Source organism: Rhodoferax antarcticus ANT.BR, assembly GCF_001938565.1.
GTDB classification, from domain to species: domain Bacteria; phylum Pseudomonadota; class Gammaproteobacteria; order Burkholderiales; family Burkholderiaceae_C; genus Rhodoferax; species Rhodoferax antarcticus.
The window spans coordinates 1-114,144 of the sequence record NZ_MSYM01000016.1 but is presented as its reverse complement, the minus strand read 5'-3'; the positions used below and the strand labels follow the sequence as shown (position 1 = coordinate 114,144).

Sequence of the window (114,144 nt, the reverse complement as noted above, 5' to 3'; positions counted from 1 at the left end):
TCCTGATGCTGCAAGACGAGAAAACGTGGATGGCGCTGGAAGTGGCGAAAGACCTCGAACCGCTTTCATTTTTGCCACCGGCTGAAATCATGGCCGCAGTGGACGCGAAAGACCCGGCTTTCAAGCGCTACGACAAACACTTGTATCTGGATGCCAATGGGCATTTTGTGGCTGTGCTAAATACCTGGGAACAGCCGGTTATTGAGGAAGAAATGGCGCGGTCGGATTTTGTTGGCTGGCTGCGCAATGTGCCACGCAAGCCGTGGGCGCTTGCGTTGCCGTATGAACTGGGTGGCGAAGCGCGGCCGATGTACCCTGACTTTTTGGTGGTGCGCAAGGATGGTGATAACCACATCGTGGACATTCTTGAGCCGCACTCACCGGCGCTGTCGGACAACTACGCCAAGGCTAAGGGTCTGGCGCAGTTTGCCGCCAAACACGCGATGGCCTTCGGGCGCATTGAGATGATCCGGATAGTGGGCAAAGACATCAGGCGGCTGGATTTGATTGATGCAGCGACGCGCAAGAAGGTGCTGAAAGTGGATAGCGATGCCGGGCTTGATTTGGTGTTTGACATCGTCAACGCCTGATGCGGATGCCTGGCACGGCTTGAGGCTTCAGGTTCACCAGGCGTTTTCATTGCTCAGAATTGCTATGTTATTTATAGCTTCTTGCGCATGTTCTATAAGGGCTAGAGGCTTAAAAGGCTTGTAAACAGGTAGGTTTTCACATGCACCCTGAGCCTTTGGCAACGGGCCATTGCATTCAATTACTTTGACGGTGTTTGCGCCTCAATAGCGCCACCTTCTACGAGCTTGCGTTCATAGGTGTCACGGTCCAACGGGCATTCAATCAATAGGTCAAAGTTCAGACGGCTCAACTTGCATTGCCCAGCCATCATGCCGAGCAGGCTGTCATCAAGTTCTTTGCATCCATGGCTGGTCTTGGTGAACACGCTGGTTTTCTTGCCAGCCTTGGTGAAGTAATAGAAATAGCTGTGGTCGCCTTCTTTGCGTTGAAAGCCCTTTTTCGTCAGGCTCCTTTCCACGTCACCGGGCTTACGCACCATGGGCAACCTCGCTGAACGCGGCCAGTAAGGCTTGTTTCATTTTGATGGCCATGCCGTCAAGCGAATCATTGTCAGCAAGGGCATATTCTTGCCAGAGCATCCCGATTTGTTCGCTCAATTCGCTGACCAACGCATCGCGTGTGCGGGCAAATGCGTCGATACCCAATTCAGTGTGTGCGACGCAAATGAGTTGCTTCGTTTCGTCGGTGACGGGCTCCAAGGTGATGCTCTCTTTGGCCTTGAGTACCAATTTGCCCACCTTGACCGTGTCGATCAATAACGGGGACAAGTCGAGTTCTCTGATGTCGTTGACGTTGGTGATCTTTCTTGGCGCGCCTGCATCATCCAGAACGATCAAACCGGTGACCTGGATCAAGTCGCGCCGGTTTTCAATCAGCAGATCTTCAATGGTTTCGTCGTAGACACATTCCATCTCGCGCTTGGTAGGCGGGTAAATGATGGTGACGACACGGTTGGTAAAGTTGATATTGGTGAGGTAGCCGGTCACAACCTGGGATTCAGCCTGTTCATCAGCAGGAACAATAGCTGCCCTGATGGTTGCCTCACTTTCGGTGTTGAGTTCACCGAATTCAGTATTTCCAGCATCCCACAATTTCAACGACCATTTGGCATCAGCGCGAGGTGTCATTCCGCGAATTGCCTCCAACAGCCGATGGCGCAAGCTCACATCAGGCATGGCCTTATTGATGGCCTCGGAATCCCGTTTGGTGATGCCGCCGATGATCTTTTTGAACACGTCCATGGCAGCTGTGATGTGTTCTGCCAGTAGGTCTTTGCCACCCAATTCAATGGGAACCGCATAGCAGCCAGGCACGGGCAGACGACACACCAATTGAAAGCGGCTACGAGTTGCAGCGGAAATGCGTGCGCGCTGTTGAACTGTGCGCCCCTCGACGTGAACCCCAATCAATTCGAAACTGCGCTGTGCGCTGGTAAGAATCTGCGCGAGCACTACGGCTGGAACAGCGTCACCGTTTTCGGTTCCGGTTTCAATATGCAGGCTGAACGCAGTTTTCCCGGCAGGGTTGGTCATGAATGGGTTGATCGCTAAGACTGGAATGTTAAAAGTGAAGCACGAAGCCAGAAATTATAGGGATGCTGGAGCGCCGTCGGTCTTTATTGGACAGTGTGGACGCGTTCAAGTCAAATAAATGTGAACGGCTACTGGTGGAACCAGCAATTCAAAGCGCGAAGACACGCCGCCTGACGCCGGCGGGTTGTTGGTGGTGCTGTTGGGCTTGGTTTTGGTGATTGTTACGCTATCTACTTGATAGCTGCTTGCGCATGCTCTATAAGGGCTAGAGGCATAAAATGCATGTAACCCGGCGTAAACGCCGGGTTACCTTTCATTTTTAGCTAAATAAGCAGTGGCTTGTTTTCCAAACTCTTGATACTTGGATTCGACAACAAAGATGTGAGCTGACTTCTGGCCAGCGTGTTCAACATCACAAGCCTATCGCTCTGGTTCATTTTTTACTGGATTAACAATGCGTTCTGGCTTTCCAGGCTAGACATCACAACCAGTTGTTCCCTAGATGCGTTGTCACGAATATTGCCCTCAGCATCAGGGTTGGCTCTGCGCCACTCCTTAGCGGTCAACCCAAACAGCGCTTTGTTCAAAATGTCCGCCTCGCTGGCATACACAAATCCCACTTGTGCCCCGGTAAGTTATGCCGGGATCAAATGTTCCTTGACTGCGTCTGTATGAACCCTGTACTGAACTTTTGCCAGCGAGCGGCGGATGCTCTATTCAATTCCGCCGGAAAGCGCCTCTTGCTCTTTGAAGCGCTGGACTTCCTTGATCAGGTACAGCTTGAACTCAGGGCTCAGCCAGGATCCGAATTCAAAGGCAATGTCTTTATGAGCGAAGGTGCCCCCATCGCGCCCAGCACGCGCAAGCAGGCCGATTCCCTTGGTCCGCTCTGTCCACTGCTTGGCTGACATCACAAACCGGTTCAAACCGGCTTCATTTTTAATTAGGTGGAATTCCACCAGATTAAAACCAGGATTGTTCAATTGCTCCCAAACACCCAAAAAATCGACGGTGTTCTTGTTTTGCAATCAATTTTTGATAAGTTGGTCAGCGCCATTGAAACTTTTGGTCATGTCGGTAAGGTTGATGTAGTCCTCATCGTCCTTTGATGTGAGATTTACCTCAACGCCCTTAACCGTCAAACTTTTATTTGTGACCATGATTTCTCCGAACGGGGGATCGATTTTCGCACGTTAGATTCCGCCACAGCACTCCAACGACAACCCAGGGCGTTCAAATTACAGCGAGTCGATGACCGATTTGAGTGCAGGCAATTTAGATAGATAACCACCAGCTTTTGTAGTAGTGGGGGCAATGGTGGGGGCAATTTGACAAAGCCGCGCCAGAAAGAAGAAAGGACCTAGCCCCTTTCGAAGCTAAGTCCTTGATTCATATGGTCGGTGTGAAAGGATTCGAACCTTCGACCCCTTGCACCCCATTCAATCGTATTAATGCTTTTTGCGATCTTAAGATTGCTTCCAATTTCAACAAATCGTTATAAATCAACCACTTATAAAAACACCACTTCCAACAGCGTCCAGCGCGATACAATGAAAGCCACCGAGAAACGGCAACCGAACGGCAACCAGAAATCGGGTTTTCATATCGTACAAGGGGTAGCTGATGAGTGTCATTACCGACAAGCAAATGCAGGCCGCAGCAACTGCTGCCGACATCTGGATTACCGAGGATGGCCCACGTGGCGCGGGCCGCTTCCTGGGGCGCATCACCCCACGCGGTGAACGCGCCTTCTACTTCCGACACACCACTAGCGATGGCAGCCGCGACACCCTCCCCGTCGGCATCTACGACCCAAAAGGCCGCGCCGGATTCAAACTATCCGATGCGCGGGCTAAGGCAGACCATTGGTCCAAGTTGTACCAGTCGGGCATCAAAGACCTGCGCAGCCACTTCGCACAAACCGAGGCCGACCGTGTCCAAAACGACGAGGCCGCCCGCAAGCAGGCTGAGCTGACCGCCAAGCAATCCGAGCTGGAGCAGCAGCGCCGCTTGACCATCAAGCAGCTGTTCGACCGCTGGGCTGCCACCGAGCTGACCCCCAATGTGCTGGCCAACGGCAAACGCAGCGGACGCAAAGACGGTGGCCAGTACAGCCGCGACCAGTTTGAACGGCGCATATTCCCGGTTTTGGGTGAAGTAGCCGCCGTCGATGTGCGCAAAGCCGACTTACTCGCCATTCTGGATGCCGTGAAAGCCGAAGGCAAACTGCGCACCTGCAATGTGCTGCTTACCGACTTGAAGCAAATGTTCCACTTCGCGCTGGCGCGTGAGATCGTGGACCGCAACCCGCTGGACACCATCACCAAGCGCCAAGCCGGTGGCGCGGAAACGGAACGCGAACGTGTGTTAACCGCCGACGAGGTGGTGGCGCTGGCTCGGCAGCTACCCAAGGCCAATATGGGCCTGCGCAGCGTTTGCGCCGTCTGGCTGACCCTGGCCACCGGCTGCCGCGTCGGCGAACTGATGAACGCGCAATGGCAGCACATTGACCTTGAGAAACGTACCTGGCACCTGCCCGACACCAAGAACCAGCGACCGCACACCGTCCACCTAAGTGACTTTGCGGTCAAGCAGATCCAAAACCTGGCGACCATGCGTGTGCTGTTTCCTGATGGCCTGCCCTGCCATTGGGTTTTCCCGAACACCAAAGGCAGCAACGCACTGGACATCAAGACATTCGGCAAGCAACTCTCTGACCGCCAGCGCCCGCCCGAGAAACGCCTGAGCAACCGCACCGCCGCCACCGAATCGCTGAGCCTGCCTGGCGGCAAATGGACTGCGCACGACCTTCGCCGCACCGCCGCGACCACCATGGCCAGCCTAGGTATCAGCAGCGACGTGATCGACGAATGCCTGAATCACATGATCCAGAGCCGCGTGACCCGCATTTACATCCGCGACCGGCGCGAGGGGGAGCAGTTGAAGGCGTTTGATGCGCTGGGCCAACGGTTGATGGAGTTGGTAGCGCTGGCCACCCAGAAAGTGGCGTAAGTATGGCCACCCGCAAGCAAGCCACAACCCGATTGGCCAAACGACTCGCGTCGGTAGATGCGTTGAAAACAGTGCTCACCAGCATCCCCAAAGTTGACCCTGACGTAGTGCAGACTGCGACTGCCGAATTAATGAATGCCGCAGACGACTACATGGCCTCCCAGCCGCTAGTCGACCCTAAGGGGCGACGCAGCAAACCCAACTTGGCTGAAGCCCGCGCCAGCGTGGCGGCTCTACAGAAGCATTTGGCCAAGGCACTAGAGCAACTGTCTGTCTTGCCCTTAGATGCACGGACGGCTATCGGCCAGGCGACCAACGCGCCACTTGGCAAGATGCGGTCGGATATCGAGCAAGTACGACAAGTGGTCGAAAAGGCATTGGTCGAACTATCCGCCCGCCCACGCAAGATCGCCGATGCCGCCCGCAATGTTCTGGCCTATCAGGTGGCCGCGGTGTTTCGTGACACTCTCAAGGTGAAGCCCACATCCACCAGCGATAAGCAACTGACGGCGAATATGTCCACCGCACGTGGTGGAGCTGCCTATGCCCGCGTACTGCGTGCCACGCTCAAGGCCGCAGGAGTAGTCAACTACGACCCTGGGCCTCTGATCGCGGCTGGTCTGACTTTGCTCAAAGACCCCAACCTGCCGTCTGCAAAGTGAACTTCTAGGCTATCCGGCGCAATTTTTGGCTGGATTCAAGGTAAGTTCAAAGGGGCCATTTTCTGCACATTAACGCTATGCCTTAGACACCCGTCCAAGGCGCTTCAACAGGAGCGAAACATGGCCACAGCAGTCCACAGCCCACAAGTCATTCTGAGGCGCACCCAGGTGCAAGCCCGCACCGGCATTTCGCGCTCGGGCATCTACCAGAAGATGGCCGATGGTGAATTCCCAAAATCCATTTCCCTCGGCCCCCGCGCAGTCGGTTGGCTCGAATCCAGCATCGACGGCTGGATTCAAAGCCGAATTGCGCTGTCCTCGAAAGTTGAGGCATAACACCATGGCCGCCAACACCAAACCCAAGTCGCGCAAGACCCAAACCGCCAAAGCGCTCCTGAGTCTGACCATGAACTTTGGCTACCGCAATACGGATCGGAACCCCACCCAGAAAGTACTGACCTGGGCGGACTTGGTCCAGCGGTTCAGCGTGCCCGACCTCAAGCGCGGCACGTTGACGCTTGCGGAATATCTTAAGTTGGACAAGAAACTCTCGGCCCAAAAACGCATCCGCGACGGTGAAAAGAATGGTGCCTATTTCATCATGGCTGCATTTTCAAAGTCAGGCACCCGCGATGCCATTGATGTTTCTTTCATGAGTGCGTTCACAGGCGATATTGACACTGGAAAGACTGGCAAGGCGCTCCTGCAAGCCAAGCTCAAAGGCTTTCAATTCCTGGCCTACAGCTCCTACAGTCATAGCTCAGCTGTTCCCATGTGGCGCTTCGTGATCCCGTACAGCAGGCCCGTGACGGCAGCTGAGCATGAAAAGGTCTATGCCTACTTTCAGCAGGCCTTTGGCGATCAACTCGACAAGCGCTGCAGAACCACCGCACAGCTCTGGTACACCCCGGCGTGTCCGCCGGATGCGGGGGCGCTATTTGAGTTCTTCACTGGCGACGGTGAACTGCTCAATCCTGACTCCATTCCCGATGTTGCCCCCAAAATGCCCACCCAAAGCACCGCACTTGTCGTCGTCCCCCAAGCACCCATCAAAAGCCTATCAGTCCATCAACTGGGGCGCGTAGAGAGTGCCTTGGCGGCCATCCCCTCCGATGACCGAGACATATGGGTCCGGATCGGTCTGGCGCTGCGTCAGTCGCTTGGGACTGAGACAGGTTACAAACTCTGGCTAACTTGGTCGAAGAAGTCAACCAAGTTCGACGAGCATGATGCCGAGGCAACCTGGCATAGCTTCAAAGACCAGGCGGTTGGCGCTTCTGTGACATTGGGCACCGTTTTCTACGTGGCGAAAGAAAATGGATGGATTGACCCGCAGCGCGAGATGCCAGACAAAGTTCAAGCGCTCGACGACACGCATTTCGTGGCCTTTGAGGGCGGCAAGTGCTGGGTGTTCAAAGAAGACTTCGACCCGGAACTGAATCGCAGCATGCTCAATCGCATGGGGGTTGAGCCGTTCTGCAACTTCTACTGCAATCAAAAACTGGCTGTCCCACAGGGTGAGAGCTTCAAGATGATCCCCATCGGCTCCCTCTGGTTTGATCACCCTGCGCGGCGCTCTTTTCACAAGGTCGTTTTCATGCCGGGGATGCCTACGCCCGATGGTTGTTACAACCTATGGAGAGGCTTTTCTGTGGCGCCGATACCGGGTAGCTGGTCGCTGCTGCACCACCACATCCTTGACGTGATTTGCGCGGGTGATATTTCTTGCGGAGAATACTTGCTGAACTGGTTAGCCTTCGCCGTCCAATACCCCGATAAATTGGGTGAAGTGGCCGTTGTTATGAAAGGTGAAAGGGGTACCGGCAAAGGAAAATTGGCCTATTTCTTTGGTCTGCTTTTCGGCGAGCACAGTCTGCAAATCAACCAATCCAAGCACCTGGTCGGCAATTTCAACGCCCACTTGCGCAGTTGCGTTTTTCTCTTTGTGGATGAAGCGCTTTGGGCGGGCGACAAACAGGGTGAAAACGTCCTCAAAGGCTTGGTTACTGAGCCAACAATCCAGATCGAGGGCAAGGGCGCCAACCTCATTACCGCCGCGAATCGGTTGCACATCATGATGGCATCCAACAATGAATGGGTGGTCCCTGCGGGCAACAGGGAGCGCCGCTACTTTGTGCTGCAGGTCAGTGACAAGCACATTCAGGACAAACCGTACTTCGCAGCCATCGACCATCAGATGCTGCACCAAGGCGGCCTTGCCGCCATGATGCACGACCTGTTGAATCGGGACCTCTCTGCTTTCGACGTACGCAGTTTCCCGTGGACGGATGCCCTTGACGAACAGCTGTTGCGCTCCCTGGACCCAGCAATGCAGTGGTGGATGGATTACCTGGGCAAGACACATACGTGCTGGGAGTTCCCCATCAGGGGCGTCATAAGTGAAGCGTTTGCGCTGGCCAACGGTACGTATAACAGCAAAAGCTCAGAGACAAAACTGGGTATGTTTTTGTCGAAAGTCGTTCCTGGTGGAGTAAAAAAGGTGGTTCATGCATCGGTAGCAGGTGCCAAACCGAACGACTGCTACCAGCTTCCCAATCAGACCGCTTGCCGTCAGTCGCTGATCAAACAGCTGGGGCTTAAAAATGACCCGTGGATTTGATGGAGAGTAGTGTTTGGCCCCACCTATGCTTACCTTCGCTTTGACCTAAAAAATGGCCATAGTGAGAGTGGGCGCGGGTCCTGACACCTACAACACCTCCACTACCTTGTTTTAGAAAAAAGGAAATCCGTCTCCCAAAAGCCATGTTCAAGGAGGCAAGGTGAGTAAGGTGTATCGCCTAACCACCTCCCATCACGCCTCGTTACCCACTGCAATCAGGGCGATCAGTTCTGAATCCGACAGCCGCTGCAGCCGGTCCATCTCCACCTCGCCCCTCAAATCGACAACCACCTTCGGTGGCTCCTGGTTGAAATAGCCAAAAATTAGCGCTATCTGGCGCATCGAAGCAATCATCGCAGCCGGGTTCTCCATCAGCTTGGCCATATTAAACGCACCAACCAGCTCGTTAACCACTCGCTCCCGTGTGTAACCAACCTCCACTGCAGCAACCGTCTGCAATTCCCGCACTCTGCGTGCAATCTTTTCTTGCTTCAAAAGCCTGCACGCTGTTACATGCGACGACGCAGCGGAAAATCCGGCGAGCCGCGCCGCTCGCGCCCCCGAGCCGCGCCCGGCCCCAACCATATGCTCACAAAAGAGCTTTTGACGGGCTGTAAGCTGGTTTTTGTGCATATTCATTAGCAAATATTAGCCGATTAAGATGCTCGATGCTGGTGTTTTTAGTGATGCCTTCCACCCCCGGTATATAGTCCAAGCAAAACACAGAACAATCGTCTCTAGGGGAGCGGCACCGCATGAAGTTTGTCAGCAACGCAGGCCAGGAACGGGTCATTGATCTCTTGCGTCCGGCGCTGCAGCCCGGCCACCAAATAGACGTCCTCGCAGCAAGCTATTCACTGTTTGCCTATGCCGCTTTGATGGCCGAGACCGACCAGGTCACCAAAGCCCGCCTGATAGCGCCGCCACTCTTGTCCGGCAATCAAATTGACCCTGATGCCATACCGCCCCTGCTGGGCAATGCTGCCGACCGCGCCGCCCGCAACCGCCTCCAAACCCGCTGGTTGGCTCACCGTTTTGGTGAATGGATTACCTCTCGCGCCGAGGTCCGCCAAAGCCGTGGCCCCATTCCCCAAGCCGCCATGGTCGTGCGCGACGCCACTGGCACGCCACAGCAGGCTTTGCTGGGTTCATTCAGTTTCACTACAGATGGACTGGGCCTGACTCCCGGCAACCCCCTGAGCCTGATTCAGGCATCCGAAACCCCTGCCGATGCACACATGCTCAGCCAATGGTTTGAGCAGCAATGGGCGGGTTTGCAAGCGCAGCCAGACGCCAAGCCAGCCCTGCTAGCTGAATTAGCGGCCTTAGCCGCCCACCAATCCCCCAAACACGTCTACGCCGCCATCCTGCACCACGTCTTTCGCCAAAACGGCGACGGCATGGACGAAGACCGCATCGTCAACGCCGCCACCGGCATCCGCAACACCGTGGTGTGGAAGAAGCTCTACAAGTTTCAGCGCGACGGTGTCGTCGGTGCCATCGACAAATTGGAGCGTTTTGGCGGCTGCATCATTGCCGACAGTGTGGGCCTGGGCAAAACCTTTGAAGCCCTGGCCATCATCAAGTACCACGAGCTGCGCAACGACCGTGTGTTGGTACTGGTGCCCAAACGCCTGCGCGACAACTGGACGCTGTACAAGTCCAACGACCGACGCAACATCCTGGCACCGGATCGCCTCAATTACGACGTACTCAACCACACCGACCTCTCACGTGACGGCGGCCAGTCCGGCGACATTGATCTGACCCACGTTAACTGGGGCAATTACGACCTGGTGGTCATCGACGAGTCGCACAACTTCCGCAACAAGAAGTCACCGCGCAAGGGCATCGAGACCCGTTACGACCATCTGATGCGCCGCATCATCCGCGAGGGCGTCAAAACCCGCGTGCTGATGCTGTCGGCCACCCCGGTCAACAACCGCCTGGCCGACCTGCGCAACCAGATCGCCTTTGTCACCGAAGGGGACGACACAGCCCTGTCTGCCCATGGCATTGCCAGTATTGAAGTCACCACGCGCCGTGCGCAAACCGCGTTCAACCGCTGGCTAGACCTGCCAGAAGCAGACAAGAAGCCCGGCCAGCTCATTGACATGCTGGGCTTTGACTACTTCGCCCTGCTGGACCACTTGACCATCGCCCGCTCGCGCCGCCATATCGAAAAATACTACGGTACAACAGAGACCGGTCGCTTCCCCGACCGTCTGCCACCTATCAACATCAAGCCCGACGTGGACTTGGCGGGTGAATTCAGTTCCATCCGCGAGATCAACACCGAAATCCGCCGCCTCAACCTGGCCAGCTACGCGCCACTTCGCTATGTGCTGCCCCACAAGCAAGCCGCCTACGATGCCAAATACAGCACCGAGATTCGAGGCGGCCAAAGCTCATTCAGGCAATCTGACCGGGAAGAAAGCCTGATACATCTGATGCGGGTCAACGTATTGAAGCGCATGGAAAGCTCCGTGGCCTCTTTTGCCCTCACCGTCGGGCGGCAACTGCGCGACGTCGAAGCCACCCTGGCACGTATCGACGCCCACGCCACCGAGATTGAAGAATTCGACATTGCCGACATCGAGATCGACGACCCGGCGTTTGAATCCCTGTTGGTGGGCAAGAAAGTTAAGGTATTGCTCAGCGATGTGGACCTGATCCGCTGGAAACAAGACCTGACCGAAGACCGCAACCGCCTGGCTACCCTGCATTCGGTCGCCCAACAAGTCAGCGCCGCCCGTGATGCCAAGCTCAGCGCCTTGCGCGAGTTGATCGCCAACAAGTGCCGCAACCCCACCAACGCCGGCAACCGCAAAGTCATCGTCTTCACCGCGTTTTCCGACACCGCCGCCTACCTGTATGAGAACCTGGCCGATTGGGCCAAAGCCGACTTGGGTCTGGAATCGGCCCTGGTCACCGGCTCTGCGGGCATCAAAACCACCCTACCCGGCCTGCGCAAGAACCTGGGCACTGTCCTGTCTGCCTTTGCGCCCCGCGCCAAAGAGCGCCCCGCTGAGATGGCCGTCGAGGGCAACCTCGACCTGTTGATCGCCACCGACTGCATTTCTGAGGGGCAGAACCTGCAAGACTGCGACTGGCTGATCAACTTTGACATCCACTGGAACCCGGTGCGCATCATTCAGCGTTTTGGCCGTATTGATCGCATTGGCTCACCCAACAACCAAATCCAACTCGTCAACTTTTGGCCCAACATGGAGCTAGAGGAATACATCAACCTGGAGCAGCGCGTCAGTGGCCGCATGGTCTTGCTTGACGTTTCCGCCACCGGTGAAGAAAACCTGATCGAGCAACAGTCCGGCAACCCCATGAACGACCTGGAGTACCGGCGCAAGCAGCTCCTCAAGATGCAAGAGTCCGTCATTGACATGGAAGACCTGTCCTCCGGCGTTGCCATCACCGACCTGACCCTCACCGATTTCCGTATTGACCTGGCCGAATACCAAAAGCAACACCCCGATGCCCTGAATAGCCCGCAGGGGTTTCCGCTGGGATTGAGCGCAGTCACCACCACGCTGGATGCCGATATTCCGCCCGGCATCGTGTTCTGCCTGCGTGCTGTGGGGCCGGGCGCTCAAAAGGGCATAGACCCTGGCTACCCCCTTGCGCCGCACTACATGGTCCATGTGGGCGACGATGCCGCCGTGTTGCTGCCCTACACCCAGGCCAAGCGCGTGCTCGACCGCCTGAAACGCCTGTGTGCAGGCCGCGACCTGCCCGATGCTTCCGCCGGTGCCCGCCATGACAAGGCCACCAAAGGCGGCGAAGACATGCGCCAGGCCCAGCGGCTGCTGGCCCAAGCCATCGCCTCCATCGCCGGTAAAAGCACCGAACGCGCCGTGGCCAGTTTGTTTACCCCCGGCGGCACCCACGCCCGCCCAGGCGAGTTTGCAGGCTCTGCCGACTTTGAAGTCGTTGCCTGGCTGGCCATCCTGCCTGTTTGACCCCGCAGTTGTAGTCATGACCCCTGAAGCGTTGATAGCCGCTCTGGCCCTGCCCCAGCAGGCCATGGTGAACCAGCGTGTGGCCAAGAAGCTATTGCTCGACAGCGGCTCACCCACCGCCGCCGACAAACGCCTGATTCAAGACAGCATTGAAGACCTTTTTTGGATAGCCGCCCTCAAGCCCGAAGCCATTGGTGTGCCCGCCTACCGTGATGACACCCGCGAATACCTGGAGTTGGCCGTGCTGAGCGCCACGCTGCGCAGCGCCGCCACGCCCCGTTTAGCGGAACTGGTGCACCGTGCCATCCCCTACCCTGTGCTGCTGGTCATGGCCGCCCCCAGCGCAGGCAGCACAACGCAAGCCCCATGCATCACCGTGTCCCTGGCCCATATCCGCTGGGCGCAACGCGAAGTAGACCGCACCGTGCTGGATGGCAGCGTTGTACAGGCCGCCGTGGGCGAAGATGCCATTGGCACAGCGTTCACCCAAGCACTGGCACTGCAGCGCCAACCGCGCACCCACATGCTGGACCTGTATCAAGGCTGGATCGACACCACCACCGCACTGCAAGCCGCCGCGCTGACGGGTCAGTTCACCACCAGCCCAAACCGCGAGGCCGCCGCAATCCGCCGAACCGCGCTGCATCAATGCCACGACTTGAAAGCCCACATCGCCCAACTTCGTACCCAGGCCAGCAAAGAAAAGCAACTGCCCCGCCAAGTCGCTCAGAATCTGCAAATCCGCACGGCCAAGGCCACCCTCGACCAATTGCTCGCGTCTCTGTCCCGACCGCTTGCATGACAATTCATGCCAAACCCATCAGGCACGTCCTTGAGAACACCCATGCCCATTGAAAAAATCGAATCCAACGCCCCCCTGGCCCAGTCTGCCGACATCCGCGCTGACAACATTGCCAAGCTCAAGGCCCTGTTCCCCGAGTTGCTGACCGAGGGCAGCGGCGGTGCCGCCATTAACGTGGATGTGCTCAAAGCCCTGGTAGGCGATGCCACTGCCACCGATGCAGACGAAAAATATGGCCTGAACTGGCACGGTAAGCGCCGCGCCCGCCAGCTGGCGCTAACCCCCAGCACCGGCACCCTGCGCCCCTGCCCGGATGAAAGCGTGGACTGGGATACGACACAGAACCTGATGATCGAGGGCGACAACCTCGAAGTGCTCAAGCTGCTGCAAAAAAGCTATTCAGGCAAGGTCAAGTTGATTTACATCGACCCGCCGTACAACACCGGCAAGGACTTTGTTTACCCGGACAACTTTCAGGACAACATCAAGAATTATCTGGAGTTGACCGGCCAGGTGGAAGGCGGCGCGAAGATCAGCAGCAACACCGAGTCCAGCGGGCGGTTTCATACCGACTGGTTGAACATGATGTATCCGAGGTTGAAGCTGGCGAGGAATCTGCTACGGGAAGACGGGGTTATTTTTTTGAGCATAGATGACCAAGAAATTGCTCACTTACGCTCCATGTGCGATGAGATTTTTGGCCCAGAGAATTTGATCGCCGAGATGGTCTGGGAAGGCGCCAACAAGAACGACGCCAGACAAGTTGGCGTGTGTCATGAATATGTTCTTGCTTATGCCAAAAATCGCGAGCAGGTGCCCTCAGACTGGGGCCTAAAGAAAGAAGGTGTGGAACCAATTTTGCACGAGGTGAAACGCCTAAGAAAAGTTCATATAACAAATTTTCAGGGTGCTTCCGATGATTTGGCCGGGTGGTTTAGAGCAATGAAAGCCACGCCGTCTTTTGCTCACCGCCGATATAAGTTTATCGATGCCAGAGGTGCATACAAAGAAGAGAACCCTACTGCTCCAGGTGGACGGCGCTTTGATTTAATTAATCGAAGGACTGGAAGCGTAATACGCCTTCGACCAAATCGCGGTTGGGGGTTTGACCAAGCCGAATTTGACAGGCTGGTAGCAGAGGAAAGGGTCACTTTTGTAACGGAGACTAGCGTCATGATAAGACTTTACCTCCATGAAACTGACAGCATGACACCTCAAAGTGTGTTCTATCAGCCTGCAAGGTCGGCATCCGAGCGCTTAGGCCGCCTCATGGAGGGTGATGTATTTGATTTTCCGAAAGATGAAGACGTCATTTGCAAGCTGGTTGAAATGGCTACTAGGAGTGATGATGACAAATGTATCGTCATGGATTTCTTTGCAGGCTCTGGGACTACTGCCCATGCAGCTATGAATCAAAACTCAGCTGATTCCGGACGTCGTCAGTATGTAGTTGTACAGCTACCAGAGCCGTTGAACCCCACCGATAAAGAGCAGAAAGTTGCTGCCAATTACTGCGATCAACTCGGAAAACCCCGCAACATCGCCGAACTGACCAAAGAACGCCTGCGCCGCGCCGCTATCAAAATAAGAGCTGCTTCCGCACGTAATACGAGGGCTACAGGCCAATTAGCCTTAGAAGAAGCACCCGCAGCACCGGCCAAGCCGCTCGACCTGGGTTTTCGCGTCTTCAAGCTCGACAGCTCCAACATCCGCGCTTGGCAGCCCACCGGCGATCTGGCGCAAGACCTGGTGGACAACATGCAGCACCTGATGGAGGGCCGCACGGATCAGGACGTGCTGTACGAGCTGTTGCTCAAACTGGGCCTGGACTTGTGTGTGCCGATTGAGGCCCGCCAGATCGCCGGCAAGTCTGTGCACAGCATTGGCGGCGGCGTGCTGCTGGCCTGCCTGGATGCGCACATTGGCGTAGCGGATGCCGAAGCCTTGGCGCTGGGCATGGCCGCCTGGCATAAGGAGCAGGCCCCGGAGGGCGACAGCACGGCGGTGTTCCGCGACAGTGCGTTTGAGAACGACGTCGCCAAAAGCAACCTGGCAGCCATTTTGGAGCAGCATGGCATCAAGCAGGTGCGGAGTTTGTAATGAGCACTTCCAGCAAAAAAGACCTCACCACATCCGCCGTTGACCGGCAGAACGTGCTGAACAATCCCTATGCTCTGGTAGAGATTGAGCGGGTAACCGGCATACAGGGCATTCCGTTTGAGGGCAAGACAGTGGTACTCAAGGAACAAATTGCCGCGTTCTTTGAAGTCACGATTCGCACAGTGGAAAACTACCTTGAGCAGCACACCGCTGAAATCACTCGCAACGGCTATGAGGTGCTGAAAGGCGAGCGGCTGAAGACGTTGAAAGCCGCCATACAAGATTTGGATGTTCCCGAAACAGATTTCGGGAACATCAGCAAGACTCCTCAACTGGGTGTTTTCGACTTCCGCGCCTTTTTAAACCTTGCCATGCTCGTCTCCGAGAGCGAACGCGCCAAGATGTTGCGCCAAGTGATTCTGGACGTCGTCATCGACACTATCAACAAGCGCACCGGTGGCGCTACCAAATACATCAACCAGCGCGACGAAGACTTTTTGCAGGCAGCGTTCTCCGAAGAAAGCTACCGCAAGCAGTTTACCGACGCACTGCGCGACGGTGTGGACATGGGGCCATTCAAATACGCGGTGTACACCGACAAGATTTACGTCAGTATCTTCAAGGAGAAATCCAAGGAATACCGCAAGCTCTTGCGCTTGGAGAAGAAGGACAAGGTTCGTGCCACGTTCTATGCAGAAGTACTGGACTTGGTGGCGGCCTACGAGTGCGGGTTTGCAGATGTACTCAACCAGGCCGTCACCAGCAAAGGACGCAAACTCAGGCCATCAGAGGTTGACAAAGTCTTCGCGGCATTTGAACAGCAGGCACACTGGCGGCCCTTGGTAGAAAAAGCCCGCATGAAGATGGCCAGCCGCGATCTGGCGTTTAGGGATGCTTTGCATCTTCAACTAAAGGAGTACGTGGCACCTGTGCAGCGCGAAGATTACGAGCGATTCATTGGCGAAAGAAGCAAGGAACTGTCCGAGCGTCTGGAGGAAGCCAAAGACGTGATGAAGCGCCTGAAAGATCGCGGCTAATGGCGCTCACTTATTTGACGCTGGACCAAGCAATTGAGGTCCATAGAAAGACTGTAGAGGTCAGCGGTGGCGGTGCACTGGGTCACCTGGACCTGGGTATTCTGGAGGGGGTACTGGCACATATCCAGAATGACGACTACTACCCTACGCTTGAAGACAAGCTAACGCACCTGTTCTTCAGTGCTTGCAAGTTCCATTGTTTTCAGGATGGCAACAAGCGCATTGCCATCACTCTGTGTGCAGCCATGCTTCTATTCAATGGCTACATGTACTGCACAGGCAGCTTCCTGCACGACATGGAAAACATCAGTTACCACGTCGCCGCAGGCAACATTGACAAGGAGTTGCTGGCCGACCTGATCGCTGCCAACTTGGCAGATGAGGCAGACGATGAAAGTCTCAAGCTAAGGCTGTTCATTGCAATTTCGGCGGGTGACAACGGAGAGAATCATGAAACTGCACTTTGAACCCAACCTGGACTATCAGCTGCAGGCAATCGACGCAGTGTGTGACCTGTTTCGCGGACAAGAGACTTGCCGCACCGAATTTACCGTCACCATGCGCGGCGAAGCAGCACAACTAACGCTGGGCGTGGCGGAGTCTGACCTGGGCGTGGGCAACCGCCTGAGCCTGCTGGACGAGCAAATCCTCAAGAACCTGGCCGACGTGCAGTTGCGCCATGGCCTGGCACCGGCCAGCGCCTTGGGGTCTGAAAACTTCACGGTGGAAATGGAAACTGGCACGGGCAAGACCTATGTTTACCTGCGTTCGATTTTTGAGCTTAACAAGCGCTATGGTTTCAGCAAATTTGTGATCGTGGTGCCGTCGGTGGCCATCAAGGAAGGTGTCTACAAGACGCTACAGATGACCGAAGAGCACTTCAAGAGCATGTACGCCGGTGTGCCGTTTGACTTCTTTCTGTACGACTCGGGAAAGCTGGGCCAGGTGCGCAACTTTGCCACGAGTGCCAGCATCCAAATCATGGTGGTCACCGTGGGTGCCATCAACAAGAAAGACGTGAACAACCTCTACAAGGACAGCGAAAAGACTGGCGGCGAGAAGCCTATTGATCTGATCAAGGCCACCCGCCCCATCGTTATCGTGGACGAACCCCAGAGCGTGGACGGCGGCCTGCAAGGCAGTGGCAAACAGGCACTGGACGCCATGAATCCGCTTTGCACCCTGCGTTACTCGGCCACCCACACCGACAAGCACCATATGGTGTTCCGCTTGAATGCGCTGGACGCTTATGAGCGCAAGCTAGTCAAACAGATCGAAGTCGCATCCGCCACGGTGGAGTCCGCGCACAACAAGGCATTCGTACGCTTTATTGCGCCGGTAACCCGTGGCAAGAGTGTGGTGGGCGCGAAGGTGGAACTAGACGTGCAAGGGGCTACCGGTGTGCAGCGCAAAATCGTGGAAGTGTGCGATGGTGACAACCTGGAGCAGACCACCAAACGGGCCATTTACGCTGACTTCCGCATTGGCGACATCAGTGCCGCCAAGGATTCCACCTATGTGGAACTGCGCTTTCCAGGCGGCGAGGTATTCTTGCAGCCCGGCCAAGCCCATGGCGACGTTGACGCGCTGGCCGTGCAGCGGGAGATGATCCGTCGAACCATCAAAGAACACCTGGACAAAGAAATCCGTTTGCGCCCAATGGGCGTGAAGGTGCTCAGCCTGTTCTTTATTGACGAAGTCAGTCGCTACCGCCAATACGATGCCGATGGCAACCCGCAAAAAGGTGACTACGCCCGCATTTTTGAAGAAGAGTACAAGCGGGCCGCCAAGCTACCGGCCTATACCAGTTTGTTTGCCGAGGTTGACCTGAGCCATGCCGCCGAAGATGTGCACAACGGCTATTTCTCCATCGACAAAAAAGGCGGCTGGACCGACACCGCCGAGAACAACGCAGGCAACCGCGACAACGCCGAGCGGGCCTACAACCTGATCATGAAAGAGAAGGAAAAGCTGCTGGGTTTTGAGACCCCGTTGAAGTTCATCTTCTCGCACTCCGCGCTGAAAGAGGGCTGGGACAACCCCAACGTGTTCCAGATTTGCACCCTGCGCAATATCCAGTCTGAGCGCGAACGCCGTCAGACCATTGGCCGGGGACTGCGCCTGTGCGTCAACCAACAAGGCGAGCGCTTGCGCGGCTTTGAGGTCAACACCCTGACGGTGATTGCCACGGAGGACTACAAGGAATTTGCGGCCAAACTACAGAAGGAGATCGAAGAAGAAACCGGCATTCGATTTGGCGTGGTAGAGCCACACCAGTTTGCCGCCATTGCGGTTATTGGCGCGGATGGCCGCGCCGTGCCCCTGGGTGTGGACCAGTCCACGGCACTGTGGGAGCACCTGAAGGCTACGGGTTACGTTGACGCCCACTGCAAAGTTCAAGACGCCCTGAAAACAGCCCTTAAAGACAACAAGCTCTTGCTGCCCGCAGCATTCGAGGCGCAGCGGGCGCAGATCGCAGAGTTACTGCGCAAGGCATCAGGTCGACTGGAAATTAAGAATGCCGACGACCGTAAGTTGGTTGCCGTCCGCAAGTCGGTGCTGGTTAGCCCAGAGTTCAAAGCGCTGTGGGACCGCGTCAAACAGCGCACCACCTACAGGGTGGCGTTTGACAATGACAAGCTAGTGGCCGATTGCATCACCGCTGTGCAAAAGATGCCCCAAGTTGCACGTGCCCGTCTGCAGTGGCGCAAGGCCGACATTGCCATTGGCAAAGGGGGCGTCACGGCGAAAGAAACGTCCGTAGCAACGCCGGTGGTGTTGGATGAATCCAATGTAGAGCTACCCGACTTGTTGACCGACCTGCAAGACCGCACCCAACTAACCCGCCGCACCCTCACCAACATTTTGACCAGCACGGGTCGCCTGGACGATTTCAAACGCAACCCACAGGAATTCATTGAGGTGGTTAGCCAGGCAATCAACCACTGCAAGCGCCTGGCACTGGTTAAAGGCATCAAGTACCAGAAGCTGGGGGCTGAGGAGTACTGGGCACAGGAGTTGTTCGAAGACCCGAAGAACGTGCTCATGGGCTACCTCACGGAGGCCAGCGCCCGGATGAACGCGCAGAAGTCAGTGTTCGAGCACGTCGTAGTGGATTCCGCCGTTGAATGGGAATTTGCAGACCAGTTGGAGAAGAACGAAGCGGTGAAGCTCTATGCCAAGCTTCCGGGCTGGTTCAAGGTTCCAACACCCCTGGGTACTTACAACCCCGACTGGGCGGTATTGATTCAACACGAAGACGGCGAGCGCCTGTACTTCGTGGTTGAAACCAAAGGCTCGGTGATTGCCGACGCACTTCGCCCCACAGAAGCGGGCAAGATCGCCTGCGGTGAAGCACACTTTGCTGCGCTGACGGCGCAGGAGCCTGCCGCCAAGTATGTAGTGGCGCGGACGGTGGGGGATGTGATGGGCTATGCAAGCGTGAGTGGATAGCCGCCTCAATGATTTTTTTTGATTTTTTTTAAAAATTTTTAGAAAACAGGCAGTCCATACGGGGGGCCAGACTCTGTATGGGGTACGTGTCAAACAGACCACGTGTCTCTGATCGTGTTGCTTGTGCCAGGATAGGGGTCCCTAGCAACACGTGTCTGTACCGTTGCGTGCCAATAGTCGAATAATCGTGTGACGCTGCGGCTGCGAACGACCAGCATGCAGGTGCGCATGCCGCATGCCTGCGCAAGAGGCGAAGCGGTGGAGTGCACCTCACCCATCCACTGGCCTGTCCTGGGAAGTGGACGTGCCACATGGTTACGATAGTTGAGCGGCACAAGCCGCTTGTTCATTGATGGCGTTGCCGATTAGAATTAATCAGGTGAGTGCGAAATCGAATTTAGCCTGCCCCGGCAGCAATGATGCGGCCAGCGGGATGTTAGCCAAGAAATCAAAGCCAGTAATTAGCGCGGTACTGTAGATGTAGCCTTAAATCACTTCGAGAAGTAATCCGCGATGCGTTTGGGAGGCATAGGTGGCAACTACGGATGCAGGTAACTCCAATCTAACCTTGATTTCGTCACGCAGATATGTCCGAATACGCGGCAAACAAATGAAAGGGAGTAAATGAAAATCGGCACTTTGGGAGTTGCACTTGCAACCATACTATTCGGAGTGACAGCAAAAGCAAGCATTGATGATGACATGCAGGTTGTGGCTGTGGTTGTTTACTGCAAAGAGTTGTTTTCAAAAACCGGGGCTATTGTTTATGACAGAGATAGGGAGGATTTAAGGATCATTGGAGACGAGGTGTGGAAGGAGGCTGGGAAGAAGTACTCACAAAAAGATGTAAGCCGTATGCACTTCGAGGCTGCGATGGAAAAACCGATAGATAGCAGTGTTGAAGCCTGCCGAAAGAATTTTGCGATGTTAAAGAAAATTAAGCGGGAAGAAGGCCGCTACTTGACCATGGATTAAGTGGCTGCATTGGCACCCCAATTTGGGCTGGCTGCAGCCTAACCCCATTGCGCAGTGGCGGCGTATGTGCGGCCACAGCCAAGTCCTGTAAACGGGGGCTGTGGCACGATGCCGACCCGGTTGCGCCATGGGAATTCAGACACGCCAAGCGTTCACTTTGATCTATTCGCTATTCTTTTGATAGCTGCTTGCGCACATTCCACGGGGTCTACAGGCCTATTTGGTATATATCAATAGTGCTGCGCAGGTGTTCAATCAGTTGCCGCGATGGCGGCAAACAGCCACGATCCTTCAGCGTGCCAGCGTAGCGATGACCTCCGCCATCGCGGTCATGCCGGGCGCGTTGCCTGCTGAATGGCGCTTTGCGCTGGTGGCAACGCACCCAACATCACCACTCTCTATCGCGTGAGTCTGTAGTTCAGGCAGTGGCAACGGCTGGGTACAGCCCTTGCCAGGCTCCACCAGGCTATCGCTTGGCGTTGGCCTGCAGCGCGGTCATGCACCGCCGCCAGTCGCTGCGCTTGGTGGCAGCGGCACATCACCGCTTACTTCACTCTATGCTCTGTAGTTTCAGCCAGTGGCCAATGCGGAGTACCGCAATGGCCAGCAGCCACGAAGCTGTCGCGTAGCTTCGGCCTGCAGCGCGGTCATGCCGTACGTTCCGGCCCTGCCTTCGGGCCTTCCGCGCTACGCGCTCCCTGCTACGGGCCTGCACGCCCGGCATCACCGCTTACGGTTTGCCAGCGTTGTAGTGTCGGCCAGTGCACGCGGCGCTGCTGCGCCCCGTGCAAGTGCTGGGGAGGTACATTGCCAGTGCTTTGCAAGTATCAGCCAGTGCGCTGGGGCGCAGATATGGATTGTCTCGGCTCGCTTGCGCATCGCCTGGAAGGGCCATCGCTTCGCTCGGCATAGCAGCACGCGCCCGTTCCAGAAAATGACATAACGCCCCATTGCCTACAGTGGCCGCCAGTCACTGCGCAGGCTCCGCTTGGTGCCGGTCACCGCTTCGCGCCCTGCGGGTGAAGGCAACAGGCGTTATGCCAAATTCTTCCACTGGAGACGGTCGCACAGCCGTCGGCGCTCCCCGGTCACTGGCGTGCCCTACGCGCCGCCGTCTATGCGCCCTTGTGGTGTACATGCGCCGTGGCATTGGTCAGGCGCTGCGCGTAGTGCTCTGGTCAGTGGCCTGCGGCCAGTCATCTTGTGTGTGCCCCGCCCGCCCTGTGGCCTCGCCGCTGCGCGGCATTGGCCCTGCGCTGGGACTGCCCGTCCGCCCCCGAGGGGCTCCCTCAGCCCAGCGCAATGCCCCGTCGGGGAAACGCAACAAAGCGTACGCTCCGCGCACGCCACGGTCCATTTTCGACTGAAAGAGTGACTATTTTAGAAACGGCAACCGAACGGCAACCAGAGTGGCATTCGGAGCCACCAAGAAGAAAGGACCTAGCCCCTTTCGAAGCTAAGTCCTTGATTCATATGGTCGGTGTGAAAGGATTCGAACCTTCGACCCCTTGCACCCCATGCAAGTGCGCTACCAGGCTGCGCCACACACCGAAGCTTCGAATTATAACGTCTGGCAAGCTCGCTTCTCAGAAGTCCTCAGCCAGCAGCTCACGAATGACGCCCAACTCCTGACGAATTTTCTGCCAGGGGTCTATACCCGTCGGCGCATCCAGAAACGACGTTGAATCCATGAAATCACCAAATCGCGAGTTGCTGACCTCGATCACCTCGACGCCCTCGAGCAACACCTCACCGTTGTGCGACTTGTCGCGCTCAGCCTGCAGCAACTCCTGCATTTTGTTACGCGCGCCACTAATCGTGAAACCCTGGTCATAAAGTAGATCGCGAATCCGGCGAATCATCAGCACCTCATGGTGCTGGTAGTAGCGGCGGTTCCCGCGGCGCTTCATCGGGCGCAACTGCGTGAATTCCTGCTCCCAATAGCGAAGCACATGCGGTTTGACACCACATAAATCACCTACTTCACCAATGGTGAAGTAGCGTTTGGCGGGGATGATTGGGAGGGAATTCTCCATTGAAATCAATGAAATAGCTGCAAAAGCTTGCAGGTTACTCTAACTCAATGGTGACTGTAAAGCAGGCGCTGTATCAATTTGTGAGACTGTTGGCTCAGGGCAAAAAACGTGATGTTGTGAGCCCTTGCTCCTGGATCTGTTCCTTGAGCTTGTGGCTGGCGTGAAAAGTGACCACGCGTCGCGCCGCAATCGGAATCGCCTCCCCGGTGCGCGGGTTACGCCCAGGCCGTGCTGCCTTGGTGCGTATCTGAAAATTGCCAAAACCGGTGATTTTGACATCGTTGCCGTCGACCAGACTCTGCGCCACCAGATCAAAAAAGGCATCGATCATGTCCTTGGACTCGCGCTTGTTCAGACCGATTTGCTCAAAGAGCAGATCGGCCAACTGGGCTTTGGTCAAAGCGGGAGCTTCAAGAGATTCAACAATGATGTCCATAGGGGCTCTTTTTGGTAAGGCGCTATTTTGCACCTAGTCAGACGCGCTGACGGGCACCCAATTGCTCGGCCAGGGTGGCAACTACGGCAGCCACGGCAGCTTCGATCTGCGCTTCCGTCAGGGCGGCCTCCTCCCGCGCGTTGAGCGTCAGGCGCACCGCCATGCTCTTTTCCGCAGCCTGACCCGCAGCCAGTGCAGAAGACTTGGGACGATAAATGTCAAACAGCAAGGCGTCACGCAATACGCCATCCACCGATGCCTGCCAGATGGCGGCCATCAGCGCGTCGTGTGTGACACGCTCGTCCACCAGCACGGCAATGTCGCGCTCGACAGCCTGAAATTTGGGTACTGCCTTGAAGCGCGGTACCTCGCGGGCCAGCACGGCGTCCAGATCTACCTCAAACAGGATCGGGACCTGGTTCAGGTCATAGGATTGGCGCCATTTGGGATGCAATTCACCCACAAAACCGATCTCAACACCGTGAACGACCACCTTGGCACAGCGCCCGGGGTGCATAGCCGGGTGCTGGGCTGCCACAAAAGTCGCTTGCACAGGGGCTAGCAAAGCCTGCAGGTCACCCCTGACGTCGTAAAAGTCGACAGCGCGTTCTTTCTCGCCCCATCCGGGTGCGTCACAAGCGCCCATGGCCAATCCGGCAACACGCATGGGCTGGCTGAATCCCTGCACCGTGGTGTCGGAATTGGTCACTGAGGCATCACGCAAAAACACGCGACCGATCTCGAACACGCGCACACGCTGTGCCTTGCGGTCTTGGTTGAACTTCAAAACTTGTAGCAGGGAACCCAATAGGGACGAGCGCATAACGCTCATTTGGCTTGCAATGGGGTTCAGCAACTTGATCGGATTTGGGTTGCCCGCCAGCTCATGCTCCCAGCGCTCATCCACAAAGCTGAAGTTGATGGTTTCTTGGTAACCGAGTGCCGCCACCGCACGGCGCACGGCAAATTCACCACGGCGCGCCTCCGGGCGGACCTTGGCGGTAATCGGCGCTTGCGGCGGGGTGGCTGGCAGGTTGTCGTAACCGACCACGCGCGCCACTTCTTCGACCAGGTCTTCTTCGATCTGGATGTCAAAGCGGTACGACGGCGCCGTGACCGTCAGCACGCCGTCGCCCTCCACCACCGGCAAACCCAGACCCATGAGCGCCTTGGCACACTGTGCCTGCGTCAAAGGCATACCCAGCACCTTGCTGGCACGCGCGATGCGCAATGTGACGCTCTGCTTCGCGGGCATGGCCACCTGCTGGTCATCCATAGGGCCGCACTGGGTTTGCGGTGTGCCGCAAATATCAACGATCAACTGGGTGATGCGCTCAATGTGCTCCACCGTCAGTTCGGGGTCCACACCACGCTCAAACCGGTGCCCGGCATCGGTCGAGAAGTTGAACCGGCGTGAGCGCCCAGCAATGGCCTTGGGCCACCAAAAAGCGGCTTCGACATAAACGTTTTGCGTGGCGTCAGAGACCGCAGTGGCGTCACCTCCCATGATGCCGGCGAGTGACTCAACCTGAACCGCATCGGCAATCACACCCACCTGGCTATCCACCGTGACGGTGTTGCCGTTGAGCAACTTGAGCTGTTCACCCGGCTGGCCCCAGCGCACGTCCAGGCCGCCATGGATTTTGTCCAGGTCAAAAATATGCGACGGACGACCCAGCTCAAACATCACATAGTTGGAAATATCCACCAGCGCGGTCACACTTCGCTGACCACAGCGCGCCAACCGGTCCACCATCCAGGCGGGTGTCTTGGCCTGGGTGTTGAGGCCCCGGATGACGCGGCCTGAAAAGCGGCCGCACAAGTCCGGCGCGCTGACTTTGACCGGCAACACATCGCTGGCGGTGACGGGCGCAACCGGAAAGACGGGGGTTTTCAGGGGCACGCCGGTCAGTGCCGACAACTCACGCGCCACGCCATACACGCTCAGGCAATGTGCCAAGTTCGGGGTGAGCTTGAGGGTGAATAAGGTGTCATCCAGATTCAGGTGCTGGCGCATGTTTTGCCCCACCGGCGCATCATTGACCAGTTCCAACAGGCCACCGTGGTCTTCGGACAACTTCATCTCGCGTGCCGAGCACAACATGCCAAAACTCTCCACACCGCGCAGCTTGCCAATTTTGATCAAAAACGGCTTGCCATCCTCGCCTGGCGGCAGTTCGGCCCCGACCATAGCGCACGGCACCTTGATGCCCACGCGGGCATTGGGCGCACCGCAGACGATGGTCAATAGTTCCGGCTGACCGACATCGACCTGACACACGCGCAGGCGGTCAGCATTCGGGTGCTGTTCGGCACTCTTGATTTCACCAACCACAATGCCGTGAAACGTTGGTGCCACGGGTTGGAGTTCTTCCACCTCCAGGCCAGCCATGGTCAGGGTGTCAGCAAGTTGGGTGGTGCTCAGGGGCGGGTTACAGAACTCGCGCAGCCAGGATTCAGGAAATTGCATAAATAGTCTTCAGCGGAACTGCGACAAAAAACGGATGTCGCCATCAAAAAACAGGCGCAAATCGTTCACGCCATAACGCAGCATGGTCAAGCGGTCTGGCCCCATGCCAAAGGCAAAGCCGATATAACGCTCGGGGTCCAGACCCATATTGCGGATCACATTGGGGTGCACCTGGCCGCTACCCGCCACTTCCAGCCAGCGCCCGGCCAGCGGCCCGCTGGGAAACTGGATGTCGATCTCGGCACTGGGCTCGGTGAACGGGAAAAAGCTCGGGCGAAAACGCAGCACCAGATCGTTGTTCTCGAAAAAAGTGCGGCAAAAGTCGGTGAAAACGTATTTCAGATCCTTGAAACTAATGGCCTCACCTACCCACAAACCTTCACACTGGTGAAACATCGGCGAGTGTGTGGCATCACTGTCCACCCGGTAGGTACGGCCCGGCGCGATAACGCGAATCTCCGGCATGGCACCTGAAAACAGGCCACCTTGCGAGGCAGAACCTTCAACGGCTTGGCGGTGCTTTTTGACATGCTGTACGGCATAGCGAATCTGCATCGGGCTGGTGTGTGTGCGCAGCAAATTTGGCGCGGTCTCACTGCCACCTTCCACATAAAACGTGTCGTGCATGGAGCGCGCGGGGTGGTCTTCGGGCGTGTTGAGCGCGGTGAAGTTGAACCAGTCGGATTCGATCTCAGGGCCCTGCGCCACATCAAACCCCATCGAACCAAAAATAGCCTCAATGCGCTCCAGCGTGAGAGATACCGGATGCAAACCACCGGTACCCCGCTGGCGACCGGGCAGCGTCACATCCAGCGCTTCGGCTTGTAGCTGGGCTTGCAAATCAGCATCGGCCATGGCTTGGCGGCGCGCGTTCAATGCCGCTTCAATGGCCTGCTTGGCCAAGTTGATGGCGGCGCCACGTGTCTTTTTCTCGTCCACAGGCAGTGCGACCATGCCCTTCATCAGCTCAGTGATGCGCCCGGATTTACCCAGGTACAGCGCCTTGGCGTTCTCAAGGTCGGCAGGCGTGTGCGCCACGGCAAACGCCGCAGCAGCGCTGTCAACAACAGTAGTCAAGTCATTCATAAAAAATCTGGGTTGAGGCAGGAAGTTGCAGGCCGACACACGATCAAGGAAAAAGGGCTAGTGCCTTTTCAAGCTCTAGCCCTTATCACTATTAGACTATTAGCTATCTTTTAAATAGCAATCAGTCAACTCTCATGCTGCCAGTTTGGCCTTCACTTGGGCCACGATACCGGCAAATGCTGCCATGTCGTGCACAGCGATATCGCTCAGCACCTTGCGGTCGATCTCGATAGAAGCCTTCTTCAGACCGTTGGCGAACTGGCTGTAAGTCATGCCACACTGACGAGCAGCGGCATTGATACGGGCAATCCACAACTGACGGAAGACACGTTTTTTGGTACGACGATCACGGTAGGCATATTGCCCTGCTTTCATGACCGCTTCTTTGGCGACCCGGAAAACATTACCGCGGCGACCACGGAAGCCTTTTGCAAGGGCCAGAACTTTTTTGTGGCGGGCGTGAGCCGTTACACCACGTTTGACGCGAGGCATTGAATTACTCCTTGTTCGTCGTTAATTAAAGACCACGGCCGGGCAACATCTGTGCCATGCGACCCATATCGGCCTCATGAACAGCGGTTGAACCACGCAGATGGCGTTTATTTTTGGTGGTCTTCTTGGTCAGAATGTGACGTTTGAAGGCTTGACCGCGCTTGACGGTACCACCTGGACGGACGCGGAAGCGTTTCTTCGCCGCGCTTTTGGTCTTCATTTTGGGCATTTTCATGCTCCTTTTGACATTGTGCTCGTGAGGCGTCTGCACACTCTGTGCAGCCTTGTTGGCCCCGAGCCACTTTTATAGAGACGGCTTTTAACCCTCTCGTATTTTGGCAATGCGCTTTCGCTCACTACCTTCAAAACAAAATCCGGCAGTCACTTTCATGACCACCGCACCCGTTTTAAATTCTGTTTGGTGTCCTACAACGGACCCCGGTTGCTATCAAGCCGCTGTGGCAGTGCTTTCAGTTGCAACCGGTTTGGCAACCTGCTTCTTGCGACCCGGCGCAATCATCATGATCATCTGGCGACCTTCAAGCTTGGGAAACTGTTCTACCAGAATCAGATCGCCCAACTCGTCACGAATGCGGTTCAACAACGCCATACCCAACTCTTGGTGGGTGATTTCGCGACCCCGGAAACGCAAAGTGATCTTGCACTTGTCACCTTCGGCCAAAAAACGCTTGATATTGCGCATCTTGATGTTGTAGTCACCGTCATCGGTACCTGGGCGGAACTTGATCTCTTTGATCTCGATCACCGTCTGCTTAGCCTTGGCCTCAGCAGCTTTTTTCTGCTCCTGGTACTTGAACTTACCGTAATCCATCAGACGGCAAACCGGCGGTATGGCCGTAGCCGCAATCTCCACCAAATCAACGTCTAGTTCGCCGGCCATGCGCAACGCCTCCATGAGGCTGACGACACCAAGCGGCTCGTTGTCCACACCAGAAAGGCGAACCTCTGGCACCATGATTTCCCGATTCAATCGGTGTTTGCGTTCTTCGCGGTGACGGCGATCACGAAATTCGGTAGCGATAGTTTAATCCTTCACAATAACTGCTACTGCAACAGTAGCGATAACCGCACGGCACACGCCTGCAACTAGGCTTTTAACCTGCAACTTAAGTGTTCGATTTGCGAGCAACATCGGCTGACAATTTCTGCGAGAAATCCTCCAGAGACATCACTCCAAGGTCTTGACCACCTCGGGCGCGCACTGCAACGGCACCAGACGCCATCTCTTTGTCGCCAATAACGACCAGATACGGCACTTTTTGCATTGAATGCTCGCGTATTTTATACGTGATTTTTTCGTTACGAAGGTCTGACTGCACCCTAAACCCTTGATTTAGCAGCGTTTTGACAACGCTTTGGGCGTATTCAGCCTGCGCATCGGTGATGTTAAGCACCATGACTTGCACCGGCGCCAGCCAAGCAGGCAAGGCGCCAGCGGTTTCTTCGATCAAAATCCCGATGAATCGTTCCAGGCTGCCGACGATGGCGCGGTGCAGCATCACCGGACGGTGACGCGCACCGTCCTCGCCCACGTATTCAGCATCCAAACGCTCGGTCATGAAGAAATCGACCTGAATCGTGCCACATTGCCACTGGCGGCCAATGGCGTCTTTCAAGGTGTATTCGATTTTGGGGCCGTAAAACGCGCCCTCACCCGGGGAAACTTCAAACTCGCAACCTGAGCGGCGAAGGCTCTCGAAGAGCGCGTGCTCTGCCTTGTCCCAGGACGCGTCAGAACCGATCCGCGCCTCAGGCCGAGTGGCAACCTTATAGATGATTTTGGTAAAGCCAAAATCCTCATAAACCTTTTGCAGCAGCGTGGTGTAGGCCACACACTCGTCCAGAATCATATCTTCGGTGCAGAAAATGTGGCCGTCGTCCTGCGTGAAGGCGCGTACCCGCATGATGCCGTGCAGCCCGCCAGTGGGCTCGTTACGGTGGCACTGACCGAATTCGCCGTAGCGCAACGGCAAGTCACGGTAGCTTTTGATGCCCTGCTTGAAAATCAGGATGTGGCCGGGGCAGTTCATCGGCTTGAGCGCGTACTCGCGCTTTTCCGACTCGGTGGTGAACATGTTGTCGCGGTATTTGTCCCAATGGCCGGTTTTCTCCCACAAGCCTTTGTCCAGAATCTGCGGGCCTTTGACCTCTTCGTAACCGTTGTCGCGATAGACCTGGCGCATGTACTGTTCCACGGCTTGCCATATCTGCCAACCCTTGGGGTGCCAGAAAACGGTACCCGGCGAATGCTCATCAATGTGAAAAAGGTTCAGCTCGCGGCCGAGTTTGCGGTGGTCGCGCTTCTCGGCTTCTTCGAGCATCTTCAGGTGCTGCGCCAGTTCTTCCTTGGTCGCCCAGGCGGTGCCGTAGATGCGCTGCAGCATCTCGTTTTTATGGTCACCACGCCAGTAAGCGCCAGCCACTTTCATCAGTTTGAAGTGTTTGAGCTTGCCGGTGCTGGGCACGTGTGGGCCACGGCACAGGTCTTCAAAAGCACCTTCACGGTACAGGCTAACGTCTTCGTTGGCCGGAATGCTGGCGATGATTTCAGCCTTGTAGTGCTCGCCCAGACCTTTGAAATAGGCCACCGCTTCGTCGCGCGGCAGCACCCGGCGGGTCACGGGTTCGTCCTTGTTGGCCAGCTCGGTCATGCGCTTCTCGATGATGGCCAAATCGTCCAGGGTGAACGGTCGCTCAAAGGCAAAATCGTAGAAAAAACCGTTTTCGATCACCGGGCCGATGGTTACCTGGGCTTGTGGGAACAGGTCTTTGACGGCGTAGGCCAGCAAGTGCGCGGTGGAGTGGCGAATCACCTCCAGGCCGTCGGCGTCTTTGGCGGTGACGATCGACAGAGCGGCATCGCTATCAATGACAAAGCTGGTGTCGACCACTTTGCCACCAACCTTGCCGACCAGCGCCGCTTTGGCAAGTCCGGCGCCGATAGAAGCAGCTACTTCGGCCACGGTGACGGGGCCCGGGTAGTCACGTTGCGAGCCGTCGGGAAGCGTAATTTGAACCATGATGATCTGAGAGGAGTAAGGGAATGAGCAAAAAAAGCGGGATGGTCCGAATTTCACTATAAATAATATAGCACACTGCGCATAAGACACGCGGGCTGCGGCCTTATTACATAAATAGCTGCCGAGACGTTCGCGGTGTCATAACCAGATGCCTTTCTCGCTCTTATTCAAAAGTTGTAGGCCCGATTTTAAGCGCAGTGTCTTAACAGCCCTGGCACGTCCACTCGGGTCACTGCACAGAAAAAAGGCTGGCAACCTTTACGGACTGCCAGCCTCGCCCCTCCTCGGGCTCTACTTGGGTGAACTGTGCTTAGTGGAACTGCTCTTCCTCTGTAGAACCGGTCAAGGCCTTCACGCTGGAAGTGCCGCCTTGGATCACGGTGGTCACGTCGTCGAAGTAGCCTACGCCCACTTCTTGCTGGTGCGACACGAAGGTGTAACCCTTTTCGCGGGCAGCAAATTCTGGCTCTTGCACCATTTCCGTGTAGTGCTTCATGCCTTCGCCTTGGGCGTAAGCGTGGGCAAACTGGAAAGTGTTGAACCAGTTGATGTGGATACCGGCCAAGGTGATGAACTGGTACTTGTAACCCAGTGCGGACAGGTCTTCCTGGAAGGAGGCGATCTGTGAGTCGCTGAGGTTTTTCTTCCAGTTAAACGATGGCGAGCAGTTGTACGACAGCAGCTTGCCGGGGCAAGCAGCCAACACGGCCTGTGCGAATTCGCGAGCAAAACCGATGTCGGGCACGCCAGTTTCGCACCACACCAAGTCAGCGTAGGGAGCGTAAGCGACGCCACGGCTGATGGACTGCTCCAGACCGTTCTTGACGCGGTAGAAGCCTTCTTGGGTACGCTCGCCGGTGATGAATGGCTTGTCGTTTTCGTCGTAGTCGCTGGTGATCAGGTTAGCGGCTTCAGCATCGGTACGGGCCAAAATGAGGGTGGACACGCCCATGGTGTCTGCCGCGAAACGGGCAGAGATCAGCTTCTCAATGGCTTCACGGGTAGGCACCAGCACTTTGCCGCCCATGTGGCCACACTTCTTCACGGCAGCCAACTGGTCTTCAAAGTGCACGCCGGCAGCGCCAGAGGCGATCATGTTCTTCATCAGCTCGAACGCATTCAACACGCCACCGAAACCGGCTTCTGCATCAGCCACGATAGGCAAGAAGAAGTCGATGAACTCTTTGGAACCAGGCTCAATACCACGGCCCCACTGGATTTCGTCGGCACGCTTGAAGGTGTTGTTGATACGGCGCACCATGGTCGGTACGGAGTCGTAGGCATACAGCGACTGGTCGGGGTACATGGTCTCAGACGTATTGCCGTCAGCGGCGACTTGCCAGCCCGACAGGTACACGGCTTCCAGGCCAGCCTTGGCTTGCTGCATGGCTTGACCTGCCGAGATCGCGCCGAAAGCGTTGACGTAGCCCTTTTTGGCACCACCGTTGACTTTGTCCCACAGTTTCTCGGCGCCGCGCTTGGCCAGGGTGTGCTCGATGTTGACGCTGCCGCGCAAACGAACGACATCAGCAGCGCTGTAGCCGCGCTTGACACCCTTCCAGCGTGGGTTGGTGGCCCAGTCTTTTTCGAGGGCAGCGATTTGCTCTTGGCGGCTCAAAGGCGCGGTGGATTGGGTCATAAAACACTCCTGAGTTGGTTAAAACGGCGACCACCTGGCTGATTTGGCAAAGCGGTGTGTCAGGATGAATTCTAGTCTTCTATAAGAGTTTATTTAGATCTTATGTCTTATAGAAGACATATTTTTATTGTAATAAAATCAAGGACTTATTTTTGTATTTTGTGATGCGAAATACTGTTTTTCACTTTAAGAAAAATTTGGAGGGTTATGCACCAGTCAAATCCCATCATACAAAATCGATAATCCCGCCATGTGAAAATCAGAAAGTATCCGTAGCACATTGCAGTCGCTAGGCACTGACACTTTGGGCAGAGGCCTGCCACTGGTGCGAATTAAGTGCGACGAACTGCTGGCAAAAGACCTCGCCAAGGGTGTGCTGCGGCAGCGTGCCACGCGCCAGCGCTTGCACTGCAGCGCCGAAATCGGCTGGCAGGCAGCAGCGGCAGGTAGCGCTCGCTTGATGCCGTCAAGCCAGGCAGCCTGTGTGGTTCAGGATGGAATGCAAGCTCTACTCCTGCAGATCAGCAACGATGATCTCCTGGAGGTTAGTGGTCTTTTAACCTTCTAGCCCTTATGGATAAAGCGCTTAAAGCTATGCTTACAATAGCAGTACCTTGGCAAGCGACCAACTACACCGGGCTGTCGATGCGGATCCAGGTGGTCTTGGTCTCGGTGTATTTATCAAACGCGTGCAGCGATTTGTCGCGCCCTACCCCGCTTTGCTTGAAGCCGCCAAAAGGCACGGTGATGTCGTCCTCGTCGTACTGGTTGATGTGCACGGTACCGGCCTTGAGCGCACGCGCCACGCCGTGCGCCTTGTTGATGTCACGCGTCCACACCGCCGCCTGCAGCCCGTACACGCTGGCATTGGCCTGGCGCACCACCTCAGCGGCGTCAGTAAACGACAGCACCGAGAGCACCGGGCCAAAGATCTCTTCCCGGCAAATCGTCATCTCCGGCTTGACCCCGGCAAAGATGGTTGGCTGAACGTAGTAACCACCGCTTTCGGTCAGGGCCTGCGCGCCACCGTGCAACAAACTGGCCCCTTCCGACTTGCCACTTTCCACATACCGCAGCACGCTGTCCATCTGGGTTTTATCGACGATGGCGCCCATGATGGTGGCTGGGTCCAGCGGGTTGGCGGGCATGAATTTGGGCGCCAGCGCCACGGCTTTTTCCAGAAACTGCTCTTGAATGCTGGCCTCCACAAACAGGCGCGACGGCGCGTTGCAGCTCTCACCCTGGTTAAAAAAGATGCTGCCCACGGCCGCTTCTACCGCAATGTCGAGGTCCGGGCAGTCGGCAAAGACAATGTTGGGCGACTTGCCACCGAGCTCGGTCCAGGCGCGTTTCAGGTTGCTTTGCCCAGCCATCACATGGATTTGTTTGCCCACGCGGGTGGAGCCGGTAAACGCGATGCAGTCCACGTCCATGTGCAGCGCCAGAGGTGACCCGGCCTCTGGCCCAAAACCCGGCACCACGTTGAACACGCCGGGCGGGATACCAGCTTCGAGCGCCAATTCGGCCAGGCGCAGCGCGGTCAAAGGTGACTTTTCACTGGGTTTGAGCACCACCGAGTTGCCCGCCGCCAGCGCCGGGGCAATCTTCCAGGCGGCCATGATCATCGGGTAGTTCCACGGCACGATGACGCCCACCACCCCCATCGGTTCACGGGTGATGAGTGCCAGCGCGGTACTGGCCGTTGGGGCGATCTGGTCGTAAATTTTGTCCACCGCCTCGCCATACCAGCGGATGCAGTTGGCTGCGCTCTTGACATCGACCGCACGCGAATACTTGATGGGTTTGCCCATGTCGAGCGTTTCCATTAGCGCCAGTTCGTCTGCGTGGGCCAGCAGCTGGTCGGCAAACTGGATCATGACCCGCTTGCGCGCCGCCGGTGCCATGCCGCACCAGCGCTTGTCTTCAAAGGCGCTGCGTGCCGCAGCCACCGCCGCATCGACATCCGCTTGGGCGCAACGGGACACCGTTGTCAGCAGGCGACCATCGACGGGTGACAGGCAGTCAAACGTTTGTTCATTGACTGCGTTCACGCGTTGGCCATTGATCAGGGCGCGGCCATCATAAAAAACTGTTGACATGGAAAACCTTTCAAAAGTAGAGCATCCAGCGCAGACAAGACAACGGCTAGAGGCCAGAAAAGCTTAAAACTACTGGGCCTGCAGTGCCACCACCTCAGCCCGCGTGGCGGCAGCAATGTCGCGCTCACGCTTGCGCGTCTGGCGCGCCACCCACACGCTGTAGGCGATCACCACCACGGTCACCGACACAATCAGCAAAGTGGCCGCGGCGTAAATCGTGGGGTTGATACCCCGGCGCGCGTAGCCAAAAATCACTTGCGGCAGGGTGTTGACGCCTGGGCCTGACAAGAATTCAGAAATGACCACATCGTCAAACGACAGGGTAAACGCCAGCAGAAAAGCCGCCAGAATCGCCTGGAAAATATTCGGCATGGTCACCAAAAAAAACACCTGAAACGGCCTGGCGCCCAGGTCCATGGCGGCTTCTTCAAGGGAGCGGTCCATCTCCAGCAAACGCGACTGGATCACCACCATGCCATAGGCCATGCCAAGCAGCGTGTGCCCCAGCACAATCGTCAGCATGCCGCGCTGGGGCCAGCCAAAGGCGTTCTGGATACCTACCATCAGCAGCAGTAATGACAGGCCAATCACCACCTCGGGCATCACCAGCGGCGCATTCACCATGCCGGAAAACAGGGTTCGCCCCGGAAAGCGCCGGTAGCGCACCAACACAAACGCTGCAAAGGTGGCCAGTACCGCCGAGGCCAGGCCAGAAGCGGTGGCCACTTGCAAAGACAGCCAGAAGCCCTCGACGATCTTGGTGTCACGCGTCAAAGCCTCATACCAACGCCAAGAAAAACCGGTAAACACCGCGTCCTGGCGGGTGCTGTTGAACGAAAACACGATCATGAACAGCAGCGGCAGGTACAAAAACAAGAAGGTAACTGCCAGCCAGGCACGACCAAAATAGCGGATCAGAAAGTTGCTCATGGCGGCCCCTTAATGGCGTGGCTCGGCAGCATCGCCGGTGTAGTGGTAGTAAATCGCCAGCGGGATCACGATCAGCCCAATCATCACCACTGCCAGCGCCGAGGCGCGTGGCCAGTTGTTGCTGGTGAACATTTCATCCCACACTACGCGGCCAATCATGATGTTTTCCGGCCCGCCCAGCAACGAGGGAATCACAAACTCGCCCACACAGGGGATAAACACCAGCATGAAGCCGGCAATGATGCCCGCCTTGGACAAGGGCACGGTGACCAGCCAGAAGGCCTTGAGCGGTGTGCTGCCCAGGTCATAAGCGGCTTCGAGCAGGCGGAAATCCATCTTCACCAGGTTGGCGTACAAGGGCAGCACCATGAAGGGCAGGTACACATAAGTCATGCCCACCAGCAGTGACACGTCGGTGTAGAGCATCTGGATGGGTTCGCTGATCAGCCCCACGGCCATCAGCATCTGGTTGATCACGCCCTGGTCAGCCAAAATGCCTTTCCAGGCATAGACGCGCAGCAAAAACGAGGTCCAGAACGGCAGCATCACCATCATCAGCAAGGCGGGCCGCACGCTGGGCTTGCTTCGGGCAATGAAGTAGGAGAACGGGTAACCGATCAACAGGCACAACACCGCAGTGGCCAGCGCGTACCAAATCGAGCGCAGGTAGGCCTCGATGTAGATCGTCTGAAACAAACGGCTGCCTTCTTCCTGGGCAACAAAGATCGTCCAATAGTTTTCGTACTTGAGCTTGAGCAGGCCAGTTTCATGGTCCCAGATCGGCTTGAAAGGCGAAATGTCGTTGCCCATGTCGACAAAGCTGATGTACAGCAGAATCAAAAAGGGTAGCAAAAAGAAGACAAACAGCCAGACGTAAGGCACCCCGATGACGAAGCGCCTGCCGGGCATGGGAAGGTTGAAGGCCATGGTGCGAGCTCCTGCGGTGATCAGTTGCGCAACACCAGGGCGTCGGTGTCGTCCCACCAGAAATACACGTTGTCTTCCCAGGTGATGTCCAGCAAGTCCAGGTGGGAGCCGTTGGGCTCGGTGATCTTCATGCGGGTGCCTTGCGGCGTGACCACAATGTAGGTGTTGTAGGAGCCAAAATAGGCAATTTCCTTGACCTTGCCGGTGAACAGGTTGCGACTCAAGCCCGCCGGTGCCTGCTTGCCGATGCTGACTTTTTCCGGGCGCACAGCCACCGCCACCGGCATGCCCACGGTGCCACTGATGCTGTGGCCGACGTGAATTTCACCGATGGCGGTCTGCACCGCGCAGTGGTCTGTCTCGTCCACACTGAGTTTGCCGTCCAGCATGTTCACGCTACCGATGAAATCAGCCACAAAACGGGTACTGGGGTACTCATAAATTTCCTGCGGTGAGCCCACCTGCAACACCCGGCCCTTGCTCATGACCGCTATGCGCCCGGCCATGGTCATGGCCTCTTCCTGGTCGTGGGTCACCATGACGCAAGTCACACCCACTTTCTCAATGATGTTGACCAGCTCAAACTGGGTTTGCTCGCGCAGCTTTTTGTCCAGCGCGCCCAGCGGCTCATCCAGCAACAAAACCTTGGGTTTTTTAGCCAGACTGCGCGCCAGTGCCACCCGCTGCTGCTGCCCGCCAGACAGCTGGTGCGGCTTGCGCTTGGCATAGGTGCCCAGCTGGACCAGGTCCAGCATCTCGCCCACACGTTGTTTGATATCGTCCTTGGGAAGGCCCTCACGCTTGAGGCCAAAAGCAATGTTTTCCCAGATGTCCAGGTGTGGAAACAGCGCATACGACTGAAACATCATGTTGAAAGGCCGGTCGTAAGGTGCCAGAGCAGCCACATCTTGCCCGGCCAACAGAATCCGTCCGGAGGTAGGCTTCTCAAACCCGGCCAACATGCGCAGCAAGGTGGACTTGCCACAACCGGAGCTGCCCAGCAAGGCAAAAATTTCACCCTTTTTGATGGACAGGTTGACCTCATCCACCGCCACAGCCTCGTCAAACCGTTTGACCAGTTTCTCTGTGACCAGGTAATTGTCTTTGGATTCGGCATTCGCCATGTTTAAACCTTTACTTTCAGAGTTCAAGGTGCCTCTGCCATAGAAAAAGGGCTGCTCATACCTCGCGTACAAACAGCCCTGTCAGCTTTGCAGGAGAGACGTGCTTACTTGCCTTTTTTGAAGCCGTTGTAGGCGTTCGCCATGGCTTCGCGGGCTTCGTTGGTGAAGCTGCTGGGCGCAATCATCTTGGCCATGTAATCAGGCTCGACAAAAATCGTCTTGTTGCCGGCAATCTCCGGGTTGATCTTGTCCATGGCTGCCTTGTTGGCGGTTGGGTAGGTCATCTCATTAGCCATGCGGGCAGCATTTTCAGGGCGCAGGTAAAAGTCGATGAAGGCCATGGCATTTTTCGGATGTGCGGCATCCTTGGTCACCGCCATGGCGTCGAAGAAGATCAACGCGCCGGTGTTGGGCAACAGTGACACGATCTCATCTTTGGACTGGTTCTCTTTCGCGCGGGTTGCCGCAATGTTGATGTCACCCGACCAACCAATGACCACGCAGGCCTTGCCACCAGCAATGTCGTCAATCATGGTGGAGCTGAAGAGGCGAACATCCTTGCGCACCTTGGCCAGCATGTCGGCGGCCAGCTTGTAGTCAGCCGGGTCGTTGGAATACGCATCTTTGCCAATGTAGTGCAGCGCTACCGGAATGATCTCGGTGGGCGAGTCCAGATAGGCAATGCCGCAAGATTTGAGCTTGCTGGTGTACTCGGGCTTGAACACCAGGTCCCAGGCGTTGTCGGGCATGGGCGTCTTGCCCAATGCCTTGGCTACCTTGGCCTTGTTGATACCTACCGTGGTAAAGCCCCAGCCCCATGGCACCAGATACTTGTTGTCAGGGTCGGTATTTTTGGCCAGAGTGGCCATGATGGCCGGGTCCAGGTTGGCCAGATTCGCGATCTTGTCCTTGGCCAGCGGCTGGAACATACCGCCTTCGATCTGCGGCTTGGCAAACACCGAGCCTGGCACCACGATGTCATAGCCGCTGTTGCCGGCCACCAGTTTGGCGTGCAGGGCTTCATTGGTCTCGAAGGTATCGTAGTTGACCTTGATGCCGGTCTCCTTCTCGAACTCGGCCACCATGCCCTCGGGAATGTAATCCGGCCAGTTGTAGACGTTAAGTAATTTTTCTTCTGGCGGCTCTACCGGTGCGGGTGCCGGTTCGCTGGCTACAGCTACTGGTGCAGCCACTGGCGCTGGCGGCTCCTCTTTTTTGCCACAAGCCGCCAACACCATCGCAGACAAAGCGAAAGAAATAAGGTACTTTTTCATCATTCAAAGAACTCCGGTGGAAGGAAAAGAAAGTCAGGAATCGTCAAGTTTATAGCTAGCAAAAATCAGACCAAACGAATTTTTACCGGATAAACCCTTAAATCAACCCTTTTTGGTGCAATTCCTGCTGCGTCAGGTCCAGGCAAAGCCGGATCAGGCGCATCAACTCGTCAATCTCAGCGTGCGTCAGTGTCAGAGGCGGTGCGATGATCATGCGGTCGCCCACGGCGCGCATGATCAACCCGTTGCTGAAACAATGGCCGCGGCAGATCATGCCCACCGCGTCATCTTCAACAAAACGCTCTTTGGTGTGTTTGTTTTTCACCAGCACCAGCCCAGCGACAAAACCGCAGCTCTCGGCCACGCCCACCAAAGGGTGGTCATTGAGTTCGGCGTAACGCTTGCCAAAGTAGTCACCCATCTCGCCGCGCACACGTTGCGGCAGTTGCTCGGTCTCCATGATCTCAATATTGGCCAGTGCCACCGCGCAGGCCACCGGGTGACCGCTGTAGGTGTAGCCGTGGTTGAACTCGCCGCCCTTCTCGATCAGTACCTTGGCCACGCGGTTGCCCACCATCACGCCGCCCAAGGGGATGTAGCCGCTGGTCACCGCCTTGGCAAAAGTTACCAGATCAGGCTTGTAGCCAAACTTCTCATAGGCAAACCAGTGGCCCAGGCGGCCAAAGGCGCAGATCACCTCATCGCTGATCAGCAAAATGCCGTATTTGTCCACAATGCGTTGAATCTCGGGCCAGTAGCTCGCTGGGGGAATGATCACGCCGCCAGCGCCCTGAATCGGCTCGGCGATAAACGCCGCCACTTTGTCGGCACCCAGTTCCAGAATTTTTTCTTCTAGCCAGCCCGCTGTGCGCAGGCCGAATTCATCTGCCGACTCACCTGCTAAGCCGTCGTCAAAATAGTACGGCTGACCAATGTGAGTGATGTTCGGAATCGGCAAATCACCCTGCGCATGCATGGCGCTCATGCCGCCCAGCGAAGCGCCGGCCATGGTGCTGCCGTGGTAGGCGTTCAGGCGGCCGATGATCACCTTGCGGTCGGGCTGGCCGAGCAAATCCCAGTAGCGGCGCACCATGCGCACGTTGGAGTCATTGCTCTCACTGCCGCTGCTGGAGAAGAACACATGCTGGAAACTGCGGTCACCCACCTTAGGCGCCAAGGCTGCCAACTTCGTGGCCAATTTCACGGCGGGCACGTTGGTGGTCTGGAAAAAGCTGTTGTAAAACGGCAGTGTCATCATCTGCTGGTAGGCGGCCTCGGCCAGTTCCTTGCGGCCATAGCCGACGTTGACGCACCACAGGCCGCTCATCGCGTCAAAGAGTTTCACGCCCTCGGAGTCCCACACATACACGCCTTCGCTGCGGGTGATGACGCGTGCACCACGCGTGGCCAGGTCGCCGTGGTCGGTGAACGGGTGGATGAAGTGCGCGCTGTCCAGCGCCTGAATCTCTTGGGTGCTGAGCTGGCTGGGTGGGGTCATCGTGTTCATGGATTACATCCTTTTATATAAGAAATAGGCCTCTAGCCCTTATAGAATAAGCGCAAGCAGCTATACATGCAGTAGCAGGTGTTCACGTTCCCAGGGCGAGATCACTTTCATGAATTCTTCAAACTCAAGGTCCTTGACCTCGGCATACACGGTGATGAACTCTTTGCCCAGCACCTCGTGCAGGTCAGACTCGCGGCGCAACCAGTCAAGCGCTTCGCCCAGGCTGCGCGGCAACGAGTGCGGTGCGAGATACGCATCACCCTTCATCTCAGGCTTGGGTTTGATCTTGTTTTTCAGGCCCAGGTAGCCACAGGCCAGCGTCATGGCCAGCGCCACATACGGGTTGGCATCGGCACCAATCACCCGGTTTTCAACCCGGCGCGCGGCGGGTGCCGAAATGGGCGAGCGGATGCCAACGGTACGGTTGTCGTAACCCCACTCGATGTTGATGGGTGCTGCGGTGTTGCGGCTCAGGCGGCGATAGCTGTTCACATACGGCGCCACCAGCACCATGGCCGCCGGGATGTAGCGCTGCAGCCCGCCGATGTAATGCATGAACGCCTCTGACGGTGTGCCGTCCTCGTTGCTGAAAATGTTTTTGCCGGTGATTTTGTTCAAAATGCTCTGATGCACATGCATGGCGCTACCGGGTTCACCGGCAATCGGCTTGGCCATGAAGGTGGCATACATGTCGTGGCGCAGCGCCGATTCGCGCACCGTGCGTTTGAACAAAAACACCTCATCGGCCAGCCCCAGCGGCTCGGCGTGAAAGAAGTTGATCTCCATCTGCCCGGCGCCAATTTCGTGGATCAGCGTGTCCACGTTGAGCTCCATCTTGTCGGAGTAGTCGTAGATCTCCTCGAACAGCGGGTCAAATTCGTTGACCGCGTCAATGCTGTAAGCCTGGCGCGAGGTCTCGGCGCGGCCACTGCGGCCAATCGGCGGGCGCAGCAGTGTGTTGGGGTCGGTGTTGCGGGCGGTCAGGTAAAACTCCAGCTCGGGTGCCACGATCGGCTGCAGGCCTTCAGCGGCATACAGCTCGCACACCCGGCGCAGTACGCTGCGTGGCGCAAACGGTACCAGGTTGCCCTGGTTGTCAAAACAGTCGTGAATCACCTGCGCGGTGGGGTCGCTGGCCCAAGGCACGATGCGCACGGTGCTGGGGTCCGGGCGCAGCTGCATGTCTTTGTCGGTGGGGTCAATCACGTCGTAATACGGCCCGCTTTCGGGAAACTCGCCGGTCACGCCCATCGCCACCACCGATTGCGGTAGCCGCATGCCCCGGTCTTCGTTGAATTTGGCGCGCGGCAGAATTTTGCCGCGCGCCACACCGGTCAAATCGGGCACCAGGCATTCGACCTCGGTCACCCGGCGCTCGTTGAGCCATTGCTCCAAATCGTTGAAAGTCATTGATTTTTTGTTTGTCATGAGAGTCTCCGCAAACAGCGTCACCTCGGGTCAACACTGCTTCATGGCACCTTGTAAGAGGTGGATTATTTCGAAATCGGAGGCAATTGTTTCAATCCAAAGGCGCCACTTGTTACAGGAGCCGCCTGCGAAATGTCACGGTTGCGACCGCGGTCCACTGTAACGCAGTCTTTTGAACCGCCGCACCAGCATCATGTCGCGCAACCAGTGGATGGCTACGTTGAACCCATTCAACGTTCAGGGCGACTGGGTCAGCTGGGTGGGGGCCGGGGTGAAGTCGATACAAGTGTGGCCCGTCAAACACATCAGTCACTATTTTTTTTGATAGCTGTTAGCGCTTTATTGGTAAGGGCTAGAGGCCAAAAAGGCTTAAAAACTCAAAGCGCGTCCTTGAGCCGGTAGGCCAGCATGCCCAGCACCAGGCTCGGCGTGCGCAGCAGCGCCCCACCCGGAAACGGCAGGTGTTTGAGGCGCGCAAACACATCAAACTTTTCTGCCTGCCCACCCAGCGCTTGCGCCACTAGCCGCCCGGCCAAGCCGGTGAGCGCCACACCGTGGCCGCTGAAACCCTGCAGGTAATACAGGTTGTCGCCCAGGCGACCAAAGTCTGGCGCGCGGTTCATGCTGATGTCCACAAAGCCGCCCCAGACATAGTCGATGGGAAGCGCTTTTAGCTGCGGAAAAATCTGCCCCAGGCGCTGGGCCATGGTGGTTTTCAGGTTGGGCGGCGTGCGGGTCGAGTAGCTCACACGCCCGCCAAACAGCATGCGGTGATCGGCACTGAAGCGAAAGTAGTCCAGAACGAAATTGTTGTCACACACCGCAGCGTTGCTGGGAATGAGCTGGTGGCACAAGGATGGCTCCAGCGGCGCGGTGGCAATGATGTAGGTGCCCACCGGCATCACGCGGTGGCTCAGCTCTGGCGCCACCTTGGGACCAAAATCTGGCAGAGCGTAGTTACCGGCCAGCACGCCAAAACGCGCCGTCACCCGGCCCTGCGCAGTGTGCGCCACCAGGCTGGGGCCGCGATCAAGCCGCACCACGGCGCTGCGCTCAAAGATTCTCACGCCCAGGCTTTGCGCGGCGCGGCCCAGGCCCAGACCGTATTTGAGCGGGTGCAGGTGTCCGGAAAATTTCTCAAAAGCGCAGGCGGTGTAGCGTGGGCTGTCAATAAAGCGGCGCACCTCGGCACCGCTGGCCACCTCGGTGGCAAAGCCGTAGGCCTGGTGCATGGCCGCCGCTTCTTCCTGCAGCGCCCGGGACTTTTTTGGCGAGTCGGCCACATGCAGGTAGCCTTTGACCCAGTCACAGTCGATAGCAAAGTCGCGCACCCGCTCGTCGATCAGGTCCAACGCCTGCAGCGAAAGGTCCCAAGCCTGGCGCGCCGCGTTAGCGCCCAACTGGTGCTCAAACACCTCTTGCCCGCTGGCGTAGCCCACAATGGCTTGGCCGCCGTTGCGCCCAGAGGCGCCGCTGCAGACCCGATCGGCCTCCAGCACCGCCACCGAATAGCCCGCACGCGCCAGCTCAATGGCGCTGGACAGCCCGGCAAAACCGGCCCCCACCACCACCACATCCACCGACAGGTGTTCTTGCAGCGGCGCCATTTGCGCCGGGCGCAGGGCGCTGGCTTCGTAATAGCTGTCGCGGTTGAGTTGGGTGTCTGAATTCAGCAGCATGAGCGTTTCCTTAACGTGAAATACAGCCGGCATTGCGAACGCCAGTGAAGCAATCCACAAATGAGAAACGCATGGATTGCCACGTCGCTACGCGCCTCGTAATGACGGGGGTTTTCATGATTTGGGGCAGCTTCGTTGCCATGACAGTAGGTCTTTACCGCTTGGCCACCTGGCCGCACAGGTAAGTCCAGACGAATGCGGCGGCGGCGCTGCTGGTTAGCTCGGCGTGGTCGTAGGCCGGGGCCACTTCAACGCAGTCCATGCCGATCAGGTTGAGCGGGCTCAGGTCTTCGAGCAGCGTTAGCACCTGCGAACTGGTCAAGCCGCCGGGCTCGGGGGTGCCGGTGCCGGGCGCAAACGCCGGGTCCAGGCAGTCAATGTCCAGCGTCAGGTAACACGGCCGGTGGCCAATGCGCTGCGCAATCTGCGCCACTACCGGCACCAGCGCGCCACCGTCAAGCCCACGCAACTGGCGGGCGGTAAAAATCAGCCCGCCCTGGTCTTGCACATACTCGCGCGCCGCCCGTTCACCACTGGAGCGCAAGCCAATCTGCACCGTGTGCTGCGGGCTGACCAAGCCCTCAGTCAGCGCCTCATAAGTCCAGGTGCCGTGACCTGAAGGTTCGCCAAAATGGTCGCTCCAGGTGTCACAGTGCGCGTCAAAGTGGATCAGCGCGAGCTCGCCAAACTGCGCCTTGGCCGCACGCAGTAATGGCAGGGTCACCGAATGGTCGCCGCCTAAAAACACACAGTGGTGCCGGGCCATGAGGGCTGCAGCCTGGGTTTGAATCGCCTCTCGCACCACGGGCAGCGGCGAGGCATTGGGCAGCGCCATGTCGTAGCCATCACCCAGCACACCCAGCGGGCTCACATTGAAGTGCGGATGAATTCCGTCGCACAGCATCAGGCTGGCACGGCGAATGTCTTGGGGGCCAAAGCGTGCGCCAGGGCGATTGGTGACCGCGCCGTCAAACGGCACGCCGACCACGGCAAACGGCTGCTCAAGCAATTCGGGCGCGGCCAAAAAGCGGTTGGTGCTGGCGGCATAGGCAAAACGAGTGGTGGTCATCAAACAATCCTCATAACGCAAATAAAGCGCAACTGCTCACGTAGCGATGTGCCTGCGCGGTCAATTGGTACGGTAGTGTCGGCAATTTTCGATGCTTTCGGTGGTGCCAATTTCGATGGTGGGCGGCAATCCACTGCAGCAGCACATCACTGGCGGCTATCTTGCAACTGAGGCTGTCGCAAGGATCCGGCGGCTAAGGCTGTTGCAAGGAGGAGGCCCACAGGGCCAGGAGACAGCCGTAGTCACCCATAGCAGCGCGCTCGCTTGCAATAGCCTGAATCCACCCTTGCGAAACAAATCCGCTGCAAACGCGCCATCCAACGCCCCAGCTTTTCAAAGCCCATCCGATTTTTCCAACGCTCGCCATCGGGGACGGGATTTGGGCAGAAGCCGGTTTCTGGGCTTTTGACAGCTTGACCTCGGCCCTCAACGCCCTTGATGGCACTTCCAGCGCCAACGCCGCCACCGCCACTTCAGGCATCATCCAAGACTTTGCCTTGACGTCACTTTTCCCGCATGACTTTTAAAGCTGTTGCCGCCCCGCCCCGCTGGCTGGCCTATGTGTTTCTGGCACTCAGCATGGTACTGGTGGGCAGCTATGTGGCCTTGAGCAAACCGCTGGTGACCGCGCTGCCGGTGTTTTTGCTGGCCTGGCTGCGGTTTGGTATTGGCGCTTTGGCCATGCCGCACTGGCTGATCAAGCCCGCCAGCGAGCCTGTGATGGGCCGCAACACGCGATTGCTGATCTTTTTGGAGTCGTTTCTCGGCAACTTTCTGTTCACCATTTGCATGTTGTTTGGCGTGAGCATGACCACCGCCGTGTCGGCCGGGGTGATTTTGGCGGGCATCCCGGCGATGGTGGCGCTGCTGAGCTGGGTGTTTCTGCGTGAACGTATCACCCGCCGGGTGGCGCTGGCAATTGCTCTGGCGGCGCTCGGCATTGGTTTATTTTCGCTCTCAAAATCAGAGCTGTTAGCGCATATAGGACAAGGGTCAGAGGCTGATTTGTCTTCTAAAACCTCGTGGCTGGGCAATCTGCTGATCTTTGGCGCGGTGGTGTGCGAAGCGGCCTACGCGGTGATCGGCAAGAAGCTCACCGGCAGCGTGTCACCCAAACGCATCACTGCGCTGATCAACCTGTGGGGCTTTGCGCTGATGACGCCGCTGGGGCTTTACGCGGCCTGGTCGTTTGACTTTGCCAGCGTGCCCACGCCGATGTGGCTGCTGCTGGTGTTTTACGCGCTGGCGGCCAGCGTCTGGACGGTGTGGCTGTGGATGACCGGGCTGAAAACCGTGCCCGCTGCGCAAGCCGGTGTGTTCACGGTGATGCTGCCGATTTCTGCTGCTGCAGTGGGTGTATTGGTGCTGGGGGAAAGCCTGAGCGGGTTTCAGGTGCTGGCGTTTGCACTGTGTCTGGCAGGTGTGGTGCTGGCCACCTTGCCATCGCGCTCTGGCGGCCCAGGCAGCTGAGCCGCTCGCGCAGCGGCGGGAGCGCGTAGATATAGCCCAAGGCGAGCGGGTTCAGCTAAGGGGCTGGGCACTCACCACCATGCCATCTTCATCCGCATACAGCCAGTCTCCCGGATTCACCCAGACGCCTTGAATCTGCACCGCCAAGTCTTTCAGGCCCTGGTTTTGCTTTTCGGTGGGCAGGGGCATGGCGGCTAAAGCGCGAATGCCCACGTCCAGCGGGGCCAATTCGGCCACATCTCGCACGCAGCCGTCTATCACCACACCGGCCCAACCGTTGCGCGCCGCCGCTGCGCCCAGGTTGCCACCCAGCAGCGCCCGACGCAGCGAACCCGCGCCATCCACCACCAGCACTTTGCCGACGCGGCCCTCTGGCGTGTCGAAGAAACCGCAGCTGTCCACAGCCGCCTTCACCAGCGAGTTGTCTTCAAAACACTTGACGGTGACCACCGGCCCGGCAAAGGTGCGGCGCGCGCCAAAGTCACGAAACACCGGGGGCAACACTCGAAACAGCTCGGGAGAAGCGTTTTTATGGGCGTCGCACAAGTCACAGGTTGCCAGGCAAGCAGTCATGGTGGGATTCCTCTGTAAATAAAAAAATTGTAGTGAGCGCATGCCTTTGTCTTGCCAGCGACGGCAAAAATTAGGCTCGGCGAGGCCCTGTCGCAACGCCGTCCCTGCAAAAAACGCCGATAAGCGGGCGAATTTATCGTTTTTCCCTAGGAAAAAGGGGTTTTTCTCCAGTAGCATCCTGCACACCCAGCAGAGGCGCTGTTTTTGCTGGTCATTGATTAACTACTGATAGGACAAACACCATGGCAACTGCAAAAAAAGCGCCAGCAAAGAAAGCTGCTCCGGCCACCAAAGCCGCACCCGCCACCAAGGCGGCTGCCAAGCCCGTAGCCGCTGCGAAAAAGGCTCCGGCCAAAGCCGCACCAGTGAAGGCCGCTGCGGTAAAAACCGTAAAAGCCGCTGCCGCCCCTGCTAAGAAAGCCGCCGCACCCGCCAAGAAAGTTGCAACCAAGGCCGCACCCGCTGCTAAAACCGCTCCCAAAGCCGCTGCAAAAAAAGCGCCTGCCAAGAAAGTCGCCACCAAGCGCACCGCCAACGCCGCCTTTATGAAGGCGCTGACCCCCAGCACCGCGCTGGCAGCCATCGTCGGCGGCAAGCCGATCCCCCGCACTGAAGTAGTCAAACTGCTGTGGGTTTACATCAAGAAGCACAACCTGCAAGATGCAGTCAACAAGCGTCTGGTCAATGCCGATGCCAAGCTGAAGGAAGTGTTTGGCAAAGCGCAGGTCAGCATGTTTGAGATGGCCGGCCTGATTGGCAAGCACCTGAAGTAAGTCAGGCCCATGGGCTTTTGAGAAGCCGACGCAAGTCGGCTTTTTCGTTGTGGCATTATGTTGAACTCACCAAAAATTACACGTCGTCGATGCTGCGTTTTTTGCTTACCCGCTTTAGCCTGATCATTCCTACCTTCATCGGCATGACGCTGGTCGCGTTTTTTCTGATCCGGATGGTGCCCGGCGACCCGATTGAAACCCTGGCCGGCGAACGCGGTATTGATGCCGCGCGCCACGCCGAGTTGCTCAAGGCCTACGGGCTGGACCGCCCGGTGATGGTGCAGTACGGCATCTATATCGGCCGGGTGCTGCAAGGTGATCTGGGTACATCCCTGATCACCCACACGCCGGTGTTGGACGAGTTTCTGGCGCTGTTTCCTGCCACCGTGGAGTTGGCTTTGAGCGCCATGCTGTTTGCGCTGATCATCGGTATTCCGGCGGGTATTTTGGCTGCCGTCAAACGCAACACCATCCTCGACCACGGGGTGATGGGCGTCTCGCTCACCGGGTATTCAATGCCGATTTTCTGGTGGGGCCTGCTGCTGATCCTGTTTTTTTCGGTGCAGTTAGACCTGACACCGGTGTCCGGGCGCATCTCGGTACAGTATTTCATTGAGCCGGTAACTGGCTTTTTGCTGATCGACACTTGGCTAGCGGGCGACATGGACGCCTTCAAGTCTGCCGCTATGCACCTGATTTTGCCGATGATTGTGCTAGGCACCAACCCGCTGGCGGTGATTGCCCGCATGACCCGCTCAGCCATGCTCGAAGTGCTGGGCGAGGACTACATCCGCACCGCACGCGCCAAGGGTCTGTCCAATCTCCGGGTGGTGGGCCTGCATGCGCTTCGCAACGCGCTGATTCCGGTGATCACCGTGATTGGTTTGCAGGTGGGCGTGCTGTTTACCGGCGCGATCCTGACCGAGACCATTTTTTCGTGGCCGGGCGTGGGCAAGTGGATGATCGAAGCCATTGGCCGACGTGACTACCCGGTGCTGCAGGGCGGCATCTTGCTGCTGGGCAGTATGGTGATGCTGGTCAACCTGCTGGTGGACGTGACCTACGGCATCATCAACCCGCGCATTCGGCACTGACACAGACCTCTTCACATGACAACGCTTACTCAGCCCTCTGTGCACACCACGCAGCACCCAATGCGTGAGTTCTGGGACTATTTTTCAACCAACAAAGGGGCCGTGGGTGGCTTGGTGATTGTGCTGGTGGTGCTCTTTACGGCGGCTTTTGCCCCGTGGATTGCACCTTACGCCCCTGACGCCACCGACTCCAGCGTGTTTTTGGTGCCGCCAGCCTGGCAGGAAGGCGGCTCATCGGCGCACCTGCTCGGCACCGACGCCATTGGCCGAGACATCCTGTCGCGGCTGATCTTTGGGGCCCGGCTGTCACTGGCCATTGGCCTGGCAGTGGTGACCCTGTCAGTCATTTTGGGCACCGTGCTGGGGCTTACGGCGGGTTACTTCCGGGGCATTTTTGAAGTGGCGGTGATGCGCCTGATGGACATCATCCTGACCCTGCCCAGCCTGCTGCTGGCGATTGTGATTGTGGCCATTCTGGGGCCCGGGCTGATGAACGCCATGCTGGCGGTGGCAGTGGTGGTGTTGCCGCATTACGTGCGCATCACGCGCGCAGCCGTCATCACCGAGATGTCACGCGACTATGTCACCGCCGCACGCATGAACGGCGCTGGCCACTTGCGGTTGATGTTCAGCGAGGTGCTGCCCAACTGCGCCGCACCGCTGATTGTGCAGGCCTCACTGGGCATTTCAGCGGCTATTCTGGACGCTGCAGCGCTGGGCTTTCTGGGCCTGGGTGCGCAGCCGCCCTCGCCCGAGTGGGGCACCATGCTGGCCGATGCACGCGAGTTTGTGCTGCGCGCCTGGTGGGTGGTAACCTTCCCCGGCTTGGCAATTTTGATCACCGTGCTGGCCTTTAACCTGCTGGGTGATGGCTTGCGCGACGCGTTTGACCCCAAACTCAAACGCTGAAATGAGTTTTTGATGGCACTTCTGGAAATTGAAAATCTGTCGGTGCGGTTTCCGTCCAAAACCGCTGTGATGCACGCGGTGGATGGCGTGAGCCTGTCGCTAGACGCGGGCGATGTGCTCGGCATTGTGGGTGAATCCGGCTCGGGCAAAAGCGTGACGATGATGGCGCTCATGGGCCTGGTCGCCTACCCCGGCCAGATCACCGCCGACCGGCTCTTATTTGACGGCCACGACCTGCTAAAGATGTCCGAGCGCGAGCGCCGCAACGTCACAGGCAAAGACATGGCGATGATCTTTCAGGACCCCACCACCAGCCTGAACCCATGTTTTACCGTGGGTTTTCAGATGGCCGAAACACTGCGCCTGCACATGGGCATGGACAAAAAAGCGGCACATAAGCGCTCCATTGAGTTGCTCGAGCAGGTGGGCATTCCCGCGCCAGAAAGTCGCCTGGGTATCTACCCGCACCAGCTCTCGGGCGGCATGAGCCAGCGCGTGATGATTGCCATGGCGATTGCCTGCAACCCTAAACTTTTGATAGCAGACGAGCCAACCACCGCGCTGGACGTGACCATTCAGGCGCAGATTCTTGACCTGCTGCGAACGCTCCAGAAAGACCGCCAGATGGCCTTGGTGCTGATCACCCACAACATGGGCGTGGTGTCCGAGATGGCGCAGCGCGTGGCGGTGATGTACGCCGGGCAAATCATGGAAGGGCGCAGCGCGCAGCACATGTTTGAAGCCCCGCAGCACCCCTATACCGACGCCCTGCTGGCCGCCATGCCCGAGCGCAGTGACGGCGCCACGCGTCTGGCCACCATCCCCGGCATGGTGCCTGGCCTGTATGACCGGCCCAGCGGCTGCCTGTTTTCACCGCGCTGTGGCTATGCCAACCAGCGCTGCCAGAATGAGCGCCCTGCCCTGCGCGACTGGCAAAGCGGCATGGTGCGCTGCCACACCCCGCTGGCCACCGCGCCTGTGCTGCAAGGGGTTGCCGCATGAAACAAGCTGCCTCCGAAAAAGCTACGCCAAACGCCTCTGCCGAGACGGTGGTGGTAGCCCGTGACCTGAAGCAGGTCTATAAGATCAGCCACGGTGCCTTTCGCGCCGCTGATAATTTGCAAGCCGTCAGCGGCATCTCGTTCACCGTACAAGCTGGCAAAACGCTGGCGGTGGTGGGCGAATCCGGCTGCGGCAAATCCACTCTCGCGCGCATGGTGTCGCTGATCGAAATGCCCACCGCCGGGCAGCTCAAACTCGGCTCGGTTGAGGTCACCACGGCCAGCGCAGCAGAGCGCCAGGCGCTGCGGCGCACGGTGCAACTGGTGTTCCAGAACCCCTATGGCTCGCTCAACCCGCGCAAGAAGATCGGCGCCATCCTGGAAGCCCCGCTGGAGATCAACACCCCGCTGGATGCCAAGCAGCGTGCCGAGCAGGCGCGCGCCATGCTGGCGCTGGTGGGCCTTCGCCCGGAGCACTATGACCGCTACCCACATATGTTCTCGGGCGGGCAGCGCCAGCGTATTGCCATTGCGCGCGCACTCATGCTCAAGCCCGCGCTGATCGTGGCCGACGAGCCAGTTTCAGCGCTGGACGTGTCGATTCAGGCGCAGGTGCTGAACCTGCTGGCTGACTTGCAGCGCGAACTGGGTCTGGCTTACCTGTTCATCTCGCATGACTTGGGCGTGGTGCGGCATATTGCCGACGATTTGCTGGTGATGTATTTGGGCCACGCCATGGAGCAAGGCGACAAAGCCACGCTTTTTGCCCAGCCGCTGCATCCCTACACCCAGGCACTTTTGGCCTCCACACCGGGTATGGTCGGCACTGGAGTTTCCAAACAGCGTATCGTGTTGAAAGGCGAACTGCCTTCCCCCTTGAACCCGCCCAGCGGCTGCGTGTTTTCCACACGCTGCCCGCATGTGGTGCCGCTGTGCCAGGAACAGCGGCCTGTTTTGAGAGCGTTGGCGGGCAGGCAAGTGGCCTGCCATCTGGCTGAACAATTGTCCCAACCCGCTGCAGCGCAGCATTAACCTGTCAGGAGTCCAAAAGATGATGATTTCCAAATTTCCGTTGAAGCGCACCGCTTTGTGCGTGCTGGCGCTACCCGCTTTGCTGGCGCTGTCGCCGGTGTCGGCCAAAACGCTGGTGTATTGCTCGGAAGGTAGCCCGGAGAACTTTTATCCCGGCATCAACACCACCGGCACCTCTTTTGATGCAGGGGTTCAGATCTACAACACGCCAGTCGCTTTTGAGCGCGGCGGCACCAAGGTGATTCCGGCCCTGGCAGAAAAATGGACGATCTCGCCTGATGGCACGGTCTATACCTTCTCCCTGCGCAAGGGGGTTAAATTTCATGCGAACAAAAACTTCAAGCCATCGCGTGACTTCAACGCAGATGACTTCATCTTCTCGATCGACCGTCAGTGGAATAAGGAAGACCCGTATTTCAAGGTCACCAGTTCCAACCACTCCTACTTTGACGACATGGGCATGCCCAAACTGCTGAAGTCAGTGGAAAAGGTCGATGAATACACGGTGAAGATTGTGCTGAATGCGCCAGAAGCCCCGTTCCTGGCCAACATGGCCATGCCACACAACGGCGTGCAGTCCAAGGAATACGCCATTGCCATGCTGAAAGCGGGCACACCAGAAAAAATCGACCAGGAGCCTTTGGGCACCGGCCCCTTCATGCTGGTGCAGTACCAGAAAGACGCGCTGATCCGCTACAAAGCCTTCCCGCAGTACTGGGCTGGCAAGGCGAAGATTGACAATTTGATCTTTGCCATCACGCCTGACGCGTCGGTGCGCTGGGCCAAGTTGCAAAAGGGCGAATGCCACGTGATGCCCTACCCGAACCCGGCAGACTTGGCTGCCATCCGCAAGGACCCCGACGTTAAGGTGCTGGAACAACCCGGCCTGAACATCGGTTACCTGGCCTACAACACCACCAAAAAACCGTTTGACGACGTGCGCGTTCGCAAAGCCGTCAACATGGCCATCGACAAAAAAGCCATTGTGGACGCGGTGTACCTGGGCACCGGCGTGCCAGCCACCAACCCAATCCCGCCAACCCTGTGGTCGTACAACAAGTCCGTCAAGGACGATGCCTTCAACCCCGCTGAAGCCAAAAAGCTGCTGGCAGCCGCAGGCTTGGCCAATGGCTTCACTACTGACTTGTGGGCCATGCCAGTGCAGCGCCCCTACAACCCGAACGCCAAACGCATTGCCGAGCTGATGCAGGCTGACCTGGCCAAAGTCGGCATCAAGGCCGAGATCAAGAGCTTTGAGTGGGGCGAGTACCGCAAGCGCATGCAAGCCGGCGAGCACCAAATGGGCATGTTGGGCTGGACCGGTGACAACGGGGATCCGGACAACTTCCTTAACACCTTGCTGGGCTGCACTTCGGCCAAGTCCAACGGCTCCAACGTGGCCAAGTTCTGCTACCAGCCGTTTGAAGACCTGATCCAGAAAGCCAAGGTCACCTCCAACCAAGCTGAGCGCGCCACGCTGTATGAAAAAGCCCAGGTGATTTTCAAGGAGCAAGCGCCCTGGTTCACCATCGCCCACGCGGTGGCCATCAAACCAGTGCGCAAGGAAGTGATCGACTTCAAGATCAGCCCGTTTGGTACGCACGAGTTTTACGGCGTGGACATGACCAAATAAGGCCCAGAAGCCGCCTCAAGCCGATAGATGTCGGCTTGTCAAAAAGCCAGCTTCAAGCTGGCTTTTTTATGATAAAAACAGGCTCTAGCCCTTCAAATATAAGCGCTGATAGCTATATATATCATAGTGTTCAACGCCGATCCAGCGTGCGTGCCATGGCCTCTTCGGTGATGGCGTTCAGACTGCCCCGGGTGGTGATGGCCTCGGGTTCCAGCATCAGTTCGATCAAAGTGCCCTGCTCTCGCGCCAGCGCGGCCACCAGCTCAGGCTCGAACTGCTCAGTGCGGCTGATGCGCACACCGGCGTAGCCGTAAGCCTGCGCCAGCGCAGAAAAATCCGGGTTTCGCAGCGGCGTGCCCGACACACGTTGCGGGAACTCACGCTCTTGGTGCATGCGGATGGTGCCAAACATGCCGTTGTTCAGCAACAGGATGATGGTCTTGGCGCCGTGTTGCGCGGCGGTGGCCAGCTCCTGGCCGTTCATCAAAAAGTCGCCGTCGCCGGTGAGGGTGAACACCAAGCGCCCGGTAGTCAGGGCAGCCGCAATACCAGCCGGCACGCCGTAGCCCATGGCGCCGTTGGTCGGCGCCAACTGGGTTTTAAAGCCTTTGACCAGACCGTGGTAGCGGTAAAAGCGGTGCAGCCAGCTGGCAAAGTTGCCCGCGCCGTTGGTCAGCACCGCATCTGGCGGCAGATGCTGCTGCAGCGTGGCGATGATGGCGGGCATGTTGACCACGCCCTGTGCGGTGTCAGCGGGCAAGTCCTTGATGGCGCTGGGCTGCAGATTGACCAAATAATCGGCATGGCAGGCGGCCGACCAGCGCGCCCACTTAAAGCTCGCCGGGGCGGATAGCTCTTTCAGAGAAGCTGCGGCGCTCGCCACGCTGGCCTGAATCGCCAAGTCTGCCTGGAACACGCGGTTGAGTTCCTCGGCGCTGGCGTGAATGTGCAGCAGCGTCTGGCGCGGCCGGGGCGACTCGATGAGCGTGTAGCCGCCGCTGGTGATCTCGCCCAGGCGGCAACCAATAGCCAGGATCAGGTCACTGTCCTTGATGCGCTGCGCCAATTTGGGGTTCAGGCCGATACCGACATCACCGGCATACAGCGGGTGGTGGTTGTCAAACGTGTCCTGAAAGCGAAAGGCGTTGCCCACCGGCAGGCACCAGTTTTCAGCAAAGCGCTGCAGGTCATGGGCGGCCTGGGGTGACCAGCCGCTACCGCCCGCAATCACCATCGGTTGCTTCGCTTTCAGGAGCTTCTCACGCAATTGAGACAAGGGCTGCAGACCAATTTGCCCCTCAACCGCCAAAACCTTCGGCAAAGCCTGCAGCGTGGTGCCGGCCATGGCATGCGGCGTGACCGTCTGCATCAGCATGTCTTGCGGCAGCACCAGCACCACCGGACCGGGACGGCCGTTCATGGCCGTGGCAAAGGCGCGCGCGATGTACTCAGGGATGCGCGTTGGGTCATCAATACGCTCCACGCGTTTGGCCATGCCTTGGGTGCTGGGGCCAAAAAAGCTCAGGTAATTGAGCTCCTGAAACGCCTCGCGGTCACGCGCATTGCTGGCCACATCGCCGACAAACAGCACCAAGGGCGTGCTGTCTTGAAACGCGGTGTGCACCCCAATCGACGCATTGGTGGCACCGGGCCCACGCGTCACAAAACACACGCCCGGGCGGCGCGTGAGCTTACCCACAGCTTCCGCCATGAAAGCGGCCCCACCCTCCTGGCGGTTAACAACAAACTTGATCTGATCACGGTACTGGTAAAAGCCGTCCAGCACCGCCAGAAAGCTCTCGCCAGGCACGCCAAAAGCGTGGGTCACGCCTTGCGCGATCAGGCTCTGCACCAGCAGATGGCCGGCAAGTTGGGGAGGATGAGAGATCATGAGGCACCCAAAGAGTCAACACAGCCGTCCATTGTGCGACGAAAGTCGGCCCCTTGGCCTTGGCAAATGCGTTGCCGGATTCAGGCCCGCGCCACGGTGCGCTGCCCCACCCCAAGTGCCGCCACCACGCTGAGCAGCAGCACAGCGGCGGCACCCATCAACGTGGCGCCGTACCAGCCGCGGTCCATGAAGGCGCCAAACACCAAAGGCGAGATCGCAAAGCCTGCGTCCAGACCGGAGTACACCAGCCCATACACCCGACCAGTGGCCCCCGCAGGCGTGGCTTTTTTGATCATCATGTCGCGCGAGGGCCCGCCAATACCCACCGCAAAACCGGTGCTGGCCAGCACCACCATGGTCAAAGTCGCACCAAACCAGCCGGTGCCACACAGTGCCAGCAGCGCGGCAGCCGCCGCCATTGACAGCGCCACCACCTTATCGCTGTGGCGTGAATGCGCTGCCACAAAACCGCCAACCAACATGCCCAACGCGCCGCACAGCATGTAGGCGGTGAGGGTGAAGGTGGCGGCCTTAAAGCTGATGCCGTGCATGGCCTTCAGAATCGACACCGAAAAGCTCTGCACCACCGCCAGCGTCATGGTTGAGAGTAAAAAGAAGGCAAAACACCACCACACCACCGGCAGCTTCATGAAGGCCATGCTGTGCTCGGCAGGCGTATCGGGGTGATGCGCAACCGCCTGGGTGCTGAGCTTGTCACGGTTGACCAGCAGCAGCGCGATGACAGCTAGGTACAGCACCGCAGCCACCAGGTAAGCCGTACGCCAGCTATACAGACTGGTCAGTGTGACAAAAAACACCGGTGCCGCCGCCCAGCCCAGGTTGCCGGTGAGCCCATGCGCGCTGAAGGCGTGTCCCAGGCGCGGGGGCGACACGCGCTGGTTCAAAATGGTGAAGTCCACCGGATGAAAGGTGGCATTGGCCAGGCCCGCAACAGCCGCCACCGCCAACAGACCGCTGTAACCCGTGACCTGCGAGGCCAGCAGGCAAGCCAGCACAAACAGGCCAAGTGCGCCAAACAGCATCGGCCGTGCGCCAATCTTGTCCACCACAAACCCAGACGAGATCTGCCCGATGCCGGAGACGACAAAAAACGCGCTCATCAGTAGCCCCAGCTGTGAGTAGCTCAGGCCAAACTCACCCATGAACACCGGAAACAGTGGCACCAGCAACAGGTGGCCAAAGTGCGAAGCTGCATGCGCCAGGCCCACCAGGCCGATGATGGCAGCGTCTTGCTGCAGCGCAACCGGGGGCTGAAGGGTGTGCGTGGCAGAAGTCATGCGGGAATGTTAGCGACGCTCAAAGACCGGCGCTGACCGTACAGGCCAAGGTCCTCAGGCCCGCTGCAAGCGCACCAGAACCAACGAGTAGCTGTAAAACTTCTTGTTGCCGGGGTTGAGGGCGTGGACACGGTCCAACAGCGCACGCGCCTCATCGGCCAGCGCGTCGCTGTAGCCCGACTTGCTCATCTGCGCAATCAACAGGCCACACAGGTTGACCAGCATCACCTCGCTGGTCGGCAGCTTTTTGACCGCCTCACGCAGCAGCAGGGCACCCTGCTCAAACTCGCCCTCTTTGGCCAACATCACACCCCGGTTGTTGATGTAGACAACTTCCTCGCGAGAAGCCTGGATCAGGGTCTGACCCACCCCCGCCAAGTTCTCCGCGTCAAAAATCGACGCAATTTCACTGGAGAGCTGCGTGTTTTCATGGTCGTTTTTGACCACCTGACCAAGGAGCTGGCAGGCCTTGTCCTTGTGGCCGAGTTTCAGTTGCGCGCGGGCCAGCTCCACCATCAGGTCCGGACTGAGCTTATCGCCCAGCTGGGCGGCGAGCTGCTCAGCACTGACCAACGCAGCCTGGGCTTTGTCAGGCTGACCCAGCTTCTGGTAGATGCGCGCCTCAGAGGCAGCGGCTTGTAGCGCCGCAGGGGAGTTGTAGCGGAAATCGGCTTTGCTGCGATTGATGACATTCAAGGCTTCTTGCGCCTCGCCCTTGTCCACCAGCAGGTCAGCCAAGCGCGCGTACACCGCCGGATTTTTATGGGTAGAAAACTCGCTGATCTTGATGGTTTTCTCAAACGCAGCCTGCGCCACGTCCAGCGCGCCGTTTTTTAGGGCAGTGTCACCCAGTTTTTTTTGCCGAAGCGGTGAATTGGGCGAGAGCTTGATCGTGTCTTGCAGCACCTGCTGCGCGCGTACCGTGTCACCCATTGCTTCATGGGTTTTGGCCAGCCAGTCGGCGGCCTCGATGTACATCTGGTTTTCCGCCAGCACCTGCTCAAACTGCGTGATCGCCCCGGCGTGGTCACCGGTGTAAAACAGCACTTGGCCCAGCCCGGTTCTGGCCCAGGCCACGCTGCGCTTCTCCAGCACCGACTCGTACACCGCGCGGGCGGCCTCAAAATCGCCCAGGGTCTGCAGCAGGTCGCTCTTGATGCGCAGCACCTCGTGCGGGTTAGCCGATTGCATTCTGAGCAGCAGGTTGCATTGCGCCAACGCAGCACTAAAGTCTTTAGCGCGAATGGCCGTCTCCACAAGCCCAAGCGACTGCTTGCGGACGATGAGCTTTTCCAGGCGACTTTGCAGCAGCGCCTGGTTGATGGGTTTAAGCAGGTAGTCGTCGGGCTTGATCTCGGCTGCGCCCATCACCATGTCAGAGGTTTTTTCGGCGGTAACAATGACCCAGATGGTGGACACGCCGATCAGGTTGCGCGCACGCGCTTCCTCCAGCACTTGCTGGCCATTGGCGCCGGGGCCGAGGTTGTAGTCACACAGGACGATGTCATAGCGGCTCTCGGCCAGATGGCTGATGGCGTCCTTGCCGTGGCAGGCGGTGTCGACACGGGTCATCCCCATCGACTTCACAAAGTCGCGCAGCATGGTGCGCATGCTTTGAAAGTCGTCAACGATCAGGGTGTTGGCTTGCTGGAGGGTGAGCGGCATCGGCTTCATTCAATGCCCCGCTTCAAGGCAGGCTGACCACAAAACAGCCACCACCATAGGCGCCGCCGTTGGCAACAGCGAGCGTGCCAACGCGCCCGTTGTTCTGATGAAGCTGCGCAACTTGGGCCGAAAAATAAAACCCCAATCCGGTGCTGCCACTGGCAAAGTTGACGCCTTTGCTCGCCTGAACGGCGTCGCCCTGCAGCATGTGCGCCGGGTAGCCGGGACCGTTGTCCTCCACCCGCAGCACCAGCGTGTTGTCTTGCACCTGCGCGGCAATGTGGATCTTGTCCTGGGTGTAGTGGCAGGCGTTGTTGAGCGCATTGAGCAGCACGCCGGTCATCAGGTCATGGTCAAAGTACCAATAGCAGCCGGGGGCACAGTCTACGGTAACGTCGATGCCCTTGAAGTCCAGCACCGCGCGCTGCTGCAGTAGCGCTTCGGCAATCAGCTCAGCCACAGATTGTTCGCGAATGTCCAGCGGGTAAGTGGATTTGCCAAACTTGTAAAGGCTGAGCAACTGGATCAGGTTGGCGTTGACGCGGTGCGCTTGGGCAATCACCAGCACCAGACTGTTGAAGGCTTCCAGGTCGCCCCGCGCCTTGGCGCTGCTCGCGATGTTTTCAAGTGCATTTACCTGAACGTTCACCGAGTTTTTCATGTCGTGGATGGACGAGGCCATCAAATCGGTGAAGCTAATTTCTTCCATGCTCATGGCGCTTAAACCTGGGGTGCCAGGCAATGGGTAGACGAACCTTCATTCTAGGGACAATCCCAACCAACAGGACGTGGCGCAACACCGAAGCGCAGGTCGCCCGCCATGCCCAGACCCCGTGTAGCCCACCGTCGCCACAAGGCACAAAGGAGTTCGCATGTCATTCACCCTCACCGCCCGTCACCTAGCCAGCATTGCCGGACGCACCAGACCCCTGATGACGGACTTGGCCAACTAGATCAACCAGTTGTGTCCGCAGTACGAGATCGACACGCCGCAGGAGTTTGCTCACTTCCTGGCGCAGGCCTGCCACGAGACGGATCACTTTGCGACGCTGCGTGAATACGCCTCGGGTCGCGGCTATGAGGGCCGCGTCAATCTGGGCAACACCCAGCCCGGTGATGGCGTACGCTTTAAAGGTCGGGGCATCTTTCAGACCACCGGGCGCGCCAACTATATGCAGCTGGGCCCCAAAAAGGGCCGCCATGACCTGTTCGTGAACAACCCGGAACTGCTGGAGTAACCCGAATACGCGGTGTGCAGTGCCTGCGAATATTGGCGCACCCGTGGCCTCAACGACATCGCCAACCATGCCGACACCGACATGCTAAAGAAGAAATACCGGGGCAACATCAGCATCATCAACGACCACCTGCTGACGGTGGTGATAGCCAAGGGCAAGCGCCAAGCGCGGCAAACCAGCTCACTGTAAGGTTTGAGGCCCGGCGTGCTGATTGCCTGGTGCGAAGAGGACTGCAACCGCCTGCGCGTTGGCGAGCGCTGGACACGGGTGAGTAGCATCACCGTGGCGCAACCCCAAATAAGCAAAAAAAATAGCTACTAACCCTTATTTAATAAGGGCTAGAGGCCATTTTGTTATCGTAGGTCGAGCTTAATCTGCCGACGCAGACATCAAGCGTCGGCACCCTTCGCAAAGCTGAATTGCCCCGGTGCGCGAATCGTGTCCACACCAACGTGAATGGTGTCCTTGGGCAAGAACTTGCCTTCAAGTAACAGCTTGGACAGCGGGTTTTCGATGCGTTGCTGAATGGCGCGTTTGAGCGGTCGGGCGCCAAAGATCGGGTCGAAGCCCACCTTGGCGAGTTCGGCCACCGCCGCATCGCTGATTTCAAGGCCGAGTTCCATGTGCGCCAAACGCGCTTTCAGCACCCCCAGTTGGATCTTGGCAATGTCAGCAATGTGGCTGGCATCCAGGCTGTGGAACACCACCGTCTCGTCAATGCGGTTCAAAAACTCGGGGCGGAAGTAATTTTTAAGCTCGGCGGTGACTGCGTCCTTCACGTCCTCGTAATCCTGCCCAACCATGGCCTGAATCATTTGCGAGCCGATGTTGCTAGTCATCACGATCACCGTGTTTTTGAAGTCCACAGTGCGACCTTGGCCATCCGTCAGCCGACCATCATCCAACACCTGCAACAGCACGTTGAACACGTCCGGGTGGGCTTTTTCCACTTCGTCGAGCAACAACACACTGTAGGGGCTGCGCCGCACCGCCTCGGTAAGGTGGCCGCCTTCTTCATAGCCCACATAGCCAGGAGGCGCACCAATCAAGCGTGCCACGCTGTGCTTTTCCATGAACTCGCTCATGTCGACTCGAATCAGATGGTCTTCGGAATCAAACAAAAAGCCTGCCAGCGCCTTGCACAGCTCGGTTTTTCCCACGCCCGTTGGGCCCAGGAACACAAACGAGCCAGTAGGTCGGTTTGGGTCACTCAGGCCTGAGCGTGAGCGACGGATGGCATTCGCCACCGCAGCAATGGCTTCGTCTTGCCCGACCACACGCTGGTGCAGCTTGGTCTCCATCTGCAGCAACTTGTCGCGCTCGCCCTGCATCATTTTGGACACCGGAATGCCAGTGGCGCGGCTGACTACCTCAGCAATTTCCTCGGCCCCGACCATGGTGCGCAGCAGTTGGGTGCCACCGCCCTCCTTGGCCGACTGGGCCTTGCCGGCTTCTTTGTCTTGGGCGGCCTTGAGCTTTTTCTCCAGATCCGGCAACTTGCCGTACTGCAACTCACCGGCCTTGTTGTAGTCACCCTTGTCCGTCAGAGTCTTGATCTGCAGGCGAACTTTTTCCACCTCTTCCATGATGGTTTTTGAGCCCTGGGCCTGGGCTTTTTCAGCTTTCCAGAGCTCATCAAGGTCGGCAATTTCTTTTTGCAGCGCGGTGATCTCCTGGTTGATCAGCTCCAGACGCTTTTGCGAAGCTTCGTCTTTTTCACGCTTCACCGCTTCGCGCTCAATTTGCAGTTGAATCAGGCGGCGGTCTTTTCTGTCCATCACCTCGGGCTTGGAATCGAGTTCAATCTTGACTTTGGAGGCGGCCTCGTCAATCAGGTCAATCGCCTTGTCAGGCAAAAATCGGTCGGTGATGTAGCGCTGACTCAACTCGGCAGCGGCGACGATGGCGGGGTCGGTAATCTGCACACCGTGGTGCACCTCGTAGCGCTCTTTGAGGCCGCGCAGGATGGCAATCGTGGCCTCCACCGTGGGTTCACCCACCAGAATTCTTTGAAAACGCCGGTCCAGCGCCGCGTCTTTTTCAATGTACTTGCGGTATTCATCCAGCGTAGTGGCGCCGACACAGTGCAACTCGCCACGCGCCAAGGCGGGCTTGAGCATGTTGCCCGCGTCCATGGCGCCCTCGCCTTTGCCAGCGCCCACCACGGTGTGCAATTCATCAATGAAAACAATGGTTTGGCCTTCGTCTTTGGCCAAGTCTTTGAGCACGCTTTTCAGCCGCTCTTCAAACTCGCCGCGAAACTTGGCACCCGCCACCAGAGCAGCCATGTCCAGACTCAGGACCCGCTTGCCCTTGAGCGACTCGGGCACTTCACCGGCCACGATGCGCTGCGCCAGCCCCTCGACGATGGCGGTTTTGCCCACGCCTGGCTCGCCAATCAGCACCGGGTTGTTCTTGGTGCGCCGCTGCAGCACCTGGATGGCGCGGCGGATTTCATCGTCACGGCCAATCACCGGGTCAAGCTTGCCCATGCGAGCGCGCTCGGTCAGGTCAATGCAGTATTTTTTCAGCGATTCACGCTGGTCTTCGGCATCGGCACTGTCGACGTTTTGCCCGCCACGCACCGCTTCAATGGCGGCCTCCAAGCTCTTGCGGGTCAGGCCGTTAGCGCGCGCCTCGTCGCCCAGGCTACCTTTGGCGTCGGTCAGCGCCAACAAAAAGAGTTCGCTGGCGACAAACTGGTCGTTGCGTTTGATGGCCTCTTTTTCGGTGGCCTGCAAAATCTTGCCTAGTTCTGGGCCACCCTGCACCTGATCTTGCCCGGTGACCTGCGGCAGCCGCTTAACCGCTGCCTCCGCCGCCGCAAGCAAGCCCGGCACATTCACCCCAGCGCGCTGCAATAGCGCTTTGGGGCCATCAGTCTGCTTGATCATGGCCACCAGCAGGTGGGCGGGCTCGATGTAGGCGTGCTCATTGGCCAGCGCGAGCGACTGTGCGTCGGCCAAGGCTTCCTGAAATTTGGTTGTGAATTTTTCGATACGCATGAGAAAACCTCCAAGTTACCTTTTAGTTTGTGCCAGCGAGCGGGCTTTCAAGGCGGTGCTTGCGCCCCCGTACTGCATTAGCCGTTGCGGGCGGTGATGCCCCACTTGGCTAGCGCGGTGTCGTCACTCACACGGGCATCCACCCAGCGTGCGCCCTCAGAAGTTTGCTCTTTTTTCCAAAAAGGCGCTTGGGTTTTGAGGTAGTCCATCAAGAACTCGCAGGCTTGGAAACTCGCGCCCCGGTGCGCCGAGGTCACCGCCACCATGACGATCTGGTCCAGCGGCTGCAACAGGCCGACACGGTGAATGACGCGTGCGCCCAAAATGTCAAAGCGCTGGTGAGCGGCGTCAATCATGGCCTCGATGGCTTTTTCGGTCATACCGGGGTAGTGCTCCAGCTCCATACTGCGAATGCTGCCCGCGTCGGCCAGGCCAGACTCAGCCAGAGCGCGGTCCCGGACGGTGCCGACAAAACTGCACACCGCACCGACTCGTCCATCCTGCGCACGCAGGGTTGCGATTTCGGTGGCGAGATCGAAATCGTGGGTTTGAATGCTGACGCGTGGCATTGTGCTAGTCACCGTGACTGGGCGGTCACATTCCATGGTTCGCCTGCACAACCTGGATGTGCGGCCTTGTGGGGTATGGACCCGTGCGTTGCTGCACTGTGGGCGGGAACTTATGGGCTGCGGACACGTGTAGGGCGCAATGTTGGAGTGCGGGCTGGTGGGATGTGCGCTGGTGTGTGGCGGCCACGGGGTCTTGGTTTTGAACGCTGGCCACCAACCACCTTAAAGCTTCAAACCCAAAAGCCTCAGACTTCACAGACTCAAACCTCACAGCCTCGCACATCTCATCATCAGTCAGCCATCGATCTGCAGCCAGAAAGGTCATACGACATCACCCCCCGGTCACAGGCGGGAAAAAAGCCACCTCAGCACCGTCAGTCAAGGCAACAGACTCGTTAACCATCACCTGATTAAGCGCCAAACGCACCAACTTGCCGCGCGCCAGACCATCGGCGTGGTCAGCGCTCAACGCAATCAACTCATCACGCAACACCGAAAGCGTCGTGGCCTGGGTTTCCAGAGCCTCGCAGGGCACACCAATCGCCTCACGAATCGACGCAAAGTATTTCACCGTGACCTTCATGACAACACCTCGGCAAACGGGATGAAACGCACCACGTCACCCGACTTGATGGTCTGCCCTGCCGGGTTATCCACCAGACCATCGCCCCAAACCACCGAGGTCAGCACGCCAGAACCCTGGTTGGGAAACAGCTCCAAAGCGCCTGTGGCATTGCGGCGAACACGCAAGAATTCACGACGTTTATCTGCTCTAGTCCTTGTAAAGTTTGCCTGAGCAGCTATGGATTGATGAGCAAATGTGTGACCACCCTGCAACTTCAGCAGAAACGGCCGTACCAGCAGCAAAAAAGTTACAAAGCTCGACACCGGGTTGCCCGGCAGGCCGATGAAGTGCGCACCAGCTTCTGAGGTATCACCCCCGGCTAGCGCGCTGCCCTGCCCCACCCAACCATAGGCAAACGGCTTGCCCGGCTTCATGGCGACCTGCCACAAATCCAGATGACCCAACGCCTGCACGGCGGATTTGATGTGGTCTTCTTCGCCCACTGACACACCGCCGCTGGTCAAAATCAGGTCGTGGTTTTGAGAAGCGGCTCGCAGGGCTGCGATGGTGGCGGCGCAGTTGTCAGGCACGATACCCAGATCCGTCACCTCACAACCCAGCCGCTTGAGCAGGGTTTGCAGAAAAAACCGGTTCGAGTTGTAGATGGCACCGGGCGGCATGTCCTGCGGGGCCACGTCGCCGGGCATCACCAGTTCGTCACCGGTGGAGAACAAGGCTACCCGAGGGCGCCGCACCACGCTCAAGACATGCATGCCAATACTGGCCGCTAGCCCAAGTGAGGCAGGCGTTAGCCGCTCTCCTTTTGAAAGGATTACCGCACCTTTTGTCACATCTTCGCCGCTCAATCGGATGTTTTGACCCAGTTGGACTGGAGCGTCGACCCGCACCGCACCATCGTCCTGCACGGTGCAGTTTTCCTGCATCACTACCGCGTCAGCATCTGGCGCAATGGACGCGCCGGTAAAGATGCGTGCCAACGTCATGGCTTTCAGCGACTGCCCGCTACTGCCTGCCGCAAGGCGCTGCGACACCGGCAAAGCCACGCCAGCGACCAGGTCGGCACAGCGCACAGCGTAGCCGTCCACGGCGCTGTTGTCTTGCGGCGGCACCTGCAGGGCTGAGACCACATCCTGCGCCAGCACCCTGCCATCGGCATCCAAGACGCAGACCTGCTCATGGTCTGGCAAGCTGACAACATGCGCCAGCAACTCGGCCAGCGCGTCGTCCAATGGCTTCAGGGGTGAGTGGGCAGGGGCGGGTTTGGGATGGGCAGCAGCCGCAGGCTGAATGGCGTCAACAGATACAGGGCCGGTTTGTACTCCAGGAATAGCGTTCACAGATAAAGCTCCGGCTTGTATTCAAGGCGTATGGTTTGCGACAGCAGCCAGTCAGCCACCGCCTGGGGGTTGTTCAGATCCAGTACCTGCAGACCGGTCAGCGTCGGCAGGCTAGACGGGGAATCGGTGGCAATGGCAGCCACAAAATGATCGTCCGGGTACATAACGCCTTTGCCGCTTGCTGCGCGCCAGATCTCAATTTTGGGCAAATCGGCGTCGCGAAAACCTTCCACCAGCACCCAGTCGACACCGTCATAGAGCTCGGCAATGAGTTGGTGCACAGTGAGTTCGCAGGGCTGCTCAAACTCGCGCAGCAACGCTAGACGCTGTTGCGACGCCACCACCACCTCAAACGCACCCGCCTCGCGGTGGCGAAAAGTGTCCTTGCCCGGCGTGTCCATATCAAAACCATCGCGCGCGTGCTTGACCACCGACACGCGCAGTCCAATCGCGCGCAGCAAAGGGATCAGACGCTCAACCAACGTGGTTTTCCCTGCACCTGAATAGCCAGCAATTCCTATGACTTGCATGCTCAATAGCTCTTGATTAAATAGCTACTACCGCATATAAATAAAGGGCTAGAGCATGATTTCATGCACAATTCTTGGTAATAAATTCTTTGATGGCTGCAACGTCAGCCGTCATCTTCGTGACGCGCTTTGGCAGCGCCTCAATGCCTTCAAACTTGGGCGGCCGGTCAGGTTCAATGCCAGTGGCCTCGACAATGGTTTGCGCAAACTTGATAGGTAGCGCGGTTTCAAGCACGATCATCGGCACACCGGCTTGCAGGTGCTCACGGGCTACCTTGACGCCGTCGGCGGTGTGCGGGTCGATCATCATCGCGTGGCGCTCGAACGTGTCTTTGATGGTGGCCAGGCGGTTCGCGTGGGTGCTGGTGCCGCTCACAAAGCCATAGCGCATGCGGCAATCGTTAAAGGCCGGGTGCTGGCTCAGGTCAAACTGGCCATCACGCGCCAGCGCGTCGCCAAACAGCGCCTTGACCCGTGCGCCATCGCGGCCCAGAAGGTCAAAAATGAAGCGCTCGAAGTTACTGGCTTTTGAGATGTCCATCGACGGGCTGGAGGTTTCGTGCGTGTCGGCACTGGCGCGCACCCGGTACACCCCGGTTTTGAAAAACTCGTCGAGCACATCGTTTTCGTTGGTGGCGGCCACCAGCTTGGCAACGGGTAAGCCCATCATGCGCGCCACATGGCCGGCGCAGATGTTGCCAAAGTTGCCGCTGGGCACGGCGAAGCTGACCTTTTGAGTATTGGATAAACCGCTGTCAGGCCGACCTGGGTCGGTTTTTTCCCGCTCGGGGGGCAGCGAACCACGCGCAGCAAGGAGCGTGGGGGCGTCAAGTTCTGTGGCTTGAAAGTAACCGGCAAAGTAGTAAACGACCTGCGCCAGCAGCCGCGCCCAGTTGATCGAATTGACGGTGCCAATCTTGTAGCGGCGTTTGAACGCCAGGTCGTTGCTGACAGCCTTGACCATGTCCTGGCAGTCGTCAAACACGCCATCAACGGCAATGTTGAAGATGTTGTCGTCCATCAGGCTGAACATTTGCGCCTGCTGGAACGGGCTCATGCGCCCGGCCGGGCTGGTCATGAAGACGCGCACGCCCTGTTTGCCACGCATGGCGTATTCGGCGGCGCTGCCGGTGTCACCACTGGTGGCACCCAGAATGTTGAGCTCTTCGCCACGGCGTGCGAGCTCATACTCGAACAAGTTGCCCAGCAGTTGCATCGCCATGTCTTTGAAGGCCAGCGTCGGGCCATTGGACAAGGCCTCAATCCACAGGCCATCTTCCAGGTGGCGCAGCGGCACAATTTCGCCGGTACCAAACACCTCGGCGGTGTAGGTCTTGGCGCACAGGGTGCGCAGGTGATCGGGCGCAATGTCGTCGATGTACAGCGACAAAATCTCGAAGGCCAGTTCGGCGTAGCCCTGCTGGTGGTAAACGTCGCGCCAACGGGCGAGCGTGGCGGCATCAACCTGCGGGTAATGCTCCGGCAGGTACAGGCCACCATCGGGCGCCAGGCCTTCGAGGAGGATGTCACAGAATTTCTTGGGGCTGTGGTCGCCGCGGGTGGAGATGTAGTTCATCGTGGTGATAACACTGGTACGTGAGGAAAGTAGGTCAGCATGCGCTTGGCATCGCGGGTCATCAAGGTGTGACCTGCGACTTGGGCATGCGCGCCAATGAAAAAATCCGGCAATGTCGCAGCCCGCGACCCGCCCGCCGCACGGTAGGTACACGGTGCGCGGCACTGGCCGCATGGGCAGCGGCCGCCGGGATATGCAAATACGTGATTCCAAACCACTCAGGCGTGCGCTCAATCAAGTCAATCAGCACACTGGAATCCACCAAAATCATGGGTTCCAGCCCTCGCCGCGGGTCTCGTTCAAAATTTCTTCAGTCCTCATGCCTGACACGCCAGTGCCAATCCATTTCAAAAACGGATTTTCTTGAGGCACCGCCGGCTTGACCGCAAACATCAGCTCCTGCCCATTGGGCTGCGCGACAAATTCAATTTCTTGCCCTTTCACCACGCCCATGTGCTCACGCATGGCTTTCGGGATGGTGACTTGACCCTTGACAGTGACAGCATGCCCCATGGATATCTCCCGATAAAAGTAATACTTTTATTGTGTTACCTGACCATAGAAATACAAGCCAGCCCCGAAAAGGGCCTGGCTCAAGCCAACTCTTCCTTGCGAATCCGGGTAATCGGCTCCAGCACGCTGGGTAGCGCCTGCATCAGCGCGATGGCGGCGTTCATGCGGGCCTCCATGCAGTCGTGCGTGAGGATAATCAGGTCGGTCTGGGTGCTGCCCTCGCCGCCCACTTCATCGGCTTCGCGCTGCAGCATCGCGTCGATGCTGATGCCCGCCTCAGCCAGAATGCCGGTGACCTTGGCCAGCACGCCGGTCTCGTCGGCCACGCGCAGACGCAAGTAATAGCTGGTGACGACTTCGCTCATCGGCAGCATTGGAAGTTTACTCATGGCATTGGGCTGGAACGCCAGATGTGGCACGCGGTGGGCAGCATCTGCGGTGTGCAGCCGGGTGATGTCGACCAAGTCGGCAATTACCGCGCTGGCGGTGGGCTCAGAGCCCGCGCCCTTGCCGTAATACAGCGTGGTGCCGACGGCATCGCCTTGAACCACCACGGCGTTCATGGCACCTTCCACATTGGCAATCAGGCGTTTGGCGGGAATCAGGCAAGGGTGCACGCGCAGTTCGATACCGTCGGTTTGGCGTTTGGTCGCGTCGCCCTGGCGACGCTTCGTTATCCCTAGCAGCTTGATGCGGTAGCCCAGTTGCTCGGCGTATTTGATGTCGGCGGCGCCCAGCTTGGTGATGCCTTCGATGTAAGCCTTGTCAAACTGCACCGGCACGCCAAAGGCAATCGCGCTCATCAGCGTGACCTTGTGCGCGGCGTCCACGCCTTCAATGTCAAAGGTTGGGTCCGCTTCGGCGTAGCCCAGGCGTTGCGCTTCTTTCAGCACCACGGCAAAGTCCAGACCCTTGTCGCGCATCTCGGACAGAATGAAATTGGTGGTGCCATTGATGATGCCGGCAATCCACTGAATGCGGTTGGCGGTGAGTCCTTCGCGCAGCGCCTTGATGATCGGAATGCCACCAGCCACCGCCGCTTCAAACGCCACCATCACGCCCTTGGCAGACGCGGCTGCAAAAATCTCGGTGCCGTGCACCGCCAGCAGCGCTTTGTTGGCCGTCACCACATGTTTACCAGCAGCAATAGCTTCAAGCACCAGGGTTTTGGCAATGCCGTAGCCGCCGATCAGCTCGATGACGATGTCAATATCGGGGTTGGCAATCACCGCGCGGGCATCGCTGACCACGGTCACGCCAGGGCCAACGAGCGCCTGGGCGCGCGCCACATTGAGGTCAGCCACCATGGTGATGTCAATGCCGCGACCGGCACGACGCTTGATTTCTTCCTGGTTGCGCTGCAGTACATTGAAAGTGCCCGAGCCCACCACACCGATGCCCAGCAGGCCAACTTGAATAGGTTTCATACAGATCGTCAAAGTTATAGGTTAAATTGGCCTCTAGCCCTTATGAAATAAGCGCAAGTAGCTCTCAAAAACAGAGTGAATCAGTTGCTGTGCCGCTTGCGGTAGCCTTCCAGAAACTTGGCGATGCGGCCAATGGCTTCACGCAAATCATCCTCATGCGGCAAAAACACAATGCGGAAGTGGTCGGGCTGCGGCCAGTTGAAGCCGGTGCCCTGCACCAGCATCACCCGGGTTTCGCGCAGCAGTTCCAGAAAAAACTGGCGGTCATCCAAGATCGGGTACAGCGTCGGGTCGAGTTTGGGAAACATGTACAGCGCGGCCTGCGGCTTGACACAGCTCACCCCCGGAATGGCGGTGATCAGCTCGTACGCCAGATCACGCTGGCGGCGCAGACGCCCGCCTTCACACACCAGGTCGTTGATGCTCTGGTAGCCGCCGAGCGCGGTCTGGATCGCCCACTGGCCAGGCACGTTGGAGCACAGCTTCATGTTCGAGAGCATGTTCAGGCCCTCGATGTAATCGGTGGCGGGCCGCTTGTCGCCTGACACCACCAGCCAACCCGCGCGGTAGCCGCAGGAACGGTAACTCTTGGACAGCGAGTTGAAGGTCAGCGTCAACACGTCGGTGGACAGAGAAGCCAGCGCGGTGTGCTTGACACCGTCATACAGCACCTTGTCATACACCTCGTCGGCCAGAATTACCAGGCCAAACTCGCGCGCGATGGTTATCACCCCGCGCAGCAGTTCGTCGGAGTACATCACGCCGGTCGGATTGTTGGGGTTGATGACGACGATGCCGCGGGTAGCAGACGTGATCTTGGCGCGAATGTCAGCCAGATCAGGCATCCAGCCGTTGGCCTCATCACACAGGTAATGCACTGGCGTGCCACCCGACAGGCTAGTGGCTGCCGTCCACAACGGGTAGTCAGGCATGGGCAGCAGCAACTCGTCGCCGTTGTCCAGCAGCGCGTTGGTGGCCATGGTGATGAGTTCGCTGGCGCCGTTGCCCAGGTAAATGTCGTCCAGCGTCACGCCCACAATGCCCTGACGCTGGGTTTCATGCATGACCGCCTTGCGCGCCGCAAAAATGCCTTTGCTATCCGAGTAACCGGCCGAGTTAGGCAGGTTGCGAATCATGTCCTGCTGAATCTCCTCTGGCGCATCAAAGCCAAACACCGCCAGGTTGCCTAAGTTGAGCTTGATGATCTTCTGGCCTTCATCTTCCATCTGGCGCGCCGCATCCATGATCGGACCACGGATGTCGTAAAGCACATTGGCCAGTTTGGCTGATTTGCGAATGGTTTTCAAAGTCCCTCCGGGAGCGGCTGTGCGCCAGCGAAACCTATAATTTGACCACAAGTCCCAAGCCCTGAACCATGCGGCTTGCGGCCTTTTGGCTCCACATCGCCACTGGCCGCTCAAAACCCTCTAGGCACTCCATGAAAATACACCCCGATTCGATCAGCGTCCAATCGATCAAGGGCTACGGCCCCGGCTGGGTGCAGGTAGCTGATCAAAAAATCACCCACAGCGTCATCATCGGCTCACGCGGCGAGCGTCTGGACTGGCAATGCCAGCGCTTTGAAGACCTGACCCGCGCACATTTCGATCAACTCGCCCAACTCAAAACCGAGTTGGTCATCTTCGGCAGCGGGGAGCGGCTGCGCTTTGTCAACCCGGCATTGACCCAGGCGTTGATTGGTCAGCAAATCGGTATGGAGACCATGGACACTCCGGCAGCTTGTCGCACCTACAACATCTTGGCTTCAGAAGGCCGCAGTGTGGTGGTGGCATTGCTTATGAGTTAAAATCCAACCCTGGTAGTCGAGGGCGCAGCGCTGCTAAAAAAAAAGGATAGCGCTCACGACTTGAATGGCCGACGCATCCTGTCACACGAGACCGAAGAACCATGGCGATTGTTGTCAACAAACCTATTCCCGAATTTGAATCCAACGCCACTGGCGGAATCCGGGTCACCAACACCTCTCACCTTGGCCACGTTGTCGTTCTGTATTTTTATCCAAAAGACAACACACCGGGTTGTACCACCGAAGCCATGCAGTTTCGCGACCGTTACAACGATTTCGTCGAAGCCGGCGCCACCGTGTTTGGCGTGTCACGCGACAACATGAAGTCGCACGACGATTTCAAGCAAAAATTGGAACTCCCATTTGAGCTGATCGCCGATACCGAAGAAAAAATGTGCCATATGTTTGGCGTGGTCAAAAACAAGATCATGTACGGCAAAAAGGTCAAGGGTATCGAACGCAGCACCTTTTTGATTGGCGCTGATGGTTGCCTGAAGGATGAGTGGCGCGGGCTGAAGGTCCCTGGCCACGTCGATGACGTGCTGGAAGCCGTCAATTTGCTCAAAAAATCAGCCGTGACGGCTTGATCCAAACCCGCTATCCGACCCCCCGCCTGCCAAAGATGACCTTGAAGCCTGACCAAAGGGCTCATGCATAATCATTTGCATGTTGTTGACTCATTTGACCGTTACGTCCCAAACAGCCGCCCTGGTGACATGGCGGCTGTTTCGTTTGTAAAAACACCGCCACCTCACTTCGAGAGTTTTCATGCCCTTGCCAACTGCCCCCAACAAACGCGCCGCCCTGCTGTCCCAGCAGGCGTATGAAACTCCTGCCAAGCCACGCCCGCGGTCAAAGTCGGCCAGCAACGCGCTGGCCCCCGCTCCGGCAACACCTCAGATCGCTACCCCACCTGCTATCGCACCTGTTGTGACAACTCAGGTCGCTTTACCCACTGCGCCTGTTCGCTCAACGGCACCAAGGTCAGTCAAGCCAGTCACCTCCCTAGAAGCACCGGTCGAAGCGGCAGCGGTGCGTCCAACCAGCGCAGCCAAGGTACCTGGGCGCGTCAAGGCCCGGCGCTCGACAGGCCCCAAGCGCCTGTTTGTGCTCGATACCAATGTGCTGCTGCATGATCCCACCTGCTTGTTCCGATTTGAAGAACACGACATCTTTTTGCCAATGATCGTGTTGGAAGAACTCGACGCCCATAAAAAAGGCATGACCGAGGTGGCCCGCAACGGGCGTCAGACCAGCCGCTCTCTGGACGCGCTGGCTGAACACCAGGGGGGTGATATCACCTCTGGCCTGCCGCTCGACGCGACCGGGCACACCGAAGCGCGCGGACGCCTGTTCTTTCAAACCCAACTACTGCACTACGACCTGCCGCTGAGCCTGCCCCAGGGCAAGGCCGACAACCAGATCTTGGGCGTTGTGGAAGCGCTGCGCCAGCAACATGCCCCGCGTGAAGTCGTGCTGGTTTCCAAAGACATCAATATGCGCGTCAAGGCGCGCGCTCTGGGCCTGTTAACTGACGACTACCAGAATGACAAAACCCTGGACGATGGTGACCTGCTGTACTCTGGCAGCTATGCCCTGCCCGCTGATTTCTGGACCACCCACGGTAAATCCGTCGAGAGTTGGCAGCAGGGTGCGCACACGTTTTACCGTATCAGCGGCCCGGTGGTGCCGCAACTTTTTGTCAACCAGTTTGTTTATTTTGAAGCGCCGGGCGAGCCTAGCCTTTACGCCAAAGTGACCGAAATCCGTGGCAAAGTGGCCGTGTTCAAAACCCTGCGCGACTTCACCCACTTGAAAAATGCGGTGTGGGGCATCACCACCCGCAACCGCGAACAAAATTTCGCCATGAACCTGCTGATGGACCCGGAGGTGGACTTTGTCACACTGACCGGCACCGCAGGCACCGGTAAAACACTGATGGCGCTGGCTTCCGGCCTGACGCAAGTGCTCGATGAGCGTCGCTACACCGAAATCATCGTCACCCGTGCCACTGTCAGCGTGGGTGAAGACATCGGCTTTCTGCCGGGCACCGAAGAAGAAAAAATGGGCCCGTGGATGGGCGCGATGGACGACAACCTGGAAGTACTGGGCAAAACCGATACTGCAGCCGGCGAATGGGGGCGCGCCGCCACCAATGAGTTGATCCGCAGCCGCATCAAGGTCAAGAGCATGAACTTCATGCGCGGGCGCACCTTCCTGAACAAATACGTGGTCATTGATGAGGCACAAAACCTGACACCCAAACAGATGAAAACGTTGATCACGCGCGCTGGCCCCGGCACCAAGATCGTTTGCATGGGCAATATCGCGCAGATCGACACGCCCTACCTGACCGAAGGCTCCTCGGGCCTAACCTATGCGGTGGACAAATTCAAGGGCTGGGCGCACGGAGGCCACATCACGCTGGCTCGCGGTGAACGCTCAAGACTGGCCGATTTCGCCAGCGAAGTACTTTAATTTTTATAGCTACTAGCGCTTATTCTATAAGGGCTAGAGGCATTTTTATCAACATCTGACAATCGGTTGGGGACAGAGCAAGCTCACTCGCTGCGCTCCTGTAGCCTTGGTCTGTCCCACAATGCGGACTATCCAACATCTGACAATCGGTTGGGGACAGAGCAAGCTCACTCGCTGCGCTCCTGTAGCCTTGGTCTGTCCCACAATGCCTCAGAAATCCCCACTGGTGCCAGAGGCCATGGATTCAAACTTGGTGATCTTGTTGATGAACGTCAGCTTGACCACGCCAGTGGGGCCATTACGCTGCTTGGCAATGATCACCTCGGCCACGCCCGGTTCCTTGCAGGCGTCTTTGGTGTAGTACTCGTCGCGGTAGATGAACATGATGATGTCGGCATCCTGCTCGATAGCCCCGGATTCACGCAAGTCACTCATCATCGGGCGTTTGTCGGGGCGCTGCTCTACGCTACGGTTCAGCTGCGACAGGGCAATCACCGGGCATTTGAGTTCCTTGGCCAGCATTTTCAAACCCCGGGAAATTTCACCAAGTTCGGTGGCGCGGTTTTCGCCATCGCTGCCGTTGGAGCCACTCATCAGCTGCAAATAGTCCACCACGATCAGGCCGAGCTGCCCGCATTGCCGCGACAAACGTCGCGCATTGGCGCGCAGCTCGCTGGATGTCAAGCCTGCGGTTTCATCAATATGCAGTGAGATAGTGCGCAGCTTTTCAATGGCTTCTGTCAGACGTGGCCATTCGTCGTCGGTGAGTTTACCGGTACGCAAGTGGCCCTGATCGATGCGCCCAATGGAGCCCACGATACGCACCGCCAGCTGCGCCGCGCCCATTTCCATGGAAAACACTGCCACCGGCAAGCCTTCGTTGAGCGCCACATGCTCGGCAATGTTGATGGCCAGCGCCGTTTTACCCATCGACGGCCGTGCTGCCAGCACCACCAGATCACCGCCTTGCAGCCCCGCGGTCATGCGGTCAAGGTCATAAAAGCCGGTCGGCACGCCCGTGACATCATTCGGGTTGTCGGCCATCTCCTGCACCCGGTCGAGCAGGTCAACCACCAGCGTGTCCATGGTCTGAAAACCCTGCTTGGTACGCGCACCCTCCTCGCCGATGTTGAAGATTTTCTGCTCGGCCTCATCCAGAATCGACGCCACCGGCCGCCCCTTGGGGTTGAAGGCGTTGGCCGAAATCTCCTCGCTGGTTGACACCAGCTTGCGCAGGATCGAGCGGTCGCGCACGATTTCCGCATAGCGGCGGATGTTGCCTGCGCTGGGCACATACTGCGCCAAGGCGTTCAGATAGGTCAGCCCACCCACCTCTTCGGCTTTGCCGGAGCTTTGCAACTGCTCATACACGGTGATCACGTCTGCCGGCTTGGAGGCGTTGATCAACACACTCATGGCGGAGAACACCGCGCGGTGCTCGTAGCGGTAAAAGTCATTCTCGCCAAGCACATCGCTCACCCGGTCCCACGCGGCATTGTCGAGCAACAGGCCACCCAAAACGCTGGATTCGGCCTCAATCGAGTGCGGAGGGATGCGCAACTGCGCCACCTGTCGGTCAGGGACCAGGTCGTCGTGAAAAGCAGAAAGTACAGCAGACATGAGTGATTCCTTGGAGCCTTGCATGCTAAGGCGTGCTGACCCGGGTGTCGAGTGAGAAGCTGGGGGCCAACCCTGTACAAGCTGTGCACAAGCTGTGCAAAGTCGGAAACTCAGGGGCACCAATGCAAAAGCCGCCAAGGCTTGCACCCCGGCGGCTTGTTCGGAAAAGTCTAAGACTTAAGCGGTTTCGCCGTAAACCGACACGGTGATGTCCACCACCACGTCAGTGTGCAGGGCAACACCTACCGTGCTGTCACCGACCAGCTTGATGTGGCCGTTAGGCATGCGAATTTGCGCCTTGGACACGGCAAAGCCAGCCTTGGTCAGCTCTTCAGCGATGTCTGCATTGGTAACAGAACCGAACAACCGGCCATCCACACCAGCTTTTTGGGTCAGCTTGCAGGTGGTGCCAGCGAGCTTTTCGCCTTGTGCCTGGGATTCAGCCAGCTTCGCAGCAGCGGCTTTTTCCAGATCCGCGCGGCGCACTTCGAATTCCTTTTTGGCAGATTCTGTGGCGCGGCGCGCGCGGCCGGTTGGAATCAGAAAGTTGCGTGCGTAACCGTCTTTGACTTTGACGATTTCGCCGAGATTACCAAGGTTAACCACCTTGTCGAGAAGAATGATTTGCATGGTGGAAGTCCTTAGATCTTGTGCTGGTCGGTGTACGGCAGCATGGCCAAAAAGCGGGCGCGTTTGATGGCTGTGTTGAGCTGACGCTGGAAAATCGCACGGGTGCCAGTCAAGCGCGCAGGGATGATCTTGCCGTTTTCGGCGATGAAATCGCGCAAGGTGTCGATGTCTTTGTAATCAATCTCTTCCACGCCGGTCACGGTGAAGCGGCAAAAGCGCTTGCGCTTGAACAGCAGGTTTTGAGCGGGGCGCTTCGGGCGCTTGTCTTTGTTATTGAAACGTTTTGGTCCGGCCATGATGGACTCCTTAAAAATTTAAAAATGCGTTACTGTTGAGCAAATTCTTGAATGTGAAACACAACGTGCTTTGCACCACGGGGTGTCGCCACAAAACCCTTGAAATTCCAGTTGCTACCGATATCTTGGCGGGCGAGTTGCTCTGCCACTGCACCAAAAGCCACCGATTTCATGAGCGCCTTGACGGTTCTTGACTGACCTGCTTCCTGTGTCTCGGACTCGTGTTCAAGACGGCAGTTGATGGCAGGAATTCCAGACGGCGTATATCTCAAAGATTCAATTTCGAGAAGGCTCGCGGTCAGATTCAGTTGATTGTCAAGACGCACTGCAGGCTGGATGTCAGAGGCTTCAAGCCTGGTATTCAGCTTGCTGAGTCTTGCGGGCGTCTTCACGCTCGACAGTTTTCATCATGGAAGACGGGCCGGTGTCAGCCTTTTTCTTCAACACGGTGAGGTGGCGCAGCACGGCATCATTGAACTTGAACGCATGTTCCAATTCAGCCATCACCGCTTGATCAGCTTCGATGTTGACGCACAGGTAATGGGCCTTGGCCAGCTTGTTGATCATATAGACCAACTGGCGACGACCCCAGTCTTCAACACGGTGCACTTTGCCACCACCAGCGGTGATCATGCCCTTGTAGCGTTCCAGCATGGCAGGAACTTGTTCGCTCTGATCCGGATGGATCATGAGGATGATTTCATAATGACGCATTGAGACTCCTTGTGGAAGTACCTCTATTGAGGCGAAAAACCACCCCCAGCGTCTTATTGGGGTGTGGCAAGGTAAGCCGATGATTATAGCTTTTTGAGCGCAGGCGCTCCTAGCTTACCCGGGATCGGCTGGGAAGCCGGGTCAACCAGCTCACCAAAATCGTGACCAAGACGCCTGCCGATACCCCAAAAACACCGGCCGAAATAGGCTCAATTTCCAACCACAGGCCAGACTCGCTCAAGCCAAAGAAGGTTCTGACACTAGCCGCATTGATCAGCATGTAGTACAGCGTCAAGCCCAGGCCACTCAACATGCCCGCCACCGCGCCCTGACGTGTCGCCCCAGTCCAGTAGATACCCAGAATCATCACTGGCACAAACGCAGCCCCAGCCATTGAAAATGAAGCGGACACCAGAATCAGGATGTCTGCAGGCTTTTGCGCCGCCACATAAGCCGCCACCAAGGCAACCAGCAACAAGGCAAATTTGGACAGCATGACGCGCCGCACGGCCCCGGCACGGTCAGTGCTGCCTCGATAAAACAAGTCGTAAGCCAGTGCATTGCCGATAGTCAACAACAAACCGTCAGCAGTGGACAAGGCGGCAGCCAGACCACCTGCGGCCACCAGACCCGAGATCACGTAGGGCAAACCACCGATCTCAGGTGTTGCCAACATGATGATGTCGGCACCCAGTCGCAGCTCGGCAAACTGCAGAATTTTGTCGCCGTTGATATCACTTACCGAAATCAGCGAGGGGTGCAGCCGGGCCCATTGTGAGATCCAGTTCGGCAAATCATCAAAACGCTGTCCCACCAGATGACCCATGATCTCAAACTTGACCAGCACGGCCAGTGCCGGCGCGGCCAGATACAGCAAGGCGATAAATACCAGCGACCAGGTAGCTGAGTTGCGGGTTTCCTTGACGGATGCAGTGGTGTAGAAACGGGTCAGCAAATGCGGCAGGCCAGCGGTACCCACCATCAAACAAAACATCAGCGCCAGGAAATTATTGCGCGAGGTTTCAAAGGTTTTTTTCTCTGGCTCCGTTCCATTGGGGTTGCCTGCAAAGGGGCGGGTGTGTTCAGGCATCCCAGCCAGGGGCCTGGCGTGGCTCTTGTTTTCATTCATGGCTCGCGTCCAGCGCGCGCGTGCGCTCGCCTCGTCGCGCGGCAAAGCCGCCAGCGCACGCCGCGCTGTGACAACGTCGAGCTCTTCTGCATGCGACTGGATGAGGCGTTGGACTTCGTTGCGATGCCAAGCTCTTTCAGCCTCTAGTGACTGCGGCAGGTTGCGCAATTTTTCGGCGTAATCATCGGAGCGGCGTGCATACTCTTTTATCACCGCCAACTCCGCTGGCGAATGGAGCAACTCCCGCTCCAGGGCGGCAATTTTTGGCAGTTGTTGCCCGTAAACCATTGGTGCCATCGGATTGCCGAGCTGCTTGTAAGCCAGCCAGGAAACCGGTATCAGAAAAGCCAGGATCAGCACCACATACTGGGTCACTTGCGTCCAGGTGACTGCGCGCATGCCGCCTAAAAATGAGCAGACCAGCACCCCACCCAGCCCGAGCAGAATACCGATCTCAAACTGCACCCCGGTCAAGCGCGAAGTGATCAGCCCCACACCATATATCTGCGCGACCACATAGGTAAACGAACACAACACGGCCGCCCAGGCGGCAATAATGCGCGGCCAGCGTCCGCCAAACCGACGGCCAAAAAAATCTGGCACTGTGTACAGGTTCATCTTGCGCAAGTGGGGCGCCACCAGCAGGGCCACCAGACAAAATCCACCGGTCCAACCCAGCACATACACCAGACCGCCAGGCTGCGAGCCCGACCCGGAAAACCCCTGCAAATACAGGCCACCGGCCATACTAATGAACGACGCCGCACTCATCCAGTCTGCAGCCACGGCCATGCCGTTGTACATCGCCGGAATGCGGCGACCTGCCACGTAATACTCTGAGGCCTTCGATGTGCGGTCGTAAATACCAATCAGCGCATACAAAAATACCGTGGCGAAAAGAAAAATGGCACCAACCCATATTCTTTTCAGACCAAAACGTTCTGCCAGCCCAAGTGCCACCACAAACAGGGCAAATAGGACAACGTAGGTTATAAACCGCCGGTGAATACGCTGCGTGTACTTGACGAATCCGGCGTCAAGCGGCGTCGTATCGAAATCAGCACGGTTGGCAAGCCACGCATACGTCGCCACCACCACAATAAACACCAGCAGACTGCCTTGTGCAGCAAACCAGTAGGACACAGGCCACCCAAACAAGACCAAGCGGAGATCATCGGCAAAAAAAACAACGCCAAATGACGCCAAAAACCAAACAAGCAAAAGCCAACCCTGCAAACGTGTGAAGCGTGCGGTAGGTTGGCTCTCGGGATCCGACACCTCAGGGTTCATCATCTTGCGATGATGGCACCCAGTGGTGTCAAGCTCCATAGGTGTTTGCTATTGACTGGCCAAGTTTTGCCAAGTCGCAACCACCGTATCCGGGTTGAGCGAAATCGAAGAGATGCCTTGTTGCATGAGCCAGACCGCAAAGTCAGGATGGTCACTGGGGCCCTGTCCACAGATGCCCACGTACTTGCCTTGGGAAAGACAAGCACTGATAGCTTGACTGATCAGCGCGGTCACCGCTGGATCACGCTCATCAAAGTCCTTAGCCAGCAATTCCAGACCAGAATCGCGGTCCAGACCCAGGGTGAGTTGGGTCAGATCGTTGGAGCCGATCGAGAAGCCATCAAAGTAAGCCAAGAAGTCGTTGGCCAGAATGGCGTTGCTGGGAATTTCGCACATCATGATCAGCTTGAGGCCGTTCTCGCCACGCTTGAGCCCGTGCTCTGCCAGCAACTCGGTGACCTTTTTGGCTTGGCCCAGAGTGCGCACAAAAGGCACCATCACCTGCACATTGACCAAGCCCATGTCTTCGCGAACGCGCTTGATCGCCTCGCACTCCATCGCAAACGCCTCGCCGAAGTCAGCACTGACATAACGCGCCGCGCCCCGGAAGCCCAACATCGGATTTTCTTCTTCAGGTTCGTAGCGGCTGCCACCAATCAGCTTGCGGTATTCATTACTCTTGAAGTCCGACAAGCGCACGATCACCGGCTTGGGCCAGAACGCCGCCGCGATTGTGGCCACACCTTCGGCCACTCGATCCACATAAAAAGCTCTGGGCGACGCATGGCCGCGAGCCACGGACTCGACCGCCTTTTTCAAATCGGCATCAATGTTGGGGTAGTCCAAAATGGCTTTTGGGTGCACGCCAATGTTGTTGTTGATGATGAACTCCAGCCGCGCCAGACCAACCCCCTCGTTGGGCAACTGGCAGAAGTCAAAGGCCAGCTGCGGGTTACCCACGTTCATCATGACCTTGACGGGTATCTCCGGCATCGTGCCACGCTGCACTTCAGTGACCTCGGTTTCCAACAAGCCGTCGTAGATGAAGCCGGTGTCGCCTTCGGCGCAGCTGACTGTGACCAGCATGCCATCCTTGAGGACCTGATCTGCATTGCCGCAACCCACCACAGCCGGAATGCCCAATTCACGCGCAATGATGGCGGCATGGCAGGTGCGTCCGCCTCGGTTGGTCACAATGGCCGAAGCCCGCTTCATCACCGGCTCCCAGTTGGGGTCGGTCATGTCGGTCACCAGCACGTCACCGGGCTGCACCCGGTGCATTTCACTGAGCTTGTGAACCACCTTCACCGGGCCGGTTCCGATTTTCTGGCCAATGGCGCGCCCCTCGGCCAAGACCGGCCCCTTGCCTTTGAGTCTGTAGCGGTGCTCGACCTTGCCTGCTGCCTGGCTTTTGACCGTCTCTGGCCGGGCTTGCAATATGTACAACTCACCGTCCAGACCGTCCTTGCCCCATTCGATGTCCATCGGGCATTTGTAATGATCTTCAATCACCAGCGCATAGGCAGCCAGTTTTTGCACATCGGCGTCGGTCAGGGAATAGCGGTTACGCAACTCGATAGGCACATCGGTCGTCTTGACCAACTTGCCGCTGGCAGCTTTTTCCTCTGGCGTGGAAAATTGCATCTGGATCAGCTTGGAGCCCAGGTTGCGCCGAATCAGCGCCTGCTTGCCCGCCCTGAGCATTGGCTTGTGCACATAAAACTCATCCGGATTCACAGCGCCCTGAACGACGGTTTCGCCCAGCCCGTAGCTGGAGGTGATGAACACCACGTCTTCAAAGCCGGACTCGGTGTCCAGGGTGAACATCACCCCTGCTGCGCCCAAATCAGAGCGCACCATGCGCTGAATACCCGCGCTGAGCGCCACGTGTTCGTGCGCAAAACCTTTGTGCACCCGATAGCTGATGGCCCGGTCGTTATAAAGCGAGGCGAACACTTCGCGAATCTTGTGCAAAACGTCTTCAATACCGGTGACGTTCAGAAAGGTTTCCTGCTGGCCAGCAAAAGAGGCATCGGGCAGGTCTTCCGCGGTTGCCGACGACCGCACTGCAAAGGATGCTGCGGTATTGGCGCCACACAAAACGGCAAAAGCGCTGCGGATCTCCTGCTCGAAATCAGCCGGGAAAGGCTGTTTTTCCACCATCGCACGGATCTCGGCGCCTGTAACAGCCAGCGCGTTGACATCTTCGGTGTCGAGTCTAAACAGGCGATCATTGATTTCCTGGCTCAAATTACCAAAAGCCAGAAACTGGCGAAAGGCATGGGCTGTTGTGGCAAAACCAGTAGGCACCTTCACACCGGTGGGCAAGTTGGAGATCATCTCGCCCAGGCTGGCGTTCTTGCCGCCGACCAAGTCGACATCGGTCATTCGTAATTTTTCAAACGGGACGACCAAATCAGTCGGGGGAAAAAGGGCTGTCATGAAAGAACTCCAGAAGTTGAAAAACTTACCCATGACCGCAGTGATAGGTTCAGCGGTCATCAAGGCACTGCCCGGGTCACTGCATCGTTGTGTTGCTGGAGCGGGGCGGCGCCGCAAATCGATTAGAAGATAATAATTGTAGGCTTGCCGGCTGACCAGACTCCCTGATGCTGACGCCGTCTGCGAGTGAATACGCCCTAACTACACCAACCCTAGCTGCTGCTCACCATGCCAACCCGCACCGTATTTTTCATTTCTGATGGTACTGGTATCACTGCCGAGACCTTTGGCAACGCCATCCTGAATCAATTTGAGGCTAATCTGCAGCGAGTGCGGCTGCCGTTTGTGGACAGTGTTGACAAGGCGCATCAAGCGGTGCGGCAAATCAACCATGCCGCCGTGATCGACAACAAGCGGCCCATTGTTTTCACGACTCTGGCCAATGAAGATGTTTTTCAGGTGCTCTCGCAAGGCTGCAAGGGCATGCTCATGGATCTGTTCAGCACCTTTGTCAACCCGCTGGAGAAAGAGCTGAACCTCAAATCCAATCACCGCATCGGTCGGTTCAGTGACACCAGCAAAAGCGCTCAGTACCAGTCGCGCATAGAAGCCATCAACTTCACGCTGGAACATGATGATGGGCAGTCACACCGGGATCTGGAGGCCTCCGACGTGATTCTGGTTGGAGTCAGCCGTAGCGGTAAAACGCCGACGTCGCTTTATCTGGCGATGCAGTATGGCCTGAAGGCCTCCAATTACCCCCTCATCCCAGAGGATTTTGAACGTCAAGACCTGCCTCCTGCCCTCAAGCTGCAACGCAAAAAACTCTTTGGATTAACTATTCAGCCTGAACGACTTAGTGAGATACGCAATGAGCGCCGCCCCAACTCAAAATATGCGTCACTGGCAAACTGCCGCATGGAGGTCAAAGAGTCAGAAAGCATGATGCGCCGCTACGGCATCCGGTGGCTGTCAACCACCACCAAGTCAATTGAAGAAATTGCGACAACCATTCTTCAAGAGCTGCGCCCGGAACGATTGACTTATTGAGTAACGGCGCTTTGCGTCAGTACAGGCTGCCCAAACGGCCTGATAACGCCACTATCTTCCAGAATATTCGTTTGAGGCTTGCCTACATCAGCTTGGGTGTCCTGGGTGTCCACTTGGCAGTGCTGGCATGGCTTCAGGTTGGGCAACCCGAAGCCCGGCACCCGGTGGTTTTAGCGGCCGTCCAAACCCGGCAGATTCTTTCGCAACCGACTTTGGCACCGCAGCCCAAAAACGCCGCCAGGGATCAGCCACAGCAGCGGTCGGAGCCCGCTCAGGGCGAGCAAATCCACCTTCAAACGTCGCGGACGGTGGCCGCACCTTCAGCAACCGTCGCTTTCACCCTACAAGACACCCAAGCACCTGCAGCACCACCTGCGCAGGACGATGCGCCTGCGGTCGGGTCAGGAAAACCCCAAGCCCTACCGGCTACTCCCGGCGAAGCGCCAGCGATGGCTCAAGGCACTTCCCGAAAAGGCTTGACATTGCCGTCAAGCATTGCTGACTACCTTAGCAACCCACCGCCAACCTATCCAGCGTTAAGCCTACGACTGGGCGAACACGGCAAAGTCACGGTCCGCGTCCTGATTGGCAAAAATGGCCGGGCGTTGGACGCCCGCATCGCCCAGTCAAGCGGCTTCGACCGGCTTGACCAAGCCGCGCTTCGCGCAGTGATGAATTGGCGCTACGCACCGGGAACCGTGGACGGCCAGGCGCAGGATATGTGGTTTGACGCCCCGATCAGTTTCAAGCAATGGCGCTGACGGCTCCCAAGTTCAGACGGTCAGAGCGGCAATACCCGCCTTGGCGATTTGTGCATCCTCGCTGGATTTCACGCCGCTGACCCCGACCGCGCCCAGACACACGCCGTCCCTCAAAATGGGAACACCGCCTTCGAGCAAACCCGCGATGGCAGGGGCGCTCAAAAACGAGACACGCCCGCCATTCACCACGTCTTCGTAGAATTTGCTCTCGCGCCGCCCCAGGGCCGCGGTGTGCGCCTTGGCGGGTGCAATGTGCGCTGACACAGCGGGCGCGCCATCCAATCGTTGCAACCACAACAAGTGCCCGCCGTCATCGACGATGGAAATCGTCACCGCCCACTGGTTGCGCAAGGCCTCGCTTTCGGCTGCAGCCGCTATGGTTTTGACATCTGACAATTCAAGAACAAATTTGGTTTTCATAGTGACGGCTCTGTTGAAAGTTAACGCGTAAGCATAACGCTGCGCGCACCAGCCTTTGCCTGCACTCATGTCACAAGTGGCCTCACGAAAAGTAAGAACTTGCCGCTTTGGCAGCGCTTGAAAATTGGCTCTGTGCCTTAAACTAAGATCGTTCTAATGTTTCACCGACAGCATAGGAGTATTGCAATGTCCGATTACCTTGAGACGATCAACCGCGGTTATGGCGCTGGCATCGGCGCACAACAGCGCAACAAAGTTTTAAGAAATACTTATTGGCTGCTCGCACTCAGTCTAGTACCCACTGTTTTGGGGGCCTGGCTGGGCGTAGCCACTGGCATCACCCAGTCTTTAAGCGGTGGTTTAGGTCTGATCCTGTTTTTGGGCGGGGCCTTCGGCTTCATCTTCGCGATCGAAAAAACCAAGAACTCTGCTGCAGGTGTTCCTGTATTGCTGGCTTTTACCTTCTTTATGGGGGTAATGCTTTCGCGCATGATTGCGATGGTTCTCGGCTTTAAAAACGGCCCAGAGCTGATCATGACGGCTTTTGGCGGCACAGCGGGCGTTTTTTTTGTCATGGCGAGCCTGTCTAGCGTCATCAAACGTGATTTGTCCGGCATGGGTAAGTGGCTTTTTGTCGGTGCTCTGGCCATCATCGTGGGCGGCATCATCAACGTGTTTGTCGGCTCGACTGCTGGCATGATGGCGATCTCGGTGATGGCGATCGGTGTTTTCAGCGCCTACATGCTGTATGACCTGAAGCGGATTGTGGATGGCGGTGAAACCAATTACATCAGCGCTACGCTGGCACTTTACCTTGATGTCGTCAACGTGTTCCAGAGCTTGTTGGCCTTGCTGGGCATCATGGGTGGCGAGCGCGATTGATTCGCCGCAGACAAGCACCCGAACAAAAGGCCCATTCGGGCCTTTTTTCATGCTTAGACGTTTAGGCCGTGTGTTGGAATGAAAAGCATAATTCAGGCTTTACCCTACCCCTCTAACAATTTATTTATGTCCAGACATTTGCTGATCCTCATCGTCGCCATGCTGCTGTCAGCTTGTGACATGCTGGGCCTGGGGCCAGACCCCCGGATTGCGCAAAAAGAAGCCGATGCGAAAGCGATTGGCGCGGCCTGCCGCAATGGTCTGCGCAACATTGAAGATTGCTACACCCTGAACAAGGGTGTCAACAAAGCCGCCATCTATGCAGGCTGGCTTGAAATGGATGCCTACATGCGGGAAAACAAGCTCGAAGGTCAGCGCACCGAGATGGCGCAGCCCGCTGCGACTCCTGTTGAAGAAGTCATCGAAGAACCTCAACCCAAGGCCAACGCCAAGTCAGCCGACCGTTGAGCTTTGCGCATTGAATTTGGTTAAGACCGTATTGCAGTCTTCGCATTTTTCGCGAAAGAATCACACTTCTAGATCAAAAACCGCCATGCTCTCCACGTGCGCCGTGTGCGGGAACATGTTCACCATACCAGCAGCTGAGCAACGATAGCCCGCCTGATGCACCAACACATCGGCATCACGCGCCAGGGTGGACGGGTTGCAGCTCACATACACAATGCGTTTTGGTGGCATCCAGTTTTTGGCACCCGCTCTAGCGGCTAGCTCGAATGTGCCGAGCCTTTGTTGATGCAATTCGGCCAGTGCTTGAACGATGGCAAAGGCACCGTCGCGCGGTGGATCCACCAGCCACTTGTCAGCCATGCCGTCACTGATCAGCATTTCAGGTGTCATCTCGAACAGGTTGCGTGCTACAAAAGTTGTAGTGCACAGCGCTTTATTAATAAAGGCTAGAGCACGATTTGACTCATAATTTTCACGGGCTCTGGCCACCAAAATCTCACTGCCCTCAATACCGAAAACTTCACCGGCCTGGCTGGCAATCGGCAAAGTGAAGTTACCCAAGCCGCAAAACCAGTCAATCACCCGTTCATTTTTTTGCACGTCCAGCAAGCGCAGGGCGCGTGACACCAGCACCCGGTTAATTTCTGGATTGACTTGGGTAAAGTCGGTCGGCTTGAACGGCATGCTGATACCAAACTCGGGCAACGCATATGACAGCACGGGCCCGCCCTCATCGAGCAAGCAGATGGTCTCTGGACCCTTGGCCTGTAGCCACCACTGCACCGGCGGGTGGTCAGCGGCAAAGGCGCGCAGCCGTGCAAGATCTGCCCGGCTAAGAGGCTCCATATGCCGTAGCACCATCGCCATCACCGCATCACCACAAGCCAACTCAATCTGAGGGCAAGTTTCTACCGCATCCATGGACGCAATCAACTGGCGCAACGGCATCAGCATCGCGCTGACCTGAGCAGGTAACACCGGGCAGACGCTCATGTCGGCCACGTAGCGGCTCTTGCGCTCATGAAAACCAATCAAAACCGTGCCCTTTTTACGCACATGCCGCACAGACAAGCGAGCGCGGTAACGGTAACCCCAGCTGGCCCCTTCGATGGGGCGCAAAATCTGATCCGGCTTGACTTTGCCCAGGTGCCATAGGTTGTCTTCCAGGACGCGTTGCTTGACCGCCACCTGGGCGCTGGGGTGCAAGTGCTGCATCTTGCAGCCGCCACAGGCACCCTTGTGCAGGCCAAAATGCGGGCAGCCCGGCACCGCCCGCTGGGAAGACTCCCGGTGAATCTCGGTGAGCGTGCCCTGCTCCCAGTTGTTCTTGTGACGGTTGATGTTGGCGCTCACCCACTCAAAAGGCAGTGCACCTTCAATAAACACCACTTTGCCGTCTGCCTTGTGGGCCACGCCCTGAGCCTCCAGGTCCAAAGACTCAACGTGTAGCCAATGGCTTGGATAAGTTGCAACAGCCACGGATTCAATTTTTTCGGTCATGGATGGGGGGATCAACAAAAATGACGCGATGCGTCTGCCCTGACACAGTCAGGGTGCTGGCTTGCCTGCCGACAGGCCCTACGCGGCATCAGCGGGCAGGCAAATACTTGGCAGGATCTACCGGCTTGCCCTGTCGGCGAACCTCAAAGTGCAACTTGACCCGATCGGCGTCACTGCTGCCCATCTCGGCGATTTTTTGCCCTTTCAGCACCGACTGGTCTTCCTTGACAAGCAGCGTCTGGTTGTGCGCGTAGGCAGTTAAGAAAACATTGTTGTGTTTCAAAATGATCAGGTTACCGTAGCCACGCAGTCCTGCGCCGACATACACCACCCTGCCATCAGCAGCAGCCACCACCGTGTCACCCGCCTTACCGCCAATATCGATACCCTTGTTTTTCACATCGTCGAAACCTGCAAGAACAGCCCCGTTGGCGGGCCAGATCCAGTTGATACCGTCTTCCACTGCTGCCGGGCTGCTGGTCGGCGCTGCAGGTATATCCGTCGCGGATGCCGTAGCCGAACCTGCTGGCGTCGCAACGACCTGGGGTTTGGCAATAGGCTTGATCACCACCTCGCTGCCAACAGGTGGAATGACCCGGAGCACCTGCCCCACCTCAATGCGGTTGGGGTTTTCGAGTTGGTTCCAGCGCGTCAGATCCTGGGTGGACTGCCCGTTCTCAAGCGAGATCCGCAGCAGGTTATCTCCGGGCTTCACGGTGTAATAGCCGGGCTTGCCCGCGTTTTCAAAGCCTGGTGGCTGATTGACGGGCACGAGGTCTGAAGGTGCAGTGACGCCTGGGCGGGCCATGCGGTCTTCCACCGGCGCACGGTTAAAAGATCTGGAGGCGCAGCCCGCCATCACCAACGTAACCGCCGTGATGCAAAGCCCATAGCCCAAACGTCGATACAAACGAGTCATAAAAATCCCTGTCATGCAATGCCCGATTTTAAAGGGACGAAATGAACCGCTTCCATCACCGTACGGCGAAGCCCCTGTGACGTTTTTTCAACCACCACCAGCGCCTGGTGCCCCGGGCTTCGTGCGCCGACAGCCACAGGGGCCACCAGGCGGCCACCCACCGCCAGTTGATCTAGCCAGCATTCAGGCAGCGTCTCGCCCCCAGCGGCGGCAATGATGCCCGCATACGGTGCTCCTTTGGCATAGCCAGCCATGCCGTCACCAAACAGAAGATGCACATTGGCCAAGCACAAATGGCGTAAATTGTTCCGGGCCTTGTCGTGTAGACCGCGCAAGCGCTCAATGGAGTAAACCTCTGTACACAAATGGCTCAACACAGCAGCCTGGTAACCACAACCTGTGCCAATTTCCAGAACCCGCCCCAGCCGCGAGGTACTGCCGTTGCGCAGCAGTTCCAACATCCGCGACACCACACCTGGCTTGGAGATGGTCTGGCCCAAACCAATGGGCAAACTGGTGTCTTCATAGGCCTGGTTGACCAAGGCCGAGTCAACAAAGCGATGGCGTTCCACATTTCCCATGGCCGCCAATACCAGGGGGTCAGCAATGCCCTGCTGGGCTAGTTTATTCACCATGCTTTGACGCACCGCATGAGAATCCATGCCGACGCCTGCGGGCGCATGCAGGCGAAGAGGCAAAGGTGGGCGGTTAGCGGGCAGTGCTGCCACTGGCTGGCTTGACCCCAATCGAGACGGAAACCCTGGCCTGGCCTTAGTGCCGGGCTGAAAACCTTGCACCATCAAACCCCGCCCATGCCGGATGACAGGAGCGCCGCCGTCTGCGCCCAGTAACCCAGGTTATCGTGATCGGTGAGGTCGACCTTAAGCGGCGTGATGGCGATATGGCCCTGCGCGGTTGCCTGAAAGTCGGTGCCTTCAGCATCGTCCTTGACAGCGCCAGCAGCGCCTATCCAGTACATGGTTTCATTGCGCGGACTTTGCTGGGTAATGACTGGCTCGGCGGAATGCCGCCGACCCAAGCGGCAAAGCTTGACCCGACCCAACTCCTCGGTAGGCAAATTCGGGATATTGACATTGAGTAGCCAGGCGCTGCTACCCAAAAGATTTTGCTCAACCATCTGCAGCACCAACGCACGCGCCGCGCGGGCCGCTGAATCCAGGTGGAGCCAATCACGTTGCACCTGCGAAAACGCGATCGACGGAATGCCAAACAGAAACCCCTCCATGGCGGCACCTACAGTGCCAGAATAGATCGTGTCGTCACCCATGTTGGCGCCATTGTTAATGCCCGACACCACCAGATCCGGGCGGTAGTCCAGCAAGCCGGTCAGGGCAATATGCACGCAATCAGCCGGGGTGCCGTTGACATACCGAAAGCCATTGACAGCACGGTGCACATATAGCGGTGAATTCAGCGTGAGGGCGTTGGACTTGGCACTGTTGTTATGTTCTGGCGCCACAACTTCAACTTCTGCAATGTCTTTGAGCGCCTCGTACAGCGCCACCACCCCGGGCGCTTGAAAGCCATCATCGTTTGAAATCAAAATTCTCATCGGGTCACCTTTGGTCTGAATTCATTGTAAGGGCCGCCCTCAGGCTGATAACAGTCCCCCGGCGCGCGCCAGCATGAGCACGGCCACCGCCACACAAAACCAGGCAAAGGCTTGCTGCAGACGCTCGGCTGGCAAGCGGCTGGCCACTAGCCTGCCAAGCAACAGGGCCAAAATGGCGCCGCCAGCAAAGGGCAGCACGACACCCCAGTCCAGAGAGCCGTGTGCGGCCGCCGAGGCCACACCGCTCAGGGAAACCAAGGCCATCACCGCAAGGGAAGTGGCTTGCACACTGCGAATGTGCAGATCGGTGTAGCGCGACAGGGCTGGCACAATCACAAAACCGCCGCCCACGCCCAGCAGGCCGCTCAGCAGTCCTGCCACCAAGCCCGTGCCGGAAAGTACACGGGCGCAAGGGCGTGTCCAGGTCAGCCGCTGATCCACCGTACTCACAACACACGGCGCTTGTGCCCTGACGGTGACGTCCTGGGCCGATGCGATGAGACTGCGCCAAGCGGAGTAAAGAAGCACACAGGAAAAAATCACCGCCAAGGGCCGACTGGGAATGTTTTGCGCCAAATAAAACCCCAAGGGCGCTGCCAACATACCGGTAATGCCTATCAATGCGGCAGCACGATAACGAACGATGCCCTCGCGCCAACCCAAAAAAGCACCCAGCAAGGACGCTGCAAACACCGCCGACAAGCCAATGGGGGCAGCCTGTTGCACCGACAGATGTAACCCAAATACCAGCAAAGGGACTGACAAAATGCCTCCCCCTGCTCCGGTGAAAGCCAGCACCAACCCGATCACCGCGCCCAGCAGAGCGACAAATGTCAGGCCTTCCATGGGAGTAGCGAGGTTTTGGACATAGATCGGACAATGTTAAACAGAAACGCTGCTCTCATGACCGGCAGTGGCTGGCCGGAGCGCCTGCTGCAAAAAATCGGTGATTTCAGGCAGATGCTGGTCAAGTGCAGTACTCAGGTCATGCTGCCCGGCCACCTCAAGGAGTTGCACCGAACCCGGGCGCCCGGCCGCCAGCAAGCGCCGGGCATCGTCCAAGGGCACCATTTCATCCTCACGCCCGTGAACCAGCAGCACCGGGCTGCTGATGTGAGTGATGCTACGCAGCGGCGCTATCGCATCAAACCTGGCCCCAATCACCCGCTGCACATGCCGCAACACATACCAACCCAGCAATGGGTAGGGAATCCGGTAGCTGGTCAGATAGCGCAGCATGACTTCATGCGGATGCGCAAAGGCGCTGATACTGACCACTGCCCGAACCTCGCCGTGGCGGGTGGCGGTCAGCAGCGCTGCGCCAGCGCCCACAGAATGGCCGATCACCGCAAGCCGTCTCGCGTCAACCAACGGCTGCGTCGCCAGCCAGGCCAAGCCAGCCTCGATATCTTCGGCAAAACGGGGCAAAGAGGTGAAAGGCTCAGCGTCACTGCGACCGTGACACCGCGCATCGAGCAGCAACACGCCCAGCCCGGCCGCATGCAGCGGCGCCAGACAACCTTGCATCAGGCTGGCATTCGCGCCCCAACCGTGCATCACCACCACCGCGGGCGACATGGCAGCACCCGAAGTGGCGACAAACCAACCCGTCAACATCTTGTTGTTGCGGGTCGGCAAGCAAACCTCTTGCGCCACGCCAAAGTCCCCGCGCAGCGGGCCTGCATAAGCAAGCCTGGGGGCACGCAAACCGTAAAGAATCAAAGCGTTGACACCCAGCAGCAACGCCCAAACTGCCAGCACGGCCACGCCAAGCGCCAGCATCACCCGTTTATCCCCGGCAAAGCATCAACCCGCACTGCGCTAACAGACGCTCACTGCTTGGGCACCAGGAAGGTGGTTTTTTCAACGAGTTTGCCTGGGCTGTCGAGCGACTCGATGATGATCTGGATTTGATGAGACCCGGCAGGTGCCCCTTCGAAAGGCAACTGGATCCGCATGGGCACAGTACGCGCCTCTGTTGATTTGACGCTCACCAGGTCCTCGGAAGTCAGAACCAGTCCCGGCAAACCAGACACCGAGAAGCGGTAGCGCTGGTCAGTTTCGGTGGCGTTCATCACTTGCAGGCGGTACACGTTTTCGGTTTTGCCCGCGTCCACCACACGGGCCATCACACCCCGGTCACGCACCACGTCCACCTTGAACGGCGTGCGAGTCGCCAGGCTGACCATGATGGCAATGACGATGACCATCAGGATGCCGGTGTAGACCAAAATACGAGGGCGGAACACATGACGCAGCGTCTGCTTTTGTGTCCATTTGTTGGTCATAGCGTTTTCGGTCGAGTACTTGATCAGACCACGGGGGTAGCCGACCTTGTCCATCACCGTGTCGCACACGTCAGCACAGGCACCGCACCCAATGCACTCATACTGCAAACCATTGCGAATATCGATGCCTGTTGGGCAGACCTGCACACACAAGTTGCAATCCACGCAGGCACCCAGACTCAGTTTGGTCGGATCAGCCTTCTTGGAGCGCCCGCCACGCGGCTCACCACGCTCGGTGTCGTAGGTCACGATCAGCGTGTCATTGTCGAACATCACACTCTGGAAACGGGCATACGGGCACATGTGTTTGCAGACTTGCTCACGCATGAAGCCAGCATTGCCGTAAGTCGCAAAGCCGTAGAACAGCACCCAGAAGGTTTCCCAGGGGCCAAAATTCAGGGTCGATACTTGGCTGACCATGGTCTGGATCGGCGTGAAATAACCAACAAAGGTAAAGCCAGTCCATAACCCTATCAATAGCCAGATCAGGTGCTTACCGGTCTTGCGACCGATTTTTTGGGCACTCATGGGGCCCGCGTCACGGCGCATGCGCGCTGAACGATCCCCTTCCACGAGTTGTTCAACCCACAAGAACATCTCGGTGTAGACCGTTTGCGGGCAGGCATAACCACACCATAGCCGCCCGGCCACGGCAGTGAAAAGAAACAGTGACAAGGCTGCAATGATCAACATGCCCGTCAGGTAAATGAAATCCTGCGGGTAAAGCACCAAGCCAAAAATGTAGAAACGGCGCACACCCAAGTCAAACAGCACCGCCTGGCGCTGGCCCCATTCAATCCACGGCAAGCCGTAAAAGACGATCTGCGTGACCCATACCATGATCCAGCGCCAATTGCTGAAAACACCTTTCACACTGCGCGGGTAAATTTTTTCGTGCGCCGCATACAGAGATACCAACTCTGGCTCTGGCGCCACGGGCATGATCGGGATCACTTTTTTCACTTCTTTTACTTCGGCATTCATTCGTCATTCCTCAAAATTGGGGCGAGCACACGGCGCTCAGACAACGCAGCCATGTGTGCGAGAAACTCGTCGCGGGTCTGGCCGGCAAAAAACGGATGCCAGCGCCGCTGCTCAAGCACCGTGCTGACAGCACGGGCGCGTTGTTCATGCCCAGCAAACAACAACGTTTCGTCGGGTAGTGTAAAAACTTTCCGTGTCACGCTGTCCCACAAGGCCTCTGGGGCCAGCGGGCGCGGCTGGTGCGGACAGGCTGTGACGGCCAGCAAACCACCACAAAAAAACCGGTCACGCCAGGCAAAACTCAGACAGGCAGCGGTGTGGCCCGGCGTGACGACCACATGGATGCGTTCAGCGCCGAATGGCAGAACAGTACCATCGCTGACGGCCAAGCCGACGCTGGACTGACCCTGAATAAGGGGCGCAGCCAAGCGCGCAAGCAATCCTGGCTCGGCGGGTTGAATATCGTCATGATGATGGGTGCGCAGCACCCAGCGCAAGCACAGATCGCGTTCATCCAACAGGGCGGTCAGCACCGGCAAATCTCGGCCGTGAGGGTCAATCAACACCGCCTCGCGGCTGGACAAGTCTGCCAGCAGATAGGTGAGTTCTCCACTTTTTTCGTCGTTCAGGATACGAAAGTACATCTCAGGCATCTTGGCAGGAACGACTAACAGGGGGGTTGGTAGGGCGCGTTGTCATGACAGGTTTCTCTGATCTTCTAGATATAGATCAAGAAACATGCCAGCCCTCGCACCGGATTTGACTTCAATCAAATCAATGACTTACAAGTTTCGCCGCCGCACGAGGCAGGGCAGGCAGCGTCAAACTGTCAGTCTAGGCAGACGCTGGCATACCAAAATGGCAGGGCGGGGCCGACTCGGTGTTGATCATGTGGCTCGCCATCTGGGCAAAGCTGGCCAGCAGCCAGGTGCGAAATGGTGGGTCGGACACCTGCTCTTCGATCGCCTGCGTCATGCATTGCATCCACTCGTTGCGCACCACCTGGTCCACCGCATAAGGCGCATGACGCATGCGCAGGCGCGGGTGGCCTTTCTTGTTGGCATACAACGGCGGACCCCCAAGCCATCCGGAGAGAAACTCAAACAGGCTTTCAGCACTTCCCGCCAAGCTTTCCGGATGCATTTTCCGAACCGTATAAGCCTCAGGGAGTTCGTCCATCAGGGCATAGAAGCGGTGGACCAGTTGCTGGATACCCGCTTCGCCACCAATCGCCTCGTAGGGCGTCAAATTGCTTGCTGCTTGCATGTCTTTCCCCCATTACAGCCTTGCCGGCCTGGCGCAGTGTGCCTTAAGCGTCGCGCTGGATCAGGCGGTGCTGTCTTCACCAATCAGCACACGGCCGTCGGACAAGTATTTGTGGGGTGGGATTTCCAGATTGGTGGGCGCCGGCTTATTCTTGAAAACCCGTCCGGCAGAGTCAAAAGTTGAGCCGTGGCAGGGGCAGAAAAAGCCACCTTTCCAGCCATCGCCCACGCCAGGGTTGGCGCTGCCTTTGGGCACCGCGCTTGGCGAGCAACCCAGATGGGTGCAAATACCAATCGCGACCAAAAACTCGGGCTTGATAGAGCGCGTCGGGTTTTGCGCGTAGGTCGGCTGCTGACTGGTTACCTTGGACTGCGGGTCAACCAGTTGGCTGTCCAAAGTCGGTAAATCAGCCAGCACTTCGGGCGTATGACGCACAAGCCAAACCGGTTTACCACGCCACTCCACAATTTTCATGCTACCGGGAAGAATGTCGGAAATATCGGCCTCTACCGCAGCGCCTGAGGCCAGCGCCCGCTGGCTGGGCGCAAAACTGGTCACAAACGGCACCGCAACAGCGGCCGTGGCAACGCCACCCACAGCAACGGTTAGTAACAGCATATTGCGGCGCTCGGCATCATGATCACTGGCATTGGCGGCCAAAGCATCAAAAGTGGGGGTAATAGACATGACATCCTCCTAAAGTTCAAAACACATCCGTCACAACAGCGGCGTAACGGTAATGCCTTCATGAGCATCAATAATCGTGCCACACTGAAATTCGTAAAAAGATGTTTGTTTTCAACGGCATGGAAACTTGTTGAGAGTCATCAGCATTAACCGTAAGGTTGAAACTGTCAAATTTGGCACACTGACAAGCCTTTGGCATACACTTTGCGCCAAACCGACCCCTTTAAAGCACCCCAACTGATGAAACCGCTGCCCGAGCTCATGTCTTTTCTGGAAGGGCTTCCAGAACCTCACATTCTGTTTGACAACCAGTACCGCATCCTGGCGGCCAATGCCGCGTATCTGCGCCAGTTCAGCCCGGATCGTGGCGTGGTGGGGCGCACCTGTTTTGAGGTGTCGCACCACTTCAGCGTGCCGTGTGACCAGTCGGGTGAATCCTGCCCGCTAATGAAGGCGCGCGAATCGGGCCAGCGCGAGCGCGTGCTGCACCTACACCACACGGCCAAAGGTGAGGAATATGTGAACATCGAACTCGCGCCATTGCTCAACGCCGAAGGAGAGCAAGTCTTCTTCATTGAAAAAATGGAAACCCTGCGGGCCACCGAGGATCAATCCAAGGGGCAAGGACTGATTGGCCGCTCTACCGCTTTTCAGCACATGCTGTCAATGGTGGCGCGGGTGGCGCCGTCGATGGCCACCGTGCTGCTGCTGGGCGAGTCCGGCACTGGCAAAGAGCTGGTCGCGCGGGCGGTGCACGAAGCCAGCCCGCGCGCCGCCCGCGCCCTGGTGCCGGTGGACTGCTCCAGTCTGCCGGAAAACCTGTTTGAGTCTGAACTTTTTGGCCATGAGCGCGGTGCCTTTACCGGCGCCAATGCCGCGCGCAGTGGCCTAGTCGAAGCTGCCAGCGGTGGCACCTTGTTTCTCGACGAAGTGGGCGACATTCCATTGAGCATGCAGGTCAAGTTGTTGCGCCTGCTGGAGACGGGCACTTACCGGCGCGTGGGCAGCTCCGAACAACGCCATGCAGATATCCGGGTGGTGTCCGCCACGCACCGGAATCTGGACGAGATGGTGGCCCAGGGCAAGTTTCGTGAGGATTTGTATTACCGGCTGAGCACCTTCCCCATTCATCTGCCAGCCCTGCGCGAACGTCGCGACGACATTGCCCCGCTGACCCTGGCCTTGTTGCAGCGGGTGGCCGGACCGCGCAAGCTCAAGATCAGCGATAGCGCGCTACAGCTGCTCAACATCCAGAACTACCCGGGCAATGTGCGCGAATTGCGCAACTTGCTAGAGCGCTCTACCCTGCTGTGTGATGGTGATGTGCTGGAGGTGTCGCATGTGCAAGAGGCGCTGCTTTCAGGCCGACGCCCGTTCTGGCCAGCACCCCTGCCCGGTGCTATGGCCACGCCGCAGGTTGGCTTGCCAGGTATCAACACGGTGGCGCCGGTGGCATCGCCCGGCGCACTGAAATTGGTGGAACGCGCGGCCTTGCAAGACATGGTCAACGCGCACCCGGGGAGCCGGGCCGAACTGGCTGCACAACTGGGCATCAGCGAGCGCTCGCTATACCGAAAGCTCAAAGCCGTCCAGTCTGATAGCCTCCGTTAGCTATATTAAATATAGCTATTAGCGCTTTGTCTATAAGGGCTAGAGGCCTATTTTTTATAAATTTATGTTGATGCTACTGGCGCATCATGAACACCTTGACAGCGTTCACCAGAGTGTCGGTGCTTGCGGCACGGGTGATCTCACCAAACCAAGAGGTGACCTACGGCACCGCTCAACCGTTTAGTTACCGAGCCATGCAAGCGCGCGCACGCAGCAGCCGCCACCGCTGCATTGAGCGCCAGTATCGGCGTCTGAGGGTGCGACAACGAACAGACGACGCGCGTACCGTGCGCCATCATGAGGCTACGTTCATCCAAACACCCAAGGACACCATGACTCAAACTATCAGACCCTTCGACCTTCAAGCCGTACGCCGGGACGCCCGTGAGCACATCGAAAAAGGTGCCATCACGGTTGGCTATTCAGCTGATCTGCCTGCCGTGCTAAAAATGCTCAACGACTCGTTGGCCACTGAACTGGTGTGTGTGCTGCGCTATCGCCGCCACCACTTCATGGCACGCGGTATCCATTCACAAGCGGTAGCTGCCGAGTTTCTGGCGCACGCCAATGAAGAGCTAGGCCATGCCGACCTGCTTGCCACGCGGATCGCGCAACTGGGCGGCGAGCCTGATTTTTCACCAAGCACCCTGCTGAGCCGCAGCCACGCCGACTATGCGCCGGGTAACGACCTAGCCGACATGATCCGCGAAGACCTGATTGCCGAGCGCATTGCCATCGACAGCTACCGACACGGCATTGCCTCTCTGGGTGACAAGGACCCGACCACCCGGTGCCTGCTGGAGTCGATTTTGGCCATGGAAGAAGAGCACGCTGACGATCTGGCAGACCTGCTACAACACCTGCCAACACCCCCCGTAACTGCCCACTAACCAAAGGAAACATCATGAGCCTTGGCACCATCCTCCTTATCGTACTGATCCTGATCCTGATTGGCGTCGTACCCAGCTGGCCGCACAGCCGCAACTGGGGTTACGGACCCAGCGGTGGCATAGGACTGATCGTGTTGATTCTGATCATCTTGCTGGTGATGGGACGAATCTGACGCTGACAGCGGCCGACTGTCCCGTCAGCCGAAAGTTACTATTTTTTTAGTAGCTACTAGCCCTTTAAATATAAGGGTTATAGGCGCCTTTTCCTTACAACTTCCGGCCTGTCCAGCGCGTCACGACAGCAAGCCCTTGATGGCCCGGGCCTTCGGACAGTGAGACCTCGCCGTGCCAGACGTGCTCCGGCGCGAGCAACGCGGCAAAGTCGTCGCTCAACTGCTCGGCGCTGTAAAGCATGGTGACATCTTTAGGGCCACCGCTGCTATGGGTCAGCTGTTGCGGATGGAACCCTTCGACCACTAAGCGCCCACCCGGCTTGAGCCCTTGCCCCAAACGGCGATGCGCGTCGCGGCGAAAACTCTCCGGCAGGTGGGTAAAGATGATCATCACCGCATCAAAACTGCCCGGCTCTGGCTCCCAGAGCGCCAGGTCTTCCAATGCGGTGGTCAGTGCCACGCCGCGCTGTGCCGCCAGTTCGCTAGCTTTTTTCAGGCCCACCGCCGACGAATCGACCGAGGTGACATGGTGCCCCTGCTGCGCCAGCCATACGCCGTTTCGCCCCTCGCCGTCCCCCGGCAACAACACGCGGCTACCCCGCGTCAAGTGGGCAGCCTGTAGTTGCACAAAAGCATTTGGCTCGGTGCCGTATTTGAAGCCAGGCTCAGAAAAGCGTTGATCCCAAAAATTCATGTTGCAGTGAGCTCGGTCAGCCAGGGGCGGGATGAAAATTTTAGGCGACGCGACGCGACGCGGGCAGGCACTCCGGAGGTCTATCGTTTACAGTCTTGCTAAATATAAGGAGACACTGCTATGACACATCCAACGCATGACGCGGCAGCGCCGCCCACCCTGGTCAGCCGCCGCACCCTCATTGGCTCCGGGCTGGCGCTGGGCGCGAGCGCACTGGCACTTTGGCCAGAGGCCCAATTGTTCGCTGTCCAGTTGGGCGACTTCATCATTGGCGGGCCGGTGCCCGACATTGCGCCGCAACAACTGTCCGATCACGTCTGGACGATCTATGCCGCAGACGGTTTTCCCACCCCGGAGAACAAGGGCATGATGTCCAACGTGAGCTTTGTCGTCACCAGCGCTGGCGTGGTGGTGCTGGACTCGGGTAGCTCGCTGCAAATCGGCCAAATGGCGATTCGCATGATCAAAAAAGTCACCTCTCAACCGGTGGTTGCAGTTTTCAACAGCCACTACCACGGGGACCATTGGCTGGGCAACCACGCGTTTGCGCAAGCCTATGGCGAGCTTCTGCCCATTTATGCGCTGGCCGGAACCACCGAGCAGATCAAAGGCTACGAGGGCAGCACCTGGCGCAGCCTGATGGAGCGCTGGACCAATCAGGCCTCGGCCGGTACCAAGGTGGTGCCGCCTAACCAGTTGGTGACGCACGGCCAGACGCTGCAGTTTGGCGACGTCACTCTGAAGATGCATTTCTATGGAACAGCGCACACGCCGTCTGACCTGTGTGTGCAGGTGGTGCAAGACAAGGTGACCGCCATGGGCGACATCGTCATGGCCAACCGCATTGCCAACATTGACGACGGCTCGTACCCCGGAACCTTCCACTATTTCAAGGAACTGGCAGCCGCCACGGGTGACCAGCTGTTGCTGCCAGGCCACGGCAAGGCAAGCCACGACCTGATGGAAACTTACGGCAAATTCCTCGCAGGCATCTGGGAGCCGTGTGTGCAAGCTGTCAAGGACGGCAAAACCGAGGCTCAAGCCAGAGTCATGGTACTGACCGACCCGCGCGTGGCCAGCCGCGCTAAAACCATGCTGGGATTCGACTCAAACATCGGCAAATACACCAGCCTGGCGTATCTGGAGGCAGAAAAAGAGCTGTTCTGAGGACTTACTTGAGGTCGGTGCGGTACATCTTGGCCGGGTTCATCTTCGCGCTCCAAGGCAGGCCTGAGTTCTGCCAACCGTTTTGCAAACGAAAGCCTGCTTGCGGGCCGTCTTTTAGCGCGGCGCCTTGAAAGCCATGGATCACATATCGCGCGTTGGGAAAACCGTTGGCGCGTAGAAAAGCGGCACTGGGTTCGCCACGTTCGCTTCCTGAGCGGCACATGGTGATGACTTCCGCATCCGTGGCGAGGCCCCGCTTTTCCAAGGCCGACTTGATTTGTGCGACAAAGTCAGGGTTTTGGTTCAGCTTGAAGACACCGCGTTTGTCTTCCCAAGCGTTTTTATCTACCATCAGAAACGGGATGTTGACGTGTACCGCGTCGGTGAAGCCGACAAACATGATCTCTAACGGATCACGCACATCCACAAACAGGACCTTGCTATCTGCTTTTTGAACTTCAGCGTAAACATCCTGGGCATTCGCACCCATTTCCACAGCCTGCGCACCCAAGGCTGACAAGCCCAGAGCCATTGCCAACAACACGCGTTTCATCATATTTTTCCTTACGATCAGACAAAAAAACCCGCCATTTCAAAGTCCGGCGGGTTCGTGGGGCAGCTTGGGAGATTAGAACGCCAGGGTTTGCACTGCCGGCTTGAGCAGATAGGCGGCGATATCAGCCGGGCTGGCGGCTGTCACGCCGGTGAGCAGGTCAGTGGATTTATGACCGGTGTTGGGCAGGTACAAGGCACACACTTCTACCTTGGCGCCGTTCTTGATGAGGCCTTGCAGCAATTGCTGAGGCGTCACATTTTTCGGCTTGAGGGTGGGCATTTCTTTGCCAGTCAAGGCAATGTCGCCACCAGCGTCACACAGCAAAATGCGCACATTGGCTTTTTGTTCAACAGCTGTAGAGGCAATCACCAGACCTGCGCCTTGGGTCATCACGCTGCCACTGTTGATAGAGACAAATAAATCACCCGCTTGGGCTGAGACGGCGGCAGTGAACAAGGCGGTAGCCAAAAAAGCAGATTTCTTCATGCAAACTCCAGGATAGATAGACCAATTGAAAAGACCAATTGGACTATCTCACATACCCCCGAGAGTAACGGTGACTAAAGTCACGCCAGGCCACGCGGACGCTCCAGAGGCGGCGCACAACCTCGGTACAGCGTGGGTTTAGCGCTCCAGCGCAGCGCGCAGATCGGCCTCGGTGGTGACATAACGGATGCCCTTGACCACCTTTTGATCGAGCTCGATCAACGTGACTGCATCAGTCTGGCGCGGCCACGCTGCCAGCGTGGTTTCGTCCAATGACACACCCATCAAGTAGGGCATGTCACGCAGCGTGGGCAAGGCAAAAGTGCGGGTGATGAAGCCAGGCATTTTGCTCATGTCGGCCAGGTACACCGCGTTCTTGCGCGTCAACTGGTCTTTAGGCAGGGCTTGCAATACAGCCTGCATCAGGTTGGAAGCTTTGCGGCCTGCCGCAAACATCACCAGCCGCGTGCTGGGCTTGATCTGCCAGGGCTTGTCGTGCTGGTCTTTCAGGTTGAGCGCGGGCAAAGCCTGACCAACGACAACGGGTGCTGGCGCTTGCGCCAGACTGAGTTGGGTGACACCCAGTGCCAGCATCAGGCCTAGAGCGCAGGCTGAAACTTGGCGTTGCAGAGTGGGCCAGCGGGTGATTTGGCGCGAAGAAATTTTGGTCATGGTGAATTGGTTCGTCGTTGGTCAATAGAGGCATTGAACACGGATGGTTCAGAGCGAGTTGGTCGGTATTTTGAAGTAACTCACGCCGTTTTCTTCGGCTAAGGGCATTTGCCTGGCACGCATGACCACCTTCACCGAAGGCATGACAAAACGCGCCATGCCCCCTGTCATCTCTCACGGCTCAAGTTGCACGGATTCAAAAAAAAGCCAAAAAAAAGCAGGGGCCACTTTAAAAAAGCAGCCCCTGCACAGTTTAGAAATTACAGCGACTTGGTGGAGTAGTACCAGTCGGTGGTGTCATAGCCCTCACCGGCGCGTGCTTCAGCCGCGGCGGCCGTTTTGGGCGGGGGCACGATCACTTTGCAACCCGGCGTCCAGCCTTCCGGGGTGGCCACACTGTTGGCATCGCTGGTTTGCATGGCTTCCAGCAGGCGCACAAATTCCTCAATGCTGCGGCCGTTACTCATTGGGTAGTACACCATGGCGCGCAGTACGCCCTTGGGGTCGATGAAGAAGGTGGCGCGCACGGCTTGTGTGTCGGCCGCTCCGGGGTGGATCATGCCGTAGGCGCGGGCCACATCCATCTTGATGTCTTCAATGATCGGGAACGGAATGGTCACGCCAAACTTTTCCTGAATATTGCGCATCCAGGCCAGGTGAGAGAACAGGCTGTCAATCGACAAACCGAGCAGTTCGCAATTCATCGACTGGAACTTGTCAAAGTGCTTGGCAAAGCCAATGAACTCGGTGGTGCACACCGGCGTGAAGTCAGCCGGGTGCGAGAACAGAATCAGCCACTTACCTTGGTAGTCGTCCAGGGTGCGCTGGCCAGAGGTGGTGACCGCGTTGAACTCGGGAGCGCGGGCGTTGAGTTGGGGGAAGCCGACAGTGTTTTCCATAAAAGAACTCCAGTGGTTAATAAACTATTGATTTGAATCAATCGATTGATTTCGTTGATGAGTTGATTCTAGAGACGTTTGCACGTCTGTGGAATCGCATGTTTCTATGACGGCGATAGCGCGAAGCTTTATGACAGCATTGCGACAAATTTTTATCAGTCACTTGGTGCGTGTCACCGGCAAATCAGCGTAATAGATAGCCAGCGCTTCAATCTCGCTGCGGCTGAGTTTTTTGGCAAACAAACTCATCCCCTTGATGCTGTCGTTATGCCGCGTGCCGCCCTGAAAGTCGAGCATGGTGCGCACAAAATACAGCGGGTTTTGCCCGGCGAGCGCCGAGGCTTCCAGCTTGCCGCCCTGCCCCACCACACCATGGCAGCTAGCGCATGGGGTAATCAATCGGGTTTTGTCGCCCCGGCGTACCAGGGTGGTGGCGGGCACGTCCTTCGGCGCGGCAATGCCTCGCGGCCGCGGCGTACCGTCGTCTGTAGGCGGGCTTTGCACCGCATAAAAAGCGGCGACATCAGCAATTTGCTGCGGGCTCAACATCACGGCAATGTCGTGCATCATTTCGGCACGCCTGCCTTCCAGACGGCGTTTGTCTTGATAGTCGAGCATCATTTTGGCGGTGTAGGCAGATTTTTGGCCTGCCAGATGCGGCCAGTTTTGCGTCGGTGCCACACCAGCAGGGCCGTGGCAAGAGGCGCAAAACAGCTCATCGTGCACCTTCTTGCCAGCGTCAGGGTTGCCTGTGGGCAAGGCTGTCAACGCATTGCGCAGAGTGCCAGGTGTCCACTTGACAACAACGGGGGCTTCATGCGCCGCTGCGCTGGCAAAAGCGGGAAGGCTAACCGCGCTGACCAAGCAGATCAGGGCCAGCGTGGTTGCGCGGTGAAATGTGCATGTCTTCATGGTGGACCTTATGCGAAACAGTCATCGGTGAAGGTGCGCAACCAAGCTTGTTGGTAGCGCGCAGCTAACTTGATTTGTGCCGCGCTAGCTTCCAGCGGCAAATAGCGCGCCTTGTTGATGCGGGCTATCTTGCCTTCGACCACCTTGAAAACGTCGGCAACAAACAAGCCGTAGTCTTTGCCAGCCAGGGCGTAACAGGTGTTCTCCCAGAACGGCTCAGGCGCGGGGCGGCCCGCCAGCTCTTCGATGATGGCGCGGGCCGCCACCTTGGCTTGGGTGTTGGCAGCGAAAGCGCTCTTGGGCATGGCATCTGCAATGCTGGCATCACCAATCACATGCACGTTGGGCTGCAGCGTGGACGCAAAATTGCGCCGATCTACCGGGCACCAGCCGTTCTTATCGGCCAGGCCAAGCGTCAAGGCGATCTGGCCGGCTTTCATCGGTGGAATGACGTTGATCACATCGGCCTGAATGACGCCAGCCTCAATCTCGATGGTCATGTTTTTCCCATCAACCCTCAGCGGTCTGCCACCGTCCTTGCCGCGCACCCAATTCAGCATGCCCGGTTTGGCGTGCTGCTTGATCTCGACCTCTGGCGACATGGCCTTGATGTAGTCTTCTGGCAGATTGAAGTTGTAAAGCCGGTTCCAACCCAGCATCATGGTCTGGTCGGTAACAAAGCTGTCTTTCGGGTCGACGATGATGACTTTGGCGGTGGGGTTGTGTTTCATGAACCACTCGGTCATCAGCGCTGGGCGCTCATAAGGGCCGGGCGGGCAGCGGTAGGGGTTGGGCGGCGCGGCCATGACAAAGGTGCCACCCTGGCGCATACCTTGCAACTGTTTAGCCAACAGCGCGGTTTGCGCACCAGGAATCCAGCCAGAGGGCACAGCAGTGTTGGCCACCGCCTCGCTGTAGCCGGCATAGGCGTCATACAGTAATTGGATGCCAGGCGAGACGATCAGCCGGTCATAGGTCAGGATTTGCTTGCCCGCTGTGCTGACAGTGCGTGCTTGCGGATCGAACCCGGTGACGGTGTCAAATACGAAGTTGACGCCGTAACGGCTGGCCAAAGCGTCGTAACTCACGTTGAGCTCGTCCATGCTGCTGTGTTGGTTCAGCACCTCGCTGGATCCGTAGGCGCGAATGTAGGTGCGGTTTTTCTCGATCACGGTTACCCGCAGACTCGGGTCAAATATCTTCAGATATTTAGCGGCTGTGGCACCGCCAACGCCGCCACCAATGATGACAATGCGCGCGCCTTTGGCAGACGTTGCGGGCGTTTGCGCCCAAAGCGGCCAGGCAGCAGCAGACAGGAGCCCGGCACTGGCAGCCAACCATTGGCGACGTGACAAGTTCAGGGGGCTCATGGCTTGACTCCTTCGGGTAGCGGTTTCACCGCCGCAAAATAGACGGCCATAGCCTTGAGTTCAGCGTCGCTGAAAGCATGGGCCACAAGGCCCATCAGGGTGCCAGGGCGCTTGCCTTCGCGAAAGTCCACCATAGTGCGCACAAATTGCCCCTGCGGCATGCCCGCCAAGGGCATGAAATACTCGTCGCCCAGGCGACCCAACGTACCGTGACAGCCCGCACAGCTATGCGCCATCGCCTCACCGGCCACAACGGTAGACGCTGCTGGCTCTGTTATTGTTTTTGTAGCTGCTAGCCTTTGCATACTAAGGGCTAAAGGCACTTTTGGCTCAGAAGCATTAGAGGCTTGCACCAGCGCCACTGCCAGCGCGCCTGCGGTCAGCACACCCGCGCCCAGCCAGGATGAGAAAGGTTTTTTCATGATCAACGGGCCCACACAAAGAAGCCAACAGCGAAATACACCACCGTCCACACCACCAGCAGGCCAACCGACAGGCTGCCCAGGCGGTTGAGCGTCGGGCTAGGGGTGTAAATACCCTTGGTTTGCCCAGCCTGCCAGGCCACGGCGATGAGGTAACCCAGCGTGACACCGCCCAGCACCAGAAAGGTACTGAAAAACATCACATTGCTGAACCAATCCATGTTGACGCGGTAGTCCAGCGCGTCATAACCATGCGCGCCGACCAGCGTCACATAACGCAACACCTCACGCATGGCACCCACCACAATCAGCGCCACAGCACCCACGCCAAAGATGGCGTAGCCCCAGTAACCCTGATCCAGCCTGCCTTTGAGCAACAGCGGCGTAGCCACCGTAGCCAATAGCGCCAGCAGCGCGATGAAGCTCCAGGGCGAGATGGCAAACCAGGCCATCTTCTCAGGCAAAGTCGCCATCCAAACTGCACCAAACACCAGCGACACCACACCACCGATAAGCATCAGCTTTTGCGCCAGCGGGGCCAGCCAAGCCAGGTAAGCGGCATCCGGCTGGTCGCTGGCCTGCAGATAGCGCCGGTAAGCAAAAATCCAGGCGCCCACCACCGGTATTGACAGCGCGATGAAGAAGCCAAAGCGGGGCAGATTCCAATAGTGCAAAGACTTCCCGTCGGGCTGCACCACACCATTTGGCGCATACCAGCTCATCCAGCTCTCGGGAAACAGCATTTGGTTGGTCAGGCTGTGCACGATGAAACCCACACTCAGCAGCAACGCCAGCGAGGCCACCATCCAGATGCCGCCGCGGCCACCATCCGCCTCAATGTCATGGTTTTTCCAGTAAAAAACATACATTGAGATATAGCCTGCAATCAGCAGCAAGATGAAGCCAATCACCCACCAGGCCGACAGCACGTTCGACGTGTACCAAAAGGGGTCATACACCACTTGCACAAACAGCAGCGGCGCCACGCCAACCACGATCGCCACCGACACAGCTATCTTGGCCGTGGTCAGCATGGTTGCAGCCAGCCGGCGCCAATAGCGCTCGGCACTGAAGGCACCGCGCAAGGTCAGCACACCGGCACCCAGCATGACCTGCACCGCTGCCATGTGCAGTGCGAAGGTGATCACCCCCAGCACTAGGAAAACTATCGGGTGCGAGGGGACACCAGCAGGGTCGCGCAAGGCGTAAAGCATTTCTGTATTCATGGTCTTACTCCTTGGCCACCGTGGTGGGTAAAACTGCCGGAGCGGTCAAAGCGGTTTGCAATGGCTGCACACCGTTCAGAGAACTGATGTAGGTGGCCAGGGCCATGGCCTCATCGTCTTTGAGCGGAATTTGCGGCATGTACAGCGTGTTGCCGCTGGACAGGGCTGCCTGCAAGTACTCGGCAATTTCAAGCGTGGTGCTGCTGGCGGTGAAGTAGTTCTTCAAAGGCCTCATACCCGTGTTGGTAAGCGAGTGGCAGTTGGAGCAAGTAGCCAGCGCCAACACCCTGCCCGCTTCCAGGCGGTTGCTGTCGGATATGGTGCGCAGCTTGTCAGGCATGAAAACCATGGTTTTCATGAAGCCATGCGCCTCAATGTTAGGGATCTCAGACTTGATGCCCATGCCGGGTACATCGCGGCCGATCACCTGATTGGAGTACAAATACTGTCCTGCCACCCACGGCTTGCGAATGGATTCGCGGGTGACTTCTTCCGGCCAGAGGCCAAACACCAGCACCGCCACAGTCATGGCCCAGGCACCCCCCACCACCAGCGTCTTGGGGCGCAACAGCGTCATCGCAAAATAGGCCCCCACACCCACCAAGATGCTGATCACACCGGGTCTGAACCAGTCTGGCAAGCGGTTTTCCAGCACCAGCAAGGCAGTTTCAGGCAAAGTGCTAAGGTACCACTGGAACATGGCCACACCCATCGCGGTTGAGCCAATGCCCAGCCAAGCGAGCTTGCCGGCGACGTCTTTCTTGAACTGCGGGTCTTTAAACCGCGCCGCCACAATGCCACCCACCACAGCCGTCATGGTGAACATGAAGGCGGTACGCATACCCAGTTGGGCAAACGTGTTGGGGCCGTAAAAGGCGCTGAGCACACCGCCCTGCTCATACCAGTCCTGCTTGCCCGGCCACATCATGAAGCTCAGAATGCCAACAATCACCAGCATGGTGGTGTAACTGGTGAGACCGAAGATGATGGAAAGCTTGAGATAGGTTTTACCGTCAACCTTGCTGGCCAGGTAAACCAGCATGTAGACGCCAACCACCTCGATCACAAAAAACACCCACTCGGTGGCCCACATCCAGACAAAGCTATGAATCAGCGCAGAAATGCCACGCGGGCTGGCCACCGTGGTGGAGTACCAGATGCCGGGGCCAGTGATCGACCCCAAAACATAACTAAAAACCAGTAAAAACAAGCCATAACGCCGGATGAATTCCAGCAGGTCAGGCCGTTTGTTGCGGTGTGCGTAATTGGCCAGAAAGGCGAAAAAAATGGCAGCACCCACTGACGTGTGTGAGAAAAGCACGTGGATGGTGGCGATCAGCCCCACTATCCAACCGCTGCCCACGGTCGTTTCCAACCAGGTAGGGTAGAGCCCAATCATGTCCATGGCTTAATCGTCCTCGATTTGAAGACCAAGGACTGCCACTTTGCGCAGAGATGTACCGAAAAGCCGCCTTGGTACCCTTAAGAGATCAAGTTTCGTGCCAATTTAAAAAACTTGACATGACTCAATGAAAACAAGGCGTTACAGCACTTTCAATCGGGTGCAAACTTAACCTATGACAATTTTGACAGTACAAAATTGACTTGTGTCAGTTTTTGATGCGATCTAAGCTGCCGTGCCAAAGTTCTCAGGCATCTGGATCGCCACCACTTCACCCCGGGCTGTGGCCACGCCGTCGGCATAAACGGTGGCCTCCACCACCACTTTGCGCCCCTTGATCTCTTTGATGCGGCCACGAATCTCCAGCGTGACGTTGATCGGGGTTGGCTTCAAATAATCCACATGCAGCGAGCCAGTGACAAAACGGAACGACGGCTTGGTGTCCATCTCGCGGCCTTCCTGGCGGTACATGGCCGCCGATGCGGTACCGGTGCCGTGGCAGTCAATCAGTGAGGCCAGCAAACCGCCGTAGGTGAAGCCCGGAATGGCGGTGTGGTAAGGCTCGGGGGTGAAGCGGGTGACGGTTTCGTCACCGTCCCAGTAGGTCTTGATGCGGTGTCCGTGCACGTTGTTGGCGCCGCAGCCGTAGCAATGCGACAGGTTTTCGGGGTAATACTCTTGAAAGGCCTTCATGTTGTCTCCTATTTTGGATCAGTAGTGTCCCAACGTTGTCTTGTCGGAACGTTGTAAGCTCTTGATTTGGTTGTTAAATTTGGTGTTTGAGTCTGGTCTCGATTTGAACGTCATGGTGCGTCAGACTGTCGGTTTTTTGCGGATTCCCGCCCCAAACCGTCATGCACAAAGGCACGCTCGTATTTGCGCAACTCATGCTGTACCTTCCACTGAGCACGTTTCGTCGCTGTGTGGCCGATCACAACGGCGAACACAAGGTCAAGGACTTCTCGTGCCTGGACCAATTCTTCGCCATGGCATTTGCGCAGTTGACCTACCGCGAGTCCTTGCGCGACATCGAAGTCAACCTTCGCGCTCAGGCTCGGCGGCTGTACCACATGGGCTTTCGTTGTCAGACGATATCGCGCAATACGCTGGCCAATGCGAACGCGACACGCCCATGGCAAATCTACGCCGACTTTGCACAACACCTGATTGGTTTGGCACGTCCCTTGTATGCCACGGAGCCGTTCGGACTGGAACTCGACGCGGCGGTTTACGCGTTCGATGCCAGCACCATTGACCTGTGCCTGTCGGTGTTTGCATGGGCACCATTTCGGTCGACCAAGGCGGCCATCAAGCTGCACACGCTGCTGGATTTGAGGGGCAACATCCCCAGTTTCATTCACATCACCGACGGCAAGACGCACGAGGTCAATGTGATGGACGATCTGGTGCTGGAGCCGGGCGCGTTTTACCTGATGGATCGGGGCTACCTGGACTTCGCAAGGTTGTTCGTGATTCACGAGGCGCAAGCCTTCTTTGTCACCCGCGCCAAGAGCAACACCAAGTTCAAGCGACGTTACTCGCATCCGGTGGACCGCGTGGGTACTGCAGTGCTGTGCGATCAGACCGGCGTGCTGACAACCTATCAGTCGAGCAAGGATTACCCCGCGACCATGCGCCGGGTGGTGGTCAAGGACGACAGCGGAAAACGGCTGGTGTTTTTGACCAACAATTTCAGCTTGAAGCCCGAGCTGATTGCCGATCTTTACCGCCAACGCTGGCAGGTGGAGTTGTTCTTCAAATGGATCAAGCAGCACTTGCGCATCAAGGTGTTCTTTGGCACCAGCGAGAACGCCGTGAAGACGCAGATATGGATTGCCATATCGACATATCTGCTCATTGCCATCGCAAAGAAACGCTTGCATCTTGATGATCACAGCCTGTACGAAATTCTACAAATCCTGAGTCTGTCCATGTTTGAAAATATCCCAATAAATCAACTGCTTACGCCACCATCGAAAAATCCCGTGTCGGATTTCGAGTCAAATCAGCTCGCTCTCCTCTGAAGAACGTTGGGACACTACTGATTTTGGATAAGAAGATTATGGCCTGCGATCCCAGCCTCCCCAACGCGCAGCCGGGGCTCCAAAACCCATGGTCAACCGCGTCGAAACGCCACCACATGGTCAGCAGACAGGCGCACGCCAATCTTCTCGCCCACCGCGTGGTTGTGATGCGACGGCACCAGTGACAAGGCGCGCTGGCCACTGGGCAGTTTGAGCGAGTACAAAAACGCCGCCCCGCGAAAGGCCTTGTTTTCCACCTCGGCCAGCAGGGGGCTGTCATCGTCGTGAACGATGTCGTCCGGGCGCAGCAGCACATCCACCTGGCACTGGTTGGCACACCCCCGGCAGCCTGTGGGGTTGCATTCGGGCGGTACAAAGCCATCAAGCACGCCCAATTCGGTTCTGACCTGATGGCTGTTGAGCACCTCCCCGGTTAGCAAAGCGCCCTGCCCCACAAAGTCCGCCACAAAACGGTTGGATGGCAGGTGGTACAAGTTGTACGGGGTGTCCCATTGCTGGATGCGGCCCTGATGCATGACCCCAACCCAGTCGGCCAGCGCAAAGGCCTCATTCTGGTCGTGGGTGACGATCAACGCGGTGGTGTTTTCGCGCTTGAGAATATCGCGCACCTCGATGGAAAGGCGTTCACGCAGTTCCACGTCCAGGTTGGAGAACGGCTCATCCATCAGGATCAAGCGGGGGCGCGGTGCCAGCGCCCGCGCCAACGCCACCCGCTGCTGTTGGCCGCCCGAGAGTTGATGCGGGTACTTGTCGGCGTGTGAGGCCAGCCCGACCAGGGCTAGCAGTTCATCCACGCGCGCTTTCGCTGCGGTTTTGCTAGCGCCATGCAACCCAAAACCGACGTTGCCCGCCACGCTCAGATGCGAAAACAGCGCGTAATCCTGAAACACCATGCCGATGCGGCGTTTTTCTGCCGACAGCATCTGGCCCGGACGACTCAGCACCTCGCCCGCCACGCGGATGTCACCGCTTTGAATCGGCTCAAACCCGGCAATGCAACGCAGCGCGGTGGTTTTGCCGCAACCCGAAGGCCCCAGCAGGCAACCAATCTCGCCCTTTGCCAAGCTAAAACTCAAATCGCTGATGATCTGGCGCGTGCCATACGCCTGCGAGACTTGTTGCACCACCAGTTCAATCATGCCAATGCGCTCCACGCCGGGTCAATAAAAGGACCGGCACCATGCCCACCAGCACAATCGCCAGTGATGGCAGGGCTGCGCGCTCCCACTCACCTTCCGAGGTCATCTCAAACACCCGTACCGCCAACGTGTCCCAGCCAAAAGGGCGTGTCATCAGGGTGATGGGCATCTCTTTCATGATGTCCACAAAGGTGAGCGCTGCGGCCGTTTGCAAGCTGACTTTCAACAGCGGCCAATGCACCCGGGCCAGCAATTGCCGGTTGGCCAGGCCCAGGCTGCGCGCCGCTTCATCCACATTGCGGGTGACACGCTGCAAGCCACTGTCAATCGGCCCGAAACCCACCGCCAGAAAACGCACCAAATAGGCCAGCAACATCACTAGCAGCGTGCCCCTGAAAATCTCGGTGCCTGCAAACCCAAACCAGCTGCGGCCCAGGTCGATCAAGGCGTTGTCCAGCGCCGCCACCGGAATGAACAAACCCACCGCCAGCACTGCGCCGGGAAAGGCATAGCCTAGCGTGGCCAGGCGTTGAATCCACACCATGCCGGCGCCCGGACGTTGCCGCCCGGCATACGCCAGCAGCAAGGCAAATGCTATTACTAACATAGCTCCTAGCGCAGACAGCATAAGGGAATGAAGCGCAAATGACCAATAACGTGCGTCCAGATCCTGCGCTGCGGTGCTCCAAGTCCAGAGCACCAGTTGGGCCACCGGGATCACAAAGGCCAGCAGCAATACCACTGCGGCGTAGCCCAGCGCCAGCCAGGCGCGCGCGCCAGTCAGCGCAATACGCCTTGAGCCTGCGCCGCGCCCCACCGCGCTGAAGCGCATCTGCGCCCGGGAACGCTGCTCGATGACCACCGCGATGAGCACAAACACAATCAACACAGATGCCAGTTGCGCTGCCGCCGGCAAGGAAAACAGGCTGTACCAGGCTTTGTAGATGGCGGTGGTAAAGGTGTCGTAATTAAAAACAGCCACCGTGCCAAAGTCGGCCAGGGTCTCCATCAGTGCCAGCATCATGCCCGCCGCAATCCAGGGCCGCGCCATCGGCAGTGCCACCTTAAAAAACCCCTGGGTTCGCGACAAGCCCAGCGACTGTGCGGCTTCCAGCGCCATGGCGCCCTGGGTGGCAAAGGCGTTTTTGGCGATCAGGTAGACATACGGGTAGAGCGCCAGCGACATCACCGCGATGACACCACCGCGTGATCGGATCTCCGGCAGGCCAGTGATGCCCCAGCCATTGCGCAGCCAGCTTTGCAGTGGCCCACTGAAGTCCAGCAGGTCAATCGCCACAAAAGCCGTCACGTAAGCAGGCAGCGCCAAAGGGAGCAGCAATGCCCAGTCCAGCACGCGCCGCCCGGGAAACTCACACATGGCCACCAGCCACGCCAGCGACACCCCAAGCACAGCAACGCCAACACCCACACCCAACACCAGCCAGAACGTATTGAGCAGCAACTCTGGCAAGACAAACTCGGCCAGATGCGCCAAAGTATCGCCATCCACCTGGGCAAAAGACGAAAAACTGACCGCCACCGGTACCAGCGTCAAGGCGGCCACCAGCGCCGCCACTAGCCGCCAACTGTCAAGGCGCAGCCATTTGGCAGGCACCCGGCCAAAGCCAGGCCGGGCAGCAGTGGCTAAGACGCTGTCAGACACCGTGTCACCGGGTGATTTACTTGTAGCCTGCCCGGTCCATCAGCTTGACCGCTTGGATTTGCAGGCTACCGGCCTCTTTCACGTTGATCTGGTTGGGCTTGAAGCTGCCCCACGCCGCCACTGCGTCGGAGGGTTTGACGCGCGGGTTGACCGGGTACTCCATATTGTTGTCGGCGTAGAGGTTTTGCGCCTTCTCAGACGACAGCCACTCGATCAGCTTTTGTGCGCCCATCGGATTCTTGGCATGCCGCGTGACCCCTGCGCCGGAAATATTCACGTGTACACCGGCGCCTTTGCTGCTCAGATTCTGGTTGGGCCAGAAGATGGCCAGCGGTAGATTCGGGCTCTTTTCCATCAGGCGACCGAAGTAATAGGTGTTGACCACGGTCACGTCGCATTGCCGATTCGCCACGGCTTCCATGGCTTTGGTGTCATCCGGAAAAGGCGCAGTAGCCAAGTTATTGACCCAACCTTTGACGATGGCCTCGGTTTTGGGCTCGCCGTGCTCGGTGAGCATCATCGCCACCAAGCTTTGGTTATAGACCTTCTTGGAGGTGCGCAGGCACAGGCGCCCCTTCCATTTGGGGTCGGCCAAGTCTTCGTAAGTGGACAGGTCGGCAGGCTTCACCGTGTTGGTGTTGTAGACGATGGTGCGGGCCCGCACCGACAGGCCAAACCACTCGTTAGCCGGGTCGCGCAAGTGCGCCGGCACGTTGTCCTGCAGTGTTTTGGAACTGATCGGTCGCAACAACTCCAAGTTGGAAGCCTGCCAGAGGTTGCCGGCATCCACCGTCAGCAAAATATCAGCCGGGGTGTTTTGCCCTTCGGATTTCAGCCGCTCCATCAGCGGGCCTTCACCGCCGGTGATGAACTTGATCTGCACGCCCGTGTCGCGCGTGTAGACGTCAAACAAGGGCTTGATGAGTTGCTCATTGCGGGCGGAATACACCACCACCTCTTCGGCCCAGACGGGCAATACCGAGGCAGCAAGCACCAAGGACACAAACAATTTGCTAACTTTCATGGAAATAGGCCTTTTCAGGTTGATTGGATTGATTTAAATCATACCATGAATGATAATGATTACCATTGCACAGCTTCTTTTCGTCCACCCCACCCCCTTCTTGCGAGCAAAAAACCATGTGCCACAGTCAACAGACTCAGCTGCCAGCCCACGACGCAGATGTCCAGCTTGCCGCAGCGCAGGTGCCCCAAGCAGCGGCTTGCCTGAGCACCGGTTCCAGGCGCCGAAGGTTGTGGGAGTTGCCTGAGCGCGCCCACTGTCCGGTGGTGGGCGTCTGTCTGCCGATGCCCATCTTGCGCCGTGTCGCGGAGAAAACCTTTCAGGGCCGCAACATTGACACAGACTACGGCCTGCACTCCGGCGCGGTGAGTGAATGCCGCAAACGCACCGTGCTGGCAGACGGCATGCAGCGCGAGCTAGAAAAGCGCTACGCCATGCAACTGCGTCAAGCGGCACGGCTCAAACAGGTGGAAGCGCTCAGTGACTGGTGGGCGCAATGCGCCACCACAGACCTCGCAGGTGCCCTGTGGGCCACGCTGACACACCCACGCTGCACCCCAAAGCTGGAGGCCCAGATTCTGGCCGAAGTTCATATGCTGCAGCACCAGGTGGGAACAACACAACCTACCGACAACCAACGGCTTCATCAGCTGGCACAAGACAAAACCCAGCTGGCAGCGGCGCTTGCGCAGGCGCAGGCGCGAACGCAGCAGGTCAGCCGCGACAGACATGAGCGCCTGCAGGCACAACAGCGCCAGATCGCGCAGCTGAAAGCTGAGTTGACCGCCCGCGATAGCACGGTCAAGCAACTGCGCGAGACCGTACAGACCCTGAGCGCAACAACAAATTCAGTCTGCCAGCGCAACCAGGCCAACGAGGTGGCACTGCAAGCCCAACGCATCAACGCCCTAGAGCGCAGCCTGCAAAACACCGAACACGAGTGCCAGCGGCGCGGCCGCGTGATAGACGCCCAAGCCGCGGCATTGCGCGGCCATGCCACCGCAGAAAACCCCGCCCGGCAGCCTGTCGCCAGCGCCACCAAAGAAGCCATACGGTTGGAAAACCGCGCCGTACTGTGTGTCGGCGGACGCACCGCCAGCGTGCCGCATTACCGACACATCGTGGAAAGCACCGGGGGCCGCTTTTTGCATCACGATGGCGGAGAAGAAGAAAGCCTGACCAAGCTGGACAGCACTTTGGTTGCTGCAGATCTGGTGATTTGTCAGACGGGCTGCATCAGCCACAACGCCTATTGGCGCGTCAAGGACTACTGCAAACGCACCGGCAAGCAATGCGTTTACGTTGAGACGTCCGGCACGACAGGCCTCAAGCGCGCCCTGACGTCTTTATCAAATCAATAGCTGTAACCCCTTTGTTTGCAGGCGACAAGCTCGAATCTTGGTGCTAACTGCGGGCAGCGCTTGAGCACTTGAACGCATGCGAGTAACCCAAGCTATTTTTTGGATCGTGACTCTTTAAACCACAAAGTAACCACACAGTTTTTATGTGAAAACCATTCGCATTTAAAATGAACTTTTAATCTCAAAGGAGCAGCGCCATGACAACATTACTTATCTTGGGCGGTAGTGCCTTTCTGGTTTTGACCGCAAGTGCTTGGGTTTTTCACAAACCCTTGTGAGCCGACTCCGGCGAGGGCTAGCGGTTGGCGCAGTTAAACGTCTTTTTGTCGTCCAGCCCTCATGCGTTGAGGGCCTACAGCTATCTATTTGATATCAGTAGTGTCCCAACGTTGTCTTGTCGGAACGTTGTAAGCTCTTGATTTGGTTGTTAAATTTGGTGTTTGAGTCTGGTCTCGATTTGAACGTCATGGTGCGTCAGACTGTCGGTTTTTTGCGGATTCCCGCCCCAAACCGTCATGCACAAAGGCACGCTCGTATTTGCGCAACTCATGCTGTACCTTCCACTGAGCACGTTTCGTCGCTGTGTGGCCGATCACAACGGCGAACACAAGGTCAAGGACTTCTCGTGCCTGGACCAATTCTTCGCCATGGCATTTGCGCAGTTGACCTACCGCGAGTCCTTGCGCGACATCGAAGTCAACCTTCGCGCTCAGGCTCGGCGGCTGTACCACATGGGCTTTCGTTGTCAGACGATATCGCGCAATACGCTGGCCAATGCGAACGCGACACGCCCATGGCAAATCTACGCCGACTTTGCACAACACCTGATTGGTTTGGCACGTTCCTTGTATGCCACGGAGCCGTTCGGACTGGAACTCGACGCGGCGGTTTACGCGTTCGATGCCAGCACCATTGACCTGTGCCTGTCGGTGTTTGCATGGGCACCATTTCGGTCGACCAAGGCGGCCATCAAGCTGCACACGCTGCTGGATTTGAGGGGCAACATCCCCAGTTTCATTCACATCACCGACGGCAAGACGCACGAGGTCAATGTGATGGACGATCTGGTGCTGGAGCCGGGCGCGTTTTACCTGATGGATCGGGGCTACC

105 protein-coding genes and 1 tRNA gene (1 of these 106 only partly in view) are annotated in these 114,144 nt (G+C 57.7%); 35 read left to right on the top strand and 71 right to left on the bottom strand.

Annotated features, from left to right (window positions below; genetic code table 11):
• A protein-coding gene (locus BLL52_RS14655) for a hypothetical protein (protein ID WP_075587417.1) crosses the window boundary here: on the top strand, positions 1 to 590 show its 3' portion. The gene continues 199 nt to the left of window position 1, outside the view; the window shows 590 of its 789 coding nt (coding positions 200–789); its start codon lies off the left edge, out of view; the stop codon is at positions 588 to 590.
• A gap of 179 nt (positions 591 to 769) precedes the next feature.
• Here BLL52_RS14655 and BLL52_RS14650 read toward each other — a convergent pair whose 3' ends face one another.
• The 3 genes from BLL52_RS14650 to BLL52_RS21510 all read right to left on the bottom strand — a co-directional run bounded on the left by BLL52_RS14650 (position 770) and on the right by BLL52_RS21510 (position 3,151).
• The gene (locus tag BLL52_RS14650) at positions 770 to 1,069 is read right to left on the bottom strand and encodes a hypothetical protein (RefSeq protein WP_075587416.1); all 300 of its coding nucleotides are present in this window, start codon (positions 1,067 to 1,069) and stop codon (positions 770 to 772) included.
• Entirely contained in the window at positions 1,059 to 2,123 is a 1,065-nt protein-coding gene (locus BLL52_RS14645; protein ID WP_075587415.1) for a hypothetical protein, read from the bottom strand. Before BLL52_RS14645 ends, BLL52_RS14650 begins: the two co-directional genes overlap by 11 nt.
• Before the next feature lie 713 nt (positions 2,124 to 2,836).
• A complete protein-coding gene (locus BLL52_RS21510) occupies positions 2,837 to 3,151 on the bottom strand; it encodes a KilA-N domain-containing protein (RefSeq protein ID WP_241839190.1) in 315 nt (104 codons plus the stop codon).
• A 595-nt stretch (positions 3,152 to 3,746) separates the two neighbouring features.
• Between BLL52_RS21510 and BLL52_RS14635 the strand changes: the two genes are divergently transcribed.
• The 4 genes from BLL52_RS14635 (at position 3,747) to BLL52_RS14620 (ending at position 8,417) form a co-directional block, all read left to right on the top strand.
• Entirely contained in the window at positions 3,747 to 5,135 is a 1,389-nt protein-coding gene (locus tag BLL52_RS14635; protein WP_075587414.1) for a tyrosine-type recombinase/integrase, read from the top strand.
• Between the two features lie 2 nt (positions 5,136 to 5,137).
• Positions 5,138 to 5,797: a hypothetical protein gene (locus tag BLL52_RS14630; RefSeq protein ID WP_075587413.1), complete on the top strand. Its 660-nt coding sequence runs from the start codon at positions 5,138 to 5,140 to the stop codon at positions 5,795 to 5,797.
• 120 nt (positions 5,798 to 5,917) lie between these two features.
• Positions 5,918 to 6,133, top strand: a complete 216-nt coding sequence (locus BLL52_RS14625) for a helix-turn-helix transcriptional regulator (RefSeq protein WP_075587412.1) — start codon at positions 5,918 to 5,920, stop codon at positions 6,131 to 6,133.
• 4 nt (positions 6,134 to 6,137) lie between these two features.
• A complete protein-coding gene (locus BLL52_RS14620) occupies positions 6,138 to 8,417 on the top strand; it encodes a DUF5906 domain-containing protein (RefSeq protein WP_075587411.1) in 2,280 nt (759 codons plus the stop codon).
• 192 nt (positions 8,418 to 8,609) lie between these two features.
• Here BLL52_RS14620 and BLL52_RS14615 read toward each other — a convergent pair whose 3' ends face one another.
• The gene (locus tag BLL52_RS14615; protein WP_075587410.1) at positions 8,610 to 9,056 is read right to left on the bottom strand and encodes a terminase small subunit; all 447 of its coding nucleotides are present in this window, start codon (positions 9,054 to 9,056) and stop codon (positions 8,610 to 8,612) included.
• A gap of 116 nt (positions 9,057 to 9,172) precedes the next feature.
• Between BLL52_RS14615 and BLL52_RS14610 the strand changes: the two genes are divergently transcribed.
• The 7 genes from BLL52_RS14610 (at position 9,173) to BLL52_RS14580 (ending at position 20,761) form a co-directional block, all read left to right on the top strand.
• On the top strand, positions 9,173 to 12,394 hold the full coding sequence (locus tag BLL52_RS14610) for a helicase-related protein (RefSeq protein WP_075587409.1): 3,222 nt from the start codon (positions 9,173 to 9,175) through the stop codon (positions 12,392 to 12,394).
• Between the two features lie 16 nt (positions 12,395 to 12,410).
• Positions 12,411 to 13,196: a DUF4391 domain-containing protein gene (locus BLL52_RS14605; RefSeq protein ID WP_075587408.1), complete on the top strand. Its 786-nt coding sequence runs from the start codon at positions 12,411 to 12,413 to the stop codon at positions 13,194 to 13,196.
• Between the two features lie 42 nt (positions 13,197 to 13,238).
• The gene (locus BLL52_RS14600) at positions 13,239 to 15,296 is read left to right on the top strand and encodes a site-specific DNA-methyltransferase (RefSeq protein WP_198930642.1); all 2,058 of its coding nucleotides are present in this window, start codon (positions 13,239 to 13,241) and stop codon (positions 15,294 to 15,296) included.
• Positions 15,296 to 16,333 carry a DNA-binding protein gene (locus BLL52_RS14595; protein ID WP_075587407.1) on the top strand — a complete coding sequence of 346 codons (1,038 nt, stop codon included), beginning with the start codon at positions 15,296 to 15,298 and terminating at the stop codon, positions 16,331 to 16,333. The genes BLL52_RS14600 and BLL52_RS14595 overlap by 1 nt, the downstream gene beginning before the upstream one ends.
• A complete protein-coding gene (locus BLL52_RS14590; protein ID WP_075587406.1) occupies positions 16,333 to 16,800 on the top strand; it encodes a type II toxin-antitoxin system death-on-curing family toxin in 468 nt (155 codons plus the stop codon). The genes BLL52_RS14595 and BLL52_RS14590 overlap by 1 nt, the downstream gene beginning before the upstream one ends.
• On the top strand, positions 16,784 to 19,786 hold the full coding sequence (locus BLL52_RS14585; RefSeq protein WP_075587405.1) for a type III restriction-modification system endonuclease: 3,003 nt from the start codon (positions 16,784 to 16,786) through the stop codon (positions 19,784 to 19,786). The genes BLL52_RS14590 and BLL52_RS14585 overlap by 17 nt, the downstream gene beginning before the upstream one ends.
• A gap of 624 nt (positions 19,787 to 20,410) precedes the next feature.
• Positions 20,411 to 20,761 (top strand): hypothetical protein, encoded by a 351-nt coding sequence (locus BLL52_RS14580; protein WP_075587404.1) that lies wholly within the window; start codon positions 20,411 to 20,413, stop codon positions 20,759 to 20,761.
• A gap of 1,474 nt (positions 20,762 to 22,235) precedes the next feature.
• Here BLL52_RS14580 and BLL52_RS14575 read toward each other — a convergent pair.
• From BLL52_RS14575 to speB, 19 genes are all read right to left on the bottom strand, one after another.
• A tRNA-Pro gene (locus tag BLL52_RS14575) sits at positions 22,236 to 22,312 on the bottom strand.
• Positions 22,313 to 22,347: 35 nt separating this feature from the next.
• Positions 22,348 to 22,797, bottom strand: a complete 450-nt coding sequence (locus BLL52_RS14570) for a MerR family transcriptional regulator (protein WP_075587403.1) — start codon at positions 22,795 to 22,797, stop codon at positions 22,348 to 22,350.
• Positions 22,798 to 22,891: 94 nt separating this feature from the next.
• Positions 22,892 to 23,233 carry an integration host factor subunit alpha gene (locus tag BLL52_RS14565; protein ID WP_075587402.1) on the bottom strand — a complete coding sequence of 114 codons (342 nt, stop codon included), beginning with the start codon at positions 23,231 to 23,233 and terminating at the stop codon, positions 22,892 to 22,894.
• A 37-nt stretch (positions 23,234 to 23,270) separates the two neighbouring features.
• Complete coding sequence (pheT, locus tag BLL52_RS14560; RefSeq protein WP_075587401.1) at positions 23,271 to 25,703, bottom strand: phenylalanine--tRNA ligase subunit beta; 2,433 nt, start codon at positions 25,701 to 25,703, stop codon at positions 23,271 to 23,273.
• Between the two features lie 9 nt (positions 25,704 to 25,712).
• Complete coding sequence (gene pheS / locus BLL52_RS14555) at positions 25,713 to 26,789, bottom strand: phenylalanine--tRNA ligase subunit alpha (protein WP_075587400.1); 1,077 nt, start codon at positions 26,787 to 26,789, stop codon at positions 25,713 to 25,715.
• Between the two features lie 132 nt (positions 26,790 to 26,921).
• Positions 26,922 to 27,281 carry a 50S ribosomal protein L20 gene (rplT, locus tag BLL52_RS14550; protein WP_075587399.1) on the bottom strand — a complete coding sequence of 120 codons (360 nt, stop codon included), beginning with the start codon at positions 27,279 to 27,281 and terminating at the stop codon, positions 26,922 to 26,924.
• Positions 27,282 to 27,306: 25 nt separating this feature from the next.
• Positions 27,307 to 27,510, bottom strand: a complete 204-nt coding sequence (gene rpmI, locus BLL52_RS14545) for a 50S ribosomal protein L35 (RefSeq protein ID WP_075587473.1) — start codon at positions 27,508 to 27,510, stop codon at positions 27,307 to 27,309.
• Between the two features lie 219 nt (positions 27,511 to 27,729).
• A complete protein-coding gene (gene infC, locus BLL52_RS14540) occupies positions 27,730 to 28,323 on the bottom strand; it encodes a translation initiation factor IF-3 (RefSeq protein ID WP_075587398.1) in 594 nt (197 codons plus the stop codon).
• Between the two features lie 85 nt (positions 28,324 to 28,408).
• Positions 28,409 to 30,322: a threonine--tRNA ligase gene (gene thrS, locus BLL52_RS14535; RefSeq protein ID WP_075587397.1), complete on the bottom strand. Its 1,914-nt coding sequence runs from the start codon at positions 30,320 to 30,322 to the stop codon at positions 28,409 to 28,411.
• Between the two features lie 310 nt (positions 30,323 to 30,632).
• A complete protein-coding gene (gene aceA / locus BLL52_RS14530) occupies positions 30,633 to 31,961 on the bottom strand; it encodes an isocitrate lyase (RefSeq protein WP_075587396.1) in 1,329 nt (442 codons plus the stop codon).
• A gap of 629 nt (positions 31,962 to 32,590) precedes the next feature.
• On the bottom strand, positions 32,591 to 34,060 hold the full coding sequence (locus tag BLL52_RS14520) for an aldehyde dehydrogenase (RefSeq protein WP_075587394.1): 1,470 nt from the start codon (positions 34,058 to 34,060) through the stop codon (positions 32,591 to 32,593).
• Positions 34,061 to 34,129: 69 nt separating this feature from the next.
• On the bottom strand, positions 34,130 to 34,990 hold the full coding sequence (locus BLL52_RS14515) for an ABC transporter permease (RefSeq protein ID WP_075587393.1): 861 nt from the start codon (positions 34,988 to 34,990) through the stop codon (positions 34,130 to 34,132).
• A gap of 9 nt (positions 34,991 to 34,999) precedes the next feature.
• Complete coding sequence (locus BLL52_RS14510; RefSeq protein WP_075587392.1) at positions 35,000 to 35,917, bottom strand: ABC transporter permease; 918 nt, start codon at positions 35,915 to 35,917, stop codon at positions 35,000 to 35,002.
• A 20-nt stretch (positions 35,918 to 35,937) separates the two neighbouring features.
• On the bottom strand, positions 35,938 to 37,041 hold the full coding sequence (locus BLL52_RS14505; RefSeq protein WP_075587472.1) for an ABC transporter ATP-binding protein: 1,104 nt from the start codon (positions 37,039 to 37,041) through the stop codon (positions 35,938 to 35,940).
• Positions 37,042 to 37,145: 104 nt separating this feature from the next.
• Positions 37,146 to 38,318: an extracellular solute-binding protein gene (locus BLL52_RS14500; protein ID WP_083633985.1), complete on the bottom strand. Its 1,173-nt coding sequence runs from the start codon at positions 38,316 to 38,318 to the stop codon at positions 37,146 to 37,148.
• 94 nt (positions 38,319 to 38,412) lie between these two features.
• Positions 38,413 to 39,822, bottom strand: coding sequence for an aspartate aminotransferase family protein (locus BLL52_RS14495; protein WP_075587391.1), 1,410 nt, complete (start codon positions 39,820 to 39,822; stop codon positions 38,413 to 38,415).
• Between the two features lie 60 nt (positions 39,823 to 39,882).
• On the bottom strand, positions 39,883 to 41,250 hold the full coding sequence (locus BLL52_RS14490) for a glutamine synthetase family protein (protein WP_075587390.1): 1,368 nt from the start codon (positions 41,248 to 41,250) through the stop codon (positions 39,883 to 39,885).
• A gap of 377 nt (positions 41,251 to 41,627) precedes the next feature.
• Positions 41,628 to 42,929, bottom strand: coding sequence for an NAD(P)/FAD-dependent oxidoreductase (locus tag BLL52_RS14485; RefSeq protein ID WP_075587389.1), 1,302 nt, complete (start codon positions 42,927 to 42,929; stop codon positions 41,628 to 41,630).
• Between the two features lie 154 nt (positions 42,930 to 43,083).
• A complete protein-coding gene (gene speB / locus BLL52_RS14480; RefSeq protein WP_075587388.1) occupies positions 43,084 to 43,998 on the bottom strand; it encodes an agmatinase in 915 nt (304 codons plus the stop codon).
• A gap of 516 nt (positions 43,999 to 44,514) precedes the next feature.
• Between speB and BLL52_RS14470 the strand changes: the two genes are divergently transcribed.
• Complete coding sequence (locus BLL52_RS14470) at positions 44,515 to 45,468, top strand: DMT family transporter (protein WP_075587386.1); 954 nt, start codon at positions 44,515 to 44,517, stop codon at positions 45,466 to 45,468.
• Positions 45,469 to 45,519: 51 nt separating this feature from the next.
• Here BLL52_RS14470 and rraA read toward each other — a convergent pair whose 3' ends face one another.
• Positions 45,520 to 46,041, bottom strand: a complete 522-nt coding sequence (gene rraA / locus BLL52_RS14465; RefSeq protein WP_083633984.1) for a ribonuclease E activity regulator RraA — start codon at positions 46,039 to 46,041, stop codon at positions 45,520 to 45,522.
• Between the two features lie 242 nt (positions 46,042 to 46,283).
• On the opposite strand from rraA, the gene BLL52_RS14460 reads away from it, so the two are divergent.
• From BLL52_RS14460 to BLL52_RS14435, 6 genes are all read left to right on the top strand, one after another.
• Positions 46,284 to 46,814 carry an SWIB/MDM2 domain-containing protein gene (locus BLL52_RS14460; protein WP_075587385.1) on the top strand — a complete coding sequence of 177 codons (531 nt, stop codon included), beginning with the start codon at positions 46,284 to 46,286 and terminating at the stop codon, positions 46,812 to 46,814.
• Between the two features lie 89 nt (positions 46,815 to 46,903).
• Entirely contained in the window at positions 46,904 to 47,908 is a 1,005-nt protein-coding gene (locus BLL52_RS14455) for an ABC transporter permease subunit (protein WP_075587469.1), read from the top strand.
• Positions 47,909 to 47,923: 15 nt separating this feature from the next.
• Entirely contained in the window at positions 47,924 to 48,817 is an 894-nt protein-coding gene (locus tag BLL52_RS14450; protein ID WP_075587384.1) for an ABC transporter permease subunit, read from the top strand.
• A gap of 12 nt (positions 48,818 to 48,829) precedes the next feature.
• Complete coding sequence (locus tag BLL52_RS14445) at positions 48,830 to 49,819, top strand: ABC transporter ATP-binding protein (RefSeq protein WP_075587383.1); 990 nt, start codon at positions 48,830 to 48,832, stop codon at positions 49,817 to 49,819.
• Positions 49,816 to 50,850, top strand: coding sequence for a dipeptide ABC transporter ATP-binding protein (locus BLL52_RS14440; protein ID WP_075587382.1), 1,035 nt, complete (start codon positions 49,816 to 49,818; stop codon positions 50,848 to 50,850). Before BLL52_RS14445 ends, BLL52_RS14440 begins: the two co-directional genes overlap by 4 nt.
• Before the next feature lie 22 nt (positions 50,851 to 50,872).
• A complete protein-coding gene (locus tag BLL52_RS14435; RefSeq protein WP_173861804.1) occupies positions 50,873 to 52,483 on the top strand; it encodes an ABC transporter substrate-binding protein in 1,611 nt (536 codons plus the stop codon).
• Positions 52,484 to 52,613: 130 nt separating this feature from the next.
• Here the strand turns inward: BLL52_RS14435 and BLL52_RS14430 are convergent, their stop codons facing one another.
• The 4 genes from BLL52_RS14430 to BLL52_RS14415 all read right to left on the bottom strand — a co-directional run bounded on the left by BLL52_RS14430 (position 52,614) and on the right by BLL52_RS14415 (position 58,046).
• Positions 52,614 to 54,374, bottom strand: coding sequence for a thiamine pyrophosphate-binding protein (locus BLL52_RS14430; RefSeq protein WP_075587380.1), 1,761 nt, complete (start codon positions 54,372 to 54,374; stop codon positions 52,614 to 52,616).
• An 80-nt stretch (positions 54,375 to 54,454) separates the two neighbouring features.
• The gene (locus BLL52_RS14425; RefSeq protein WP_075587379.1) at positions 54,455 to 55,672 is read right to left on the bottom strand and encodes an MFS transporter; all 1,218 of its coding nucleotides are present in this window, start codon (positions 55,670 to 55,672) and stop codon (positions 54,455 to 54,457) included.
• Positions 55,673 to 55,726: 54 nt separating this feature from the next.
• Entirely contained in the window at positions 55,727 to 57,337 is a 1,611-nt protein-coding gene (locus tag BLL52_RS14420) for a tetratricopeptide repeat-containing response regulator (RefSeq protein ID WP_158025696.1), read from the bottom strand.
• Positions 57,338 to 57,359: 22 nt separating this feature from the next.
• Positions 57,360 to 58,046, bottom strand: a complete 687-nt coding sequence (locus BLL52_RS14415; RefSeq protein ID WP_075587468.1) for a sensor histidine kinase — start codon at positions 58,044 to 58,046, stop codon at positions 57,360 to 57,362.
• Positions 58,047 to 58,299: 253 nt separating this feature from the next.
• Here BLL52_RS14415 and BLL52_RS14410 point away from each other — a divergent pair, with 253 nt between their 5' ends.
• On the top strand, positions 58,300 to 58,575 hold the full coding sequence (locus BLL52_RS14410; protein WP_075587377.1) for a hypothetical protein: 276 nt from the start codon (positions 58,300 to 58,302) through the stop codon (positions 58,573 to 58,575).
• 12 nt (positions 58,576 to 58,587) lie between these two features.
• Entirely contained in the window at positions 58,588 to 58,764 is a 177-nt protein-coding gene (locus BLL52_RS20805; RefSeq protein ID WP_156876231.1) for a hypothetical protein, read from the top strand.
• 200 nt (positions 58,765 to 58,964) lie between these two features.
• Here the strand turns inward: BLL52_RS20805 and clpB are convergent, their stop codons facing one another.
• The 10 genes from clpB to BLL52_RS14355 form a co-directional block, all read right to left on the bottom strand.
• On the bottom strand, positions 58,965 to 61,580 hold the full coding sequence (gene clpB / locus BLL52_RS14405) for an ATP-dependent chaperone ClpB (protein WP_075587376.1): 2,616 nt from the start codon (positions 61,578 to 61,580) through the stop codon (positions 58,965 to 58,967).
• A gap of 77 nt (positions 61,581 to 61,657) precedes the next feature.
• Positions 61,658 to 62,149 (bottom strand): molybdenum cofactor biosynthesis protein MoaE, encoded by a 492-nt coding sequence (locus BLL52_RS14400; RefSeq protein ID WP_075587375.1) that lies wholly within the window; start codon positions 62,147 to 62,149, stop codon positions 61,658 to 61,660.
• 331 nt (positions 62,150 to 62,480) lie between these two features.
• Entirely contained in the window at positions 62,481 to 62,732 is a 252-nt protein-coding gene (locus BLL52_RS14390) for a MoaD/ThiS family protein (RefSeq protein ID WP_075587373.1), read from the bottom strand.
• Positions 62,729 to 63,973 carry a molybdopterin molybdotransferase MoeA gene (locus BLL52_RS14385; protein WP_083633993.1) on the bottom strand — a complete coding sequence of 415 codons (1,245 nt, stop codon included), beginning with the start codon at positions 63,971 to 63,973 and terminating at the stop codon, positions 62,729 to 62,731. Before BLL52_RS14385 ends, BLL52_RS14390 begins: the two co-directional genes overlap by 4 nt.
• Positions 63,974 to 64,068: 95 nt before the next feature.
• Positions 64,069 to 64,602 (bottom strand): molybdopterin-guanine dinucleotide biosynthesis protein B, encoded by a 534-nt coding sequence (mobB, locus tag BLL52_RS14380; protein ID WP_075587372.1) that lies wholly within the window; start codon positions 64,600 to 64,602, stop codon positions 64,069 to 64,071.
• A 61-nt stretch (positions 64,603 to 64,663) separates the two neighbouring features.
• Positions 64,664 to 66,178, bottom strand: a complete 1,515-nt coding sequence (locus BLL52_RS14375) for a threonine synthase (RefSeq protein WP_075587371.1) — start codon at positions 66,176 to 66,178, stop codon at positions 64,664 to 64,666.
• Between the two features lie 61 nt (positions 66,179 to 66,239).
• Positions 66,240 to 66,449, bottom strand: a complete 210-nt coding sequence (locus BLL52_RS14370) for a hypothetical protein (protein WP_075587370.1) — start codon at positions 66,447 to 66,449, stop codon at positions 66,240 to 66,242.
• Positions 66,446 to 66,691: an AbrB/MazE/SpoVT family DNA-binding domain-containing protein gene (locus BLL52_RS14365; protein ID WP_075587369.1), complete on the bottom strand. Its 246-nt coding sequence runs from the start codon at positions 66,689 to 66,691 to the stop codon at positions 66,446 to 66,448. The genes BLL52_RS14370 and BLL52_RS14365 overlap by 4 nt, the downstream gene beginning before the upstream one ends.
• 80 nt (positions 66,692 to 66,771) lie before the next feature.
• A complete protein-coding gene (locus tag BLL52_RS14360) occupies positions 66,772 to 68,118 on the bottom strand; it encodes a homoserine dehydrogenase (RefSeq protein ID WP_075587368.1) in 1,347 nt (448 codons plus the stop codon).
• A gap of 80 nt (positions 68,119 to 68,198) precedes the next feature.
• A complete protein-coding gene (locus BLL52_RS14355; protein ID WP_075587367.1) occupies positions 68,199 to 69,425 on the bottom strand; it encodes a pyridoxal phosphate-dependent aminotransferase in 1,227 nt (408 codons plus the stop codon).
• 131 nt (positions 69,426 to 69,556) lie between these two features.
• Here BLL52_RS14355 and BLL52_RS14350 point away from each other — a divergent pair, with 131 nt between their 5' ends.
• The 3 genes from BLL52_RS14350 (at position 69,557) to BLL52_RS14340 (ending at position 72,403) form a co-directional block, all read left to right on the top strand.
• Positions 69,557 to 69,925: an Mth938-like domain-containing protein gene (locus tag BLL52_RS14350; protein WP_075587366.1), complete on the top strand. Its 369-nt coding sequence runs from the start codon at positions 69,557 to 69,559 to the stop codon at positions 69,923 to 69,925.
• A gap of 101 nt (positions 69,926 to 70,026) precedes the next feature.
• Complete coding sequence (locus BLL52_RS14345; RefSeq protein WP_075587365.1) at positions 70,027 to 70,512, top strand: peroxiredoxin; 486 nt, start codon at positions 70,027 to 70,029, stop codon at positions 70,510 to 70,512.
• Between the two features lie 181 nt (positions 70,513 to 70,693).
• The gene (locus BLL52_RS14340; RefSeq protein WP_075587364.1) at positions 70,694 to 72,403 is read left to right on the top strand and encodes a PhoH family protein; all 1,710 of its coding nucleotides are present in this window, start codon (positions 70,694 to 70,696) and stop codon (positions 72,401 to 72,403) included.
• A 210-nt stretch (positions 72,404 to 72,613) separates the two neighbouring features.
• Here BLL52_RS14340 and dnaB read toward each other — a convergent pair whose 3' ends face one another.
• The 7 genes from dnaB to ppsA all read right to left on the bottom strand — a co-directional run bounded on the left by dnaB (position 72,614) and on the right by ppsA (position 80,524).
• Entirely contained in the window at positions 72,614 to 74,023 is a 1,410-nt protein-coding gene (gene dnaB / locus BLL52_RS14335; protein WP_075587466.1) for a replicative DNA helicase, read from the bottom strand.
• A 177-nt stretch (positions 74,024 to 74,200) separates the two neighbouring features.
• Positions 74,201 to 74,653, bottom strand: coding sequence for a 50S ribosomal protein L9 (gene rplI, locus BLL52_RS14330; protein ID WP_075587363.1), 453 nt, complete (start codon positions 74,651 to 74,653; stop codon positions 74,201 to 74,203).
• 11 nt (positions 74,654 to 74,664) lie between these two features.
• Positions 74,665 to 74,949, bottom strand: a complete 285-nt coding sequence (gene rpsR, locus BLL52_RS14325) for a 30S ribosomal protein S18 (RefSeq protein WP_075587362.1) — start codon at positions 74,947 to 74,949, stop codon at positions 74,665 to 74,667.
• A 29-nt stretch (positions 74,950 to 74,978) separates the two neighbouring features.
• Positions 74,979 to 75,275 (bottom strand): primosomal replication protein N, encoded by a 297-nt coding sequence (gene priB, locus BLL52_RS14320; protein ID WP_075587361.1) that lies wholly within the window; start codon positions 75,273 to 75,275, stop codon positions 74,979 to 74,981.
• Positions 75,276 to 75,297: 22 nt separating this feature from the next.
• Entirely contained in the window at positions 75,298 to 75,663 is a 366-nt protein-coding gene (gene rpsF, locus BLL52_RS14315) for a 30S ribosomal protein S6 (protein WP_011464485.1), read from the bottom strand.
• 109 nt (positions 75,664 to 75,772) lie between these two features.
• Positions 75,773 to 78,085, bottom strand: coding sequence for a VC_2705 family sodium/solute symporter (locus BLL52_RS14310; RefSeq protein WP_075587465.1), 2,313 nt, complete (start codon positions 78,083 to 78,085; stop codon positions 75,773 to 75,775).
• A gap of 45 nt (positions 78,086 to 78,130) precedes the next feature.
• The gene (gene ppsA / locus BLL52_RS14305; RefSeq protein WP_075587464.1) at positions 78,131 to 80,524 is read right to left on the bottom strand and encodes a phosphoenolpyruvate synthase; all 2,394 of its coding nucleotides are present in this window, start codon (positions 80,522 to 80,524) and stop codon (positions 78,131 to 78,133) included.
• 228 nt (positions 80,525 to 80,752) lie between these two features.
• Between ppsA and ppsR the strand changes: the two genes are divergently transcribed.
• Positions 80,753 to 81,574: a posphoenolpyruvate synthetase regulatory kinase/phosphorylase PpsR gene (gene ppsR, locus BLL52_RS14300; protein WP_075587360.1), complete on the top strand. Its 822-nt coding sequence runs from the start codon at positions 80,753 to 80,755 to the stop codon at positions 81,572 to 81,574.
• A 71-nt stretch (positions 81,575 to 81,645) separates the two neighbouring features.
• Complete coding sequence (locus tag BLL52_RS21505; RefSeq protein ID WP_241839187.1) at positions 81,646 to 82,335, top strand: energy transducer TonB; 690 nt, start codon at positions 81,646 to 81,648, stop codon at positions 82,333 to 82,335.
• 12 nt (positions 82,336 to 82,347) lie between these two features.
• On the opposite strand, the gene BLL52_RS14290 is transcribed toward BLL52_RS21505, so the two are convergent.
• The gene (locus tag BLL52_RS14290; protein WP_075587463.1) at positions 82,348 to 82,755 is read right to left on the bottom strand and encodes a GlcG/HbpS family heme-binding protein; all 408 of its coding nucleotides are present in this window, start codon (positions 82,753 to 82,755) and stop codon (positions 82,348 to 82,350) included.
• A 186-nt stretch (positions 82,756 to 82,941) separates the two neighbouring features.
• Between BLL52_RS14290 and BLL52_RS14285 the strand changes: the two genes are divergently transcribed.
• Positions 82,942 to 83,637 (top strand): Bax inhibitor-1/YccA family protein, encoded by a 696-nt coding sequence (locus tag BLL52_RS14285; protein ID WP_075587358.1) that lies wholly within the window; start codon positions 82,942 to 82,944, stop codon positions 83,635 to 83,637.
• 126 nt (positions 83,638 to 83,763) lie between these two features.
• Positions 83,764 to 84,105: a hypothetical protein gene (locus BLL52_RS14280; protein WP_075587357.1), complete on the top strand. Its 342-nt coding sequence runs from the start codon at positions 83,764 to 83,766 to the stop codon at positions 84,103 to 84,105.
• A gap of 60 nt (positions 84,106 to 84,165) precedes the next feature.
• Here BLL52_RS14280 and rlmD read toward each other — a convergent pair whose 3' ends face one another.
• From rlmD to petA, 10 genes are all read right to left on the bottom strand, one after another.
• A complete protein-coding gene (gene rlmD / locus BLL52_RS14275) occupies positions 84,166 to 85,605 on the bottom strand; it encodes a 23S rRNA (uracil(1939)-C(5))-methyltransferase RlmD (RefSeq protein ID WP_075587356.1) in 1,440 nt (479 codons plus the stop codon).
• An 88-nt stretch (positions 85,606 to 85,693) separates the two neighbouring features.
• On the bottom strand, positions 85,694 to 86,524 hold the full coding sequence (locus tag BLL52_RS14270; protein ID WP_075587462.1) for a peptidoglycan DD-metalloendopeptidase family protein: 831 nt from the start codon (positions 86,522 to 86,524) through the stop codon (positions 85,694 to 85,696).
• Positions 86,525 to 86,535: 11 nt separating this feature from the next.
• Entirely contained in the window at positions 86,536 to 87,324 is a 789-nt protein-coding gene (locus BLL52_RS14265; RefSeq protein ID WP_075587355.1) for a protein-L-isoaspartate(D-aspartate) O-methyltransferase, read from the bottom strand.
• Positions 87,324 to 88,097, bottom strand: a complete 774-nt coding sequence (gene surE, locus BLL52_RS14260; RefSeq protein ID WP_075587354.1) for a 5'/3'-nucleotidase SurE — start codon at positions 88,095 to 88,097, stop codon at positions 87,324 to 87,326. The genes BLL52_RS14265 and surE overlap by 1 nt, the downstream gene beginning before the upstream one ends.
• Positions 88,098 to 88,136: 39 nt before the next feature.
• On the bottom strand, positions 88,137 to 88,943 hold the full coding sequence (locus BLL52_RS14255; protein WP_075587353.1) for a sulfite exporter TauE/SafE family protein: 807 nt from the start codon (positions 88,941 to 88,943) through the stop codon (positions 88,137 to 88,139).
• 36 nt (positions 88,944 to 88,979) lie between these two features.
• Positions 88,980 to 89,879, bottom strand: coding sequence for an alpha/beta hydrolase (locus BLL52_RS14250; RefSeq protein WP_075587352.1), 900 nt, complete (start codon positions 89,877 to 89,879; stop codon positions 88,980 to 88,982).
• A 50-nt stretch (positions 89,880 to 89,929) separates the two neighbouring features.
• A complete protein-coding gene (gene ccoG, locus BLL52_RS14245; RefSeq protein WP_075587351.1) occupies positions 89,930 to 91,369 on the bottom strand; it encodes a cytochrome c oxidase accessory protein CcoG in 1,440 nt (479 codons plus the stop codon).
• The gene (locus BLL52_RS14240; protein WP_075587350.1) at positions 91,366 to 92,013 is read right to left on the bottom strand and encodes an MBL fold metallo-hydrolase; all 648 of its coding nucleotides are present in this window, start codon (positions 92,011 to 92,013) and stop codon (positions 91,366 to 91,368) included. The genes ccoG and BLL52_RS14240 overlap by 4 nt, the downstream gene beginning before the upstream one ends.
• A gap of 190 nt (positions 92,014 to 92,203) precedes the next feature.
• Positions 92,204 to 92,635: a group II truncated hemoglobin gene (locus tag BLL52_RS14235; protein WP_075587349.1), complete on the bottom strand. Its 432-nt coding sequence runs from the start codon at positions 92,633 to 92,635 to the stop codon at positions 92,204 to 92,206.
• A gap of 60 nt (positions 92,636 to 92,695) precedes the next feature.
• Positions 92,696 to 93,322, bottom strand: a complete 627-nt coding sequence (petA, locus tag BLL52_RS14230) for a ubiquinol-cytochrome c reductase iron-sulfur subunit (RefSeq protein ID WP_075587348.1) — start codon at positions 93,320 to 93,322, stop codon at positions 92,696 to 92,698.
• A gap of 240 nt (positions 93,323 to 93,562) precedes the next feature.
• On the opposite strand from petA, the gene BLL52_RS14225 reads away from it, so the two are divergent.
• The 3 genes from BLL52_RS14225 (at position 93,563) to BLL52_RS14215 (ending at position 95,996) form a co-directional block, all read left to right on the top strand.
• Positions 93,563 to 94,933 (top strand): sigma-54 interaction domain-containing protein, encoded by a 1,371-nt coding sequence (locus tag BLL52_RS14225; RefSeq protein ID WP_075587461.1) that lies wholly within the window; start codon positions 93,563 to 93,565, stop codon positions 94,931 to 94,933.
• Positions 94,934 to 95,265: 332 nt separating this feature from the next.
• Positions 95,266 to 95,823, top strand: coding sequence for a ferritin-like domain-containing protein (locus BLL52_RS14220; protein WP_075587460.1), 558 nt, complete (start codon positions 95,266 to 95,268; stop codon positions 95,821 to 95,823).
• Between the two features lie 14 nt (positions 95,824 to 95,837).
• Positions 95,838 to 95,996, top strand: a complete 159-nt coding sequence (locus tag BLL52_RS14215) for a DUF3309 family protein (protein WP_075587347.1) — start codon at positions 95,838 to 95,840, stop codon at positions 95,994 to 95,996.
• A 94-nt stretch (positions 95,997 to 96,090) separates the two neighbouring features.
• On the opposite strand, the gene BLL52_RS14210 is transcribed toward BLL52_RS14215, so the two are convergent.
• Positions 96,091 to 96,690 carry an SAM-dependent methyltransferase gene (locus BLL52_RS14210; protein WP_075587346.1) on the bottom strand — a complete coding sequence of 200 codons (600 nt, stop codon included), beginning with the start codon at positions 96,688 to 96,690 and terminating at the stop codon, positions 96,091 to 96,093.
• 120 nt (positions 96,691 to 96,810) lie between these two features.
• Between BLL52_RS14210 and BLL52_RS14205 the strand changes: the two genes are divergently transcribed.
• Positions 96,811 to 97,857, top strand: coding sequence for an MBL fold metallo-hydrolase (locus BLL52_RS14205; protein ID WP_075587345.1), 1,047 nt, complete (start codon positions 96,811 to 96,813; stop codon positions 97,855 to 97,857).
• 4 nt (positions 97,858 to 97,861) lie between these two features.
• Here BLL52_RS14205 and BLL52_RS14200 read toward each other — a convergent pair whose 3' ends face one another.
• From BLL52_RS14200 to BLL52_RS14155, 11 genes are all read right to left on the bottom strand, one after another.
• On the bottom strand, positions 97,862 to 98,410 hold the full coding sequence (locus BLL52_RS14200) for a rhodanese-like domain-containing protein (RefSeq protein ID WP_075587459.1): 549 nt from the start codon (positions 98,408 to 98,410) through the stop codon (positions 97,862 to 97,864).
• A gap of 75 nt (positions 98,411 to 98,485) precedes the next feature.
• On the bottom strand, positions 98,486 to 98,899 hold the full coding sequence (locus BLL52_RS14195; RefSeq protein ID WP_075587344.1) for a DsrE family protein: 414 nt from the start codon (positions 98,897 to 98,899) through the stop codon (positions 98,486 to 98,488).
• A gap of 138 nt (positions 98,900 to 99,037) precedes the next feature.
• On the bottom strand, positions 99,038 to 99,571 hold the full coding sequence (locus tag BLL52_RS14190; protein WP_075587343.1) for a hypothetical protein: 534 nt from the start codon (positions 99,569 to 99,571) through the stop codon (positions 99,038 to 99,040).
• Between the two features lie 48 nt (positions 99,572 to 99,619).
• Positions 99,620 to 99,742: a hypothetical protein gene (locus tag BLL52_RS21775; protein ID WP_274534900.1), complete on the bottom strand. Its 123-nt coding sequence runs from the start codon at positions 99,740 to 99,742 to the stop codon at positions 99,620 to 99,622.
• Positions 99,743 to 99,831: 89 nt separating this feature from the next.
• Positions 99,832 to 100,470 carry a peroxiredoxin gene (locus BLL52_RS14185; RefSeq protein WP_075587342.1) on the bottom strand — a complete coding sequence of 213 codons (639 nt, stop codon included), beginning with the start codon at positions 100,468 to 100,470 and terminating at the stop codon, positions 99,832 to 99,834.
• Positions 100,471 to 100,629: 159 nt separating this feature from the next.
• The gene (locus BLL52_RS14180; protein ID WP_075587341.1) at positions 100,630 to 101,382 is read right to left on the bottom strand and encodes a c-type cytochrome; all 753 of its coding nucleotides are present in this window, start codon (positions 101,380 to 101,382) and stop codon (positions 100,630 to 100,632) included.
• 8 nt (positions 101,383 to 101,390) lie between these two features.
• Entirely contained in the window at positions 101,391 to 102,752 is a 1,362-nt protein-coding gene (locus tag BLL52_RS14175; RefSeq protein WP_139313411.1) for an FCSD flavin-binding domain-containing protein, read from the bottom strand.
• Entirely contained in the window at positions 102,749 to 103,174 is a 426-nt protein-coding gene (locus BLL52_RS14170; protein WP_075587340.1) for a c-type cytochrome, read from the bottom strand. The genes BLL52_RS14175 and BLL52_RS14170 overlap by 4 nt, the downstream gene beginning before the upstream one ends.
• 2 nt (positions 103,175 to 103,176) lie before the next feature.
• Positions 103,177 to 104,400, bottom strand: coding sequence for a hypothetical protein (locus tag BLL52_RS14165; protein ID WP_075587339.1), 1,224 nt, complete (start codon positions 104,398 to 104,400; stop codon positions 103,177 to 103,179).
• A 4-nt stretch (positions 104,401 to 104,404) separates the two neighbouring features.
• Complete coding sequence (locus BLL52_RS14160) at positions 104,405 to 105,805, bottom strand: c-type cytochrome (protein ID WP_075587338.1); 1,401 nt, start codon at positions 105,803 to 105,805, stop codon at positions 104,405 to 104,407.
• A 222-nt stretch (positions 105,806 to 106,027) separates the two neighbouring features.
• Positions 106,028 to 106,495: a PaaI family thioesterase gene (locus BLL52_RS14155; protein WP_075587337.1), complete on the bottom strand. Its 468-nt coding sequence runs from the start codon at positions 106,493 to 106,495 to the stop codon at positions 106,028 to 106,030.
• Between the two features lie 161 nt (positions 106,496 to 106,656).
• On the opposite strand from BLL52_RS14155, the gene BLL52_RS14150 reads away from it, so the two are divergent.
• The gene (locus BLL52_RS14150) at positions 106,657 to 107,826 is read left to right on the top strand and encodes an IS4 family transposase (RefSeq protein WP_075587045.1); all 1,170 of its coding nucleotides are present in this window, start codon (positions 106,657 to 106,659) and stop codon (positions 107,824 to 107,826) included.
• 92 nt (positions 107,827 to 107,918) lie between these two features.
• On the opposite strand, the gene BLL52_RS14145 is transcribed toward BLL52_RS14150, so the two are convergent.
• Genes BLL52_RS14145 through BLL52_RS14135 form a run of 3 tightly spaced genes read right to left on the bottom strand, consistent with a single transcriptional unit; the run spans position 107,919 to position 111,673 of the window.
• Entirely contained in the window at positions 107,919 to 108,986 is a 1,068-nt protein-coding gene (locus tag BLL52_RS14145) for an ABC transporter ATP-binding protein (RefSeq protein WP_075587336.1), read from the bottom strand.
• Complete coding sequence (locus BLL52_RS14140) at positions 108,979 to 110,649, bottom strand: ABC transporter permease (RefSeq protein ID WP_198930640.1); 1,671 nt, start codon at positions 110,647 to 110,649, stop codon at positions 108,979 to 108,981. Before BLL52_RS14140 ends, BLL52_RS14145 begins: the two co-directional genes overlap by 8 nt.
• Before the next feature lie 16 nt (positions 110,650 to 110,665).
• On the bottom strand, positions 110,666 to 111,673 hold the full coding sequence (locus tag BLL52_RS14135; RefSeq protein WP_075587335.1) for an extracellular solute-binding protein: 1,008 nt from the start codon (positions 111,671 to 111,673) through the stop codon (positions 110,666 to 110,668).
• A gap of 116 nt (positions 111,674 to 111,789) precedes the next feature.
• On the opposite strand from BLL52_RS14135, the gene BLL52_RS14130 reads away from it, so the two are divergent.
• The gene (locus tag BLL52_RS14130) at positions 111,790 to 113,034 is read left to right on the top strand and encodes a DUF2325 domain-containing protein (protein ID WP_083633981.1); all 1,245 of its coding nucleotides are present in this window, start codon (positions 111,790 to 111,792) and stop codon (positions 113,032 to 113,034) included.
• 515 nt (positions 113,035 to 113,549) lie between these two features.
• A partial coding sequence (locus tag BLL52_RS14125) for an IS4 family transposase (protein ID WP_139313410.1) occupies positions 113,550 to 114,144 on the top strand: 595 nt, incomplete at its 3' end.

Excerpts from the sequence above, each read along its gene's own strand:
- BLL52_RS14650 (WP_075587416.1), bottom strand. The coding sequence starts at position 1,069 with ATGGTGCGTAAGCCCGGTGACGTGGAAAGGAGCCTGACGAAAAAGGGC.
- BLL52_RS14645 (WP_075587415.1), bottom strand. The coding sequence starts at position 2,123 with ATGACCAACCCTGCCGGGAAAACTGCGTTCAGCCTGCATATTGAAACC.
- BLL52_RS14635 (WP_075587414.1), top strand. The coding sequence starts at position 3,747 with ATGAGTGTCATTACCGACAAGCAAATGCAGGCCGCAGCAACTGCTGCC.
- BLL52_RS14630 (WP_075587413.1), top strand. The coding sequence starts at position 5,138 with ATGGCCACCCGCAAGCAAGCCACAACCCGATTGGCCAAACGACTCGCG.
- BLL52_RS14625 (WP_075587412.1), top strand. The coding sequence starts at position 5,918 with ATGGCCACAGCAGTCCACAGCCCACAAGTCATTCTGAGGCGCACCCAG.
- BLL52_RS14620 (WP_075587411.1), top strand. The coding sequence starts at position 6,138 with ATGGCCGCCAACACCAAACCCAAGTCGCGCAAGACCCAAACCGCCAAA.
- BLL52_RS14615 (WP_075587410.1), bottom strand. The coding sequence starts at position 9,056 with ATGAATATGCACAAAAACCAGCTTACAGCCCGTCAAAAGCTCTTTTGT.
- BLL52_RS14610 (WP_075587409.1), top strand. The coding sequence starts at position 9,173 with ATGAAGTTTGTCAGCAACGCAGGCCAGGAACGGGTCATTGATCTCTTG.
- BLL52_RS14605 (WP_075587408.1), top strand. The coding sequence starts at position 12,411 with ATGACCCCTGAAGCGTTGATAGCCGCTCTGGCCCTGCCCCAGCAGGCC.
- BLL52_RS14600 (WP_198930642.1), top strand. The coding sequence starts at position 13,239 with ATGCCCATTGAAAAAATCGAATCCAACGCCCCCCTGGCCCAGTCTGCC.
- BLL52_RS14595 (WP_075587407.1), top strand. The coding sequence starts at position 15,296 with ATGAGCACTTCCAGCAAAAAAGACCTCACCACATCCGCCGTTGACCGG.
- BLL52_RS14590 (WP_075587406.1), top strand. The coding sequence starts at position 16,333 with ATGGCGCTCACTTATTTGACGCTGGACCAAGCAATTGAGGTCCATAGA.
- BLL52_RS14585 (WP_075587405.1), top strand. The coding sequence starts at position 16,784 with ATGAAACTGCACTTTGAACCCAACCTGGACTATCAGCTGCAGGCAATC.
- BLL52_RS14580 (WP_075587404.1), top strand. The coding sequence starts at position 20,411 with ATGAAAATCGGCACTTTGGGAGTTGCACTTGCAACCATACTATTCGGA.
- BLL52_RS14570 (WP_075587403.1), bottom strand. The coding sequence starts at position 22,797 with ATGGAGAATTCCCTCCCAATCATCCCCGCCAAACGCTACTTCACCATT.
- BLL52_RS14565 (WP_075587402.1), bottom strand. The coding sequence starts at position 23,233 with ATGGACATCATTGTTGAATCTCTTGAAGCTCCCGCTTTGACCAAAGCC.
- pheT (WP_075587401.1), bottom strand. The coding sequence starts at position 25,703 with ATGCAATTTCCTGAATCCTGGCTGCGCGAGTTCTGTAACCCGCCCCTG.
- pheS (WP_075587400.1), bottom strand. The coding sequence starts at position 26,789 with ATGAATGACTTGACTACTGTTGTTGACAGCGCTGCTGCGGCGTTTGCC.
- rplT (WP_075587399.1), bottom strand. The coding sequence starts at position 27,281 with ATGCCTCGCGTCAAACGTGGTGTAACGGCTCACGCCCGCCACAAAAAA.
- rpmI (WP_075587473.1), bottom strand. The coding sequence starts at position 27,510 with ATGCCCAAAATGAAGACCAAAAGCGCGGCGAAGAAACGCTTCCGCGTC.
- thrS (WP_075587397.1), bottom strand. The coding sequence starts at position 30,322 with ATGGTTCAAATTACGCTTCCCGACGGCTCGCAACGTGACTACCCGGGC.
- aceA (WP_075587396.1), bottom strand. The coding sequence starts at position 31,961 with ATGACCCAATCCACCGCGCCTTTGAGCCGCCAAGAGCAAATCGCTGCC.
- BLL52_RS14520 (WP_075587394.1), bottom strand. The coding sequence starts at position 34,060 with ATGTCAACAGTTTTTTATGATGGCCGCGCCCTGATCAATGGCCAACGC.
- BLL52_RS14515 (WP_075587393.1), bottom strand. The coding sequence starts at position 34,990 with ATGAGCAACTTTCTGATCCGCTATTTTGGTCGTGCCTGGCTGGCAGTT.
- BLL52_RS14510 (WP_075587392.1), bottom strand. The coding sequence starts at position 35,917 with ATGGCCTTCAACCTTCCCATGCCCGGCAGGCGCTTCGTCATCGGGGTG.
- BLL52_RS14505 (WP_075587472.1), bottom strand. The coding sequence starts at position 37,041 with ATGGCGAATGCCGAATCCAAAGACAATTACCTGGTCACAGAGAAACTG.
- BLL52_RS14500 (WP_083633985.1), bottom strand. The coding sequence starts at position 38,318 with ATGATGAAAAAGTACCTTATTTCTTTCGCTTTGTCTGCGATGGTGTTG.
- BLL52_RS14495 (WP_075587391.1), bottom strand. The coding sequence starts at position 39,822 with ATGAACACGATGACCCCACCCAGCCAGCTCAGCACCCAAGAGATTCAG.
- BLL52_RS14490 (WP_075587390.1), bottom strand. The coding sequence starts at position 41,250 with ATGACAAACAAAAAATCAATGACTTTCAACGATTTGGAGCAATGGCTC.
- BLL52_RS14485 (WP_075587389.1), bottom strand. The coding sequence starts at position 42,929 with ATGCTGCTGAATTCAGACACCCAACTCAACCGCGACAGCTATTACGAA.
- speB (WP_075587388.1), bottom strand. The coding sequence starts at position 43,998 with ATGACCACCACTCGTTTTGCCTATGCCGCCAGCACCAACCGCTTTTTG.
- BLL52_RS14470 (WP_075587386.1), top strand. The coding sequence starts at position 44,515 with ATGACTTTTAAAGCTGTTGCCGCCCCGCCCCGCTGGCTGGCCTATGTG.
- rraA (WP_083633984.1), bottom strand. The coding sequence starts at position 46,041 with ATGACTGCTTGCCTGGCAACCTGTGACTTGTGCGACGCCCATAAAAAC.
- BLL52_RS14460 (WP_075587385.1), top strand. The coding sequence starts at position 46,284 with ATGGCAACTGCAAAAAAAGCGCCAGCAAAGAAAGCTGCTCCGGCCACC.
- BLL52_RS14455 (WP_075587469.1), top strand. The coding sequence starts at position 46,904 with ATGCTGCGTTTTTTGCTTACCCGCTTTAGCCTGATCATTCCTACCTTC.
- BLL52_RS14450 (WP_075587384.1), top strand. The coding sequence starts at position 47,924 with ATGACAACGCTTACTCAGCCCTCTGTGCACACCACGCAGCACCCAATG.
- BLL52_RS14445 (WP_075587383.1), top strand. The coding sequence starts at position 48,830 with ATGGCACTTCTGGAAATTGAAAATCTGTCGGTGCGGTTTCCGTCCAAA.
- BLL52_RS14440 (WP_075587382.1), top strand. The coding sequence starts at position 49,816 with ATGAAACAAGCTGCCTCCGAAAAAGCTACGCCAAACGCCTCTGCCGAG.
- BLL52_RS14435 (WP_173861804.1), top strand. The coding sequence starts at position 50,873 with ATGATTTCCAAATTTCCGTTGAAGCGCACCGCTTTGTGCGTGCTGGCG.
- BLL52_RS14430 (WP_075587380.1), bottom strand. The coding sequence starts at position 54,374 with ATGATCTCTCATCCTCCCCAACTTGCCGGCCATCTGCTGGTGCAGAGC.
- BLL52_RS14425 (WP_075587379.1), bottom strand. The coding sequence starts at position 55,672 with ATGACTTCTGCCACGCACACCCTTCAGCCCCCGGTTGCGCTGCAGCAA.
- BLL52_RS14420 (WP_158025696.1), bottom strand. The coding sequence starts at position 57,337 with ATGCCGCTCACCCTCCAGCAAGCCAACACCCTGATCGTTGACGACTTT.
- BLL52_RS14415 (WP_075587468.1), bottom strand. The coding sequence starts at position 58,046 with ATGGAAGAAATTAGCTTCACCGATTTGATGGCCTCGTCCATCCACGAC.
- clpB (WP_075587376.1), bottom strand. The coding sequence starts at position 61,580 with ATGCGTATCGAAAAATTCACAACCAAATTTCAGGAAGCCTTGGCCGAC.
- BLL52_RS14400 (WP_075587375.1), bottom strand. The coding sequence starts at position 62,149 with ATGCCACGCGTCAGCATTCAAACCCACGATTTCGATCTCGCCACCGAA.
- BLL52_RS14390 (WP_075587373.1), bottom strand. The coding sequence starts at position 62,732 with ATGAAGGTCACGGTGAAATACTTTGCGTCGATTCGTGAGGCGATTGGT.
- mobB (WP_075587372.1), bottom strand. The coding sequence starts at position 64,602 with ATGCAAGTCATAGGAATTGCTGGCTATTCAGGTGCAGGGAAAACCACG.
- BLL52_RS14375 (WP_075587371.1), bottom strand. The coding sequence starts at position 66,178 with ATGAACTACATCTCCACCCGCGGCGACCACAGCCCCAAGAAATTCTGT.
- BLL52_RS14370 (WP_075587370.1), bottom strand. The coding sequence starts at position 66,449 with ATGATTTTGGTGGATTCCAGTGTGCTGATTGACTTGATTGAGCGCACG.
- BLL52_RS14365 (WP_075587369.1), bottom strand. The coding sequence starts at position 66,691 with ATGGGGCATGCTGTCACTGTCAAGGGTCAAGTCACCATCCCGAAAGCC.
- BLL52_RS14360 (WP_075587368.1), bottom strand. The coding sequence starts at position 68,118 with ATGAAACCTATTCAAGTTGGCCTGCTGGGCATCGGTGTGGTGGGCTCG.
- BLL52_RS14350 (WP_075587366.1), top strand. The coding sequence starts at position 69,557 with ATGAAAATACACCCCGATTCGATCAGCGTCCAATCGATCAAGGGCTAC.
- BLL52_RS14345 (WP_075587365.1), top strand. The coding sequence starts at position 70,027 with ATGGCGATTGTTGTCAACAAACCTATTCCCGAATTTGAATCCAACGCC.
- BLL52_RS14340 (WP_075587364.1), top strand. The coding sequence starts at position 70,694 with ATGCCCTTGCCAACTGCCCCCAACAAACGCGCCGCCCTGCTGTCCCAG.
- dnaB (WP_075587466.1), bottom strand. The coding sequence starts at position 74,023 with ATGTCTGCTGTACTTTCTGCTTTTCACGACGACCTGGTCCCTGACCGA.
- rplI (WP_075587363.1), bottom strand. The coding sequence starts at position 74,653 with ATGCAAATCATTCTTCTCGACAAGGTGGTTAACCTTGGTAATCTCGGC.
- rpsR (WP_075587362.1), bottom strand. The coding sequence starts at position 74,949 with ATGGCCGGACCAAAACGTTTCAATAACAAAGACAAGCGCCCGAAGCGC.
- rpsF (WP_011464485.1), bottom strand. The coding sequence starts at position 75,663 with ATGCGTCATTATGAAATCATCCTCATGATCCATCCGGATCAGAGCGAA.
- BLL52_RS14310 (WP_075587465.1), bottom strand. The coding sequence starts at position 78,085 with ATGATGAACCCTGAGGTGTCGGATCCCGAGAGCCAACCTACCGCACGC.
- ppsA (WP_075587464.1), bottom strand. The coding sequence starts at position 80,524 with ATGACAGCCCTTTTTCCCCCGACTGATTTGGTCGTCCCGTTTGAAAAA.
- ppsR (WP_075587360.1), top strand. The coding sequence starts at position 80,753 with ATGCCAACCCGCACCGTATTTTTCATTTCTGATGGTACTGGTATCACT.
- BLL52_RS14290 (WP_075587463.1), bottom strand. The coding sequence starts at position 82,755 with ATGAAAACCAAATTTGTTCTTGAATTGTCAGATGTCAAAACCATAGCG.
- BLL52_RS14285 (WP_075587358.1), top strand. The coding sequence starts at position 82,942 with ATGTCCGATTACCTTGAGACGATCAACCGCGGTTATGGCGCTGGCATC.
- BLL52_RS14280 (WP_075587357.1), top strand. The coding sequence starts at position 83,764 with ATGTCCAGACATTTGCTGATCCTCATCGTCGCCATGCTGCTGTCAGCT.
- rlmD (WP_075587356.1), bottom strand. The coding sequence starts at position 85,605 with ATGACCGAAAAAATTGAATCCGTGGCTGTTGCAACTTATCCAAGCCAT.
- BLL52_RS14270 (WP_075587462.1), bottom strand. The coding sequence starts at position 86,524 with ATGACTCGTTTGTATCGACGTTTGGGCTATGGGCTTTGCATCACGGCG.
- BLL52_RS14265 (WP_075587355.1), bottom strand. The coding sequence starts at position 87,324 with ATGGTGCAAGGTTTTCAGCCCGGCACTAAGGCCAGGCCAGGGTTTCCG.
- surE (WP_075587354.1), bottom strand. The coding sequence starts at position 88,097 with ATGAGAATTTTGATTTCAAACGATGATGGCTTTCAAGCGCCCGGGGTG.
- BLL52_RS14255 (WP_075587353.1), bottom strand. The coding sequence starts at position 88,943 with ATGGAAGGCCTGACATTTGTCGCTCTGCTGGGCGCGGTGATCGGGTTG.
- BLL52_RS14250 (WP_075587352.1), bottom strand. The coding sequence starts at position 89,879 with ATGCTGGCGCTTGGCGTGGCCGTGCTGGCAGTTTGGGCGTTGCTGCTG.
- ccoG (WP_075587351.1), bottom strand. The coding sequence starts at position 91,369 with ATGAATGCCGAAGTAAAAGAAGTGAAAAAAGTGATCCCGATCATGCCC.
- BLL52_RS14240 (WP_075587350.1), bottom strand. The coding sequence starts at position 92,013 with ATGTACTTTCGTATCCTGAACGACGAAAAAAGTGGAGAACTCACCTAT.
- BLL52_RS14235 (WP_075587349.1), bottom strand. The coding sequence starts at position 92,635 with ATGCAAGCAGCAAGCAATTTGACGCCCTACGAGGCGATTGGTGGCGAA.
- petA (WP_075587348.1), bottom strand. The coding sequence starts at position 93,322 with ATGTCTATTACCCCCACTTTTGATGCTTTGGCCGCCAATGCCAGTGAT.
- BLL52_RS14225 (WP_075587461.1), top strand. The coding sequence starts at position 93,563 with ATGAAACCGCTGCCCGAGCTCATGTCTTTTCTGGAAGGGCTTCCAGAA.
- BLL52_RS14220 (WP_075587460.1), top strand. The coding sequence starts at position 95,266 with ATGACTCAAACTATCAGACCCTTCGACCTTCAAGCCGTACGCCGGGAC.
- BLL52_RS14215 (WP_075587347.1), top strand. The coding sequence starts at position 95,838 with ATGAGCCTTGGCACCATCCTCCTTATCGTACTGATCCTGATCCTGATT.
- BLL52_RS14210 (WP_075587346.1), bottom strand. The coding sequence starts at position 96,690 with ATGAATTTTTGGGATCAACGCTTTTCTGAGCCTGGCTTCAAATACGGC.
- BLL52_RS14205 (WP_075587345.1), top strand. The coding sequence starts at position 96,811 with ATGACACATCCAACGCATGACGCGGCAGCGCCGCCCACCCTGGTCAGC.
- BLL52_RS14200 (WP_075587459.1), bottom strand. The coding sequence starts at position 98,410 with ATGAAACGCGTGTTGTTGGCAATGGCTCTGGGCTTGTCAGCCTTGGGT.
- BLL52_RS14195 (WP_075587344.1), bottom strand. The coding sequence starts at position 98,899 with ATGAAGAAATCTGCTTTTTTGGCTACCGCCTTGTTCACTGCCGCCGTC.
- BLL52_RS14190 (WP_075587343.1), bottom strand. The coding sequence starts at position 99,571 with ATGACCAAAATTTCTTCGCGCCAAATCACCCGCTGGCCCACTCTGCAA.
- BLL52_RS21775 (WP_274534900.1), bottom strand. The coding sequence starts at position 99,742 with ATGACAGGGGGCATGGCGCGTTTTGTCATGCCTTCGGTGAAGGTGGTC.
- BLL52_RS14185 (WP_075587342.1), bottom strand. The coding sequence starts at position 100,470 with ATGGAAAACACTGTCGGCTTCCCCCAACTCAACGCCCGCGCTCCCGAG.
- BLL52_RS14180 (WP_075587341.1), bottom strand. The coding sequence starts at position 101,382 with ATGAAGACATGCACATTTCACCGCGCAACCACGCTGGCCCTGATCTGC.
- BLL52_RS14175 (WP_139313411.1), bottom strand. The coding sequence starts at position 102,752 with ATGAGCCCCCTGAACTTGTCACGTCGCCAATGGTTGGCTGCCAGTGCC.
- BLL52_RS14170 (WP_075587340.1), bottom strand. The coding sequence starts at position 103,174 with ATGAAAAAACCTTTCTCATCCTGGCTGGGCGCGGGTGTGCTGACCGCA.
- BLL52_RS14165 (WP_075587339.1), bottom strand. The coding sequence starts at position 104,400 with ATGAATACAGAAATGCTTTACGCCTTGCGCGACCCTGCTGGTGTCCCC.
- BLL52_RS14160 (WP_075587338.1), bottom strand. The coding sequence starts at position 105,805 with ATGGACATGATTGGGCTCTACCCTACCTGGTTGGAAACGACCGTGGGC.
- BLL52_RS14155 (WP_075587337.1), bottom strand. The coding sequence starts at position 106,495 with ATGAAGGCCTTTCAAGAGTATTACCCCGAAAACCTGTCGCATTGCTAC.
- BLL52_RS14150 (WP_075587045.1), top strand. The coding sequence starts at position 106,657 with ATGCACAAAGGCACGCTCGTATTTGCGCAACTCATGCTGTACCTTCCA.
- BLL52_RS14145 (WP_075587336.1), bottom strand. The coding sequence starts at position 108,986 with ATGATTGAACTGGTGGTGCAACAAGTCTCGCAGGCGTATGGCACGCGC.
- BLL52_RS14135 (WP_075587335.1), bottom strand. The coding sequence starts at position 111,673 with ATGAAAGTTAGCAAATTGTTTGTGTCCTTGGTGCTTGCTGCCTCGGTA.
- BLL52_RS14130 (WP_083633981.1), top strand. The coding sequence starts at position 111,790 with ATGTGCCACAGTCAACAGACTCAGCTGCCAGCCCACGACGCAGATGTC.